The 109,839-nt window shown below is 67.6% G+C and carries 112 protein-coding genes, 2 tRNA genes and 2 pseudogenes; 48 read left to right on the top strand and 68 right to left on the bottom strand.

The window, feature by feature from the left end:
- Positions 1–132: 132 nt before the first annotated feature.
- Positions 133–1,200 (bottom strand): triacylglycerol lipase, encoded by a 1,068-nt coding sequence (locus D105_RS0104445; protein WP_018877621.1) that lies wholly within the window; start codon positions 1,198–1,200, stop codon positions 133–135.
- Positions 1,201–1,312: 112 nt separating this feature from the next.
- On the opposite strand from D105_RS0104445, the gene D105_RS0104440 reads away from it, so the two are divergent.
- Positions 1,313–2,008, top strand: coding sequence for a DUF4197 domain-containing protein (locus D105_RS0104440; protein WP_018866081.1), 696 nt, complete (start codon positions 1,313–1,315; stop codon positions 2,006–2,008).
- On the opposite strand, the gene D105_RS0104435 is transcribed toward D105_RS0104440, so the two are convergent.
- The 4 genes from D105_RS0104435 to D105_RS0104420 all read right to left on the bottom strand — a co-directional run bounded on the left by D105_RS0104435 (position 2,002) and on the right by D105_RS0104420 (position 6,896).
- A complete protein-coding gene (locus tag D105_RS0104435) occupies positions 2,002–3,231 on the bottom strand; it encodes a bifunctional diguanylate cyclase/phosphodiesterase (RefSeq protein ID WP_018877620.1) in 1,230 nt (409 codons plus the stop codon). The genes D105_RS0104440 and D105_RS0104435 overlap by 7 nt on opposite strands.
- Positions 3,232–3,633: 402 nt before the next feature.
- Positions 3,634–4,581, bottom strand: a complete 948-nt coding sequence (locus D105_RS0104430; protein ID WP_018877619.1) for a hypothetical protein — start codon at positions 4,579–4,581, stop codon at positions 3,634–3,636.
- Between the two features lie 19 nt (positions 4,582–4,600).
- Positions 4,601–5,743 (bottom strand): hypothetical protein, encoded by a 1,143-nt coding sequence (locus D105_RS0104425; RefSeq protein ID WP_018866084.1) that lies wholly within the window; start codon positions 5,741–5,743, stop codon positions 4,601–4,603.
- A gap of 148 nt (positions 5,744–5,891) precedes the next feature.
- Positions 5,892–6,896, bottom strand: coding sequence for a TIGR00341 family protein (locus D105_RS0104420; RefSeq protein ID WP_018877618.1), 1,005 nt, complete (start codon positions 6,894–6,896; stop codon positions 5,892–5,894).
- Positions 6,897–7,039: 143 nt separating this feature from the next.
- Here D105_RS0104420 and D105_RS0104415 point away from each other — a divergent pair, with 143 nt between their 5' ends.
- Positions 7,040–8,302 (top strand): HD-GYP domain-containing protein, encoded by a 1,263-nt coding sequence (locus D105_RS0104415; RefSeq protein ID WP_018876348.1) that lies wholly within the window; start codon positions 7,040–7,042, stop codon positions 8,300–8,302.
- Positions 8,303–8,336: 34 nt separating this feature from the next.
- Here the strand turns inward: D105_RS0104415 and D105_RS0104410 are convergent, their stop codons facing one another.
- The gene (locus D105_RS0104410) at positions 8,337–9,641 is read right to left on the bottom strand and encodes a PAS domain S-box protein (protein WP_018877617.1); all 1,305 of its coding nucleotides are present in this window, start codon (positions 9,639–9,641) and stop codon (positions 8,337–8,339) included.
- Positions 9,642–9,740: 99 nt separating this feature from the next.
- On the opposite strand from D105_RS0104410, the gene D105_RS0104405 reads away from it, so the two are divergent.
- Positions 9,741–10,634, top strand: coding sequence for a hypothetical protein (locus tag D105_RS0104405; protein ID WP_038032722.1), 894 nt, complete (start codon positions 9,741–9,743; stop codon positions 10,632–10,634).
- Positions 10,635–10,773: 139 nt separating this feature from the next.
- On the opposite strand, the gene D105_RS0104400 is transcribed toward D105_RS0104405, so the two are convergent.
- The 7 genes and pseudogenes from D105_RS0104400 to D105_RS0104370 all read right to left on the bottom strand — a co-directional run bounded on the left by D105_RS0104400 (position 10,774) and on the right by D105_RS0104370 (position 18,077).
- Complete coding sequence (locus D105_RS0104400; protein ID WP_018877615.1) at positions 10,774–11,835, bottom strand: phosphotransferase; 1,062 nt, start codon at positions 11,833–11,835, stop codon at positions 10,774–10,776.
- Positions 11,832–12,146, bottom strand: a complete 315-nt coding sequence (locus D105_RS0104395) for an MliC family protein (protein WP_018866090.1) — start codon at positions 12,144–12,146, stop codon at positions 11,832–11,834. The genes D105_RS0104400 and D105_RS0104395 overlap by 4 nt, the downstream gene beginning before the upstream one ends.
- 94 nt (positions 12,147–12,240) lie before the next feature.
- A complete protein-coding gene (locus tag D105_RS0104390; protein ID WP_018877614.1) occupies positions 12,241–14,718 on the bottom strand; it encodes an EAL domain-containing protein in 2,478 nt (825 codons plus the stop codon).
- A gap of 161 nt (positions 14,719–14,879) precedes the next feature.
- Complete coding sequence (locus D105_RS0104385; RefSeq protein ID WP_018866092.1) at positions 14,880–15,263, bottom strand: hypothetical protein; 384 nt, start codon at positions 15,261–15,263, stop codon at positions 14,880–14,882.
- Between the two features lie 188 nt (positions 15,264–15,451).
- Positions 15,452–15,757, bottom strand: a pseudogene (locus D105_RS0104380) (diguanylate cyclase domain-containing protein); the annotation flags it as partial.
- 39 nt (positions 15,758–15,796) lie between these two features.
- Positions 15,797–16,513, bottom strand: coding sequence for a hypothetical protein (locus D105_RS0104375; protein WP_018877613.1), 717 nt, complete (start codon positions 16,511–16,513; stop codon positions 15,797–15,799).
- A gap of 7 nt (positions 16,514–16,520) precedes the next feature.
- Complete coding sequence (locus D105_RS0104370) at positions 16,521–18,077, bottom strand: EAL domain-containing protein (protein ID WP_026280405.1); 1,557 nt, start codon at positions 18,075–18,077, stop codon at positions 16,521–16,523.
- A gap of 134 nt (positions 18,078–18,211) precedes the next feature.
- Here D105_RS0104370 and D105_RS14095 point away from each other — a divergent pair, with 134 nt between their 5' ends.
- Positions 18,212–18,418 carry a hypothetical protein gene (locus tag D105_RS14095; protein WP_018866096.1) on the top strand — a complete coding sequence of 69 codons (207 nt, stop codon included), beginning with the start codon at positions 18,212–18,214 and terminating at the stop codon, positions 18,416–18,418.
- On the opposite strand, the gene D105_RS0104360 is transcribed toward D105_RS14095, so the two are convergent.
- Both D105_RS0104360 and D105_RS0104355 read right to left on the bottom strand, forming a co-directional pair.
- The gene (locus tag D105_RS0104360; RefSeq protein ID WP_018866097.1) at positions 18,415–19,371 is read right to left on the bottom strand and encodes a pentapeptide repeat-containing protein; all 957 of its coding nucleotides are present in this window, start codon (positions 19,369–19,371) and stop codon (positions 18,415–18,417) included. The genes D105_RS14095 and D105_RS0104360 overlap by 4 nt on opposite strands.
- Before the next feature lie 50 nt (positions 19,372–19,421).
- Positions 19,422–20,333 carry a patatin-like phospholipase family protein gene (locus tag D105_RS0104355; protein ID WP_018866098.1) on the bottom strand — a complete coding sequence of 304 codons (912 nt, stop codon included), beginning with the start codon at positions 20,331–20,333 and terminating at the stop codon, positions 19,422–19,424.
- 144 nt (positions 20,334–20,477) lie between these two features.
- On the opposite strand from D105_RS0104355, the gene D105_RS0104350 reads away from it, so the two are divergent.
- Entirely contained in the window at positions 20,478–21,035 is a 558-nt protein-coding gene (locus D105_RS0104350) for a hypothetical protein (RefSeq protein ID WP_018866099.1), read from the top strand.
- Between the two features lie 35 nt (positions 21,036–21,070).
- Positions 21,071–21,505 carry a thioredoxin TrxC gene (gene trxC / locus D105_RS0104345; RefSeq protein ID WP_026279188.1) on the top strand — a complete coding sequence of 145 codons (435 nt, stop codon included), beginning with the start codon at positions 21,071–21,073 and terminating at the stop codon, positions 21,503–21,505.
- Between the two features lie 38 nt (positions 21,506–21,543).
- Here trxC and D105_RS0104340 read toward each other — a convergent pair whose 3' ends face one another.
- Together D105_RS0104340 and D105_RS0104335 are read right to left on the bottom strand one after the other, a co-directional pair.
- Entirely contained in the window at positions 21,544–21,894 is a 351-nt protein-coding gene (locus tag D105_RS0104340; protein WP_018866101.1) for a hypothetical protein, read from the bottom strand.
- Positions 21,895–21,952: 58 nt separating this feature from the next.
- Positions 21,953–22,966: an MDR family oxidoreductase gene (locus D105_RS0104335; protein ID WP_018866102.1), complete on the bottom strand. Its 1,014-nt coding sequence runs from the start codon at positions 22,964–22,966 to the stop codon at positions 21,953–21,955.
- 170 nt (positions 22,967–23,136) lie between these two features.
- On the opposite strand from D105_RS0104335, the gene D105_RS0104330 reads away from it, so the two are divergent.
- Positions 23,137–24,573, top strand: a complete 1,437-nt coding sequence (locus D105_RS0104330) for a diguanylate cyclase (protein ID WP_018876357.1) — start codon at positions 23,137–23,139, stop codon at positions 24,571–24,573.
- An 18-nt stretch (positions 24,574–24,591) separates the two neighbouring features.
- Here the strand turns inward: D105_RS0104330 and D105_RS0104325 are convergent, their stop codons facing one another.
- The 3 genes from D105_RS0104325 to D105_RS0104315 form a co-directional block, all read right to left on the bottom strand.
- Positions 24,592–24,912, bottom strand: coding sequence for a hypothetical protein (locus tag D105_RS0104325; protein WP_018876358.1), 321 nt, complete (start codon positions 24,910–24,912; stop codon positions 24,592–24,594).
- A 117-nt stretch (positions 24,913–25,029) separates the two neighbouring features.
- Positions 25,030–25,773: a class I SAM-dependent methyltransferase gene (locus D105_RS0104320; RefSeq protein WP_018876359.1), complete on the bottom strand. Its 744-nt coding sequence runs from the start codon at positions 25,771–25,773 to the stop codon at positions 25,030–25,032.
- A 121-nt stretch (positions 25,774–25,894) separates the two neighbouring features.
- The gene (locus D105_RS0104315; protein ID WP_018877610.1) at positions 25,895–26,587 is read right to left on the bottom strand and encodes a VTT domain-containing protein; all 693 of its coding nucleotides are present in this window, start codon (positions 26,585–26,587) and stop codon (positions 25,895–25,897) included.
- Between the two features lie 134 nt (positions 26,588–26,721).
- Between D105_RS0104315 and D105_RS0104310 the strand changes: the two genes are divergently transcribed.
- Together D105_RS0104310 and D105_RS0104305 are read left to right on the top strand one after the other, a co-directional pair.
- On the top strand, positions 26,722–28,242 hold the full coding sequence (locus tag D105_RS0104310) for an AAA family ATPase (protein ID WP_018877609.1): 1,521 nt from the start codon (positions 26,722–26,724) through the stop codon (positions 28,240–28,242).
- 102 nt (positions 28,243–28,344) lie between these two features.
- Complete coding sequence (locus D105_RS0104305) at positions 28,345–28,806, top strand: RT0821/Lpp0805 family surface protein (protein ID WP_018866108.1); 462 nt, start codon at positions 28,345–28,347, stop codon at positions 28,804–28,806.
- Positions 28,807–29,166: 360 nt separating this feature from the next.
- Here the strand turns inward: D105_RS0104305 and D105_RS0104300 are convergent, their stop codons facing one another.
- Positions 29,167–30,528, bottom strand: coding sequence for a diguanylate cyclase (locus tag D105_RS0104300; protein ID WP_018877608.1), 1,362 nt, complete (start codon positions 30,526–30,528; stop codon positions 29,167–29,169).
- A 242-nt stretch (positions 30,529–30,770) separates the two neighbouring features.
- Here D105_RS0104300 and D105_RS0104295 point away from each other — a divergent pair, with 242 nt between their 5' ends.
- Complete coding sequence (locus D105_RS0104295; protein ID WP_018877607.1) at positions 30,771–31,259, top strand: PleD family two-component system response regulator; 489 nt, start codon at positions 30,771–30,773, stop codon at positions 31,257–31,259.
- Between the two features lie 18 nt (positions 31,260–31,277).
- On the opposite strand, the gene D105_RS0104290 is transcribed toward D105_RS0104295, so the two are convergent.
- The 4 genes from D105_RS0104290 to amrB all read right to left on the bottom strand — a co-directional run bounded on the left by D105_RS0104290 (position 31,278) and on the right by amrB (position 34,340).
- Positions 31,278–32,288: an adenosine deaminase gene (locus tag D105_RS0104290; RefSeq protein ID WP_018877606.1), complete on the bottom strand. Its 1,011-nt coding sequence runs from the start codon at positions 32,286–32,288 to the stop codon at positions 31,278–31,280.
- Positions 32,289–32,360: 72 nt separating this feature from the next.
- A complete protein-coding gene (locus D105_RS0104285; RefSeq protein WP_018866112.1) occupies positions 32,361–32,975 on the bottom strand; it encodes a rhomboid family intramembrane serine protease in 615 nt (204 codons plus the stop codon).
- Positions 32,965–33,543, bottom strand: coding sequence for an AmmeMemoRadiSam system protein A (gene amrA / locus D105_RS0104280; protein ID WP_018866113.1), 579 nt, complete (start codon positions 33,541–33,543; stop codon positions 32,965–32,967). Before amrA ends, D105_RS0104285 begins: the two co-directional genes overlap by 11 nt.
- The gene (gene amrB / locus D105_RS0104275; protein WP_018877605.1) at positions 33,540–34,340 is read right to left on the bottom strand and encodes an AmmeMemoRadiSam system protein B; all 801 of its coding nucleotides are present in this window, start codon (positions 34,338–34,340) and stop codon (positions 33,540–33,542) included. The genes amrA and amrB overlap by 4 nt, the downstream gene beginning before the upstream one ends.
- Before the next feature lie 85 nt (positions 34,341–34,425).
- Here amrB and amrS point away from each other — a divergent pair, with 85 nt between their 5' ends.
- The 5 genes from amrS to D105_RS0104250 all read left to right on the top strand — a co-directional run bounded on the left by amrS (position 34,426) and on the right by D105_RS0104250 (position 40,186).
- Positions 34,426–35,532 (top strand): AmmeMemoRadiSam system radical SAM enzyme, encoded by a 1,107-nt coding sequence (gene amrS, locus D105_RS0104270; protein ID WP_018876368.1) that lies wholly within the window; start codon positions 34,426–34,428, stop codon positions 35,530–35,532.
- A gap of 80 nt (positions 35,533–35,612) precedes the next feature.
- Positions 35,613–36,149, top strand: coding sequence for an Hsp20/alpha crystallin family protein (locus D105_RS0104265; RefSeq protein ID WP_026280301.1), 537 nt, complete (start codon positions 35,613–35,615; stop codon positions 36,147–36,149).
- Positions 36,150–36,209: 60 nt separating this feature from the next.
- Positions 36,210–37,241 (top strand): DUF2235 domain-containing protein, encoded by a 1,032-nt coding sequence (locus D105_RS0104260; protein ID WP_018877604.1) that lies wholly within the window; start codon positions 36,210–36,212, stop codon positions 37,239–37,241.
- Positions 37,242–37,322: 81 nt separating this feature from the next.
- Positions 37,323–37,703: a DUF2237 family protein gene (locus D105_RS0104255; RefSeq protein ID WP_018866118.1), complete on the top strand. Its 381-nt coding sequence runs from the start codon at positions 37,323–37,325 to the stop codon at positions 37,701–37,703.
- A 158-nt stretch (positions 37,704–37,861) separates the two neighbouring features.
- On the top strand, positions 37,862–40,186 hold the full coding sequence (locus tag D105_RS0104250) for an HDOD domain-containing protein (protein ID WP_018876371.1): 2,325 nt from the start codon (positions 37,862–37,864) through the stop codon (positions 40,184–40,186).
- Positions 40,187–40,207: 21 nt separating this feature from the next.
- Here the strand turns inward: D105_RS0104250 and D105_RS0104245 are convergent, their stop codons facing one another.
- Positions 40,208–42,346 (bottom strand): DUF1631 family protein, encoded by a 2,139-nt coding sequence (locus tag D105_RS0104245; RefSeq protein WP_018877603.1) that lies wholly within the window; start codon positions 42,344–42,346, stop codon positions 40,208–40,210.
- 202 nt (positions 42,347–42,548) lie between these two features.
- Here D105_RS0104245 and D105_RS0104240 point away from each other — a divergent pair, with 202 nt between their 5' ends.
- Positions 42,549–43,796 carry an HD-GYP domain-containing protein gene (locus D105_RS0104240; protein ID WP_051075157.1) on the top strand — a complete coding sequence of 416 codons (1,248 nt, stop codon included), beginning with the start codon at positions 42,549–42,551 and terminating at the stop codon, positions 43,794–43,796.
- 163 nt (positions 43,797–43,959) lie between these two features.
- Positions 43,960–45,216 carry a bifunctional diguanylate cyclase/phosphodiesterase gene (locus D105_RS0104235; RefSeq protein ID WP_018877601.1) on the top strand — a complete coding sequence of 419 codons (1,257 nt, stop codon included), beginning with the start codon at positions 43,960–43,962 and terminating at the stop codon, positions 45,214–45,216.
- Positions 45,217–45,242: 26 nt separating this feature from the next.
- Here the strand turns inward: D105_RS0104235 and D105_RS0104230 are convergent, their stop codons facing one another.
- From D105_RS0104230 to D105_RS0104220, 3 genes are all read right to left on the bottom strand, one after another.
- A complete protein-coding gene (locus tag D105_RS0104230; RefSeq protein WP_018877600.1) occupies positions 45,243–45,821 on the bottom strand; it encodes a CPBP family intramembrane glutamic endopeptidase in 579 nt (192 codons plus the stop codon).
- A 132-nt stretch (positions 45,822–45,953) separates the two neighbouring features.
- Positions 45,954–47,573: a BCCT family transporter gene (locus D105_RS0104225; protein ID WP_018877599.1), complete on the bottom strand. Its 1,620-nt coding sequence runs from the start codon at positions 47,571–47,573 to the stop codon at positions 45,954–45,956.
- A gap of 146 nt (positions 47,574–47,719) precedes the next feature.
- The gene (locus tag D105_RS0104220) at positions 47,720–48,655 is read right to left on the bottom strand and encodes a histone deacetylase family protein (protein ID WP_018877598.1); all 936 of its coding nucleotides are present in this window, start codon (positions 48,653–48,655) and stop codon (positions 47,720–47,722) included.
- A gap of 126 nt (positions 48,656–48,781) precedes the next feature.
- Here D105_RS0104220 and D105_RS0104215 point away from each other — a divergent pair, with 126 nt between their 5' ends.
- Positions 48,782–49,087 carry a hypothetical protein gene (locus D105_RS0104215; protein WP_018877597.1) on the top strand — a complete coding sequence of 102 codons (306 nt, stop codon included), beginning with the start codon at positions 48,782–48,784 and terminating at the stop codon, positions 49,085–49,087.
- Here D105_RS0104215 and D105_RS0104210 read toward each other — a convergent pair whose 3' ends face one another.
- The 7 genes from D105_RS0104210 to D105_RS0104175 all read right to left on the bottom strand — a co-directional run bounded on the left by D105_RS0104210 (position 49,088) and on the right by D105_RS0104175 (position 55,205).
- On the bottom strand, positions 49,088–49,354 hold the full coding sequence (locus D105_RS0104210; RefSeq protein WP_018877596.1) for a DksA/TraR family C4-type zinc finger protein: 267 nt from the start codon (positions 49,352–49,354) through the stop codon (positions 49,088–49,090).
- Between the two features lie 120 nt (positions 49,355–49,474).
- Positions 49,475–50,671 carry a tryptophan synthase subunit beta gene (gene trpB / locus D105_RS0104205; protein ID WP_018866128.1) on the bottom strand — a complete coding sequence of 399 codons (1,197 nt, stop codon included), beginning with the start codon at positions 50,669–50,671 and terminating at the stop codon, positions 49,475–49,477.
- Between the two features lie 319 nt (positions 50,672–50,990).
- Positions 50,991–51,608, bottom strand: a complete 618-nt coding sequence (locus D105_RS0104195) for a phosphoribosyltransferase (RefSeq protein ID WP_018877594.1) — start codon at positions 51,606–51,608, stop codon at positions 50,991–50,993.
- Positions 51,601–52,179: an isochorismatase family protein gene (locus D105_RS0104190; protein WP_018877593.1), complete on the bottom strand. Its 579-nt coding sequence runs from the start codon at positions 52,177–52,179 to the stop codon at positions 51,601–51,603. The genes D105_RS0104195 and D105_RS0104190 overlap by 8 nt, the downstream gene beginning before the upstream one ends.
- Positions 52,176–53,585: a nicotinate phosphoribosyltransferase gene (locus tag D105_RS0104185; RefSeq protein WP_018877592.1), complete on the bottom strand. Its 1,410-nt coding sequence runs from the start codon at positions 53,583–53,585 to the stop codon at positions 52,176–52,178. The genes D105_RS0104190 and D105_RS0104185 overlap by 4 nt, the downstream gene beginning before the upstream one ends.
- A complete protein-coding gene (locus tag D105_RS0104180; RefSeq protein ID WP_018877591.1) occupies positions 53,582–54,115 on the bottom strand; it encodes a macro domain-containing protein in 534 nt (177 codons plus the stop codon). The genes D105_RS0104185 and D105_RS0104180 overlap by 4 nt, the downstream gene beginning before the upstream one ends.
- An 85-nt stretch (positions 54,116–54,200) precedes the next feature.
- Positions 54,201–55,205 (bottom strand): LLM class flavin-dependent oxidoreductase, encoded by a 1,005-nt coding sequence (locus D105_RS0104175; protein WP_018877590.1) that lies wholly within the window; start codon positions 55,203–55,205, stop codon positions 54,201–54,203.
- Positions 55,206–55,298: 93 nt separating this feature from the next.
- Here D105_RS0104175 and D105_RS0104170 point away from each other — a divergent pair, with 93 nt between their 5' ends.
- Together D105_RS0104170 and D105_RS0104165 are read left to right on the top strand one after the other, a co-directional pair.
- On the top strand, positions 55,299–55,772 hold the full coding sequence (locus D105_RS0104170; RefSeq protein WP_018876381.1) for an aminoacyl-tRNA deacylase: 474 nt from the start codon (positions 55,299–55,301) through the stop codon (positions 55,770–55,772).
- A gap of 108 nt (positions 55,773–55,880) precedes the next feature.
- A complete protein-coding gene (locus D105_RS0104165; RefSeq protein WP_018866137.1) occupies positions 55,881–56,318 on the top strand; it encodes a nucleoside deaminase in 438 nt (145 codons plus the stop codon).
- A 26-nt stretch (positions 56,319–56,344) separates the two neighbouring features.
- Here D105_RS0104165 and D105_RS0104160 read toward each other — a convergent pair whose 3' ends face one another.
- The 6 genes from D105_RS0104160 to sohB form a co-directional block, all read right to left on the bottom strand.
- Positions 56,345–57,415: a succinylglutamate desuccinylase/aspartoacylase family protein gene (locus D105_RS0104160; RefSeq protein ID WP_018866138.1), complete on the bottom strand. Its 1,071-nt coding sequence runs from the start codon at positions 57,413–57,415 to the stop codon at positions 56,345–56,347.
- Positions 57,415–58,320, bottom strand: coding sequence for a 30S ribosomal protein S6--L-glutamate ligase (gene rimK / locus D105_RS0104155; RefSeq protein WP_018876384.1), 906 nt, complete (start codon positions 58,318–58,320; stop codon positions 57,415–57,417). Before rimK ends, D105_RS0104160 begins: the two co-directional genes overlap by 1 nt.
- Positions 58,317–58,820: an ATP-dependent zinc protease gene (locus D105_RS0104150; RefSeq protein ID WP_018877589.1), complete on the bottom strand. Its 504-nt coding sequence runs from the start codon at positions 58,818–58,820 to the stop codon at positions 58,317–58,319. Before D105_RS0104150 ends, rimK begins: the two co-directional genes overlap by 4 nt.
- A gap of 97 nt (positions 58,821–58,917) precedes the next feature.
- On the bottom strand, positions 58,918–59,382 hold the full coding sequence (locus D105_RS0104145) for a DUF302 domain-containing protein (RefSeq protein ID WP_018877588.1): 465 nt from the start codon (positions 59,380–59,382) through the stop codon (positions 58,918–58,920).
- A gap of 265 nt (positions 59,383–59,647) precedes the next feature.
- On the bottom strand, positions 59,648–60,151 hold the full coding sequence (locus D105_RS0104140; protein WP_018866142.1) for a DsrE family protein: 504 nt from the start codon (positions 60,149–60,151) through the stop codon (positions 59,648–59,650).
- A gap of 77 nt (positions 60,152–60,228) precedes the next feature.
- Complete coding sequence (gene sohB / locus D105_RS0104135) at positions 60,229–61,317, bottom strand: protease SohB (RefSeq protein WP_018877587.1); 1,089 nt, start codon at positions 61,315–61,317, stop codon at positions 60,229–60,231.
- A gap of 64 nt (positions 61,318–61,381) precedes the next feature.
- Here sohB and D105_RS0104130 point away from each other — a divergent pair, with 64 nt between their 5' ends.
- From D105_RS0104130 to D105_RS15240, 4 genes and pseudogenes are all read left to right on the top strand, one after another.
- Positions 61,382–61,771, top strand: a complete 390-nt coding sequence (locus D105_RS0104130; protein WP_018876388.1) for a hypothetical protein — start codon at positions 61,382–61,384, stop codon at positions 61,769–61,771.
- Positions 61,772–61,811: 40 nt separating this feature from the next.
- Complete coding sequence (locus D105_RS0104125; RefSeq protein WP_255349404.1) at positions 61,812–62,726, top strand: LysR family transcriptional regulator; 915 nt, start codon at positions 61,812–61,814, stop codon at positions 62,724–62,726.
- A gap of 102 nt (positions 62,727–62,828) precedes the next feature.
- Positions 62,829–64,613, top strand: coding sequence for an N-acetylglutaminylglutamine amidotransferase (locus D105_RS0104120; protein ID WP_018877585.1), 1,785 nt, complete (start codon positions 62,829–62,831; stop codon positions 64,611–64,613).
- Between the two features lie 7 nt (positions 64,614–64,620).
- Positions 64,621–65,049, top strand: a pseudogene (locus tag D105_RS15240) (DUF488 domain-containing protein).
- A gap of 39 nt (positions 65,050–65,088) precedes the next feature.
- Here the strand turns inward: D105_RS15240 and D105_RS0104105 are convergent.
- Positions 65,089–67,026, bottom strand: coding sequence for a methyl-accepting chemotaxis protein (locus D105_RS0104105; protein WP_018877584.1), 1,938 nt, complete (start codon positions 67,024–67,026; stop codon positions 65,089–65,091).
- Positions 67,027–67,465: 439 nt separating this feature from the next.
- Positions 67,466–68,002 carry a molybdenum cofactor biosynthesis protein B gene (moaB, locus tag D105_RS0104100; protein ID WP_018877583.1) on the bottom strand — a complete coding sequence of 179 codons (537 nt, stop codon included), beginning with the start codon at positions 68,000–68,002 and terminating at the stop codon, positions 67,466–67,468.
- 59 nt (positions 68,003–68,061) lie between these two features.
- Between moaB and rluB the strand changes: the two genes are divergently transcribed.
- The 4 genes from rluB (at position 68,062) to D105_RS0104080 (ending at position 71,231) form a co-directional block, all read left to right on the top strand.
- Positions 68,062–69,042 (top strand): 23S rRNA pseudouridine(2605) synthase RluB, encoded by a 981-nt coding sequence (rluB, locus tag D105_RS0104095; protein ID WP_018877582.1) that lies wholly within the window; start codon positions 68,062–68,064, stop codon positions 69,040–69,042.
- Between the two features lie 6 nt (positions 69,043–69,048).
- Positions 69,049–69,702 (top strand): endonuclease III domain-containing protein, encoded by a 654-nt coding sequence (locus D105_RS0104090; protein WP_018877581.1) that lies wholly within the window; start codon positions 69,049–69,051, stop codon positions 69,700–69,702.
- 80 nt (positions 69,703–69,782) lie between these two features.
- Entirely contained in the window at positions 69,783–69,998 is a 216-nt protein-coding gene (locus D105_RS0104085; protein WP_017941597.1) for a lipopolysaccharide assembly protein LapA domain-containing protein, read from the top strand.
- 72 nt (positions 69,999–70,070) lie between these two features.
- Positions 70,071–71,231, top strand: coding sequence for a nitrate/nitrite transporter (locus D105_RS0104080; protein WP_018877580.1), 1,161 nt, complete (start codon positions 70,071–70,073; stop codon positions 71,229–71,231).
- 33 nt (positions 71,232–71,264) lie between these two features.
- Here the strand turns inward: D105_RS0104080 and D105_RS0104075 are convergent, their stop codons facing one another.
- On the bottom strand, positions 71,265–71,963 hold the full coding sequence (locus D105_RS0104075) for a hemerythrin domain-containing protein (protein WP_018877579.1): 699 nt from the start codon (positions 71,961–71,963) through the stop codon (positions 71,265–71,267).
- Positions 71,956–72,498: a hemerythrin domain-containing protein gene (locus tag D105_RS0104070; RefSeq protein WP_018877578.1), complete on the bottom strand. Its 543-nt coding sequence runs from the start codon at positions 72,496–72,498 to the stop codon at positions 71,956–71,958. The genes D105_RS0104075 and D105_RS0104070 overlap by 8 nt, the downstream gene beginning before the upstream one ends.
- A 134-nt stretch (positions 72,499–72,632) precedes the next feature.
- Between D105_RS0104070 and D105_RS0104065 the strand changes: the two genes are divergently transcribed.
- From D105_RS0104065 to rnk, 5 genes are all read left to right on the top strand, one after another.
- Positions 72,633–73,031, top strand: a complete 399-nt coding sequence (locus D105_RS0104065; protein ID WP_038032718.1) for a hypothetical protein — start codon at positions 72,633–72,635, stop codon at positions 73,029–73,031.
- A gap of 2 nt (positions 73,032–73,033) precedes the next feature.
- Entirely contained in the window at positions 73,034–73,486 is a 453-nt protein-coding gene (locus D105_RS0104060) for a glycine cleavage system protein H (protein ID WP_018866157.1), read from the top strand.
- Positions 73,487–73,504: 18 nt separating this feature from the next.
- Complete coding sequence (locus tag D105_RS0104055) at positions 73,505–74,173, top strand: thioredoxin family protein (RefSeq protein ID WP_018876395.1); 669 nt, start codon at positions 73,505–73,507, stop codon at positions 74,171–74,173.
- A gap of 46 nt (positions 74,174–74,219) precedes the next feature.
- On the top strand, positions 74,220–74,567 hold the full coding sequence (locus D105_RS0104050) for a rhodanese-like domain-containing protein (RefSeq protein WP_018874975.1): 348 nt from the start codon (positions 74,220–74,222) through the stop codon (positions 74,565–74,567).
- Positions 74,568–74,731: 164 nt separating this feature from the next.
- Complete coding sequence (gene rnk / locus D105_RS0104045; protein ID WP_018866160.1) at positions 74,732–75,142, top strand: nucleoside diphosphate kinase regulator; 411 nt, start codon at positions 74,732–74,734, stop codon at positions 75,140–75,142.
- Between the two features lie 35 nt (positions 75,143–75,177).
- On the opposite strand, the gene D105_RS0104040 is transcribed toward rnk, so the two are convergent.
- From D105_RS0104040 to D105_RS0104025, 4 genes are all read right to left on the bottom strand, one after another.
- Complete coding sequence (locus D105_RS0104040; RefSeq protein WP_018877576.1) at positions 75,178–76,611, bottom strand: DNA polymerase Y family protein; 1,434 nt, start codon at positions 76,609–76,611, stop codon at positions 75,178–75,180.
- Between the two features lie 157 nt (positions 76,612–76,768).
- Positions 76,769–77,401 (bottom strand): translesion DNA synthesis-associated protein ImuA, encoded by a 633-nt coding sequence (imuA, locus tag D105_RS0104035; RefSeq protein ID WP_018877575.1) that lies wholly within the window; start codon positions 77,399–77,401, stop codon positions 76,769–76,771.
- A gap of 3 nt (positions 77,402–77,404) precedes the next feature.
- Positions 77,405–78,022: a transcriptional repressor LexA gene (lexA, locus tag D105_RS0104030; RefSeq protein WP_018877574.1), complete on the bottom strand. Its 618-nt coding sequence runs from the start codon at positions 78,020–78,022 to the stop codon at positions 77,405–77,407.
- Between the two features lie 359 nt (positions 78,023–78,381).
- Positions 78,382–78,873 (bottom strand): Lrp/AsnC family transcriptional regulator, encoded by a 492-nt coding sequence (locus D105_RS0104025; protein WP_018866164.1) that lies wholly within the window; start codon positions 78,871–78,873, stop codon positions 78,382–78,384.
- Between the two features lie 180 nt (positions 78,874–79,053).
- On the opposite strand from D105_RS0104025, the gene D105_RS0104020 reads away from it, so the two are divergent.
- Positions 79,054–80,739 (top strand): 2-isopropylmalate synthase, encoded by a 1,686-nt coding sequence (locus D105_RS0104020; RefSeq protein ID WP_019558541.1) that lies wholly within the window; start codon positions 79,054–79,056, stop codon positions 80,737–80,739.
- 247 nt (positions 80,740–80,986) lie between these two features.
- Here the strand turns inward: D105_RS0104020 and D105_RS0104015 are convergent, their stop codons facing one another.
- From D105_RS0104015 to D105_RS0104005, 3 genes are all read right to left on the bottom strand, one after another.
- A complete protein-coding gene (locus D105_RS0104015) occupies positions 80,987–81,427 on the bottom strand; it encodes a type II toxin-antitoxin system VapC family toxin (RefSeq protein WP_018866166.1) in 441 nt (146 codons plus the stop codon).
- On the bottom strand, positions 81,414–81,641 hold the full coding sequence (locus tag D105_RS0104010; RefSeq protein ID WP_017942101.1) for a type II toxin-antitoxin system Phd/YefM family antitoxin: 228 nt from the start codon (positions 81,639–81,641) through the stop codon (positions 81,414–81,416). The genes D105_RS0104015 and D105_RS0104010 overlap by 14 nt, the downstream gene beginning before the upstream one ends.
- Positions 81,642–81,732: 91 nt before the next feature.
- Positions 81,733–82,575, bottom strand: coding sequence for an ion transporter (locus D105_RS0104005; RefSeq protein ID WP_018877572.1), 843 nt, complete (start codon positions 82,573–82,575; stop codon positions 81,733–81,735).
- A 457-nt stretch (positions 82,576–83,032) separates the two neighbouring features.
- Between D105_RS0104005 and D105_RS0104000 the strand changes: the two genes are divergently transcribed.
- The gene (locus D105_RS0104000; RefSeq protein ID WP_018877571.1) at positions 83,033–83,617 is read left to right on the top strand and encodes a bifunctional 2-polyprenyl-6-hydroxyphenol methylase/3-demethylubiquinol 3-O-methyltransferase UbiG; all 585 of its coding nucleotides are present in this window, start codon (positions 83,033–83,035) and stop codon (positions 83,615–83,617) included.
- Positions 83,618–83,956: 339 nt separating this feature from the next.
- Here the strand turns inward: D105_RS0104000 and D105_RS0103995 are convergent, their stop codons facing one another.
- The 3 genes from D105_RS0103995 to D105_RS0103985 are packed head-to-tail and all read right to left on the bottom strand — an operon-like array spanning position 83,957 to position 87,833.
- Positions 83,957–84,559, bottom strand: coding sequence for a nucleoside triphosphate pyrophosphatase (locus tag D105_RS0103995; RefSeq protein ID WP_018877570.1), 603 nt, complete (start codon positions 84,557–84,559; stop codon positions 83,957–83,959).
- Positions 84,552–86,381: a sodium-extruding oxaloacetate decarboxylase subunit alpha gene (gene oadA / locus D105_RS0103990; protein WP_026280404.1), complete on the bottom strand. Its 1,830-nt coding sequence runs from the start codon at positions 86,379–86,381 to the stop codon at positions 84,552–84,554. Before oadA ends, D105_RS0103995 begins: the two co-directional genes overlap by 8 nt.
- Before the next feature lie 33 nt (positions 86,382–86,414).
- Positions 86,415–87,833, bottom strand: coding sequence for an acetyl-CoA carboxylase biotin carboxylase subunit (locus tag D105_RS0103985; RefSeq protein WP_018877568.1), 1,419 nt, complete (start codon positions 87,831–87,833; stop codon positions 86,415–86,417).
- Between the two features lie 154 nt (positions 87,834–87,987).
- On the opposite strand from D105_RS0103985, the gene D105_RS0103980 reads away from it, so the two are divergent.
- The 6 genes from D105_RS0103980 to D105_RS0103955 all read left to right on the top strand — a co-directional run bounded on the left by D105_RS0103980 (position 87,988) and on the right by D105_RS0103955 (position 92,105).
- On the top strand, positions 87,988–88,512 hold the full coding sequence (locus D105_RS0103980; protein WP_018877567.1) for a DUF177 domain-containing protein: 525 nt from the start codon (positions 87,988–87,990) through the stop codon (positions 88,510–88,512).
- Positions 88,513–88,621: 109 nt separating this feature from the next.
- Positions 88,622–88,819, top strand: coding sequence for a 50S ribosomal protein L32 (gene rpmF / locus D105_RS0103975; protein WP_017942094.1), 198 nt, complete (start codon positions 88,622–88,624; stop codon positions 88,817–88,819).
- A 99-nt stretch (positions 88,820–88,918) separates the two neighbouring features.
- Complete coding sequence (plsX, locus tag D105_RS0103970) at positions 88,919–89,947, top strand: phosphate acyltransferase PlsX (RefSeq protein WP_018876408.1); 1,029 nt, start codon at positions 88,919–88,921, stop codon at positions 89,945–89,947.
- Positions 89,944–90,906 carry a beta-ketoacyl-ACP synthase III gene (locus D105_RS0103965; RefSeq protein WP_018866174.1) on the top strand — a complete coding sequence of 321 codons (963 nt, stop codon included), beginning with the start codon at positions 89,944–89,946 and terminating at the stop codon, positions 90,904–90,906. The genes plsX and D105_RS0103965 overlap by 4 nt, the downstream gene beginning before the upstream one ends.
- Positions 90,907–90,997: 91 nt before the next feature.
- A complete protein-coding gene (locus D105_RS0103960) occupies positions 90,998–91,474 on the top strand; it encodes a CYTH domain-containing protein (protein ID WP_018866175.1) in 477 nt (158 codons plus the stop codon).
- A complete protein-coding gene (locus D105_RS0103955) occupies positions 91,464–92,105 on the top strand; it encodes a uracil-DNA glycosylase (protein WP_018876409.1) in 642 nt (213 codons plus the stop codon). Before D105_RS0103960 ends, D105_RS0103955 begins: the two co-directional genes overlap by 11 nt.
- 172 nt (positions 92,106–92,277) lie before the next feature.
- Here D105_RS0103955 and D105_RS0103950 read toward each other — a convergent pair whose 3' ends face one another.
- Positions 92,278–92,610: a type II toxin-antitoxin system PemK/MazF family toxin gene (locus D105_RS0103950; protein WP_018876410.1), complete on the bottom strand. Its 333-nt coding sequence runs from the start codon at positions 92,608–92,610 to the stop codon at positions 92,278–92,280.
- Positions 92,600–92,800 carry a DUF2281 domain-containing protein gene (locus D105_RS0103945; protein ID WP_018876411.1) on the bottom strand — a complete coding sequence of 67 codons (201 nt, stop codon included), beginning with the start codon at positions 92,798–92,800 and terminating at the stop codon, positions 92,600–92,602. The genes D105_RS0103950 and D105_RS0103945 overlap by 11 nt, the downstream gene beginning before the upstream one ends.
- Positions 92,801–92,934: 134 nt before the next feature.
- On the opposite strand from D105_RS0103945, the gene uvrC reads away from it, so the two are divergent.
- The 7 genes from uvrC to D105_RS0103910 all read left to right on the top strand — a co-directional run bounded on the left by uvrC (position 92,935) and on the right by D105_RS0103910 (position 101,292).
- The gene (uvrC, locus tag D105_RS0103940; RefSeq protein WP_018877566.1) at positions 92,935–94,761 is read left to right on the top strand and encodes an excinuclease ABC subunit UvrC; all 1,827 of its coding nucleotides are present in this window, start codon (positions 92,935–92,937) and stop codon (positions 94,759–94,761) included.
- A gap of 260 nt (positions 94,762–95,021) precedes the next feature.
- Positions 95,022–95,573 carry a CDP-diacylglycerol--glycerol-3-phosphate 3-phosphatidyltransferase gene (gene pgsA / locus D105_RS0103935; protein ID WP_018882611.1) on the top strand — a complete coding sequence of 184 codons (552 nt, stop codon included), beginning with the start codon at positions 95,022–95,024 and terminating at the stop codon, positions 95,571–95,573.
- Between the two features lie 141 nt (positions 95,574–95,714).
- Entirely contained in the window at positions 95,715–97,064 is a 1,350-nt protein-coding gene (locus D105_RS0103930; RefSeq protein ID WP_018877564.1) for a diguanylate cyclase domain-containing protein, read from the top strand.
- A 42-nt stretch (positions 97,065–97,106) separates the two neighbouring features.
- Positions 97,107–97,182, top strand: a tRNA-Gly gene (locus D105_RS0103925).
- Between the two features lie 91 nt (positions 97,183–97,273).
- Positions 97,274–97,347 (top strand) — tRNA-Cys (locus D105_RS0103920).
- Positions 97,348–97,507: 160 nt separating this feature from the next.
- On the top strand, positions 97,508–98,602 hold the full coding sequence (locus tag D105_RS0103915; protein ID WP_018877563.1) for a diguanylate cyclase: 1,095 nt from the start codon (positions 97,508–97,510) through the stop codon (positions 98,600–98,602).
- Between the two features lie 200 nt (positions 98,603–98,802).
- Positions 98,803–101,292 carry an EAL domain-containing protein gene (locus D105_RS0103910; protein WP_018877562.1) on the top strand — a complete coding sequence of 830 codons (2,490 nt, stop codon included), beginning with the start codon at positions 98,803–98,805 and terminating at the stop codon, positions 101,290–101,292.
- Between the two features lie 929 nt (positions 101,293–102,221).
- On the opposite strand, the gene D105_RS0103905 is transcribed toward D105_RS0103910, so the two are convergent.
- From D105_RS0103905 to D105_RS14090, 10 genes are all read right to left on the bottom strand, one after another.
- Entirely contained in the window at positions 102,222–102,644 is a 423-nt protein-coding gene (locus tag D105_RS0103905; RefSeq protein ID WP_018877561.1) for a type II toxin-antitoxin system VapC family toxin, read from the bottom strand.
- Positions 102,644–102,886: a type II toxin-antitoxin system Phd/YefM family antitoxin gene (locus tag D105_RS0103900; RefSeq protein ID WP_018877560.1), complete on the bottom strand. Its 243-nt coding sequence runs from the start codon at positions 102,884–102,886 to the stop codon at positions 102,644–102,646. Before D105_RS0103900 ends, D105_RS0103905 begins: the two co-directional genes overlap by 1 nt.
- A 216-nt stretch (positions 102,887–103,102) precedes the next feature.
- A complete protein-coding gene (locus tag D105_RS14495) occupies positions 103,103–103,408 on the bottom strand; it encodes a BrnA antitoxin family protein (protein WP_081619275.1) in 306 nt (101 codons plus the stop codon).
- Complete coding sequence (locus tag D105_RS0103895) at positions 103,383–103,661, bottom strand: BrnT family toxin (protein ID WP_018877559.1); 279 nt, start codon at positions 103,659–103,661, stop codon at positions 103,383–103,385. Before D105_RS0103895 ends, D105_RS14495 begins: the two co-directional genes overlap by 26 nt.
- Positions 103,662–104,256: 595 nt before the next feature.
- Positions 104,257–104,763 (bottom strand): pilin, encoded by a 507-nt coding sequence (locus D105_RS0103890; RefSeq protein WP_018877558.1) that lies wholly within the window; start codon positions 104,761–104,763, stop codon positions 104,257–104,259.
- Positions 104,764–105,146: 383 nt separating this feature from the next.
- Positions 105,147–105,569 carry a putative toxin-antitoxin system toxin component, PIN family gene (locus tag D105_RS0103885; protein ID WP_018877557.1) on the bottom strand — a complete coding sequence of 141 codons (423 nt, stop codon included), beginning with the start codon at positions 105,567–105,569 and terminating at the stop codon, positions 105,147–105,149.
- Positions 105,562–105,810, bottom strand: a complete 249-nt coding sequence (locus D105_RS0103880) for a type II toxin-antitoxin system Phd/YefM family antitoxin (RefSeq protein ID WP_017926719.1) — start codon at positions 105,808–105,810, stop codon at positions 105,562–105,564. Before D105_RS0103880 ends, D105_RS0103885 begins: the two co-directional genes overlap by 8 nt.
- Before the next feature lie 603 nt (positions 105,811–106,413).
- Entirely contained in the window at positions 106,414–107,772 is a 1,359-nt protein-coding gene (gene mgtE / locus D105_RS0103875) for a magnesium transporter (protein WP_018877556.1), read from the bottom strand.
- Between the two features lie 12 nt (positions 107,773–107,784).
- A complete protein-coding gene (gene mgtE, locus D105_RS0103870; RefSeq protein WP_018877555.1) occupies positions 107,785–109,143 on the bottom strand; it encodes a magnesium transporter in 1,359 nt (452 codons plus the stop codon).
- A gap of 412 nt (positions 109,144–109,555) precedes the next feature.
- A partial coding sequence (locus D105_RS14090) for a transposase (protein WP_038032715.1) occupies positions 109,556–109,839 on the bottom strand: 284 nt, incomplete at its 5' end.

The following is a 109,839-nucleotide window of genomic DNA, read 5'->3' as shown; positions in this document are numbered from 1 at the left end:
TGGCGGCGAGCGGGGCTTTTGGGGCGTACGTCGGTCGCGATGCTGGCACAGCCCCGGTTGGTTCCGTCGTTCCGTCGTTGCGCCAGGCATGCACGGGCCGGCCGGGACCGCTCGCGGTTGGCGTGGCTTCGGTCAGTCGTTGGCGGGGCGCGCGCGCCACTGGTCGAGGATGTCGAGGATCGGGTCGATGGCGGGGGGCTCGTCCGTCAGCGGGCCGGGGACCAGCAGCCCCCGGTGCGAGGCCTCAAGAACCAGGGGCTCCGGGTGTCCCTCCAGGCTCAGTGACTCCAGCGGTACGACGCCGTCGCCCAGTTCCTCGTCGGTCTGCTCCCACCATTCGCTGATGCGTCCGGCCACCGGCTCCAGGTCGATCTGCTCGTCCAGCGCGGCGAGGCTCTCGCGCATGGCGGGGGTGGGTTCGGGGAGCTTGCCACCGATGATGCGGACCGGGATCGCCTCGGGCCAGGGACGCGCATTCAGTTCGGCCAGGAAGGGGCTGTCGGGACGCAGGTCGATCTTGGCGGCGCCGGTGCCGTCGCGCAGTCCGGCGAACAGCGAGAAGCGCTGCTCCTGGAGGTCGGCCAGCCACTCGCGCACCTCCAGCCAGACCCGCAGCCGTGCCCATTCGGAGCCGTGGTTGGGGGTGGCGACGAGGATGACACCGGCCACTGGTCGCCCCCCGACCCGGGGCGGCTTGCCCTCGGGGTGCCGGTAGCGCGTCACGAAATCGCGGATCACCAGGCCCCCCATGCTGTGACCGATCAGGATCAGCGGGGCCTCGCCCTCGAGTTGCCCCCAGTGTTCCGCCAGGAGGTCCGTGCTGTGGTCGATGGCCTGGTCGTTGGGGTAGCGGAACTCCCAGCCTTTGAGGCCGGCTTCGTCCAGCGCCGGCGCGAGCGTATCCCAGATATCGCCAGGCTCGTCCAGCCCGTGCAGGAGCAGGACGTCCGGCGGGTGGTCCTCGGCGAAGCGCTCGGATCGGGGAATGAATCCGAGCAGCTCGTCGGGAAGCTCCATGGCCTCCGGAAACCACTCGCTCAGGCGGTCCTGCACCTCCACGCGCAGTTCGCGCTCCTGCTCGGGATTGTGTTCGGCCCAGCCGACCCAGATTGTCAGCGCGAGCAGGGGCAGGCCCACCAGGATCAGGAAGGCCGTGAGGCGCTGGCGGCGCCGGGACGAATCGGGACGGGGGGCGTTCATGTGTTCACCATCGGACAAGCGGGCCTGCGCGGCAAGGGGTGTCGCGGGGTATGGACCGGAGGGTTTTCCACCCTGTGTATCATGACGGGACACCCGTTATGGATCACCTGTTATGCGCCGCGCTTACCTGCTCCCCTGGCTCCTTCTGCCCTTCCTGCTGACGGCCTGCGCGGGACTGGACGTACGCGATTTCGGGCTGGACGGGGGCGGGGGTGATCGAGCCGAAGAGGCGATCCGCGAGGCCCTGCGCGTCGGGACCGAGCGCACGGTGGAGCGCACCGGCCGCGAGGACGGCTACTGGGGGAATGCGCTGATCCGCATCGGCTTGCCACAGGAGCTGGAGCAGGCCGGGGATGTGCTGCGCCGCGTCGGGTTCGCGCGCGAAGTGGAGGACCTGGAGCGGCGCATGAACCGGGCGGCGGAGTCCGCGGCACGGGAGGCGGTGCCGGTGTTTGTCGACGCCATCCGCGGGATGCGTCCCGAAGACGTTCAGGGCGTGCTGCGGGGTGCCGATGATGCCGCCACGCAGTACCTGCGCGGGGCGTCGGAGTCCACCCTGCGCGAGCGCTACATGCCCATTGTCCGGGAGCAGATGGAGCGGGCGGATGTGTATCGCGTGTACCAGCCGCTGCGGGATGCGGCGGGACGCATTCCCGGCCTGGAGGCGCTGGACGTGGATCTGGACCGCTACGTGACCGATCACGCCCTGGACGGGTTGTTCACCATCCTGGCCGATGAGGAGCGCCGTATCCGCGAGGACCCGGCGGCACGCACCACCCAGTTGCTGCGGGAGTACTTCGGTCAGTAGTGGACCGCGTGGAGCCCGCCGGTGCGAGGCGCGTCGGAGAGCAGCAAGGTCGGGATCTCTTTGGCCAGCAGCGGGCGGGCGAAGTAGTAGCCCTGCACGCAGTCGAATCGGAGTTGGCGGCCGATCTCCAGTTGCTCCCGGGTCTCCACCCCTTCGGCGATCGTGCGCAGACCCAGGGAGTCGGCCAGCAGGACGATGCCCCGCGACAGGTCCCGCGCGGAGGGATCCAGGCCCAGCCCGGAGATCAGGTGGCGGTCGATCTTCAGGATGTCGATGGGGAAGCGATTGAGGTAGGCGAGGGACGAATAGCCGGTTCCGAAGTCGTCGATGGCCAGCGGGACACCCAGCGACTTGAACTGGTGCAGGGTGTCGGTGGCATTGTCCATGGCCAGCACGGTTTCCGTCAGTTCGATGTGGAGCAGCTCCGGCGGGAGTTGATGCCGCTCTAGCGCGGCCGCGACGTGGGCCGCCATTTCGGGTCGCACGATGTCGTGTGCCGAGAGATTGATCGCGACGTACCAGGGTGGGTGGCCATGCTTGGTGGCCTGGGCCCTCCATTCAGCGGCCTGGCGGCAGCCCTCGTTCAGCACCCGGTCGCTGATGTCGTGGATCAGCGAGGAGTCCTCCGCTACATCCAGGAAGTCGGCCGGGGCGAGTTCGCCGCGAATGGGGTGCTGCCAGCGGATCAGTGCCTCGACCCCGACGTGGCGTTCCAGCTCCAGGGAGTAGATCGGCTGGTAGCGCAGGAAGAACTCGTTGTGCCGAAGCCCGCGCCGGATATCGAATTCCTGGCGCATCCGCCGCAGCTCCTCGGTAACCGGATGCAGCGCCGGGATGACCAGCCAGGCCATCAGTTGTCCGATGCCGATGAAGAAGCCGGTGCGCGTCAGCCAGCGCTCGGTCTCCTGGGCGGTGCCGGCCGCGACATCCACCGGCGTCAGGGGGCCGGCCAGCACGCCGGCGACCAGGGCCACGACCAGCGCGGTGCTGGCGCCGAAGCGCGCTGCGGCGAACAGGATGGGAACGTAATAGAAATGCGGGACGATACTGTCGGCCCCGCCCGCCGTGTAGACGATCAGCCAGGAAAGGATCAGCCCACCGAGGATCAGCGCACTCGCGGTGACAAACGACATGCCGACCCAGGCGCGCAGGGTCGTGCGGGCGAGGTGGTCGGAATACCGAAGGCCGCCGGCTGAGGGGGGAGCCGATTCGAACCTGGACATCGCGCACTTCCTTTGGCCGATCCCGGGCCGGTTGCTGCAGTGCGGGCCGCCTCATTGCGGGGCGCGGCTCTCGGCCGCGATCCGGAATGTACGAGATTGCGACCTATTTCCCGAGTGTAGTCCATGTGCGGGAAAACGCCGGCCGGGGTCCGCCATGGCCCGGGCCTGTTGCCGGCTGGGTCGCGCGGGGATCCGGGTGTCCGGTGCGGGTCGGCCTCATTGCGGGGCGCGGCTCTCGGCCGCGATCCGGAATGTACGAGATTGCGACCTATTTCCCGAGTGTAGTCCATGTGCGGGAAAACGCCGGCCGGGGTCCGCCATGGCCCGGGCCTGTTGCCGGCTGGGTCGCGCGGGGATCCGGGTGTCCGGTGCGGGTCGGGCGCCCGCACCGGATTTGACGGGCTAGTCGCAGGCGGTGGCGGCGGCCGGGAGGTTGCCGCGCACGCAGGTGCTGATCTCGGGCGGGTTCTCGTTGCTGCGCAGGCGGACGAAGCGGCCGTCGATCTCGCCCGCGGCGTTGGTCGGGTAATGGTCGCCCATGTGCATGCCGGCCCCGTGCAGGACCCAGTAGTTGAGCATGTGCGCCTCGCCGTGGGGCTGTTCCAGGTAGACCAGGGTGGCGCCGTGGGCCATCTCGGTCACGATCAGCCGCCGGATCCGCTCGCCGGCCTCGAATTCGACATAACCCAGCGCATGGCTGCTGACATGGCCGCCGCGCATACCCTGCATCTCGGGGGTGTGATTGGTCTGGATCACGCGGAAGCGCCCGTGGGGCTGGCCGTCCCGCATCTCGCCGTCGAAGCGCATGACCATCTTCATGCTGCTGTCCATGGCGGAGGCGGCGTACAGCCGCCGCGCCTCCTCGATGCTGGAGACGGCCGCCGGTTCCATGGCCTGGTGGTTCTGGTACCAGGTCATCCAGAAGCTGACGGGCCCGTTGTCGACCGCATCCGGGCAGGCGCCGTCGGCATGCAGTTCGAAGCGGTCGAAGCCCAGGTCCACCGAACCGCGTCCCTTGTTGGTGACCAGGGCGCGGGCAAAGATCACCTCGGCCGGCGTTTCGAGGTTGGCCATGGCGCGGTAGCGGTCGTCCCAGGCGCATTGCGTGGCGCCGCGTCCCGGCAGGGCCTGGCGGCTGATCTGCCGCGCCTCGCGCGAGCCGCGTTCGTTGCGATAGGTGTCCAGCAGCGCGCGGGTGCCGGGCTCCAGCAAGGCCGTGTCCACCGCCTGGATGTTGCGGTCGAACTGGCGGTCGGCGCCCGGGGTGGCGTGGGCGGCCGTGGCGGCCAGGCCGAGGGTCAGGGCGAGGCCCAGAGCAAGGAAACGGGTGGGTGTCGGGTGGGTGCGCATCAGTCGGTTCTCCGTGGGTTTACTGCCATTGCAGGTCCATGCGTTGCTGCATGCGGTGCCATTCGGCGGTGATGATGTCGCCCGCCACGCGATGGGCGGCGTCCATGCGCGGGCGCGCCTCGGGGTAGAGGAGCATCACGGCCTCGCTGGCGCGGGCGAAGTCGCGCCGGGTGCGGTAGTGCACCATGGTGTGCACCAGCAGGCTGTCGAGATCGTCGAAGGAGCGGTCGGCGGCCTCGCGGTAGCGCGCCATGCGCTCCGGGGTCAGTTCGAGCTGGCGGTGGGTCTGCGACAAGCCGTCGAACAGGGCGAAGAAGCCCATCCCCAGATCGGCCCCCTGGCGCAGGGCGTGATCGCCCAGCTGGCGCTGCAGGACCTCGCCGGCGCCGAAAAGGCCGGCATTGCCATCGCGCGCCAGCAGGCCAAAGAGGCTGCCGGTGGCACTGGCCGGGGCGCCACGGGGCCGGGAGAGTTCGCGGATCTCGCGGTCCAGGCGCTGATGCCCCGCGTCCAGCAGGAGTTCGAGCGCCGGGGCGGTGTCGTCACCCAGCGCACGCAGGACGTCCTGGCGCTGTCCGTGTGGCAGGCGCTCGAGATCCCGTAAGACCCCGGCGACATCCCGCGATCCGATCTGCAGGCGTTCGAGCTCGCCGCGCACGGCGGCTTCCGGGTCCTCCAGCACGCGCGCGAGCTGGCGCACCTGGTGCCCGGCATGCTCGCCGACCAGTCCGTGCCGGCCCAGCTCTCCGAGGATCGCGGTGACCTGTTCCAGTCCGCCGGCGGGGGTGCGGCCGGGCTCGGTGGCGGCGACCAGGGCGCTGCCGAAATCCATTGCGGGGACACCGGCGGTGCGGCTGGCATGATCGAGCAGGCCGCTCATGCGATGCGTCTGCTGCGCGCCATAGGCCATTGCGGCGGTCTGCAGCAGCCGCCCGGCGAGACCCGCGATGTCGCGGGAGGATTCGCCCACGGCCTCGTCGACCCAGCCGGCGAGATCCCCCTGCGCCGTATAGGGCGAGAGATAGGCCCCCCGATTGTCGGGCAGCGGCTCCGGGGCCACGGAGGCCACGGCGGGCAGGCAAAGCAGGCCCCCCAGTCCGAGCAGAGCGGGGCGAAGCCAGGGGCCGAGTCTGGCGATCAAGCCGGGCATGCGCAGGGGCATGGGGCGGGTTCCTCCCTGTCGGGTGGTCGCGGCCCATTCGGATCCATTCCGGTATGTTCGCCACCGATCCTGAAGGATCGCCACCCAGTCGTGAGATTAGGCGAAGCGGTGGACGGGGTCAAAGCCGCGCGTGGCGCCGGGGGCGAGACTACAGCGTGACGTCCGCCTCGAGGATCAGAAAGACCAGCAGGGCGAGGGTGATGGCCCATAGCAGGAGGTAGCCCGCCATGCTTTGCGCGGCGGCTGCCTGCTGCGCCTGGCCGCGCGGGCGTACGCCCTGGTAGAGGAAGACGAGCTTGGCCGAGAGGTTTACGCAGACTACGTTCACCGCGAGCAGCAGGGCCGCCATGTACGCGGCGGAGAATTCGCCGGAGCCGAGCATGATCCCGACGGTCGCGGCCGGCGGGAGCAGGGCCACGGCGACCATCACGCCGACCAGCACCGTGGGCAGGCCGGTGGTCAGCGACAACACGGCCGCGGCACCGGAGGCCAGGGCCAGCGCGACCGAATCCAGTCCGACCTCGGTGCGCATCTGCAGCTCGCGGGCACCCACATCCACCGACATGACCGTGGCGAGCAGCATCCCGATCAGGATGGCACCCCCCAGGCCCACCGCGTTCGTGCGCAGGGAGCGGCCGATCAACCGGGTGTCCGCCATGGAGGTGCCCAGCGCCAGCGCCAGGTTGGGCCCCAGCAGGGGCGCAATGACCATGGCGCCGATGACCACGGCCACGTTGTTCTCCAGCAGGCCGATCGCGGCCACGATGGTGGACAGCACGGTCAGCAGCAGGAACTGGCCGGTGAGATCCGCCCCGCCGGTGACGTTGGTGTAGAGCTCCTCGCGTGACACGGCGCGGGCCTTCTTGCCGGCCGCCTCCTTGTCGGCCTCTTTCGGCTCCTGAAAGGGGTCCGGCAGTACGGCCTCGACCGGCAGCACCAGGATACGCGCGGTCTCGGACGCGCCGAGTACACGGTAGAGGTCGTCCATCAGGCGTTGGCGGTACTCGGTGCTGACCAGCATGTGCACCGCCATGCGGTCGCGGTTCTCGTCCACGCCGTGCCACAGCACGTCGATCGCGAGCCCCTCGGCGATGCCCAGCACGGTGTCCAGGTGCCCGGCGGGTCCCACGACCTCGATGATCTTGCTGCTCATGAACGTCCTCCCCGTGGAATTCCGGGATGGTAGCAGGGCCTCCCGTTAGGTGCCGTTAGCCGCGATTTGTGGCCATCCCGTGGCCGCAGCATACTCCGCGGCCACGGGGCACCCCGCCCTTTCTTGACGATCCCGGGACCCGAATGCTGAAGAAGATCAAGGTGGAGCACGTCGTTTGCGGGATGTTCATCCGCGAGTTGTGCGGGTCGTGGATGGAGCATCCCTTCTGGCGTACGCGCTTCCTGCTGGATGACCCGAAGGATCTGGCGAGCCTGCGGGACAGCAGTATCCGCGAGGTGTGGATCGACACCTCCAGGGGGCGCGACACGGAGGCCGTGGAGGCCGTTGTGACGCCGGAGGAGCGCGACGCCGCGGTGCCGGCGCCGTTGCAGTTCATCCCGGATACGGGGCGCGACCGGGAGCCCGCCTCGACCCGGGAGGAGCTGGAGCGGGCGGCCACCATCTGCCGGAAGTCGCGCCAGGCCATGACGTCGATCTTCGGCGAGGCGCGGATGGGCCGCGCGGTGGATACCGAACTGGCGCGCAAGGTGGTCGAGGAGATCACCGATTCGGTCACCCGCAACTCCCGCGCGCTGGTCAGCCTGGCGCGATTGAAGAACGCGGACGACTACACCTACATGCACTCGGTGGCGGTTTGTGCATTGATGGTTGCGCTGGGGCGTGAACTGGGGCTGGAGGACGAGGCCCTGCTGGCGGCCGGCGAGGCGGGATTGATGCACGACATCGGCAAGGCCGCGATGCCGCTGGAGGTGCTGAACAAGCCGGGCAAGCTGACCGCGGAGGAGTTCGCCGTGATGAAACGCCATCCGGCGGAGGGGCACCGAATCCTGCAGGCGTCCGCGGACGCGCTTGATCCGGTGACCCTGGACGTCTGCCTGCATCACCACGAGAAGATGGACGGCTCGGGATATCCCGAGGGGCTGACCGGCGAGCAGATCACCCTGCACGCGAAGATGGGCGCGGTCTGCGATGTCTACGACGCGATCACCTCGAACCGGCCGTACAAGGCGGGCTGGGATCCGGGCGAATCCATTCGCAAGATGGCCGAGTGGGCGGACGGCCACTTCGATCCCCGGGTGTTCCAGGCCTTCGTGAAGAGCCTGGGGATCTACCCCGTGGGCTCGCTCGTACGCCTGGAATCCGGCCGCATCGGGGTGGTCGTCGACCAGTCGTCCGGCTCCCTGCTCAAGCCGGTCGTGAAGATCTTCTACTCCACCAGCTCGGGCTGCCGGATCCCCCCGAAGATCGTGGATCTGTCCGCGCCGCACCAGCAGGAGGCCATTGCTGCGCGCGAGGATCCGGCCGCATGGCCGTTCCCCGATCTCGATGAACTCTGGTCGGGCCTGCCACAGGAGCGGCAGACCCGCGACCGCCGCGAGGCGTAGCCAGGCGTAGACCGCTCGCGGACCCGTAAGACGGTTAGTGCCCGTCGCGGGGGATGGAGGCGACGGATTCGACCACGAGATTCGCGCCGTCGTGGATCTCGTCGACGATGCCCTGCACGGTCTGCACCTGGGCGTCGGCCTGTTCGGCGATCTCGCGCACGGTCTCGATGCGTTCACCGATCTCGCGGGTGCGTTCCAGGTTGCCGTTGATCACCTCGGCGATGCGGGTGGTGGCCTCACTGGTGTTGGCGGCGAGCTTGCGCACCTCCTGGGCGACCACGGCAAAGCCGCGCCCCTGTTCGCCGGCACGGGCGGCCTCGATGGCGGCGTTCAGCGACAGCATCCGGGTGGTTTCGGCCACCGTGCGGATGGTCTCGATGATGGATTCGATGTTGCGGGCCTCGGCGTTCAGGCGTTCCACGGCCTCCTGGGTGCCGCTGACCTCGCTGCGGATCTGCTCGGTATGGCGGGCGTTCTGTTGCAGCGAATCCGCGCCGCGGCGGGCATGTTCCGCGGTCTTCTGCGCCATCTCGTGGGCGACGGCCGTCGCTTCGCGGGTGCGTTCGGCGGTATGCACGCTGGCGGTGATGTCCGTGGCGAACTTGATCACCTTCTCGACCCGTCCGTGTTCATCAAGGATCGGGTTGTAGGTAGCCTCCAGCCACAGCCCCTCACCGGATGCCGTGAGCCGGCGGAACTTGCCGCTCATCAACTGCCCGTGCGCCAGGCGCTCCCAGAAGTCCGGATGATCGCGGTAGAAGGCTTCGTCACAGAACATGCGGTGGTGCTGGCCGCGGATCGCGTCGAGATCGTAGCCCACGGCCCTGAGGAAGTTGTCGTTCGCCTTGAGGATCACGCCGTCCGGGGTGAATTCGATGACGGCCATGGACCGGTCCAGCGCGGTAAACACCGCAGCCTGGTCGCGCAGTTGAGCCTGCCGCTCGGTCACGTCGTAGGCCAGTTTCGCCACCTTCTCCAGCCGCCCATGGGCGTCGCGCACGGGAAAGTAGGTGGCCTCGAGCCAGAGGGTTTCGCCCGAGCGTGTCACCCGGGGGAAGGTGCCGGCGCGCGATTCCCCGGCCGCCAGGCGGCGCCAGAAGTCGCGGTACTCCAGCGAACGGGCGTATTCCGGGCTGCAGAACATCCGGTGGTGCTGCCCGATCACGTCCTCGCGGTTGTGGCCCACGGCCTGGAGGAAACGCTCGTTGGCGTCGAGGATCTGGCCGCGCGGGGTGAATTCGATGTAGGCGACCGCCTCGCGAATCGCCTCGAGCACGGGGTTGGCGGGCGCGTCGGAAGCGGCTGCGGCGTCGGCTCGGGACGGGAAGATGGATGTCATGGTGGACTCCGGACAGTGAGGGAACGACCTGTGTCGTTGAAAACACTGTACAGGGAGTGTACAAGAAAAGTACAGATATTGATTGCAAGGAGCGATGGCATGGGGCACTCAGCACGTTCGGGAGGCTCGTGGGCGGTTCTGTGGCTTGGTCTGGCCGTGCTGCTGGCCGGCTGTGGCGGGACCTTTCCCCAGCCCGGTCCCGGCGCGACGTTCGAGGATGGACTGACGGCGGACGCCCTGTTCCAGCGCACGCTCGCGGCGCACGGTGGAGATCTGCGCGCGTTCGACGGCGACCTGAACCAGGCGACCGATGGCGAATGGGGGCGCATGATCCAGCGTATCCAGCCGCTGGTGGCGGACGCGGGCTACCGCGGGGTGGGGGAGGAGCGCTTCCGCCCCGCCGATGATCTGTACGCCCTCCACTACACCGGGCCGGAGGGCACCAAGAGCGTGTACCGCCATGGCGACGTGTTTCGGGTGTTCTACGACGGCGAACGCAGCACGGATCCCGAGCGGATACGTGCCAGCGCGATGACCACGGATGCCGGCGAGCTGTTTCATTACGGACCCAGCTTCGTGAAGCATCGGGCAACGGGTTTCGAGCGCCTGGAGGATCGGCGCGAGGGCGGGGTGCGTTATCGGCGCGTCCTGGCCACCCTCGAGCCGGGTTTTGGCAAGGCCGACCGGGACCAGGTGGTGATGTGGATCCATCCGGAGACGGATCTGATCTATCGCGTGCACATCACGCTGAACGGCTTTGGACCGACCCAGGGTGCCCACGTGGACACCACCTTCCTGGAGTATGCCGAGGTCGAGGGATTCACCTTGCCGACCCGCTTCGAGGAGCGGGTGCGGGGCCCGCTGCGTCTGTTCGTGCACGAGTGGTGGGTTACGGGACGTGACAGCAACCGCGGCTGGTCAACCGAGGATGTGCGCGGTCCCGGGTTTTCCGGCGCGGCGGGCGCGGCCGCGGCCGACTCTCCCGCTCCGTGATGGGCGCCCGGACATGCCATCATTCACCGATGACGACCGAAACGAGCCGGAACAACACCGAATCGGCGAGTGAAGCGCCCACCCCGGACGCGAAACCGGCAGGCACGACCGCGGCCTGGGGCAGCTGCTCGGCGGAGCCCTACTGGCTGGAAGTCGCGGAGGAGCTGGGGCTGGATCCCGAGATGGGCCCCGCGATGGACCCCGGGCCCGTGTCGGACCCGCCTTCTTCCTGAATGCGGTGGATCACCGCGAGGGCCGTGCGCCGGCTGTAGTCGTGGACCTTCCAGTGGTCCGGCATCCAGCCGACCAGGAAGCGGTAGAAGTCGGCCTGGGCCACCGGGAACAGTGCGCGCCACTCGCGCTCGACGGCCCCGGCCACGTCTCCCTTGCCCTGCGCGTACAGGGCCTCGCCCAGCGCGGCGAAATAGACCTCCAGCAGTTCGGCCTCCCAGGCCTCCTGTTCCCGTTCGTCCAGGCAGCTCCCGAGGAAATAGGCCACGTCGCGCATCCCGCAGCCACCGCCTGCGTACTGGAAATCGACGGCGGCGACGGCGTCGGCCCCGGGCGTGAAGCAGAAGTTCGCGACCTTGGCGTCGCCATGGACGAGCGTGCGGTGGCGGGCACTGGTCAGGGCGGCGTCCAGCATGGGCGCCGCGGCGCGAATCGCCGGGTCCTCGATGGCGGCCCATTCGTCCGGGCGGGTGGCCAGGTGCCAGTAACTGCCCTCGGGCCACAGCCCCTTCGGGGCGTGTCCCAGGAAGCGCGCATGGAAGCGGGCCAGCCAGTGCAGGCAGTGCTGCGCCTCGGCGCGGGTCAGGTGTTCCTTGCGCCGCGCAAAGCCGGCGGCGTCGAGGTCTTCCAGCAGGAGCAGGTGCTCGTCGCCGATGGTCCCGGTGGCCAGGCAGCGGGGCACACGACTAACGGGGTTGCAGAGGCCGGCCCAGTCACGATACCAGGCCATCTCCACCTGGTAGGAGCGAACCTTGCGCTGATGCGAGCGGTCGTTGCTCCAGCCCCGCGGATGGTCCATTGCGTCGGGGAAGACCACGTGCTTGAGGATGACCGTCGGCTGGTCGGCCCCTTGCAGCCGGTAGCGGACGATCTCCCCGTAACCGCTCCACAGGGTCTGGATCACCTGCTCGCGTTCCGCCTGGCGGGCGCCGGTGGCCTGCCGGACAAAGTCGGTGGTGCGGGCGCTCATCGGCGCGGGGGCAGGGCGCGGCAGCTCCAGAACACGCCGACCATCTCCAGCATCGCCGCGTCGTCCCGCGTCCAGAACACGATGTCGTCGGTGGGGTTGGCGTAGCGTCCGCCGTAGGCGGTCTCGGTGGCCTGCAGGCGGGCCCGGGCACCATTGAAGGCGAGCAGGGCCTGGTTGTCTTCGAAGGTGGCGGTGAACTCGGGCCCGTAGGCGCAGATGTAGGACACCTCGCGCGGCGCGTCGTCGCCGCGGGGCAGTGCGCTGCAGCCGGCGAGCAGGACGATTCCGGCGAGGACGAGGAGTGGGCGCACGCGGTGGCCTCCGGTGGATGGTGTGCCATCGTAGCCGCTGGGCGGACGCCCTTGCATGTCTCCCTGCGGTGCCGGGGTTGTTGGCACGCAGTGATCAGGCGCTGTGGCCCGACTGCGCGCCGGTTGCCGCGGGTCGCGCGAGCAGGCGTTCGCAGTCCGCCGCTGCCTGCGGGCGGGCAAACAGGAAGCCCTGCAGGGTCTGGCAGCCCTCCGCCTCCAGGAAGTCCTTCTGTGCCGCGGTCTCCACGCCCTCGGCGACGGATTCGAGACCGAGGTTGTCGGCCAGGCCCAGTATGGTGCGGACGATGGCGGCATCACTGGTCCCGGGCGCCAGATCCGCGATGAAGCAGCGGTCGATCTTCAGCACGTCCAGCGGGAAGCGGCGCAGGTAGGCCAGCGAGGAATACCCGGTACCGAAATCATCCAGGGCCACCCGCACGCCCCGCTCGCGGAACTGGCCCAGGGTACGGATTACCTGCTCGATGTCGGCCATCAGCATGCTTTCGGTGACCTCCAGTTCCAGGGCATTGGCGTCCAGCCCCGTCTCTTCCAGCACACGGTCGATGCAGTGGGCCATTTGCCGATCCCGGAACTGGGGGGCGGCCAGGTTCACGGACATCCGCACGGCGGGGAGTCCGGCCTGATGCCAGGCCCGGCACTGGCGGCAGGCCTCGGTCAGGATCCACTGGCCCAGCTCGACGATCAGCCCGGTCTCCTCGAGGATCGGGATGAAGCCGCCGGGCGAATGCACCGTACCGCCGGGGTCCATCCAGCGCAGCAGGGCCTCGACGCCGACGACGCGCCCGTCCTGCGCGGCCACCCGTGGCTGGTAATGCAGGAAGAACCCCTCGTGGTGGTCGACCGCGCGCCGCAGCTGACCCTCCAGCGAGACGCGCTTGCGCACGTCGCTGTTGAGGTCGCCGGAGCAGAATTCGATGGCATTGCCCTCGGTACGCTTGGCCTGATGCATCGCCGATTCGGCGCGCCGCATCAGGTCGGCGATGTCGCGGGTATCGTGCGGATACACGGCGACCCCGATCGAGCCCGGGACGTAGAGTTCGTGTTCCCCGGCCTTGATGACCCGGCGCAGGGGTTCCAGCAGGCGGGTGACCGATCCGGCGACCGCGCCGGGTGCTTCCACCGGCAGCAGGGCGCCGAACTCGTCCCCGCCCAGTCGGGCCAGGACGCCGCCCACGGGCAGGCGGTTCTCCAGCCGCCGCGCCACATGTTGCAGGACCTCGTCACCGGTGGCCTGGCCCATGCCTTCGTTGACGCTCTTGAAGCGGTCGAGCCCGATATGGGCGAGTACCAGCGGGCGTCCCAGGCGTTCGGCATCCACCACGGCCTGCTCGGCGCGCTCGGCAAACCGGGTCCGGTTGGGCAGGCCGGTGAGGGCGTCGTGATAGGTGATGAAATGCAGCCGCCGCTCCGCCTCGCGGCGCTCGGTAATGTCGTGCACCACACCGGCCATGCGCTGGGGCTGGCCTCGGGAGTCGAAGTCCACGCTACCGCGCTGGTGCACGATGCGGACGCTGCCATCGGGGCGGACGATCCGGTGTTCGATGTCGTAGTCCGGGCCCTCCGGGGTCAGGGCCGCGTCGACGGCATGCTGCACGCGCTCGCGATCGTCCGGATGCACGGCCCGCATGAAGGCCTCGTGGGTCGCGCCCCACTGGTCCGCTTCGAGGCCGAAGATCCGGAAGACTTCGCTGGACCAGCGGATCCTGCCGGCCTCGAAATCCGAGATCCAGTTGCCCAGATGAGCAATCTGCTGGGCCTCCTGGAGTTCCCATTCACGCTGCTCCAGGGCCTCGCGCGCGGCCTGGCGCTCGGTGATGTCCTGGAAGGAGACCACCGCGCCGGTGACCCGGTTGCGGGAATTGAACAGGGGGGCCACGTTGATCAGTACAGGAAACCCGTGCCCGGCGCGGCTCCAGAAGTATTCCTCGCAGGCCTGCAGCGGTTCCCCGGTACGCAGGACCCGGTACACGGGGCATTCCGTGGCCGGGAAGGGCTGGCCATCGGGGCGGCTGTGATGGGACAGCTCGTGCGAGTTGCGGCCCAGAGCTTCTTCCTCCGTCGCAAACCCCAGCAGTTCGCGGGCGGCGGGGTTGAGGAAGGTGTAGTGACCGTCGGCATCGATGCCGAACACGCCTTCGGCCAGGCTCCCCAGGAGGTTGTCGCGCAGGGACTCGGTCTGCCGGCGCTCGGTGACGTCGATGCCCAGGGTCTGGAAGTGGGTGATCCGGCTGGCCCCGTCGAAGAACGCGCGGCTGGTCCAGCGAACCCAGCGGTCCGCGCCATCGCCGCGCTGGACGGGGTTTTCGATGGTGCGCACCGGGGCATCGGGGGTGTAGCGCAGCAGGTCGGCCCGGTTTTCCGCCTGGCGCTCGTCGGGCAGGTCGTGGATCCAGCGGTGGCCCACCAGCCCGCCGGGCGGGGCCGCGAAGAATTCGTGGGCGGCCTGGTTGGCATAGAGGATGGTCGTGTCGGGGTGATAGCAGATGATGATGAAGGGGTGATGTTCCACCAGTTCCTGGTACTGGATCTCCACCCCGGACGAATCGCTCATGCACTTCCCCCTGTCGGTCGCGGTTTCGGTGGCCCCTTCCCACCGATCGCGTCTTCCGGAGTCTGGCAGGAGGTCCGCGACCGCGCAAACGGTACTTCAGAGGGAGATTTGGCTCGCGCTACGCGACCGCCTGTCGCCGGGTGCGGGAGCGCCCGTAGAGGTCAGTGCGGGTCCTCGCGGGACTCCAGCTGATCCAGCGGGTCGTGGTCATCCTCCTGTTGACGCACCCGTCGTGCGTGCAGGCCGGGATCGGCGAGCGAGGGGTCGGCCTGTACATTGCGTACCACCAGAAAGGTCCACACGGTGGCAAACCCCCACAGAAAGACCCCGATGGCCAGCGGGAAGGCGGCGTGCCCCGAAGCACCCCCGAGGCCGGTCCACAGGGCATAGGCAATGGAGACCAGGGCCGCGGCCCAGACGATGGCGATGGGGGCGGCGCAGCTGTGGGCGGCGGCACCGTAGCGGTAGGCCGCGATCGGGGGCAGGGTGACGCCGAGGGTTCGGTACAGCGCGGGTTCGCGCGCGGGGTCATGCAGGCTGGTCATGTCCGTTTCGCCCTCCCGAGTGCCGGATTCCCCGGAGTCTGGTCCGAAACCGGGGCGTTTTCCAGATGACGGCGCGTAGCGCCCGGCGGAATCGGGTATGGATCACGGATTCGGGCGTTAGCGGCCGATCGTGTCCCCGTCACGCACGCGTATCGGTTTTCCCTGAGATCGCTGGCGATGGCAATGGTTCAGCCGGCCCTCGGGGAGTCCGTGATCGCGACCCGGTTGCGGCCATTGCGCTTGGCCTGGTACAGCGCGCGGTCCGCGGCCTCGACCAGCCGCGCGGCGCCGCCCGTCGCGTCCGGGATGATGCTGCTCACCCCGGCGCTGGCGGTGAGCGTCGGGGTAATGCGCGAACTGGCGTGAGGGATCGCCTCGTCGCGTATGCGCTGGAGGCAGCGTTCGGCGAGGGTGTGAGCACTCTCCCGATCGGTGTCCGGCAGGATCAGCACGAATTTCGCCCCGTCCCCGTGTGCCACCGGGTGTTTCGGGCGGGTTCGCGCTCATGGCGAAAGGCGTCCTTGTGCCGTCTTTCAGCTTGTTGTGAGTGGCTGGATCAGCAGCTCGAGGCGCGGGGTCCGGACGGGGCTGCCCGGGTTCGTGTTCACTGTACCGGTACCCATACTGCGCAGTACCAGCCGCTCGGGTGCCACGCCGGCATCCTGCAGGCGCTTTCCCGCGTTCAGGGCATCGCCTGCGGCGGGGGTCTCCGCGCCGTCGTCGGAGTCGGGGTCCGGGCCGTCGCGATAGGCCACGAGGGTGATCAGGCTGGCGCGAAATTCGTGGAGCAGGTGACCAATGGTGTCCAGCGCACGGGCCTGGCCGTTGCCTTCGTTCAGGGTGACGTGGATGCCCGCGTCCCGGTGCTCGATGGTGGCGGGCTGCCCGGCCAGCTCCTGGCGCAGCCGGGCGCCGAGGACATCCACGTAGTAGCCCACGCGGGCCGGCTCCAGCGTCTCGTGGCCCTGCTCGCGCAGGGCCACGCGACGTTCGCTTTCCGCGTGCTCGGAGGTGGCCAGGCTCAGCGCCGCGGCCGAGGGTTCCTCGGGCGTGGCCTCGTCGGCCGCAGGGGTGTCCGCGGCCCCGTCCGGGTCGGTGGCCGGCTCGGCGGTCGTGGCGGGGCGGTCCTCGGTCGCGGCCGGGCGTTCCTGTTCTACCGGCAACAGGCCGCAGCCGGTGGCGGTTGCCGCCAGCAGCAGGGCCAGTGTCAGGGCGCGTCCCGGCAGGCGCGGGGTGGGGATATTGGGCATGCTCTCCTCAGTGGTTGCGGCACCAGTCCAGGAAGGCCTGAGCGGGCAGGGGGCGGCTGTACAGGTAGCCCTGTCCGCCGTCCACGCCCTGCTGGCGCAGCCATTCGGCCTGGTGGGGCGATTCGATGCCTTCGGCGACGATGTGCAGCTTCAGGGAACGGGCCATCTCGATGATGTGGCCGATCACGCTGCTGGTTACCGCCTCGTGGGCGATGGCATCGGCGAAGGTCTTGTCGATCTTCAGTGTATCCAGTTCGAAATGTTCCAGATAGGAAAGGCTTGAATATCCTGTGCCAAAGTCGTCGATGGCGATGCGGTGCCCGCGCCCGCGCAGTTCCCGCAGGCGGCCGCGCACGGCGTCTTCGTTCAGTAGCGAGCGTTCGGTCAGTTCCAGCTTGATCGAGGCGGGGGCAACGCCCGCCTCGCGCAGGGCCTTGCGCAGGGCGTCCCCGAAGCGATCGGAGGCCAGGTCGTGGCCGGTGATGTTGAGGTTGACGGTCTGCTCGGCATGCGCCCGCAGATGATCCCCCAGGTCGTGGAGGATGGCGCGCAGGATCGCGAGGGTCAGGTCGGTCGCCTGTCCGGTGTCCTCGGCCAGGGGCACGAACACATCCGGACGAATGGTCTCGTCGCCCTCGCGGTGCCAGCGTGCGAGGGCCTCCGCCCCCCGGCAGCGGCCATCGGCGAGGTCGACGATGGGCTGGTATTCCACGCTCAGGCGGTCGCGGGCGATGGCCTCGCGCAACTCGCTGGCGAGGCTCAGGCGCCGCCGCAGGTAGTGCACCACCAGGAGCAGCCACAATGCCACCAGCAGCAGCCCGAAGATCCCGGCCACGACAAGGGTTGGCAGGTAGCGCTCCCAGAAGGCCGCCAGTGGCTGCGCCGCGATGATGTCGATGGGAAAGATCGTATCCAGGGAGAAGTGGCTGACCAGGCGGCCCGCGGCATGGTCGACGCTGAGACCGGCGGGCGTGGCGTCGGGCGACGGCAGGTCCGCGTCGGCTGGATGGCGTGTCATGGGCAGGCCTTCGACCCACAGGCCAACCTGCTGGCTGTCCAGCAGGCCGGGGGGCATCAGCAGCCGCGGGTCGATGGCCACGTCGTGCTGTCCGAAGCGCATCAGGAACAGCTCGACACCGCCCACGGCGGTTGCCGTGCTCGGCCACCAGGCGATCACGCCACTGTCGTAGATGCGGCTGGCCCGGGGCGGGGTCAGGGCCTCGCCCTGGACGAATCCGGCCCCGCACTGGCGTTCCGCCGCGCGCCAGTAGCCGATGGCCCGTACATGCGGCCGGGCCATCGCCACATCCTGCAGGTGTTCCAGGTGTTCCGGCGAGCAGGGCTCCATCTCCAGCTGGTTCAGGGTGTCCAGCAGGTCGCGGGCATCGACCAGGGTCGCCTCGGTCCCTTCGCCCAGGCGCTGGGCGAGTTCGGCCAGGCGTTTTTCCTCCGCCACCACGGACTCCTGCCAGAGGAACCAGGCCAGGGCGGCGAGCGGCAGCAGGATGCCGAGCAGGGCCGCGGCCGAGACCGAGAGCAGGACCTTGTCGCGTCGTGTGATCATGGTGGCCGTGGAAGAGGCGGGACAGTTGAAGCTTAGCATGCGCCCGGACGAATTCCGGGGCGGGCGCGGCGCTTTGGCGCGGCATTCGGAGCCGTCTATGCTCGAAGGGATACCAGTCGGTTCGGGGGTGCCCGATGAACACGAAGACGGAACCCACCCAGCCCGGAACACGGGCCGAAGCCGCTGTTGCCGCGCCGCGCAGCCGCCTCAGCATGCACGAAGGCGTGACCGCGTCCTGTGACTGCTGTTCCTGCGAGGCGGAACCCTACTGGGCGGAAGTCGCCCGGGAACTGGGGATCGACCTGGAGTCCGAAGTGGGTGCGCAGGGAGATCGGGGCTAGTCGCAGGTCCCGACGGAGTCGCGGGCGCAGATGCGGCCATCGGTCCAGATGCTGCGCCCGAGCCGGGCCCCGTCCAGGCGTGCGCCCGCGAGGTCGGCCCCGGTCAGGTTGGCATGCGCGAGATTGGCGTCCTCGAGGTTGGCGTCGACCAGGTGCGCCCGGATCAGGTCGGCCCCGGTCAGGTTGGCGCCGGCGAGATCCGCACCCTCCAGGCTGGTCAGGGTGAGATCGGCGAAGCGCAGATCGGCGTCCGTGAGGCGGGCACCGTGCAAGCGCGCGCCGGCCAGGCGGGTGTTGTGCAGGGATGCGCCCGTCAGGTCGACGCCACGCAGGTCGGCGCCGGCCCGGTCACAGTAGTTCCAGTTGATGCCGGGCGCCGGTGCCGCTGCGCAGTCCGGTCCCGGGTCGCGTTCGAGCGTGATGCCGAAACCGATGAGCAGCGCGAGGGCCAGCGCAACCGCGGAGCCGCCCACGATCCAGGGGCGCGGCCCGCGGATCCAGCCGCTCCAGGGCGGTGGCGGTTGTTCCAGGATCTCGGCCCATTGCTGGCGGTGAGAGAGGGTCTCCGGTGATTCCGGGCAGCGGCGGTCGCCCTTGCGGCGGTCGCGGATCTCGGGCGGCGGGTCGTCGTGACGCCGCTCGCGGCGGCGTTCGTCTTCGCGCAGGCGCGCCTGCTCCAGGCGTTCGCGACCCTCCGGGGTGTGGGCGTTCTGCAGCTCTTCGGGGATCAGGTGCGGGCGCTGGTCGATCCGCCACCAGGTCTCGCCGTCGCGACTGACCTCGTCATCCGGGCACAGGCGGCCCAGGATCAGGAAGCGGCCGATGGAGCGCTGGGGGTAGGGGCCGCAGACCTGCCCGCCGCGCCGGGTGAACCACAGTTCATGGCGCCCGTCGCCGGGTTCCGGTAACGGGTCGTTGGGATCGGGCGAGGGATTGGGGGGGTCGTGGGCCACGCTGCTCCTGGATTCCCGCGGGGTCGCCTCCGTTGCGACCGATGCCGCGATTATAGGGCATGCCCCCGGGACTCGAGCTGCTCGCGCAGTTCGTCGGCGGCGGGCTGTGCCTTTTCGAGGATCTCGTCAATGCGGTTGAAGTGCAGCAGGCGGATGCCGCCGGTGTCCGGGACGAGGTAAAGATCGGGCGGATCCAGCCGGGTCATGTGGCGGATGATGGAACCCTGCATGATGCTGAAGCTCTTGAACAGCAGGTCCGTGATGCCGATGTCCTCGGTGTCGTTCTGCGCGCCGTTGCCGGAGACATCCACGGCGATGACATAGTCGTACTGGCCCTGGAGCAGGTCGTAGGGCAGCGGGTTGGAGGCGCCTCCGTCGATCAGGTAGCGGTCATCGCCATGTTGCACCGGTTCGAACAGTCCCGGAACGGCCATGCTCGCGCCGATGGCGGCGAAGAGGTCGCCCTCGTCGATCACCACGCTGTCCCCACTGCGGAAGTCGGTGGCCACCACGGAGAACGGGATGCGCAGGTCGTCGAAGTCACGGGCCTCGGTGTGATCGGCGAGAAAGCGCAGGAATTCGCTGGAGTCGAACAGGGCGTTGCGGCCCAGCCGCAGCGGGACCAGGTCCAGCAGCTTGATGTCGGAGCGGGCCAGCCCGGTGAGGGCGTCGAGTTCGGACCCGGCGAAGTCATCGAACAGGTCCAGGATCTCTTCAGCATCCAGCCCAGCGGCATACAGCCCGCCGATCACGGCCCCGATGCTGGTGCCGGTGATGCGGTCGGGGTGCATCTCGAGGTCGTCGAACACCTGGAGGATGGCGATATGCGCCAGGCCGCCGGCGCCGCCCGAGCCCAGCGCCAGCCCGATGGTTGGCGATGACGAATCGGCGCGCTCCGCCATCAGAGGCGCCGGCGCGGCGGACAGCAACAGGGCGAGGAGCAGGACCAGCAGCGGCTTCATGGGGTGGCGTACTTCCGAATCGTGAGGTGCATCCTGCTACCCTGAGCCGGAATGCATCCGGGGGCAAGCCTTTTGGAATCAGGGTATTCGAGTGCGCCGGCCGACAGGATTCCCCGCGGGTTCAAGTGGGCCTATCTCGCCTTTGTGCTGGTGCTGGTGCCGATCTACGCGGCCGTGCACGGGTGGTTCAATTTCCTGTGGTTTTCCAACGTCGCGCTGCTGGGCGGGCTGCTCGCGGCCTGGCTGGAGAGCCGTCGCCTGGCCAGCATGATGCTGGTGGCCGTGGTCCTGCTGGAGCTGGGCTGGGTGCTGGACTTCCTGCTCAGCATGCTGGTCTGGGGCTGGGCGCCGCTGGGCATCGTGCACTACATGTTCAACCCCGAGATTCCGTTGTTCGTGCGCCTGCTGTCGCTGTACCACCTGCCGCTGCCGTTCGTGCTGATCTGGCTGGTCTGGCGCCTGGGTTACGACCCGCGCGCCTGGCGCTACATGGCGGTTCTGGGCTGGGCCATCCTGCTGCTGACCTTTGCGCTGGCGGACCCCGAGAACAACGTGAACTGGGTCCTGGGGCCGGGCGGCCAGGTCCAGGAGTGGATGCATCCGGTCACGTGGCTGGGCGTGGTGATGGCTTTTTGTACCGGGGTCTGGTGGTTGACCCATCTTCTGTTCGGGTGGTTGCTGCCGCGGCGCGGAGTAGAATGAAGTGGTCCGTCGGGTGGTAATGGCGAGGTGCTGCTGTGAGTGAGTCCCTGCATGTGGTGTGTCCGCATTGCGATGCGGTCAATCGAATCCCCGCCGCGCGCCTTGGCGCCGGGGCGAAGTGTGGCCAGTGTCACCAGCCGTTGTTCGTCGGCGAACCGGCGGAACTGACGAGCACGAATTTCCGGCGGCACGTCGAGCGCAACGATATCCCGCTGCTGGTCGATTTCTGGGCGCCCTGGTGTGGTCCCTGCAAGATGATGGCGCCGCAGTTTCGGCAGGCGGCGGGGGAGCTGGAGCCCACCGTGCGGCTGGCCAAGGTGAACACCGAGGCAGCACCCGATCTGGGGCAGCAGTTCGGGATCCGCAGCATCCCGACGCTGGCGCTGTTCCGCGGCGGCCGCGAGCTGGCCCGCCAGGCGGGGGCCATGGGCGCGGCGGATATCGTGCGCTGGACGCGGGGGCAGGTGTAGACGTTGGTCCGGGCCCGGCGTCCAGCGGCCCGTGTTTGCTAGCCCAGTCGGCGCCAGGCCTCGTGGCCGCAGCTCATGCACTGGTACTGGGCCTCGAAGTGTCCCGGTTCGTCCGGGCGTTCGCGGATGGTGCCGTCCTGGAAGGTGAAACTGCGCAGGGTGCAGCGCGGGCATTTCTCGACCGGGTCGCGCGGCGGACGGGGTTCGCCGGATGTCGGCGCGGGCTCGCCGTCCGTGGAGCCGGAGGCCTCCTCCAGCGCCTGATTGAGTTCCCGCGTCAGTTCGGCGGTGAGGCGGTGGGCGGCCTCCGCTCGGTCCTCCCGGGCCATGGCTTCCAGTTCGGCGAGGCGGTCGCGGATGGACTTCAGGCGGGACGCGAGTACGGTCATGGGGATCTCCGGGGTGGTCTGTCCGCGAGCATAGCCGGTTCGAGGTGGCCCGGGGATATCAGGAGTCGCCAGCGACTTGCGGATCCAGGCGCACTACCGTGCGTCCCCGAATCTGTCCCGCGAGGATCTGCTCGCCGTAATGCGGCAGGTCGTCCAGCCCGATCTCGGTGGCCATCGCCTCCAGATCGTGGCCGGGGAGCAATGCGGCCAGGCGTTCCCAGGTCTCTCGCCGTCGTTCGGCGGGGCACAGCACCGAGTCGATCCCCAGCAGGTTGATGCCGCGCAACAGGAACGGCAGGACCGTGGTCTTGAGCTGTGGCCCCCCGGCCAGGCCGCAGGCCGCCACCGAGGTTCCATAGCCCATGCCGGCGAGTACATGGGCCAGCATGTCGCCCCCCACCGTGTCAACGCAGCCGGCCCAGCGTTCGCGCAGCAAGGGCTTGGTCGGGGCATCGGCCAGGTCGGCGCGGGGCAGGATCGTCGACGCACCCAGCTGTTGCAGGTAGTCGGCGTTCTCCGCGCCGCCGGTGACGGCGGTGACCGTGTAGCCCAGGCGGGCCAGCAGACGTACGGCGATACTGCCCACGCCGCCGGAGGCACCCGTGACCAGGACCTCGCCGGCGTCCGGCTGCAGGCCGTGGTCCTCCAGGGCCTGGATCGCCAGCATGGCGGTAAAGCCGGCGGTGCCCGCGGCCATGGCCTGGCGAGCGTTGTAGCCCGCAGGCAGCGGGACGAGCCAGTCCGCCTGCACGCGGGCTCGTTCGGCGTAGCCGCCCCAGTGGGTCTCGCCCACTCGGTAGCCGGTCAGCACAACGGGGTCGCCCGGGCGGTAGCGTGGGTCCGCGGACTCGAGGACCGTGCCGGCCAGGTCGATGCCCGGCACGTGCGGGTAGTCCCGGACCAGGTTCCCCTGGCCCTGCAGGATCATGCCGTCCTTGTAGTTCAGCCCGGAATAGTGCACCCGCAACAGGACCTCGCCGGCGGGCAGGTCATCGAGCTGGAGTGGGCGGATTGTCGCCCGCGGTCCATCGGGCGTGTGTTCGAGGATCAGGGCCTTGAAGGTATCGGTCATGCGGTCTGGCGTGGTGTACGGATGGGACGGAGAGCCTAACAAAGGTGCGAGCGCGGGACCCGCGCGGCGGGAATGTTGCTACCCTCCAGAGTATGGGCGAGCATCGTGGACGGGCTCCGTCGAACGATTGCGCGGTGCGTGCCGACAGGTATCCCTGTGCGAGGATGGCCATGGCGGACGATCTCCACACGCGTTTCCACACCCTGATCATCGAGCATGCCCCGGTGTGGGTGAACACCCTGGACACCGAGGGGCGGGTGACGCTCTGGAATCGCGCGGCGGAGCGGATCAGCGGCTATCGGCGCGAGGACGTCGTGGGGCATGCCGCGATCTGGGAATGGCTTTACCCCGACGCCGCTTATCGCGCGGCGATCCAGGAGGAGGTGGAGGCCATCATCCGCGACGGGCGCGAGATTGCGGGTCTGGAGACCACGATCCGGACGCGCAGCGGCGAGGCGCGCACGCTGTCGTGGGCGGCCCAGCGGTTTTTCGATGATGACGGCACGCTCATCGGGGCCAGTGCGATCGCCGAGGACATCACCCGCCGCAAGCACCTGGAGGCAAGGGCCCAGCGCCAGCAGCGGCTGCAGGCGCTGGTGTCCGCGATCTCCGCCCGGTTCGCCGACCTCGCGGCGGACGCAGTGGACGCGGCCGTAACGGAGGTACTTCGGGATCTCGGCGAGTTCTTCCAGACGGGCCGTGCCTATGTGATCCGGTTCCGTCCGGACGGGGCGACTATGGACCTGGTGCACGAGTGGTGTGCCCCCGGCGTCCAGCCGTTCCTCGACCAGATGCAGGGCATTCCCATGGAGTCCCATGGGTGGGTGACCGGTCACATCCGGCGCCGCGATACCGTGCACGTGCCCGATGTGGACGACCTCCCCCCGGAGGCCGCGGTGGAGCAGGCCGAGTTCCGCCGCCAGATGATCGAGTCCCTGTTGCTGATCCCGCTGATCAGTGATCAGAACGCCTTCGGCATGCTGGGTTTCGACTCGGTGAACCGGCGCTGCGAATGGAGCCCCGAAGAGATCGCCACCCTGCAGGTGGTGGCCGACATCATCGCCGGTACCTTCGCCCGCAAGCAGGCGGAGGCCGAACTGGCGCGCCAGGCGCGGGTGGATGGCCTGACCGGGCTGGCGAACCGACGCGAATTCGACGCCGTGCTGGAGCGCGAATGCCGCTCTCGCCGCGAGGTGAATCTGGCACTGCTGATGATCGATATCGACCACTTCAAGCCGTATAACGACCGCTTCGGGCATCAGCGCGGGGATGACTGTCTGCGCCAGGTGGCCCGGGTGCTGCGGGAGGCGGCACACCGGCCGACGGATCTGGTTGCGCGCTACGGGGGGGAGGAGTTTGCCTGCATCCTGCCGGACACCACGCTGGAGGGTGCCCGCGCGGTCGGCGAGCGGGTGCGCCGCGAGGTGGAGGCCCTGCAACTGGAACATCCGGATAACGTGACCGCTACGGTGACGGTCAGTCTCGGCGTCAGTACGGTGAGCGGGGCGCGTTCGACGACCCCGGAGGCTCTGCTGGGCGAGGCGGACCGGCTGCTCTACTGCGCCAAGCGCGAGGGGCGCAACCGGGTCTGCGCAGCGGGGCTGTAAGTGGCCGCGCCCGAGTCGCTATTCGCCGGTTGAGCGCGTCGGGCGCTCGCGCGGGTCGGGCGAGCGCGCGTCGGTGCGCTCTAGCAGGGGTACGACGGGCGTGGCCTCGCTGTCCTCGCTGACGAACTGGTCGCCTTCCATCCACGGCGGCGGCAATTGCGGCCGCATGTCCTGGACCTGGGCCAGATTCGGGAACTCGACCTTGGAGAACAGCTCGGCGGCGGATTCCTGTGCCTCGGGGTTCTGCACGGTCAGCACGAAGCCCGTGGCCAGCACCAGCAGGGACAGCTGGAAGCGCTGATCGCGGTAGGTGGAACGTGAACGCAGCAGATCGAGCATCGGATGGTCTCTCGGGAGTCTTGCTTCAGGAGACATTACGCCGGGGCGGGTGGTTCCTTCAAGCGGGCATGAGGAAAGGCCGGGTTTTTGGCTGGCCCGGGGCGCGGCCGGCGGATCTCAGGGTTCGCGGCGGCAGACCAGGAAGACCTCTTCCACTCCCGCGGTGGGCACCATGCCGGGGCTCAGTGCGAGCGGCTTCTGCAGGCGCAGGCCCAGCGGCATCAGGAAACGGTTGTAGACCTTCATGGCGACGGGCCGGTGTCGCTGCAGGAACCACATCCCGAGATCGGTGAGGCGCGAGGATTTCGGCTTCATCCCGAAGATCGCGCTTTGTTCGATCGTCAGCCCGTGGCATTCGAGTAGCTGGATCAGATGCGCCGGCTCGTAGCGCCGGTAGTGGCCGACGATGTCGTCGAACGGGGTCCAGTACTCCGGGTGCAGCGGGGTCGAAAGCAGCACCCGGGCCCCGGGCGCGGCCACCCGCGAGAGTTCGCCAAGGGCCGCCTCGTCGTCCTCCACGTGTTCGATGATGTCCAGAGCGCACACCAGGTCGAAGCGGTCGTCGGCATAGGGCAGGGCGGAGATCGGGGCGGTCTGGGTGACACCGCCCCGATGGTCCAGTGCGGCCAGGGCCGGCGGGCTGATGTCGACGAAGTGGGTGTCCGCGATGGGCAGTCGCGGGCGCATGCCGGGCCCCACTTCGAGGCGGCGCTCACGGGATGCCGCGAGACTGGAGACCAGGGTCCAGGTATTGAAGCGCTCGGGGGCTACCAGGCGGGTATCCGCCCACAGGCCATCATAGAAACGCTGATTGACGTCGCCGATGTCCGAACAGGGTTGTGGGGAGGGCTCTCGAGTCACGTAGAGGGCGTGCTGGAATGCGGGACGACAGTCTAACGAACCTGGAGGACGGTGACAGGTTTGCGGGCGTGTAGCGGGAAACCGTTCTCGGTTTGAGGGGGGCGACCGCATGGGTACGCCGTCATGGCCGGCCCGCCCGCCGGCGCGAGTGCTGGCGCTGAATCCAGTAGCGCAGCACCGAGCCGAGCAACAGGAAGATCGCCAGGACGACCAGCGGCAGGAGGGTCCGGGCCTGCAGGACCTCGCCGGTGGTGATGGCATCCGTGGCCTCGTGGATGGCGGTGGCGTAGACGCCCCACTTGACGGCCAGGCCGAGCACGGCCGCCAGCAGGAAGCCGCCCAGTGGCAGGCCGAGGGCCCCGCCGGCGTAGTTGATCATTGAATGCGGGAAACCGGGGAACACCCGCAGCGCCATCTGCATAGCGACGTGCCCGTGGCGCCGCAGGAAATCCGTCAGCCAGTTGTTCTCGTGGCCCTCGCGTTCGGTGCGCGCCAGGCGGGCGGCGACCCGGTAGGCCCCCCAGGCACCGCTCGTGCTGCCAATCAGCAACAGGCCGACGGCGACCAGCGGCGGGTGGAACGGGGCGATCAGCCATATGACCGGCGTGCCCGGCAGGGCGAAGACGAGCATCAGCGCCATCAGTAGCACCAGCCCGGCGGTGGCCCAGGGGCCGCCCGCGAAGGTCTCGCCCCAGGCCAGCAGGCGGGCCGGGTCCCCCATCCACAGTGCGCTGCCGATGCCCAGTGCGATCAGCAGGACCAGCACGCCACGCCCCAGGGTGGCGCGCGCGATCCGGCGGTGGGCTGGCGGCATGGGGTCTCCGTGGCTGCGGCGGGCCGATGGTTTCAGGGTAGACGATGCGCACGGGCGGCGTGGATGATCAGTGTTCTCCCGCAGTGCCGTGATGGATGGGTACACTCGACGGAGTACCTCGAAGGAGCGACGGATTGAGCAAGAAGCTGGAGAATCGGACGGCACACAAAATCCTGCGCGGGCTCAAGTCGCGTTATCCGGTGTTCTACCTGCTGGGTTGGGACGAGGATCGGATGGAGCGGCTGCTGCGCTCGGTCGCGCGCTCGTTCTACGGCGAGGACGGTCACCTGGAGGTCTGGTCGGCGAGCCACGGGTTCGGGGAACACGATGACCCGGACGCGCCGACCACCGACCCGGTCGCGGCGGTGGCGCGGGTGGCGGCAGGGGAGACGGAAGCGCCGCGTATGGTGCTGCTGAAAGACCTGCCGACCTGGTTCGACGACAACCCGGCACTGGTGCGCGGGGTGCGCGATCTCTACTACCAGCTGAAGAAGGGTCGCAACGTGGTGTTCCTCAGCTGTCCTCTGCTGAAGCTGCCGGAGATCCTGAAAAAGGAGATCTTCCTGGTCGAGGTGGACCTGCCCTCGGAGGCCGAGGTGCTGGAGCAGCTCGAGCACACCCATGGCGCCGAGGCGATCCCGCGCGAGCAGTTGTTCCGCCTCGCGGCGGGGATGCGCGGGTTGTCCCTGAACGAGGTCGGGCATCTGAGCGCGCGGCTGTTCCGCGGCCAGCCCCTGCCCGAGGCCGAGATGCTGGCCGAGATCCAGGAGGAGAAGGGCCAGATCCTGCGCAAGGAGAGCTGTCTCGAGTTCTATCCGCCACAGCGCTCGCTGGAGGACATCGGGGGCCTGGAGAATCTCAAGGAATGGGTGCGCACGCGCGCCGACCTGTTCACCGAGAAGGCCTGGAACGACAACGTTCCGCTGCCCGCCGGGGTGCTGTTCATGGGGGTCAGCGGCTGTGGCAAGAGCATGGCCGCCAAGGCCATCGCCACCGCCTGGGGGCTGCCGCTGGTGCGGCTGGACATGAGCCTGGTGCTGTCCGGCAGTTTCGGCACCCCGGAATACGCCTTTGCCCGGGCCACCCGTATCGCGGAGGAAATCGCGCCCATGGTGCTGTGGGTGGACGAGCTGGAGAATGCCTTTGGCTTCGACAGCCACGCCGCCGGCAGCGCCGGCAATGTGAATATCTTCTCGAGCTTCCTCACCTGGCTGCAGGAGAAGTCGCCACGCGTGTTCGTGGCGGCGACCGCGAACCGTATCCAGCAGCTCCCGGCCGAGCTGATGCGCAAGGGGCGCTTTGACCAGTTGTTCTTCCTCGACCTGCCGAACGTGGAGGAGCGCAAGGAGATCCTGCGCATCCATATCGAGCGCCATGGCGGCCACCTCGAGGACTTCAACCTGAACTACATGGCGGCCAGTACCGAGGACTGGAGCGGGGCCGAGATCGAGCAGGCGGTGAAATCGGCGCGCATCGACGCCTACCAGGAGGGCCGGGTATTCAACCAGCGCGACGTGATCCGTAACGTGATCAACACGGTACCGCTGTCGCGGACCATGGTGGAGCAGATCCGCGAGATCAAGAGCTGGGTATTCCAGCGCGCGATCAACGCCTCGAAGCCGGAGACGGCAGCCCCGCCGAAGCCGTCCGGCTGACCGCCCGGTTCGCCGGGCCGCCTATACTCGGAGCAGGGGGACGCCGAAGCCGGCGCCGGTCCCCCGCGGGTTCAGGGTCGGGTCGCCGGTGGAGGAATGCTCATGTGGCGCAATGTTTCTTTCGTGATCGTCCTGGCGGCGACCCTGGGGCTCGGCGGCTGTGCGACCTATCAGGGCTCGCAGGAGCAGGCCGGGATGGTGATCGGTGGCGTGCTGGGCGGCGTGCTCGGTTCGCAGGTCGGATCCGGACGTGGCCGCACGGCCGCCATCATCGCCGGGACCCTGGCCGGTGCGGCGATCGGTGGCTCGGTGGGCCAGTCCATGGACGAGGTGGACCGCCTGAAGACGGCCCAGACCCTGGAGAGCGTGCGCACGGGCGTGCCCTCGCGATGGGTCAATCCCGACAGTGGCAATCAGTACACCGTGGTGCCGACCCGAACCTACGAGACCACGGCCGGCCCGTGCCGCGAATACACCATTGACGCGGTGATTGGCGGCCAGACCGAGCAGGTGTACGGGACGGCCTGTCGGCAGGCGGATGGCAGCTGGCGCGTCCAGGGCTGAGACGCCGGTGTCTACCTAGGTAGACGCTGATTGAATCGCACGTCCGCGCTCGAGTCGCTTTTGCGTGCGAACAAGGCGCGGTGACTGCGGTGCAGTCATTCTGCACAAGGGAACCGCAACGCTGTGCGCGCGCCCGTTGTTGATCAACAACGGGCGGCCGAGCCCCTGCTTTCAATGGCTTGTGGGGTTGGTGCCCCCCGATTCTGAATGAATATGGCCCGATCCTGCGTTGCGCCCCGAATCCATCCAAAACGGGCGGGTAGAACCACTACCCGCTGCACGACGCGCCTTGTCTCGGAACGATTGTCTCGAACAACTGGGGGGGCACCAACGCGGACGTGCGATTCAGTCAGCGTCTCCCTAGCTGACGGGTTGCGGGCTGGCCTGTCCATCCCCCGGGGCAGAATCGGGTGGGGTGTCCGGCAGGTCGGTTTTGCCCGGGCCGTCCAGGGTGCGCGAGACCACGCGGTCGCGGCCTTCGCCCTTGGCCTGGTAGACGGCCTGGTCGGCGACCCGGAAGAGGTCATTCATGCTGACCTCGCGTCCGGCCGGGCGGCTGGTGACGCCGAAGCTTGCGGTAATGGTCAGCCCGGCGGGTTCGAGTTCGCGCAGCTGCTGGCGCAGCTCCTCCGCGCGGGTGTGGGCATCGAACAGATCGCATTCCGGGAGTACCAGGAGGAATTCCTCGCCCCCGAAACGCAGGGCCACGTCGCTCTCGCGTCCGGTGGTGCGCAGGAGTTCGCCGACGCCGACCAGGACCTCGTCCCCGATCAGGTGGCCATGGGTGTCGTTGATCTGCTTGAAGTGGTCGATGTCCAGCAGGATCAGGCTGAGCGGGATGTCGTTCTGGTTGGCTTCGGCGAAGAAACGCGCGGCGCACTCGGCCAGGACGTTGCGGTTACGCAGCCCGGTCAGCGGATCGATCATTGCCATGTCGTAGAGCTTCTGGCGCTGGTCCTGGACCTCCTCGAACAACCGCTTGTTGGCCAGCAGGTTCCCGATGCGGGCGCGGACCTCGTCCTCCAGCACGGGTTTCGTCACGAAGTCGTTGACGCCGAGGCGGAAGAGTTCGGCGCGCCGGTTCTGGTCGTCCAGCCCGGACATGGCCACGATCGGCAGGCTGGTCTTGTCGGGGAACTGCTGGCGCAGCCGACTGACGAGCCCCATCCCGCTGATCTCGCCCTCGACCAGGATGTCGGAGAGCACCAGGTCCCAGGTGCCCCGGTCAAAGGCCTGCAGGGCCTCGTCGGCGCTGCGGAAGTGCGCGACCTCCAGGCCCATGCCCTCGAGGATGCGGATCATCACGCGGGCGACGGTGGGACTGTCCTCCACGTACAGGACGTTCCCCTCGTGGGCGTGTTCCACCGGCCGCCCGTAGCGCGCGGCCTGATGGAACAGGTCACGGATGTTGGTCTTGTCGTGGAGGTCGGTGGCGCCGGCCTCGAATGCCTGACGGCGGATGTCGTGGTCGTGCTGGGTCGTGAGCAGGATCAGGGGCAGGTCATGGCCAGCGGCCCTGGCACGGGCCCGGCGGCAGAATTCCACGCCGGTCATGTCGGGCAGGGTGATCGAGGCGCAGACCAGTTCCAGGTCGTTTTCCTCGATGCGGGCAAGCCCTTCGGCCCCGCTGCTGGCCATGATCGGCTTGTGCCCGGCGGCCAGGACCATGCGGCTCCACAGCGCCCGGAAGACCCGCGAGCGGTCGACGACGAGGATCTTCATGCCGGGCTTCCCGCGGCCGGGCGCCGCAGGGGCGCGCGCGTGGGCTGTGGCCGGGCTGTATTGGTCTTCATGGCGGGTTCCGACTCCGTTCAGGCATCCGCACGAAAACCCGGATGATGCGCGCCTTTGCGCTGCTGTTCAAACCGAAGCAACGGGCGCGGTGGACAGGGCCCACGGGGGGAGGAACAATGCAGCCAGGCGGGCGAGCGCGCCAGGCCTATGGATCAGGAAGGGAGTCCGGCATGAGCTATCTGCAGCGAATGGGGAGTCTGCTGCGTTTTGGCAAGGCCGGCGAACGGCGCAGGAAGGCCCGCCGGGAGGCCGCGCGCGGGCTGCGTGTGCTGGTGGTGGATGATTCGCGCACCGTGGTCGCACTGCTCTCCAGCATGCTCCGGCAAAACGAGATGGAGCCGGTGGGGGCCGGCGATGCCGAGCAGGCCCTGGCGCTGGCCCGCGAGAACCCGCCGGACCTGATCTTTCTCGACATCATCCTGCCCGGGATGACCGGGTTTGCCATGCTGCGTCAGCTGCGCCGGGACCCGGTGACCGCGAAGGTGCCGGTGATCATGATCAGCGGCAACGAGGACGCGGTGGAGCAGTTCTTCCTCGATCGCATCGGCTCCGATGACTTCATGAAGAAACCCTTCGGTCGCGGCGAGGTCTTCTCGCGGATCGAGCGCCTGGTGGAGCAGGGTCGCCTGCCGGCGCGTCCGCTCCGGTTTTCCGGCTAGAGAAGTCGTCGAGCGCCGTCAGTCCGCGAGACGGGCGCGCCAGGCGTCGATCTCGCCGTGCAGACGCTGCTGTGCTTCGGGTTCCAGGAACGCGGCGTCGACGGCGTTGCGCGCGAGGCGTTCCAGGTCGTCGGGACCCAGTTGCAGGGCCTGGGCGGTCGCACGGAAGTTTTCCCCCACATAGCCGCCGAAATAGGCCGGGTCGTCCGAATTGATGGTGACGCACAGCCCGGCGTCCATCAGGCGTTTCAGGTTGTGGTCTTCCAGGCGGTCGAAGACGCACAGCTTGATGTTGGACAGCGGACAGACCGTGAGCGGGATCCGGTCGCGGGCCAGCCGCTCCATCAGCGCCGGGTCCTGTTCGGCCTGTACCCCGTGGTCGATGCGTGCGACCTGCAGCCCGTCCAGTGCCTGCCAGATGTATTCCGGCGGGCCTTCCTCCCCCGCATGGGCCACCGCGGAGAAGCCCTCGGCGCGGGCCCGGTCGAACACGGCCTGAAAGCGCTCGGGCGGGTTGCCCAGCTCGGCCGAATCGAGGCCGACCGCATGGATGTGTTCGCGCCACGGCAGGGCCGTCTCCAGGGTCTCCATGGCCGCGTCCGCACTCAGATGACGCAGGAAGCAGAGGATCAGCCGGCTGGTAATGCCGAGTTCGCGCTCGCCATCGGCGAGCGCCCGGCGGATGCCGTCGATGACGGTCGCGAATGCCACGCCGCGCTCGGTGTGCGTCTGCGGGTCGAAGAAGATCTCGGTGTGGCGGACGTGATCCGCCTGGCAGCGTTCGAGGTAGGCCCAGGTCAGGTCGTAGAAGTCCTGCTCGGTCAGCAGCACGCGGGCGCCGGCGTAGTAGATGTCCAGGAAGGACTGCAGGTCGTGGAACTGGTAGGCCGCGCGCACGTCCTCGACCGAGGCGTACGGCAGCTCGACCCCGTTGCGCTCGGCCAGGGCGAACATCAGCTCGGGCTCCAGTGTGCCTTCGATGTGCAGGTGCAGCTCGACCTTGGGCAGGGTGGCGATGGCGTCTTGCATGGCGGGATCTCGTAGCGGCCGAAAGAAGGCACGCAGGCTAGGCGGACGCGGCGCTCCGGACAAGTATTGGGGTCAGCCGAGGGGCGCGAGCAGCTCGTGGAAGAACCGGGCCAGCAGGCCGGGCTCCAGCCAGAGCATGAAGGCCACGCCCCAGGCGCCACCCCATAGATGGGCGCTGTGGTTGATGTTGTCGCGATTCTGTCGCTGGGCGTAGAGCGAGTAGCCGATATAGACCGCGGCGAACACGATGGCCGGGACCGGGATGAAGAACACGAACAGCAGGGACCACGGCTGCAGCAGGATGTAGGCGAACAGCACCGCGGACACCGCACCCGAGGCCCCCAGGGAGCGGTAGCCGGGATCGCGCAGATGGCGCAGGTGGCTGGGCAGGCTGGCGAGCACGATGGCGGCCAGATAGAACAGGACGAAGCCACCCATGCCGATCTCGGGCACCAGCACGCGCTCCATGGCCATGCCGAAGAAGAACAGCGTGATCATGTTGAACGCGAGATGGGTGCCGTCGGCATGGATGAAGCCGTGGGTCACCAGGCGCCAGTACTGGCCGCGTTGCACCGACGGTGGGTGATGGATCATCGCCTGCAGCCAGCGCGGGTTCTGCCATGCCAGCAGCGAGATCACGACCGTGGCAATGACGATGTAAAGGGTGATGCTGGGTTCAAAGTTCACCGGCAAACTCCTGCGAGCTGTAGCGCCAGGCCTGGAGCCCCATTGTCCAGCCGTCATGCCCCAGCCCGGCCTTCTGCAGCAAGGCATCGAGGAAGGTCTCGGGATCGGGTAGCTGCTCCCACACCGCGGGCAGGAAGGTCGCCCGCCGCGTCCCGGCCTGGATGACCAGGCCATCGCGCCCGGGCTGCAACTGCTGCAGCAGGGCCTCTCGATGCGGGGCATCCACGGGGTGCGCGGCGCTTAGCAGGGTCACCGAATACTCGAGCCCGACGAGTTCCTCCGGGCGCAGGCGGGGAAAGCGCGGATCATGGAGGGCGGCGGCCCGGGCGTTGTGCTGGACATCCGTGGCCAGGGGGCGATGGGCCTCCAGGCTGCCGATACAGCCGCGCAGGGCATCCCCCCGCTTTAGGGTCACGAAGCTGGCGCCCGGGTCGGCAAGCGGGGCGGGCTCCTCCGCGAGCGCGATACCGTCGGCGGCATGGTCGTGCGCGGCCCGGTGGATGGCGTCCGCTGCGAGTTCCAGCAGGCGCTCACGCGCCGGCGCGGACAGTTCGATGACGGGCGTCATTGCAGCATCCACGCGCCGTAGCCGACCACCTGGTCGCGCGGGCCGGCGGTGTCGCCGGAGTTGCGCTGGTCCAGAGTGGTAATGGCGAGACCCCGCTGCCGCGCCAGACGCAACAGGCCCGCCAGCGGGCGGCAGCCGCAGGCCTGTTCCGGGCCCAGCGCGTGTTCGTCCAGGCGTTCGATCGCCCGGGTGGTGGCGGCATCCAGGCGGCTCGCCGTGGCGTAGTCATGGAAATGGGAGAGATCCGAGCTGACCACGACGAGGGTCTCCGGGCCGCCCCACAGGCGTTCCAGTACGTTCGCAACCTGTTCCGCGGGGGCATCCCCGACCACCAGCGGTACCAGCTCGAAGGACCCCAGGGCCACCTGCAGGAACGGCAGGTGCGCCTCCAGGCTGTGTTCCGGGGCGTGGGCGACGTCGAGTGCCTGGACGCCGGGCAGCCCCGCGATGGTGTCCAGAGCCTTGTGATCCACGGGGACGTCGCCCAGGGGGCTGCGGTAGGCCGTGACCGTGGTGGTCGCGATCCCGTGGAAGGGCACGCGATGCGACGGGCCCAGCAGCACCACGCGCCGGATGCGGCCCGCCAGCGGGCGGATGCGGGCATAAGCCGAGGCCGCCACCGGGCCGGAGTAGGGGTAGCCGGCGTGCGGGGCGATCAGGGCCTTGGGCGGCGCCGCGTCGGGTGCCGGCCGGACGGCATCCAGCAGCCGGGTGACCGTGGCCCGCAGCTCGGCGGGGTCGGCCGGGTAGAACTGTCCCGCGATAGCGGGCTCGCGGACGCGGAGCGGGGCGCTCATTGGAGGTCTCCGTCGGACATTATGTCGTTGAATATCGGGGTTTCGGCCTCATATTCAAGGGCATGAACCACGAGCCGGACCGGATATGAACGACACCCCTGAACATGACGCCTTCACGGTGGCCACGCGCTACTGGCACAGCCTGGAGGATGGCCGCGTGCAATGCGACCTGTGCCCGCGCTACTGCAAGCTGAAGCCCGGGCAGCGCGGGGCCTGCTTTGTCCGCGCCAACCTCGACGATGCCGTGGTGCTGACCAGCTACGGGCGCTCCTCCGGCTACTGTGTCGACCCGATCGAGAAGAAGCCGCTGAACCACTTCCTGCCGGGCAGCCCGGTGCTCTCGTTCGGTACGGCGGGCTGCAACCTGGCCTGCAAGTTCTGCCAGAACTGGGATATCAGCAAGTCGCGCGAGATCGACACCCTGGCGGACCGTGCCGATCCCGAGACCATCGCCCGCGCGGCCGAGGCGCTGGGTTGCCGCGCGGTGGCCTTCACCTACAACGACCCGGTGATCTTCCATGAATACGCCATCGACGTCGCGGCTGCCTGCCGTGCGCGGGGCATCCGCTCGGTGGCGGTCACCGCCGGTTACATCACCGAACAGGCTCGCGGCGAGTTCTTTGCCGCCATGGACGCGGCGAACGTGGATCTGAAGGCGTTCACCGAGCGCTTCTACCACAAGCTGACCGGGGCGCATCTGCAGCCGGTGCTCGACACCCTGGAGTGGCTGGTACACGAGACCGATACCTGGGTCGAGATCACCACGTTGCTGATCCCCGGCGAGAACGACAGCGACGCGGAGATTACGTCGATGGCGCAATGGATCCTGGAACATCTGGGGCCGGATGTGCCGCTGCACTTCACGGCCTTCCATCCGGATTTCAAGATGACGGAACACCGGCGCACGCCGATCGAGACCCTGCAGCGGGCACGCCGGATCGCGCGTGAGCAGGGCCTGCATCACGTGTACACCGGCAATGTGCACGATGCGGACGGCCAGAGCACCTGGTGTGCGGGGTGCGGGCAACGCCTGATCGGGCGCGACTGGTATGAACTGTCGGACTGGAATCTGACCGCCGATAGCTGTTGCAACGCCTGCGGGGCATCGGTCCCGGGTGTCTTCGAGTCCCGCCCCGGCACCTGGGGTGCCCGGCGGCAGTCGGTGCGGCTGGCCGACTTTCGAAGGGCTTGATTCACCGGGCTTGAAAAGTCCCTTTGGGCGACCTAGTTAATTCGCTAGACAGGGTTGGATTTCTACCGGAGGTGATGATCATGGACCTGCAAAAGCTGAAGCCGTGGAACTGGTTCAAGCGCGAGGAGGCGGCGAACCCGGAGGTGGTTCCGGCGCGTGGCGAGATGTCGGAGGTGCACATGCGTGATCCGCTGATGCGCATGCACCGGGAGATGGACCGGATGTTCGAGGACTTCTTCGGTGCCGCTCTCGGCGGGCGCGGGCGTGATACGGCCTCGCTGCTGCTCAAGCCCAGTGTGGATATTGCCGAGAGTCGCAAAGCCTACCGGATCACCGTCGAGGTGCCGGGCATCGAGGAGGACGCGATCGACCTGACGGTGGACGGCGATGACCTGATCATCTCCGGCGAGAAGCGCCAGGAGACCAAAGAAGAAGACCAGGGCTATCATCGGGTCGAGCGGGCCTACGGGCAGTTCCGCCGGATCCTCAGCCTGCCGGGGGATGCGGATGTCGATGCGATCCAGGCGCGGTTCAAAAACGGCGTGCTGACGATCGACATCCCCCGCCGTGCGGAGGACGCGCGGCCGGGAGTGCGCCGGATCGACATTGGCTCCTGATCAGTCGCAGGCTCCACGGCGGCTGCGGTCGTCATTACGAACAGGATGGGAGGCGGGCGGATGACACGACGGATCGTGATTTGCGCGGACGGGACCTGGAATCGCCCCGAGGAGGACGTCGAGTCGGACGTGCCGACCAACGTGCTGCGTCTGGCGCGGGCCATCGCGCCCGCCGATGCCAGTGGTGACCCCCAGCAGGTCTTCTACGACTGGGGTGTCGGGGCGTACTACGCGAAGGTAACGGGCGGCGTGACCGGGCGGGGCATCCACAAGAACATCCAGGATGCCTATCGCTACATCGTCCAGAACTACGACCCCGGCAGCGAGATCTTTCTGTTCGGCTTCAGTCGCGGTGCCTACACCGTGCGCAGCCTGTGCGGGCTGATCAACAACTGCGGCATCCTGAGGCGCCCGGACGCGCGCCTGATCGAACAGGCCTTCCGTCACTACAAGAAGACCGCGGCCAGCCATGCGCCGGAGGGGGCGGCCTCGCGCGAGTTCCGGGCGGCGTATGCGCATCCCTCGCGGGAGATCCGCTTTGTCGGCGTCTGGGATACGGTGGGCGCCCTGGGCATCCCGTTCTCCCTGCTGGGGCTGTTCGACCGCACCGACGAATTCTACGACACCAAATTGGGTCCGAACGTGCGCATCGCGCGGCATGCGATGGCGATCGACGAGACCCGCGCCGACTTCGAGCCGACCCTGTGGGAGCCGCGCCCGGGGCTGGACCTCAAACAGGTCTGGTTCAGCGGGGTGCACGCCGATGTGGGGGGCGGCTATGCCCCGGATGCCGACGGGCGCCTGGCGTCCGAGGCGCCGCTCGCATGGATGATCGACCAGGCGCGGGCGGCCGGCCTGCGGGTGGAGCCGCACCTGGTCGATGCCCTGCGGCCCGATCCGCTGGCCCCGCTGCATCGTTCACGGCGGCACATCTATCGCCTGCGCCGCCGCCATCGGCGTCCATTGCACCAGCCGGGGTATCCGACGGAACTGCATCCCAGCGTCCTCGATCGGTACCAGCGGGATCCCGACTATCGGCCCGAGAATCTGCGGAACCACCTGGTGGAATGGGGCTGGCCCGATGCCGACTGAATTCCCGCGGGCCGAGTAGTCGCTCGCATGGGGCGGGGGGGTGTCCGTTATGCTGTAGGGACCATGAACGGGGAGTTTTCCATGCAGCCTTTTCCCTCCAAGAATGTGTTTGGCGGGGCGCTCGAGCCCTGCGGCCGGGACCCGGTGACCGGCTTTTATCGCGACGGCCGTTGCGCCACGGGCTATGACGACCAGGGCATGCACACCGTGTGTGCCGAGGTCACGCGCGAGTTCCTGGATTTTTCCCTGGCGCAGGGGAATGATCTGATGACACCGGTACCGGAGTTCGGCTTCCCCGGCCTGGAGGCAGGGGATCGCTGGTGCCTGTGTGCCGCGCGCTGGCTGGAGGCCTACCGGGCGGGGGCGGCGCCCGGGGTGTTTCTGCGCGCCACGCACGAGGAGACCCTGGCGGTGATCCCGCTGGATATCCTGAAGGAACATGCGCGCGACCCGGCCGATTGAGCGGGGCAACCCTCCGCGGAATATCGGCGCAGGGCCGGGATGGGGCCGGCCCGCTGTAAATTAGGGAGAGATACGGATGGATCCGAGCATGCCGGGCGCGAGCAGGCGCCCTGGACAGGGGTGGGGTGCGGTCGGGGTTCGGGCGGATGGCTGAGCACATGGCGGTTCCCGAGATTGAACGCTTCCGCATTCTGCGGACGCTGGGTGCCAGTACCCGCGACGGGCTCTACGTGGCGCACGATCCGGTACTGGATCGGCAGGTCGCGATTCGCACGCTGACCCAGGCGGGCGCCGACGACCTCACCCGTCAGGCCCTGCTCGCGGACGCGCGTCGCCTGAGCCGCTTCCGGCATCCGAATATTGCGCCGATCTTCGAGGCGGGGAGCTACCCCCAGGGCGTCTACCTGGTGTTCGAGTACGTCGAGGGCGAGACCCTGGACCGGATCCTGGCCGGGGGCGCGCTGCCGATTGATCGTGGCCTGGCCCTGATGCGCGAGCTGCTGGACGCCGCGGCGGCGGCCCATGAGCAGGGCATCCTGCACGGGACCCTGCAGCCGGCCAACGTGACCGTGAACCCCGAGGGGCATGCACGCATCACCGGGCTGGGCATGGCGCTGCCCGACGCCGCGGCCCGTGGCGAGAGCCACCTGCCGGACACCCCCTACTACCTGGCCCCGGAACAGCTGGCAGGCGAAGCGGCCAGCGAACGCTCTGACGTCTTCTCGCTGGGGGCCCTGTTCTTCGAGATGCTGACGGGTGAACGCGCCTTTGGAGGCGAGGATCCGGAGGCGATCCGGCAGTCGATGCTGGCGGCGGGGCTGGAGCCACCATCCGGTCGTACCGGTAATGGCGACGAGCGCTTCGATGCCCTGATCCTGCGGGCGACCCGCCCCGATCCGGCGGAACGCTTTGCCTCGGCCCGAGAGTTTCGCGAGGCACTGGTGGCGGCCCTGGAGGGGGAAGGCTCGCAGGACGCCGGGTCGCAGGATTTCATCCTGCGCAAGATCCGGCGCAAGCCGGATTTTCCCGGGATCTCCAGCCACATCCGCGAGATTACCCAGTGTTCCGATGACACCATGAAGCGTTCGGTGGCGGAGCTGTCGAACGCGGTGCTGAAGGATTACGCCACCACCCAGAAGCTGCTGCGACTGGCCAACTCGCCCTTTTACAGCAACTTCGGCGGCAATATCCGGACGGTGTCGCGCGCGATCGTGCTGCTTGGTTTCGAGCAGGTGCGCACGGCCGCGCTCGGGCTGGTGCTGTTCGAAAACCTCAAGGGCGGCCGGCATTCCGGTCGCCTGATGGAGGCCCTGGTCGGCACGCTGTTCAGCGCTATGCTGGCGCGCGATCTGGCGGAGCAGGTTGGCGGGGTGGAGAGCGAGCAGGCCTTCGTCTGCGCGCTGTTCCACGATATCGGGCGCATGCTGGTGCTGTACTACCTGCCCGAGGAAGCGGACGAGATCCGCATCCGTGTGGGTCAGGGCACGGGGGAGGACAGTGCCGCCCGCCAGGTGCTGGGGATCTCCTACGAGGCGCTGGCGCGCAGCGTACTGGAGGACTGGAATTTCCCGCGCGAGCTGGTGGCATCGGTAGAGCGCGCTCCGTCCGGCATCCTGCCGGCGGCCCGGGATGCCGATCAGCGCCTGCATCGCATCGTGACCCTGGCCTCCGAGATGGGCCAGTGCATCACCCGCGCCGAGCGCGACCAGCAGGGGGCTTTGCTGACCGATCTGCGCCGGCGCTATGAACATGCCCTGGGCGTGGATGCGCGCGGCATGCAGCGGGCGATCCGCTCGGGACGCGAGCATATGGATCACTTCCTGGCGGTGGTCAAGCTGCCGCCGGAAGGTCGGGAACCGCTGAACCGCCTGAAGGCGAACCTGGGGGTACGCATTGATGACGGCGAAGCGGAGGCGCTGGAACCCGAGCCGGGAGCCGGGGATGCGCTCCCGCGGGCCGGGCAGGAGCCCGCCGTTCAGGCCGCGGCGCTGATGGAGGCCCTGACCGACATGCTGGACAGCATGGTCGGCGAGTTCGACCTGAACGCGCTGGTCCAGACGACGCTCGAGACGCTGTATCAGGCGCTGGGCCTGCGCCGGGTCATGCTGATGCTGGCGGACCGCGAGCACCGGGTCCTGGTGGCCCATACCGCGTTTGGTCAGGACGCGGAGACCCTGTCCGGTCGCTTGCGCCTGAGCGTAGCGGGCAAGGGCGACATCCTGTCCCTCGCCCTGGAGCAGCAGAAGGATCTGGTCATCAGCGACAGCCACGAGGCATCGATCAGCCGCTATATCCCCGACGAGTTCCGGCAGGCCCTGGATGCGCGCAGCTTCCTGTTGCTGCCCCTGGCGGTGCGGGATCGGTGTGTGGGATTGCTCTACCTGGAATTGCCGGAAGGCGTTTCGCTGGACCCGAGCGTGTTGCGGGCGCTGAAGGCGGTGCGCAACCAGCTGGCCCTGGCGATCCGCCAGGCGCGCGACTGACCGATCCGGCTGCGCGGGGGCTCAGCCCCCCGGGGCCTCGATAATGGCGTCCAGCGGGTTGTCCTCCGGCAGCGCGCGCATGCGGCCCTGGCGCAGCTCCTGGGCCACGCCCTGCAGGCTGTGGCGGCGGGCGTGCACGCCGTCGAGGGACAGGAAGAAGAAGCGCCGCGTCGTGTCGCCGCGCCAGATCAGGGCCAGGCGCCGCGGGTTCTCGCCGGCGTCGTCGCAGAATTCGAACCAGTCTCCGATGTCGAGCCCGATCGCGGCGAAGACGTGGTCGTCGTCGCGGTCCTGGTCCAGTGTCGGGTCGTCGTCCTCGTAGCGCACGGATTCGCGTGTCTGCAGCCGTGCCCGCGGGTCGAAGCGCTCGGCGTCCTCCGGGGCCCGCAGGCGGTAGAGGTGGGCCTTGCCCAGGTGCTGCACCAGGTCGCGGATGCGGTCGTCCCCCAGGCCTGCGGCGCGGGCGTGTTCCTTCGCCTCGGCCACCAGCGGATTCACCTCGGCGGCGGTGGCCATGTTGCAGATGTGGCGCACGACCTGGCGCAGCACGCGATGCAGGGCCTCCCCGGCCTCGCCGGCGTCGTGCTCCACGGCCAGCACGGTCTCCCAGGACTGGAAGATCTCCTCGGCGGTGGTCTCCGGGAGATCGGCCCCGGTCTCCAGCGCGGCCAGCGCCAGATTGCGCCGGGCCTGCTCGGCCCATTCCTCGGCGTTGGGCAGGTCGATCTGGGTGATCTGGCGGGCATGCCAGAGGGCGTCCTCGTTCTCCACGCTCTCGAGGAACTGGTTCATCAGCACCTCGGCGCTGTCGCGGTCGAGGCGGTCGGCCCGGTTGCGCAAGTATTCGATGGAACGCCGGATGCAGCCCAGGTAGCGTTCCACATCCTCGCTGTCGGGTTCCGACTCCGGATTGATGCGTATGGCGACGTTGATCAGGCTCCCGATCCACAGGCGCAAGGGGTGCGAGCGGTCGCGGAAAAAGCCGAGATCCCGGATGACGGCGGTGGCCAGCGGGTACTGCATCTCGCCGATCTCGGCGCGCACGGCCGGGTTGAACCCCACCTCGCGGAAGATGTGGTCGAACAGCCCCTGCAGCAGGTCGTGGATGAACGGCATCAGCGAAGCGCGCGGGTCCGGCTGATCGGAGGGCATGACGAAGGCCGTCATCGGGGCCGCGTTGCCGGAGCCCGCGGAGCCCGCCGCTTGCCCGCCGCCATGACCTTCGACCGGGCGAAACACCGGGGACTGCACCATGTTCGAGGCCCAGGCGGCCCACTGTGCCGGGTCGGCCTCGGTGTCGGGCATGCGCGCGGGTTCGTCGGCCTCGGCCTTGCGCGTGGAGGGCCGCCACCCGGAGGTCGTCGTGGCGGGGTCGGCGTCCGGTTCCGCGGAGGCGTCGGTATCGCGTGCGCCGGCGAGGCGTTTCCACGAGGCGTTGCGGCGAAGGGTTTCGCTGGACTCGGGGGCGGCCGGTGTCTCGGTGATCAGCCCGCAGTGTTCGATCGCCTCGACCACGAAGGCCAGGGTGGGGGCCGCGGTCTTCTGCATGCAGTCCAGGTAGGAGCGCATCAGGTCCAGGGTCATCTCGGTCTTGCCGAAGTACAGTTCGCCAATCTCGATCAGGCGCTCGTACCAGTGCAGCGGTGACCAGGGGGCCCAGTTGGGATGCTCGAAGCGGTCCTTTTCGCGCGCGGCCTGGGTGAACACGTAGTGCGAGTAGCGGTTGTTCTCGCGCATCGAGCCTTCCAGCTTGTGCCGCAGCGACCGCCGCGTGGACTGGTAGTCGTCGAGGATGCTGAGACCGTCGTCCTGATCCGCGAACGCGACCCCCGAGAACTCGTACTGCGGGGGGTAGTCGTGGCTGCGGAAGTCCTCCATCAGGGCGTCCTGGAAGTCCCGGGTCACGCGCTTCTCGAACATGCGGAAGTCATTCGCCCACAACAGGGGATTGCCCGTCACATTGCCCCAGGTGCGTCCGGCTTCCCATTCGTCGCGGGCCGTCGCCAGGCAGCGCTCCAGGTGTTCGATCACCCGCGGCACGACCATCTCGGCGAGCTGCTCTCGCTGCACGATCGACAGCCCGGCCATCCCGGTCCATTTGCCGGAGGCCTTGAGCGGCTGGCGGGAGGAGCCAAGGAGGGTGTCCTGGTCGGCTGGCATGGGGCACTCCGGCGTGGGGTCGTCGTCGCTGCGGGTCCATCCTCCCGCAAAACCGTGACGCGTGCACGGGTTCGGGGCGCCGAGCGTTAGCGATTCACGGCCGGCGCACTAACGGGCTGGCTTAGGTGGGGGGGGTGGTCTAGAAACAATACATAGGAGGCGAGTCGCGAGATCGCCGGATGATGACCGGAGTATTCCTGGCATGTCCTGGGGATTGATACAACAGGAGATTTCCGTTGAGGAGATTCGGGTTGGCATGTACGTGAGCCAGCTCGACCGCCCGTGGCGGGATACGCCGTACTGGGTCGAGGGCATTCTGATCCGCTCGCAGGAGGACATCGACGAGCTGGCCCGCCATTGTCGCCACGTGTTCGTGGACCGGGAGAAGAGTGCCCCGGAGTCGCTGACCCGACTTGCGCCCGCCACCCGCGAAGCGGCGCTGACCGAAGCCGTTCCCGGTCGCGCCGAGGCCGCCCAGTTTCGGGGAATGACCGTCTACCGCGATCAGTGCAGCGTGGACGAGGAACTCCCGGCCGCAAGCGAGGCCTGGGCCACGGCCGGTACCATTCTCGATCGCATCCGGACCGAGATGGAGCGCAATCCCGGGGTGCGCGTCGCGGCGGCGCGGGAGGCCTCGGAGGCGCTGCGCGAGAGCGTGGAGCGCAATCCCGATGCTCTGTTGTTGCTGGCCCGACTGCGCGATTCCGGCGATGTCCTGTACGACCATTCCCTGCGGGTGTCCGTGCATCTGCTGGCACTGGGACGGCACCTGGGACTGGACCGTGGCGAGCTGTCGATCCTGGGGCTGGGCGGGCTGTTGATGGATGTGGGCAAGATGCAGTTGTCCCCGGCCTTGCTGGAGCGGGGAAAGCGGCTGTCCCCCGACGAGCGCCGCGAGATGCAGCGGCACGTGGAGTACGGCGAGCAGATCCTGCAGCGCTCCCACGGCATCCCCGATAAGGTCTGCGATATCGTCCTTCAGCATCACGAGCGCGAGGACGGTCGCGGCTATCCGCGGGGGCTGGTGGCCAACGAGATCAGCGCCTGCGCGCGGATGGCGGCGATCGTGGACTCCTACGAGGAACTGCTGGCGGATCGGCGCCTGGCGGGAACGCCCTTCGAGGCGCTCAAGGAACTGCGCGAGCATGGCCGCTGGGGATTGAACTCGGCGCTGGTCGACCAGTTCACGCACTGCGTGGGGCTGTTCCCGGTGGGCAGTCTTGTGGAGCTGGACAGCGGCGAGGTCGCCATCGTCCTGAGCCACCGGCGGACCCAGCGCTTCATGCCTCGGGTCATGCGCATCCTGGATCCGCAGCGTCAGCCTTACCCCGATCCGCTGGAACTCGACCTCGGGTCGACGGACCCGGAATCCGAGGGTGCGCAACGGCAGATCGTGCGCGATTTGCCGGCCGGGGCCTACGGAGTCGATCCTGCACGCTATTATCTCTAGAAAAGACTGAAAAAACGTCCGGTTTGGTTACAAGCGGCGGCCGGCGTCCCAGTGCCAGGTGAGTGGTTCCTGGTCCGCTACAGCGTTCGTGGCACACGGCCGGACCGAACGGATTCAGTCTTTTCCTGGAGGCGCCGCGCGGGCGCAATGCCGGAGCCCAGCGATGTTGTCGAATCTGTCGGACTATCCAGCCTTTCTCGAACGCCTGCAGGCGGGTTGCGGTGCGCGTTCTCCGGCCCTGGCCGTGGTCGATCTGGAGGGCCTGGGCGATATTGATGCCGCCCTGGGTTATGACGTGACGGACCGGTTGCTGCGCCAGGCCGGCGAGGCCCTGGCGACCGCCTTGCCGGGCGGGTTCGTCGGGATGATGGGACGCCACCAGCTCGCCTGCATGCTGCCCCATGTGGACGGCAGCGGATTTGCCGAGCTGGCGGGCCACAAGATGCTGCGGGTGCTGGGCGAGCCTTTTCCCTGCGGCGAGCGCGAGGTGCTCCTGTGGCCGCGGGTCGGACTGGCCCTGTCCCGGGGCGGGCGCGCCGTAGCCCCGCCGACCCTGCTGGCCCAGGCCTGTGCGGCGATGCGCAAGGCTCGGCGTGAACGGGTCCGCCTGCGCCTGCATGCCCCCGACGCAGCCGAGACGATGCTGGAGGGTGTCGACCTGTGGTCGCAGCTGGGCGATGCGATCGAGGAGGGAGCCCTGCACCTCGAGTATCAGCCGCAGATCGCCCTGGCTTCGGGGCGGGTGGAATCGGCCGAGGCCCTGCTGCGCTGGGATCACCCGGAATATGGCGCGATCCGGCCGGACACCATGGTGCGCGCGGCGGAGGGGACCGATCTGATGCCGCGCCTGACCCACTGGGTCTTCAACACCGCGTTGCGCCAGTGCGCCGAATACCGCCAGGCCGGGCTGGGCGTCGGGGTGTCGGTGAACTTTTCCGCGGATGATCTGCAGGAGCCGGAGGTGGTGGACCTGGTGGCCCAGTCGCTGGACCTCTGGGGCGTGCCACCCGAGCAGGTCACGATCGAACTGACCGAGACGGCGGTGATGGAGAGCCACGATGCCACCGCGCGCGACGCCCTGCACAGCATGAAGGGGCTCGGGCTGCGCCTCTCCATGGACGACTTCGGCATCGGCTATTCATCCATGGAGCGGCTGCTGCGCATGCCCCTGGACGAACTCAAGATCGACATGACCTTTGTCCACGAACTCAGCGCCAGTCCCCCGCATCAGCGCATCGTGGAGTCCATGGTCGGCCTTGGACACAAACTGGGCCTGACGGTCGTGGCCGAAGGGGTCGAGGACGAGGACACGCTGACCCGTCTGCGGGCCCTGGACTGTGATCTGGTGCAGGGGTTCTACCTCGGCCGGCCGGCCCGCCTGGGACACTTCATGGAGCAGATGTTGCGGACGCGCGATTGACAGCGCTGGCCTGATGCGTTCGCTACCTATCCTGTCGATCGTGAACGCAGGTACAGGTGGATCACGATCCAGTCGTACAGGGCGTGGGTGACGATGACCACCAGCAGGTTGCCGGTGAGGTGGTACAGGACCCCGAGGTACAGCCCGATGATCGTGGCGAACACGAAATACAGGCGGCTGATCGAATGGGCCAGTCCAAAGATCACCGCGGCGGCGACGATGGCCCACTCGGCGGACCAGCGTTCGGTCAGCCACCCCTGCAGCACACCCCGCACCAGCAGTTCCTCGCCCACGCCCGCGAGGATGGAGATCAGCAGCACGGCACCGGGCAGGGCGTGCCGAAAGAGCTGGTGCACAAAATCCCGCACCTGATCGGCCAGGGCACGATAGGGCTCCCAGCCACTGATGGCGAGCGCGCCTAGCAGGATCAGCATGGGCAGTACGGCGAGGGCGCCCAGGGCGGCGGCGTCCAGGCTCCACTCGATCCGCTCGGCCAGCGGGATCCCGGCAACGCGGGCCAGGATCAGGGCGAGCGGGATCAGCGCGGCCTGAAAGACCAGGCCGGCCAGCAATGGGTGCCGCGCGATGGCCTTACGCAGGCTCATGGCAGGGTGGACGGATTCATTCGCGAGAGGATGCCCGATCCCGGGGGCGGTTGTCCCGCACGAAAAAACCCCGCGCCGCCGGACGGGCGGGCGCGGGGTGGAGTGAAGGCCCTGGATGGCCCGTGGCGGTCGTCAGGTCCTGGCTTCCTCGATGCGGATCAGGGCCAGTTCGTGGAACAGCCCCTTCATCAGGCTGATGCACATCAGCAGCAGCACGATGACGAACGGCAGGCCGGTACTGACCGCCCCGGCCTGTAGGGCGTTGAGGGCCGCGGCCCCGCCAACCGCCAGCAGGACACCGGCGACCACGCCCTCGGTGGTGGCCCAGAACAGGCGCTGGGACTGCGGGGCATCGGTCTTGCCGCCCGAGGTGATGGAATCGATCACCAGCGAACCGGAATCCGACGAGGTGATGAAGAACACCAGCACCAGGGCGATGGCCAGGAACGAGGTGATCGCCGTGAACGGCAGGTGTTCCAGCATCTGGAACAGCGCCAGTGACGAGTCGGAGATGCCGTCGGCCAGGGCGCCGATCCCCTCGCGTGCCTGGTCCACACCGGAGCCGCCGAAGGCGCTCATCCAGATCACTGTGACCAGGGTCGGCACTAGCAAGACGGCGGTGACGAACTGGCGCACGGTGCGCCCGCGGGAGACGCGCGCGATGAACATGCCGACGAACGGCGACCAGGAGATCCACCAGGCCCAGAAGAAGATCGTCCAGGCGTGGTAGAAGGTCTCGTCCTCGCGCCCGACCGGGTTGCTGAGCGGCAGGATGTACTGCACGTAGCCGCCGACCGTAGTGCCGACGCTGGACAGGAACGCCAGGATGCCTCCAGCCACCATCACGAACAGCAGCAGCAGCGCGGCGAACAGCAGGTTGATGTTGCTCAGGACCTTCACGCCGCCATGGATGCCGCGCATGATCGACAGCAGGGCGATGATGGTCACGCCGATGATGATGGCGACCTGGGTATTCAGGCCGGAGTCGATGCCGAACAGGAATTCCATTCCCGAGGCGGCCTGCTGTGCCCCCAGGCCCAGCGAGGTGGCCAGGCCGAACATGGTGGCCAGTACGGCCAGGGTATCGATCACGTGGCCGATCGGCCCCCAGACGCGCTCGCCGAGGAGGGGATAGAAGGCCGAACGGATGGTCAGCGGAAGGCCCTTGTTGTAGGCGAAGAACGCGAGCGCCAGGCCGACCACCGCGTAGATCGCCCAGGGATGCAGGCCCCAGTGATACATGGTTGCGCCCAGCGCCGCCTGGCGGGATTCCTCGGTCCCGCCTTCGATGCCCAGGGGTGTGCCGAACCATTCGGTGAAGTAGCCGACGGGCTCGGCCACGCTCCAGAACATCAGGCCGATACCCATGCCGGCGGCAAACAGCATGGAGAACCAGGAGATCACGGAGAACTCCGGCTTGGCGTCCTGACCGCCAATGCGGATGCGCCCGATCGGCAGCAGGATCAGGGCCAGACAGAACAGAACGAAGATGTTGCCGGCCGACAGGAACAGCCAGTCGAAGGTACGGCCGATCCACTGGCGCGTGGCGTCGAGGTGTTCATTGGCCTGTTCCGGAAAGATCAGGGACAGGATGACGAATACGACGATCAGGAATGCGCTGACCACGAAGACCGGGTTGTGCAGGTCCAGCCCCAGCGGGTTGATATTCTGCTCGCCAATCTCGTGTTCGGTGTCGTATTCGGCTTCCAGTGCCTCTTTCTGCTTTTCGAGGTCCTGCGGATTCTCGCTCACGGTCTCCTCCTTGGCTCTTCTCCTGGCGCATGGATCGGCCGAATGTCGGCCCGTCGCAACCCTGTCGAGTAAAGACACTGCACCACAAAAATGCAAAGGGCCGGTCCAGAATGCGTTTTACCGGCGTGAGGGAGGGGCCCGGCGCCTCAGCGGCGCGACACCTCGCAGAGGGCTCGAACATGGGCCGCCGCGCTGCGCCCGAGCGACGGGAAGTCGTATCCACCCTCCAGCATGGAGACCAGGCGCCCGCCAGCGTGGCGCGCGGCGACATCGACCAGGGCGCGCGAAACCCAGGCGAAGTCGTCTTCCGCCAGGTGCAGGCTGGCCAGGTGATCGTCCCGGTGGCCGTCGAACCCGGCCGAGACCAGCACCAGCTCCGGCTGAAAGCGATCCAGGGCGGGCAGCCAGTCGCGTTCGATCGCGGCGCGAAAGGTTGCGCCGTCGGTGCCGGCGGCCAGGGGCGTGTGGATCAGGTGATCGCGTTCGGCCAGCGGCGTGCCCGGGTAGAACGGGTGCTGGAAGGAAGAGCAGTAGAGCACCCGGGGTTCCTCCCGGAAGATGTCTTCGGTCCCGTTACCGTGGTGGACGTCGAAGTCCGCGATCGCCACGCGCGCGAGGCCGTAGTGCGCCAGCGCGTGGGCGGCCGCCACCGCGATGTTGTTGAACAGACAAAAGCCCATGGCCCGCTCGCGTTCGGCGTGATGGCCGGGCGGGCGGACGGCGCAGAAGACATGGTCGGCTTCCCCTTCCATGACGGCCCGCACGCCCGCCACCCCGGCTCCGGCCGCGTGCAGCGCGGCCGTCAGCGAGCCTTTGCTCATGACGGTGTCCGCGTCCAGCATCGTCTGCTGCCCGGGAGCCGGGGCGCTGGCCCGTATCCGGGCGACATGCGCCGGGCTGTGGACCCGCCCGAGTTGCGCGTCGGTGGCCGGGGGCGCGTCCAGCAGGATCAGGCCTTCCAGCAGGCCCTCGTCGAGCAGGGCATGGCGGATGGCGTGCAGCCGGCCGGGGCGTTCCGGGTGGGTCGGACCCGGATCGTGCAGCAGGCAGTCGGGGTGCGAGATATAGGCCGTATGGGTCATGGTCAGCCTCCGTCGGGGCACCTCCTGCGAGTATAGGGGGCAGACGGCGGCCGATGCGGTGGCCCCGTGCGGCCCCAGCCGGTACGGTAGAACGCGGGATCAATCCATGGTGCAGAGGAGATGTGCATGAAGGCCTTGCTGATCGACCCGGAGAAGCAGACGATCGAGGCGGTGGAGGTGGAAGGGCGCGCGGATATCGCGCGGCTGATCGGTTTCGATACGCTCGAGTCCGACGAGATCGGTCCCGATGGTGACCGCCTGTTCTTCGACGAGGAGTGCTTCCTGCGGGGGACGACCGGGCGCTTTCAGATCGACAGCGTGATCCCGGTTTCGGGCAAGGGCCTGGTGGTGGGGAGCCTCGACGACGGCGCCAGCCTGCAGGACGTGGTGTCCGACCCGGATGCCCTGCGGGCGCGGATGAAGTACCTGTAGTTAGCGCAGCTGGCTGTCCTTGGAGGCGCGGCGGTTGTAGGGGCTGGTCGCGTGGTGCTCGGCGTCCTGCGCCTCCTGGCAGGCAATGCACAGGCGCACGCCCGGCAGGGCCTGGCGCCGTCCCTCGGGAATCCGCGCGCCGCATTCCTCGCATTCGCGCAGGCTTTCGCCGGCCGGGAGTTCGCTGCGCACGCGCTGCAGGGCATCCTCCACGGTGTGGTCGATCTGCTCCTGCTCCGCTCCGTCCTTTGCCCATCCGCCCGCCATCGCGTGCCCTCCCTTATGCGCATGCCTGCAAGGTTGAGACCGCCCGGACCGGGTGTGAAGTTCCGGCGGGCCGGGGCGGGGCGTGCCCGCCCGGGTATTTTGTTCCCCGCGTGGCAGGGGCTATCCGTGGCCGAATTCGCGGGCGACGTAGTCGATGTCCTTGTCGCCGCGTCCGGAGAGGTTGGCCAGGATGGTCGTGCCCGGGTTCTCGCGTCCGTGTTTCATGGCCCAGGCGACGGCATGCGCGCTTTCCAGCGCCGGGATGATCCCTTCGGTCCGCGATAGCTGGTAGAAGGCGTCCAGGGTCTCGTCGTCGTTGATTGCGTGGTAGGCGACGCGTTCGGTGGTCTTCAGGTAGGAGTGTTCCGGGCCGACGCCGGGATAGTCCAGCCCGGAGGCGATCGAGTGCACCGGCGCCGGGTTGCCTTCCTCGTCGGCCAGCAGCATGCACTTGAAGCCGTGGATCATGCCCGGCTTGCCATAGGTCATGGTGGCGGAGTGCTCGCCGAGCTTGGTGCCGCGCCCCAGCGGTTCCACGCCGTTCAGCTGCACCTGTTCGTCCTCGATGAAGCCGGCGAACATGCCCATGGCGTTGGAACCGCCGCCGACGCAGGCGACCACGTGGTCCGGAAGCTCGCCACCGCTCATCTCCAGGTACTGTTCGCGCGCCTCGATGCCCACCACCGACTGGAAATTGCGCACCATCAGCGGGAACGGGTGCGGCCCGACCACGGAACCGATCGCGAACAGGGCCTCGTCCGCCTGCGACAGGTAGGACTGGAAGGCCGAATCCACGGCCTCCTTCAGCGAGCGGCCGCCGAAGGAGACGGGCACCACCTGGGCCCCCATCAGCTTCATGCGGGTGACGTTGGGGGCCTCCTTGGCGATGTCGATCTCGCCCATGTGAATCTCGCACTCCATGCCGAAGTAGGCCGCCGCGGTGGCCAGGGCCACGCCGTGCTGTCCGGCGCCGGTCTCGGCGATCAGCTTCTTCTTGCCCATGTGCTTGGCGAGCAGCGCCTCGCCCATGCAGTGGTTCAGCTTGTGCGCGCCGGAGTGATTCAGATCCTCACGCTTGAGGTAGATATGCGCACCTACCGAGCGGCTCAGGTTGTGGGCGTAGTACACCGGCGTCGGGCGACCCTGATAGTGCTTGCGGATGTAGCGCAGCTCGTTCAGGAAGTCGCCCGAGCGCGCCAGGGTGCGGTAGGCGTGATTGATCTCGGCGAAATGCGGTTCCAGTTCCGGTGGCAGGAACGCGCCGCCGAATTCGCCGAAGTAGCCTTCCGGGCTGGGGAAATCCTTGAGATACGACATGGGCGGTCTCGATGCTGGATGGGTTGCGATCAGGGGGTCCGTCCGCGCGGACGCCAGGGCGTATGATCCTTCGCGCGGCGTGGGATGCCAAGCCCGAGGTGCTGAAAGGGCACTCGGTGGCGGCGGCTTGTGCTGCGGGGCGCGCCACGGCGCAGGAACCCCACTGTCATCGCGAGGCGCGCGGCGCCGTGGCGATCTCCGTGCTGGCCCCGGTGGCCGGGTGGATCCGGGGGCCTCTCCAAACGATTGCCGTGGCCCCTGCGGGGGCCTCGCAATGACGAGGGGATGGGCGGAGCTGCGGCCCCGTTCGCGCGCGCACTCAGTAGTCGAGCCGGTTGTAGCGGATCACGCGATCCAGCTCGGCGGTGCTCAGCGCGAGGCCGTAGTCCTGCTGCAGGCGGGCGTGCAGGTCGGCGGGGCTGTTCGGGGCCGGGTCCATCTCGCGGGCAAACTGGCCGACATCCTCGATGACCGCCCAGGGATAGAGGATCCAGCGCCACTCCTGTACCGCCTGGCTGTGGAAATCGGCGCGACAGGACGTTCCGGCCTTTTCGTGCAGCACCGCGGTACGTACCGCGGCGGGCTGGAAGCCCTCCAGGTGCGGGCGGGCGGTCGCCAGGGTGTCCCCGGAGTCGTTGACGTCGTCCACCAGCAGGACCCGTTCGCCGCGCACGTCGCCGGCGAGCGGGATGGTGACCGCTGCCTGCTGTTTCTCGCGGGCCCCCGAGGTGTAGTGTTCCACCTTCAGGCTCAGCAGCTTGTGCACGCGGAGGAAGTCGCAGAGAAAACGCGCCGGCATGAAGCCGCCGCGGGCAATCGCCACGATGCAGTCCGGCTGGAAGCCGCTGTCCAGGACCTGGTGTGCCAGGTCGTCGGCCGCCCGGACCACCTCGTCCACGGTGATCAGCTGGACCGGCATCTTGTTCGGTTCAGGCATACGCCGCGATCTCCACGCCGGCGGCTTTCATCTTTTTTCGGGCCTCCGCGCCGCCCTCCGGCGTAACGGGCAGCGCGGCATGCGGGATCAGGTGGACGTCAAAGCCGTTGTTGCGCGCGTCCACGGCTGTTGCCGCCACGCAGACGTCGAGGGCCAGCCCGCCCAGCCAGATCCGCGTCACGCCCCGTTTCCGCAGTTCTTCGGCCAGGCCGGTCTGGTCGAACGCGGAGTACTGGTCATGGTCGAAGCGCGTTCCCTTCGTGACCTTGATAACGCCGGCAGGCAGCGCGAGGTCCGCATGGAACCGGGCCCCGGGCGAGTCCTGCAGACAGTGTGGAGGCCAGGGGCCGCCCTGTTCCCGGAAGCTCGGGTGTCCGGCCGGGTGCCAGTCGCGGGAGGCATAGACCGGCAGTCCCAGCGCGTCCGCGGCCTCAAGCCAGCGGTTGAGCACCGGGATGACGGTGTCGCCGTGATCAATGGCCAGGGCCCCGCCGGGGCAGAAGTCGTTCTGTACGTCGACGACCAGCAGTGCGTCCCCCGTCTGAAGCTGGTGGCGTGGATCGTCCGTCATGAGACTCCCCCTTGGTGTTGCCGCTGGCCGGATGTGGCGTGCCGGGCGCGTATGGCGCGGGTGACCGCATCCTGGTGTGCCTGTAGCGCCGGGCTGACGGACACGGGGTAGGGTGTCTCCGCGGGCTCGATGGCGCGGATCGCGGGGGGCAGTTGCGCCCGCTGTTCCCGCGCGTGGTCACGCAGCGTGTCCAGGTCGCGAGGATGCGCGGGCAGGCGCTGGCCCTCGTGCATCACCGGCCGCAGTAACGGTTCCCCGGGGTGGTTTTCCGCCTGACGGGCAATGATGTCGCCCGCGAACCGGCCGCCTTCCTGGCGTCGGAAGATCTGCTTGGCGCCCGGCAGGATGGGTTTGCCGCTGGAGAGCTTGAGGCGGCCTTCTCCGGCGTACTCGGCCAGCTTGTAGGCGATATCCAGGTCCGGCACGTCGGTGGAGATACCCATGCTGGTGCCGACGCCGAAGGCGTCGATGGGTGTGTCCCGTGCCAGCAAGTCGGTGATCGCGTGTTCGTCGAGCCCGCCGCTGGCGAAGATCCCGACCTGCTGCAGTCCGGCGTCGTCCAGCATCGCCCGGGTCTGCCGGGCCAGTGTTTCGAGATCACCGGAGTCCAGGCGGATGGCGCGAACGCGGAAGGCCTCGCCCCGTTCATGGCCGAGCTGGATGACACGGCGCACGCCTTCGAGGGTGTCGTAGGTGTCCACCAGCAGCACCGTGTCCGGATAGAGGCGGGCAAAGGCGGCGAAGGCCTCGGCTTCGTCCTCGTGCGCCTGGATGTAGCTGTGGGCCATGGTGCCGCTCACCGGCACACCGTAGCGCTTGCCCGCCAGGACATTGGAGGTGCTGGCGACGCCGGCGATATGGAAGGCGCGCGCGCCCTTCAGGGCGGCGTCCAGCCCGTGCATGCGGCGGGCGCCGAAGTCGACGACCTGCCGCCCTCCGGCCGCGGTCACCAGGCGCGCGGCCTTGCTCGCCTGTACCGTCTGCAGGTGGATCTGGTTCATCACCAGGGTCTCGATCAGCTGGGCCTCGGGGAGCGGCGCGGTGACCTCCAGGATCGGTTCGTTGGCGAACACCGGGGTGCCCTCGGGCACGGCGCGGACCGTCCCGGTGAAGCGGAAGGTCTCGAGCCAGCGCAGGAAGCGTTCGGAGAAGCGGTCGAGGCCGGCCAGATAGTCGAGATCCGACAATTCGAAGCGCAGGTCTTCGAGCTGTTGCAGGACGGTGTCCAGCCCGCAGGCCAGCAGATAGTTGCGGCGCTGCGGCAGGCGGCGCACGAACAGGCTGAAGACTGCGGGTTCGTGCAGGTCCTCCTCGTAGTAGGCCTGAAGCATGGTGAGTTCGTAGAGGTCCGTGAACAGCGCCAGGCCAGGGGTGTACGGGGCGGTTGCGTGCCCGGCGCCGGTCATGCCGACAGCTCTTCCAGGATCTGCGCGTGGATCTCGAGATCGGCCTCGGTGTGCAGCACGAAGCGGATGTGGCCGACGGCGTCCAGACGCGGGGTGGCGCCAATGACCGTCTGCAGAGCGATCCGGGCGGCCTCCTCGACGGGATAGCCGAACGCCCCGGTGGACAAGGCCGGAAAGGCGATGCCGTAGACCCCGGCCTCTTCCGCCCGGAGCAGGGCATTGCGGTAGCAGTCGGCCAGCAGTCGGCTGGCCGGCTCGTCATGCCCGTAGACCGGCCCGAGGCAGTGGATCACGAAGCGGTTGGGCAGGTTGTGGCCGTCGGTCAGAACGGCCTGACCCGGTTCGATCGGCGCCAGCGGCTGGCATTCACGCTCCAGCCCCGGGCCCGCGGCACGGTGGATGGCGCCGGCCACACCACCGCCCGGTCGCAGCCAGGCATTGGCGGCATTGACGATCGCATCCATGTCGCGCTGCGCGGCGATATCGCCGGTGGTGCATTCGATGGTGACGCCGTGAACCTTGACCCGCATGTGTTCCCCTTGTCCGGAATGCCCGTGGCCTGGCCGGCCCCTGTTCCAAGCATAGGGCACTCGTCCCAATCGGGTGAACCGCGTCTTAGCGAGCGTCCCCGGCGAGCCGGTCGCGTACCGCCGCGGTCAGTTCCAGCGCGCGCCGTCGCGCCGCGTGATCGAAGGTGGAGGTGGTGACGATCAGTTCGTCAGCGCCGGTCTGCTCGAGAAACCGGCGGATCTCGGTCTCCACCGTGTCCGGTGCGCCGATCGCGGAGCAGGCCATGGTCTGCTCGACGATCGCGCGTTCGGCGCGGTCGAGCCGCTCGCGGTAGCCCTCGACGGGGGGCTGGATCGGTTCCGGGCGCCCGCGACGCAGGCTGATGAACGCCTGTTCCATGGAGCTGGCCAGGGTGCGGGCCGCGTCGTCGGTGTCGGCGGCGTACACGTTGTAGCCGAGCATCGCGTAGGGGCGGTCCAGCCATGCGGACGGTCGGAACTGATTCCGGTACAGCGCCAGTGCGTCCATCAGTTGCCCGGGAGCGAAGTGCGAGGCGAATGCGTAGGGCAGTCCCATGCGGGCCGCCAGCTGGGCGCCGAACAGGCTGGAACCCAGGATCCAGACGGGCACCTGCTGGCCGGCGCCGGGGATGGCGCGGATCACCTGGTCCGGCTGCGGATCGTCCAGGTAGCCGAGCACCTCGGCGACGTCCCGGGGGAATTCCTCGGGGTCGATGTCCGGGGCACGGCGCAGGGCGCGGGCCGTGGTCGGATCGGTCCCGGGTGCCCGGCCCAGTCCCAGGTCGATGCGGCCGGGGTACAGGGCGTTCAGGGTCCCGAACTGTTCGGCGACCACCAGGGGTGCATGGTTCGGCAGCATGATGCCGCCGGCACCCACCCGGATCTGTTCGGTGGCGGCCGCGACCTGGCCGATCACGACGGCGGTGGCGGCGCTCGCGATGCCGGGCATGTTGTGGTGCTCTGCCAGCCAGTAGCGCCGGAAGCCCAGCATCTCGGCGTGGCGCGCCAGATCCAGGGTGTTGTGCAGCGCCCGGCCGGTGTCGCCATTGGCGGTGATCGGGGCCAGGTCGAGGACGGAGAACGCGGTCATGGGTGCGATTGTACCGGCGCGGGTGTCGGGCGCAGCCGCCGGCGTTGCCGGTGGGGTCTATAGTCGGGTTAAGGCCTTGCCGGAGGGCGCGCCATGAGTATTTCCAGGACCCTGAACAACTTTCTCGACGAGCATGCGGTGACCTACCAGGTCGTGCACCATCCGCATTCCGACTCGGCCAGCCGCACGGCCGAAGCGGCCCATGTGCCGGGTGACGCCGTGGCCAAGGCGGTGCTGCTGGTCGAGGAGGACGGGCAGTACCGCCTGGCCATCGTGCCGGCCACGCGCCGCGTGAAACTGGGACGCCTGCACCGGCTGCTGGGCGAGCATGTGGGCCTGGCCACCGAGGACGAGGTGGCCCGCGTGTTTGCCGACTGCGAACGCGGCGCCATCCCCGCCCTGGGGCCGGCCTTCGGGCTGGAGACCCTGGTGGACGAAAGCCTGCTGGAGCAGCGCGACGTGTATCTCGAGGCCGGCGACCACGAATCCCTCGTGCACCTGCGCGAGGCGGATTTCCTCTACCTCCTCGGCCAGCCCCGCCGCGGCGACTTCAGCGCCCACGTCTGAGTTTCCAGCCCTGACGACACTCCGTCCCCCGAGCGAATTCGGTGTCGCGCGGCCACTTCGTCTATCGTCGGTGGCTGTCCTGCAGGAGGAGGTGGCTGGATGACGACGATGGATCCGTTTCTGGAGATGGCGCTGGACGAGGCGCGCGAGGGGCTGGGCGAGGCCGGAATCCCCATCGGGTCGGTGCTGGTGCACCGGGGCGAGGTGATCGGGCGCGGACACAACCGGCGCGTGCAGCAGGGCAGTGCCATCCTGCATGCCGAGATGGATGCGCTGGAGAACGCCGGGCGACAGCCCGCGCAGGTATACCGCGAGTGCACGCTCTACACGACGCTGTCGCCCTGCGCGATGTGCAGCGGGGCCATCGTTCTCTACGGTATTCCGCACGTGATCATTGGCGAGAATGAGTCCTTTCTCGGTGAGGAGGACTGGCTGCGCGGGCACGGCATTCAGGTGGATGTGGTGCAGGACCCGGGCTGCCGCGAACTGATGCGGTCGTTTATCGAGAACCACCCCGAACTGTGGCACGAGGATATCGGCCACTGACGCCACCTTCCGGCGACTGCGCGGGCTCAGGGGCCTTCGCGCGGGGGCGGATCGGCGTAGGGATAGTCGCTCGCCTCCAGGTTTTCCTGGAAGCTCTCGAGGCGTTCCACGGCCAGGTCGGTGCGGTTGAACTGGGCGATGTGGAACAGGGCGTCGCCCTCGTTGATCAGCGGCAGGTTGAGTTCGCCGATGATGATGCCGGAGGCGGGGGCGAGGATCTCGGTCTCGGTCTCGCCGAAGGGGTCGGAGACGATGGCCAGCCGGGTCTGGTCGCGGACGACGCGATCGCCCTGGCGCACGAAGGTCCGCAGGATGCCGCTTTGCGGCGCCCGGACCCAGCCGCTGGTGCGGGCCATGATGGGCTCCTTGCGCGGGCGCCGGCGCACGGCCGGGAGCATCTCCAGGTGGCGCATGACCTCGATGATGCCGTGTACCCCGCCGCGGATGGAGAGCTCGTCGAAGCGCAAGGCCTCGCCGGCCTCGTAGAGCAGGATCGGGATCTGGCGTTCCGCGGCCGCCTCGCGCAGGGAGCCGTCGCGCAGCGCGGAGTTGAGGATTACCGGTGCGCCGAAGGCGCGGGCGAGCTCGCGGGTTTCCGTATGGTCCAGGTTGGCGCGGATCTGTGGCAGGTTGGACCGGTGGATGGCGCCGGTATGGAGGTCGATTCCGTGCGTGCAGCGCTGGACGATCTCGCGCATGAACAGCCGCGCGACCCGGGCGCCCAGCGAGCCCTTCTGTGATCCCGGAAAACAGCGATTCAGGTCGCGCCGGTCGGGCAGGTAGCGGCTCTGGTTGATGAAGCCGTGCATGTTCACCACGGGCACGGCGATCAGGGTGCCCTTCATGCGCCGCAGGGCGGGCACCTTGAGCAGGCGGCGGATGATCTCGACGCCGTTGATCTCGTCGCCGTGGATGGCGGCACTGACGAACAGCACCGGCCCCTTGCGCCGGCCGCACAGGACCTGAACCGGCATGTTGGTGGGTGTGTGGGTGTACAGCGCCCCCAGTTCCAGCTCCACCGTGCGGCGTTCGCCCGGGCGGACGGTGATGCCGCCGATCGTGATCGGGTCGTTGCGAACGGCCCGCGGAGTCGCCATTAGCCGCGGCCCTTGGTCTTGGTCCGGTTGGGCTTGGCGTTCTTCTCGATGAAGTCGATGATCATGCCCGCCACGTCCTTGCCGGAGGCGTTCTCGATGCCTTCCAGGCCGGGCGACGAGTTGACCTCCATGACCACTGCGCCGTGGTTGGAGCGCAGCAGGTCCACACCGCAGACGTTCAGCCCCATCACCTTGGCCGCGCGCACGGCGGTGGCGCGTTCTTCCGGGGTAATGCGGCACAGCGTGGCGCTGCCGCCACGGTGCAGGTTGGAGCGGAACTCGCCTTCCTTCGCCTGGCGCTTCATGGCGGCGACGACCTTGTCGCCGATCACGAAGCAGCGGATGTCCGAGCCCTTGGCCTCCTTGATGTATTCCTGCACCAGGATGTGCTGCTTCAGGCCCATGAAGGCCTGGATGACACTCTCGGCCGCCTGCTTGGTCTCGGCCAGTACCACCCCAAGGCCCTGGGTGCCTTCCAGCAGCTTGATCACGCAGGGCGCGCCGCCCACGGTGGCCAGCAGGTCGTCGATGTCGTCCGGCGAGTGTGCAAACCCGGTGACCGGCAGGCCGATACCGCGGCGCGACAGGAGCTGCAGGCTGCGCAGCTTGTCGCGCGAGCGCGAGATGCCGACGGACTCGTTCAGCGGATAGACGTTCATCATCTCGAACTGGCGCAGCACGGCGGTGCCGTAGAACGTGATGGACGCCCCGATGCGCGGGATGACCGCGTTGAACTGGTCGAGGATGTCACCCTTGTAGTGGATCTGCGGGTTGTGCGCGGTGATGTTCATGTAGCAGCGCAGCGGGTCCACCACACGGACCTCGTGGCCCCGCTGGTCGGCGGCCTCGACCAGGCGTCGGGTGGAGTAGAGCTTGCTGTTACGCGAGAGGATGCCGAGTTTCATTCAGGCGCCTGCTGGGCTGTCGGGGTGGACGGACGATGGCTGGCAATGAACGAGGCCTGGGGATCGACCAGGAAGCGACCCCGCATGGCCTCGCGGCCAAGCAACATGCGAAAGAGCATGGTATCGCGGCTGGTCAGGGAAAGCTCAACGGGCAACAGCAGCGGGCCCAGTTGCACGCGGGTGGCGATGAAATAGCGATCGCCGCTGTGTCCGCCGGAGTCGGTGACGCGGCGGATGTCCAGTACCGGGGCCTCGCACCAGACCTCGGTTGTGGCGTCGTGCTGGTGAGGGTGAATGCCGAAGCGTACCCATTCGTGACTGTCCCGGGTGAACGGCTCGATGTGGAAGGTGTGGAGCGCAGAGCTGCGCGCGCCGGTATCGACCTTGCACTTGATGTCGGGGATCCCGAGATCGGGGAGCCCGACCCATTCGCGCCAGCCGAGGATGGGCGCCTCGCGGGTTTGCGGTGTAGTTTGGCTGGAAGGGGACGGGTGATCCACGTCGGCTCCCGGTGCGGGTGGAAGCCTCACTATAGCGAATCACCCGCCCGCTGCGAGCGGCCGGGGACACTTGGTTGCATGTGACCCCGAGGAGGGCTCAGTCCTCCGCGATGGCCGCGTTGGTCAGGTTGTCCAGCGCATTGCTCATGGTGTCCAGGATGTCGTCCCGGTCGTCGATTCCGTGGCGTTCGGCCATCCATTCCGGGTCGTTGTAGGCCAGCCAGGTCTGGCCGTCGTCATCGGTCCAGGCCAGCGCCTTCATCGGCAGGTCGATGCCCGCGGTCTGCTGGCTGGTGAACATGTGGCTGCCCAGTGCCGGGTTGCCGAACAGCAGGAGTTCGGTAGGACCGAGGTCGATGTCCACACCGTCGGCCTTTGCCGCATGGTCCCAGCGCAGGGCGACGCCGACGTCGTTGGCTGCGAGCGCGTTCTCCAGCCGATCCAGGGTCTCGGAGGCCGAATGCGGGCTGGCCTTGGCGATCATGCCGGGGACGTCGACGGCCAGCGCCGGTGTCGCGGTCAGGGCCAGGGGCAGCAGGGCAGTGAGCAGAGTCTTTTTCATGACGAGGTCCTTGTCTCGGGGAGAATCGAACAGGTCGGGCCGGAGAGCGGTGGGGCGTTGCCCCGGGTTGCACCTGCGTGGAAAACCCAAGGCGGGGAAGGTAGACGATCGATACAGATTTTGCAGGGCCCCTCGCGACGATGGTCGGTTCGGGGCCTGAATTCGGGGGGGCAGTCTGCCGGGGCGGGCGGACGCCGGCCATGTTCGAGCGGCCGGAAAAAAGGCTCCGGCGTCCGCCAGAGGGCGGCAGGTGCCGAGGCCTGCGTCACTGCATCAGCAGGTAGCCTTCATGCTGCAGTTCGATGATCTCGGCGTCGGCCATCGGCACGACGTTCACGAAGCCGTGGATGTCCTCGAGCTCGATCCCGCGCAGGCGGGCGGAGGCTTCGCACATGCGGAACTCGATATTGCCGGCCTGTGTCAGCGACCGGGCGCGGCGCATCAGTTCTTCGTGCTCGTCGAATTCGTCGCGGGTGAAGTAAGGCACTTCCTGCCCGTGCAGCACCATCACGATGTGCGATTCGAACGGGTCGGCCTCGTAGACATTGTTCAGCATGCTCACCCGATCCAGCACCATTTCCAGCTCGCGCGGGCTGCTGGTGTAGACGTCATAGACCACCTTGCGGGGCTCGTAGGGGCGATCCATCTTCTCGGCGGAACCCCACGGCAGGTTGTCATCCGCGCCGGCGACGAGGGGGAGGGCCAGCAGGCTGACGGCGGCCAGCAGGATCAGCAGCAGTCGGGTTACGGGACGGTTTTTCCGGTTCATGAGTGGCTCCTTGGTTGCTTTGCCTCGTGGAGGGTGGACGCTTTGCCGTAGCGAAACGTTCCTTGCGACGCGGGACGCTACATGCGGGTCTCGGGCCCCTGATTCCGCAGTACGCGCTCGAGGACCGATTCCATCGCGAAGGTGATGCGCCGGCCCAGCGTCTGGGGACGGTGATAGGTCAGTTCGAATACGTCCGCCTCGCGGGTCAGTTCCAGCAGCAGGTCATCGCTGGTGCGCAGTTCGTCGGCCAGCCCCATCTCGCGGGCCTGTTCGCCGTACCAGTGTTCCCCGGTGGCGACCTGGTCCAGGTCCAGTTGCGGGCGGTAGCGGGCCAGGAAGGTCTTGAACAGCTCATGCGCCTCTTCCAGTTGCTCGCGGAACTTCTTGCGGCCCTCGTCGGTGTTCTCGCCCAGCATGGTCAGGGTGCGCTTGTACTCGCCGGCGGTCAGCAGCTCGATGTCGATGTCGTTGCGTGACAGCCAGCGGTGAAAATTGGGAATCTGCGCGACCACGCCGATCGAGCCCAGCACCGCGAAGGGGGCGGCCACGATGCGGTGGCCGACCGCCGCCATCATGTAGCCGCCGCTGGCGGCCACGCGGTCCACGGCCACGGTCAGGTCCAGACCCCCTTCGCGCAGGCGGGCCAGCTGGGCGGCGGCCAGCCCGTAGGAGGGGACCAGGCCCCCTGGACTTTCCAGGCAGACAATCGCCCGGTCCTGGTCCGGCCGCGCCATCGTGAGGATTGCGGTGACTTCCTCGCGCAGGCTTTCGACACTGGAGGCGCGGATGTCGCCGTCGAAACGCAGCACGTACACGCGGGGGCGTTCGGTCGTCGAACCGTCGTCCGGAGGCGCATCGCCGGATTGCGTCATGTCCGCGCTCCCCGATCCTTCCGCCTGCGACGGGGCATCGTGGGCTCGCCCCAGCTTGCGACGGCTCCAGGCGCGCAGGCGCTCGAGCCGACCACGGCGGCGTTCAACGGCTCGGCGCACGGTTTTCTCCATGCGCTCGAAGCGGTCGTTCAGGCGCTTGACCTGCAGGCGGTCCGGCCGTCGCTCGCGCGAGCGGGCGAGCAGGCCGGCGAACGCACTCAGCACGATGAGCGCGGCGATTACGGCCGTGGCGGCCTTGGCGAGGAAGAGTCCGTATTCCTGCAGAAATTCCATTTCGTGTCCCGGTTGAATGGGGTTGCGTGGTGAGCCGCGAAGGCGGTGTGTGCATAATGCCAGCATGGATACCGATACAGTTGAAGACCCCCGGAGCGCGGGACGGTTTCACGGCCAGGAAGGTTCCGCGGCCGGTCCGGTTCCCGAGCCGATCATTCACGCCGGGTATGCCACGCTGAGCCTGCGCCAGATCGACGACTGGAACGGGGTGCCCAAGGGCACGGCCTTTCGCCTGTTCAAGGCACGCAAGGACCAGCTGCGCGAGGGCGTGGATTTCTTCTACATCCCCGAAGGCAGCCACCCCGAACTGACCGAGACCCTGCGCCTGGATGGCCGAATCTATCCCTCCACCGTACACCTGGTACTGCTGACCGGCGCCGCCTATGCCCGCCTGCGCGAGGAGTGGCATGCGCGCACTCACAAGCCGGGTTGCGGATGCCCCGACGAACACTGACAGGGCGCGGCCCCATGGGCCTGTCCGAGCGGGCCGATTGATGCGTGTCACCCTTGAACAGTGGCGGATGCTGCAGGCGGTGGTGGAGGCCGGCGGCTTTGCGCGTGCCGCCGAACGGGTGCACAAGAGTCCGTCGAGCATCAACCATGCGGTGCAGAAGCTGGAAGAGCAGCTGGGGGTGGATGTCTTCGAGGTGCAGGGCCGCAAGGCCGTACTCACCCCGGCGGGCGAGGCGCTTTTGCGCCGGGCCGGGCATCTGCTCGAAGAGGCGGCGGAGATCGAGAACCTGGCCGGCGCGCTGGCGGCAGGGGTGGAATCCGAGATCCGGCTGGCAGTGGATCAGCTGCTGCCGCGCGAGCCGGTGATCCGGGCGCTGGAGACCTTCTCGAAGGCCTACCCGGCCACCCGGATCCAGCTGCACGAGGTGGTGCTGAGCGGGGGGCCGGACATGCTCCGGGAAGCGGCCGTGGACATTCTGCTGGGGCCGGAACTGCCTTCCGGTTATCTCGGGAGCTGTCTGGGCGAGTTGTCGATGGTCTGCGTCGCGCATCCCTCGCATCCCCTCGCCCAGGCGGAAGCGGCCCTGACCCGGCGCGATCTGCAGGCACACCGCCAGGTGGTGGTGCGCGATTCCGGCGACCAGGGAGGTGGCCAGGGCGGCTGGGTCGAGGCGGACCAGCGCTGGACGGTCTCGCACATGGGCACGGCCTGCGAGATCCTGCGTTCGGGCATCGGGTTCGCCTGGGTGCCGGAGGATCGCATCGCGGGGGATCTTGCCGACGGCCGCCTGGTCGAATTGGATCTGGAGGCCGGGGCGCGCCACCGGGTGCCGTTCTACATCGTGCACGCGGACCGGGATCGCGCCGGTGTGGCCAGCCAGGCCCTGATGGCGGCCTTGGAGGCCGCCTTCGGCGCAGCCTCGACAGAGGCCTCCACCCCGACAGACCCTTTCTAGGCCTGCCACGGGTAAACATACAAGCCTGCTTGCAGGCGAAGCCCGGTCCGTGTCGGGCAGGGTGGCAATCCGACCCCAATCCAACCAGCAAGGAAAGAATCGATGTGCGGGATCGCAGGAGAATTCGTCTGGGGCGAGCGGCGTGCGAGCGGCGAGGCGGTCGCACGCATGCTGCCCTGCCTGGAACGGCGCGGCCCGGATGCCGACGGGCTGTGGGCCTCCGGGCGGGTCGCGTTGGGGCACCGGCGCCTTTCGATCCTGGATCTGTCGCAGCGCGCGCACCAGCCGATGTTCGACCCGGAGACCGGGCTCGCGCTGGTGTTCAACGGCGCGATCTACAACTTCCGCGCCCTGCGCAGCGAGCTGGAGGGCCGCGGCCATCGTTTCTTCTCCACCGGCGATACCGAGGTCATCCTGCGCGGCTATGCCGAGTGGGGCGAGGGCATCGTTGCGCGTCTGCACGGGATGTTCGCGTTCGCCCTGTATGACGGTAATGCCCAGCGTCTGCTGCTGGCGCGTGACCGTATGGGCATCAAGCCGCTGTACCTGGCGCGTACGGGGGATGGTATCCGCTTCGCCTCCAACACCCAGGCGCTACTGGCGGCCGGCGACGTGGATGCCGAGCTGGATGCCGAGGCGCTGCACATGCTGTTCTCGCTGCACGCCGTGGTCCCGGCGCCGCGCACCGTGCTGCGCGGCATCCGCAAGCTGGAGCCAGGGCATTACCTGAGCATCGACGCACGCGGCCAGGAGCGGCTGCAACGCTACTGGGCCCTGCATGCGAACCGCCCGGACGAGCCCGTCTCCGACGCCGAATGGCAGGAGCGCATCGAACACGCCCTGCGCGCTGCGGTGCGCAAGCGCCTGGAGGTGGCCGACGTGCCGGTGGGCGTGCTGCTCTCCGGCGGACTGGACTCGTCGCTGCTGGTGGCGCTGGCGATGGAGGAGGGCGCCCAGGACCTGCGTACCTTCACCGTCGGTTTCGAGGACCAGCCGGAGGAGAAGGGCTCCGAGTTCGAATACTCCGATCCGGTCGCCGAGCGCTACGCCACCGACCATCAGGCCACGCTGATCCCCAACGACCAGGTGCTGGCCCGATTGCCGGAGGCGGTCGGGGCGATGGCCGAGCCGATGTTCGGCCAGGACGCGGTGGCCTTCTACCTGCTGTCCGAGCAGGTCTCGCAGCATGTGAAGGTGGTGCAGTCCGGCCAGGGCGCGGACGAGGTCTTCGGCGGCTACTTCTGGTACCCGCAGATGGCCGAGGACCGTCACGGCGACTGGGTGGAACGTTTCCGCCGCCACTACTTCGACCGCGACCACCCCGAGATGGCCGAGATGCTGCGCCACCCGCCGGCGAACGACGTGACCGGCGACTGGCTGCGCGAGCAGTTTGCCGAACTCGAGACCGACCGCGCGGATTCCTTCATCGACGCGGTGCTGGCGCTGGATGTGACCACGCTGATCGTGGACGATCCGGTCAAGCGCGTGGACAACATGACGATGGCCTTCGGCCTGGAGGCGCGGGTCCCGTTCCTGGATCACGAACTGGTGGAGACGGCCGCCGCGATGCCGCCGCACCTGAAGCTGGGCGACGGCGGCAAGGACGTGCTGCGCCGCATCGCCCGCGGGCGCCTGCCGGACGCGGTGCTGGACCGGCCCAAGGGCTACTTCCCGGTGCCGGCACTCAAATACGTGCGCGGGGACTTCCTCGAGTTCATGCGCGACATCCTGACCTCGCGCGCCTCGCGCGAGCGCGGCCTCTATCAGCCGGCCTACATCGACAGGCTGCTGGATGCCCCGGACCAGTACTTCACCCGCATCCAGGGCTCCAAGCTCTGGCACGCAGCCCTGCTCGAATACTGGCTGCAGACCCACGTGGACCGGTAATCGCGGCATGGAGCGGGTGCGGATCCGGCGCGTCTACGATCCGGTCGATCCCGAGGGTGGGGCCCGTGTGCTGGTCGACCGCCTCTGGCCCCGCGGGGTGAAGAAATCGGCGCTCGCGCTGGATGCCTGGGAAAAGTCGCTCGCCCCGTCCGCGGATCTGCGCCGCTGGTTTGGCCACAACGTGGCGTGCTGGCCCGAATTCTGTCGCCGGTATCGGGCGGAACTGGCGGCCGCTCCCGACGATGCATGGGCCTGATTGCTGGGGTATGCCCGGCGTAGCCGCCTGACCCCGCTGACGGCCACCCGAAACGAGGAGCACAGCGATGCGGCGGTCCTGCGGGAACTCCTCGACGCCGAACTCGCCGAGGAGGCGACGAACGACGAGCGGGCCTCGCCGGTGTGTTTCGGACCCGAAAGCGGGGGGCGCGCGGGGTAGACCGTCTGGCCCCATGTCCCCCACGCGTCCTGATCGGCGTCAGACCTTGAAGCGGTTGACGATCTCGCGCAGTTGCTCGGACAACCCGGCCAGGGTCTCGCTAGCCTGACCCATTTGTACGACATTGGTGGCGTTGTGCTCCGAGACTTCGCTGACCGAGTGGATATTGCGGTTGATCTCGTTGGAGGTAGCCGACTGCTCTTCGGCTGCGCTCGCGATTTGCCGCGTCATGTCCTCGATCTTTTCGACCGCGGCGACAATCTGTTCGAGCGACGTGCCCGCCTGGTTGACCTGATCCACGCCATCCTGGGCCTGGGTCTGGCTGGCGGCCATCGCCGTTACGGCCTGATCCGCACGCTTCTGCACCGCCTCGATCATCTGCTGAATCTCGGTGATTGACTCCTGCGTGCGGACGGCGAGGTTGCGAACCTCCTCGGCGACCACCGCGAACCCACGACCGTCTTCCCCTGCGCGCGCTGCCTCGATTGCGGCGTTCAGAGCCAGCAGGTTGGTCTGGTCGGCGACGTTGTTGATGACCTGCAGGATGTCGCCGATATTGTCGCTGTCACCCTTGAGCGCCGTGATGACCTCGGCGGTGCTCTGGATCTCGTTCGAGAGCTTGTTGATCGAGGTGACCGATGCGCTGACCACGTTGCGGCCACTCTGGGCCTGTTCCGTGGTTTCTCGCACGACATCTGCCGTGCTCTGGCTGTTGCGGGCGACCTCCTCGACGGTCGCGGTCATCTCGTTGATCGCTGCGGCCGCGTCACTGAGCTGGGCGTTCTGGCGATTTACACCCTTGTCGGTCTCTTCGTTGATGTGTGAAAGCTCGGTAGCGGCCGAGGCGACTTCCTCGGCATGGCCGCGAACGCTGCCGATCAGTTCGCGCAGGCGGGACTGCATGGTGGCGATGGCCGCGAGCAACGACGAGTCATCGCCCTTGCGCAGCTGGATCGGGACGGTCATGTCGCCCTCCGACACCTGGCGGACGACGTCCGAGGCGTAGGCGGGATCGCCCCCCAGCGTGCGCAGGACATTGCGGATCACCCCGAGGCTGATCAGCGAGGCCGCGATCAGGATGGCGATGGTGAGGCCGACGACCCACCAAAGCGCGCGTTGCAGCTCGGCCAGTGCGACCCCTTCGTCGAGCTCCATCAGCAGGCCCCAGCCAAGCAGGGGGATGTCGGTAAAGCTACCGATCACCGCAGTCCCGATTGCGTTTTGGTAGCGTCCGACCCCACTGTCACCCGCGGCGATCGCCTGTGCAGCCCGGGTGTCGATTGGCTGGTCCGTATCGGGGGCCGATTCAACCGGTGTCACGGGATGCCGGTCGCGGTCTACGAGGTAGATCTCGGATCCTTCGCCGAGATCGATCGCGTTGACCCGATCAAAGATCGTGTCGAGTTGCACCGCCCCGCGCATCACGGCGATTGGTTCGCCATCCGGTCCTTCGATCGGAATTGCGACGGTGCTGACCCGATTGCCCGTCGCGCGGGAAACCACCGGCCGCGAGAAGGTGTCCTCCCCACTGATCGCGCTCTGGAACCATGCCCGGTCGGGCACATTGAAATCGTTCGCCTCCTCGCGGCTGAGGACGCGCGCCTGTCCGTCGAAGGCCACTCCGACCTCGCCCATGCCGTCGGCATTCACGACAAAGATCGTGTCGTATTCACCGCGCAGCGACGCGATCTGCTCGATCAGGTGCTCGAGTTCATCGAGGTCCATGCCGCGAGCTGCATCGAGGCCTGCGAGGTAGCGCATTTCATCCTGCCGCCCCAGGAGCCATTCGTTGAAGGACTGGGCGTTGGATTCGCCCATTGCGTGAAGCCGGTCGATGGTCGCGTCGGTGTAGGAGGCGCGGTACTGCAAGAAGATGAGGGTGGCAACGATGAGGATCGCGCCCACGATGAGAGACAGGATCATCAGCGTCAGGCGGGTACCGAAGCCGACACTGGAGAGGGGGTTCAGGGATGTCATCGCGTTGTCCTTCCATTTCGTTGTTCTAGTCGGAGGGCGACAAGCAGATCCGTGTGAGCGCCGCACCCGATACAGGGGGTAGCGGCACGCCCAAAGGCTTTTTTAGAGCATTTTGGGCATTTTTCTTGTGGGAACGGTGTATCGCGTTTCGGTACGGACGGATTTCCCGGTAATCGTTATCCGGGATCCTGGCGGCAGGGGTTGCCCCGACGGGGGAGATCCCGGCTTTTCGCTACGCTCCGGCCGGGATGACGATGCAGGGGTAAAGGGCGGCGCTGGTGATATTCCAGGAAAGGCGCGGATTACAGCGACCTGCGGCTGGCTATGCCGCCTCCGGAGGATCTCCGTGACTGGCCGACTCTCGTTGCTAATCAGGTCCGCTTTCGAGCTTGGCCTTGTTCGTGCCTTCGTGCTCTTCGTGGTGAAATCCGTATTTCCCTCAGGACTCCGTCAGGCGCGGCATCAGCATGGTGAGGTTGCAGGGCATGGTGCGGTCGTCGAGCTGGGCCTGGATGATGCGGTCCCAGGCGGTGCGGCAGGCGCCGGTGGAGCCGGGCAGTACGAAGAGGTAGGTGCCGTTCGCGACCCCTGAAAGGGCGCGCGACTGCAGGCTGGAGGTGCCGATCTCTTCATAGGAGAGCATGCGGAACAGCTCGCCGAAGCCCTCGATGGTCTTGTCCAGCAGCACCGAGGCGGCCTCGGGGGTGCCGTCACGGCCGGTGATGCCGGTGCCGCCGGTGGTCAACACGGCGTCGATTTCGGGATCGGAGATCCAGCGCGAGAGTTCGGCGCGGATGGCGTAGACGTCGTCCTTCACGATCCGCCGATCGGCGGTGCGGTGGCCGGCGCTTTCGAGGCGTTCCACCAAGGCGTCGCCGGAGCGATCCTCGGCGAGGTCGCGACTGTCGGAGATGGTGAGCACGGCGATGTTGAGCGGCGTCTTCACGGGGCTGGTTTCCGGCGTGGAATCGGTCATGGCAACGTCCTGTTGGTGTATCGTGGCGCCCATCTTAATGAGTTGCTGGAGTTCCGGGAATGTCGGAGCGGGTACAGAAGGTCCTGGCGGCGCGGGGGCTGGGTTCGCGGCGCGAGATCGAGGGCTGGATCGAGCGCGGCGAGGTGCAGGTGAACAACCGTACCGCGCGGCTGGGCGATCAGGTCGACGAGCACGACGTGATTCGTGTGCGCGGGCGCATCGTGCGGCGCCCGGAGCATCCGCACCGCTGGATCGTGTATCACAAGCCGGTCGGCGAGATCTGCAGCCGCTCCGATCCGGAGGGGCGGCGGCCGGTGTTTGCCAGCCTGCCGCGCCTGAAGGGGCAGCGCTGGGTGGCGGTCGGGCGGCTGGACCTGAACACCTCCGGCCTGCTGCTGTTCACCACGGACGGCGAGCTGGCCAATCGCCTGATGCACCCGAGCATGGCGCTGGAGCGCGAGTATGCCGTGCGCGTGCTGGGCGAGGTGCCGCCGGCCACGCTGGACATGCTGCGCGAGGGCGTGGAGCTGGAGGACGGCCCGGCGCGTTTCGACAGCCTGGAGGAGCAGGGCGGGGACGGCGCCAATCACTGGTATCACGTGATCGTCAGCGAGGGCCGCAACCGCCTGGTGCGCCGGTTGTGGGATGCCGTCGGCGTCACGGTCAGCCGCCTGATCCGGGTGCGCTACGGGCCGGTCGTCCTGGGGCGGGGTCTGAAGACCGGCGCGGTGCGCGACCTGGAGAGCCGCGAGGTGGCCGGGCTGTACGCGGCGGTGGACCTGCCGATGCCGGAGTCGGTGCGCGCGCGCGGGCGCGGCGGGCCGCGCCGCGATCCCCACAGCAAGCGCCCCGGCAAGCCGGTGGCGGCGGGCAAGTCGCGCAACAGCCGCGCGTCCCGCGAGGACGGCTGGAGTTCCTCGCCGCCGAAGAAGTCGGGCAAGCCGGCAGCCCCCGGCGGCCGCGGTGGTGGCCGGGGTGCGAAGCCCTCGGGCGGGCGCCCGGGGGGCGGTGGCAAGCCGGGCGGGCGTCGCCAGCGGTAGAGCGGCATGCAGATTCCCCGACTCCTTGAGGCCCTGCGCGCGGAGTACGGCGACCTGCAATGGTGGCCGGCGGATACCGCCTTCGAGGTGATGGTCGGTGCCGTACTGACCCAGAACACCAGCTGGACCAACGTCGAGAAGGCCCTGGACAACCTGCGCGCCATCGATGCCTTGTCGCCCGCGGGGCTGATGGCGCTGGGTCAGGAAGAACTGGCCGAGCGGATCCGTCCCAGCGGCTATTTCAACGTGAAGGCCGACCGGCTGCGGCATCTGCTGCGCTTCCTGGAGGTGTCCGGCGGTGTCGAGGGACTGGCCGCGCTGGAAACGGCCGAGTTGCGCTCGGCGTTGCTGGGGGTCAAGGGCGTGGGCCCGGAGACAGCCGATGATATCGCGCTGTATGCCTTCGACCGCCCGGTCTTCGTGGTGGATGCCTATACCCGGCGTCTGTTCGAGCGCCTGGAGGTCCCGCAGGCGCAGGCGCCCTACGATCAGCTTCGCGGGCACGTCGAGGCGGAGCTGGGGCCGGATGTGGCCGCCCTGAACGACCTGCATGCGCTGATCGTGGAACACGGCAAGGAGCGCTGTCGCCCGCGGCCGCGGTGCGAAGGCTGCCCGCTGCGTGGGCACTGCAGCCATCCCGACACTCGGGGAAACCCTTGAGGTCGCCGCCTCGTGCCGGTTGACGCTGACCCCGGGGCGCCCGAACCTGAGCGTTTGGCCCGACTGACCCGGGAGGTCGCATGCGGTACGTCTACTCCCTGCTGATCATCGTGTTCGTCGCGGTGGTCGCGATCTTTGCAATCCAGAACCTGCGACTGGTGACCCTGAATTTCCTGACCCTGCATGTGACGCTGCCACTGGCGTTGCTGATCGTCGGGATCTACCTGCTGGGGCTCGTCTCCGGGGGCGCGCTGGTGGCCCTGCTCAAGCGCTGGATCCGTGGCGCGAGTCGCTGATCGGGGCGGTTCGATGCCTATGACCGGTCGCGTACGGTGACGGCGCACTGGATTCGTCGTCACCCCCTGCTGGTGATCGTGGCGGCACAGCTGTTCGGCACGTCGCTGTGGTTTTCGGTCAACGGGGTCGGGCTGTCGCTGCAGCAGGCGCTTGGCTGGTCGCCGTCCGAGATTGGCTGGCTGACCATGGCGACCCAGACGGGCTTCATCACCGGAACGCTGGCGGTGGCCGCGACCGGCCTGGCGGACCGTTTTCGTGCCAGCCGGCTGTTCGCGATCTCTGCCGTGGCCGGGGCCGGACTGAACGCCATGTTTATCCTGCTGGCCGGTGTCTGGGAGATGGCCCTGCTCACGCGGTTCCTGGTCGGACTGGCGCTGGCCGGGGTTTACCCCCTGGGCATGAAGCTGGTGATTGCCTGGACGCCCGAGTACAAGGGCTGGGCGCTGTCCTGGCTGCTGGGCATGCTGACGCTGGGCACCGCGCTGCCGCATCTGCTGCGCGGCGCCACGCTCGATTTCCCCTGGGCGATCCCGGTGCTGCTGGCTTCTTTCCTGGCGGTGCTGGCGGCATTCCTGATCCTGCGCCTGGGGGAGGGCCCCCACCTGCCACCCGCGGGCCGCACACCGGGTCTGGGCAAGGGTTTTCGTGCGCTGGGGCGGCGCGACTTCCGGGCCGTGGCCGGAGGCTACTTCGGGCACTGCTGGGAACTGTACGCCTTCTGGACGCTGGTCCCGCTCCTGGTGGCGCGCGAGCTGTCACGTCTGGAGGCCGATGCCGCGCTGATCCCGTGGCTTGCCTTCGGCGTGATCGCGCTGGGGCTGGCCGGCTGTGTCTGGGGCGGGCGTCTGAGCCGGGATCTGGGGAGTCTGCGCGTGGCGCGGGTGGCCCTGGCTACGTCGGGCCTGGCCTGTCTGCTGTATCCGCTGCTGGCCGGGCACTCGTCCTGGCTGCTGTTCGGCCTGCTGGCGTTGTGGGGCCTGACGGTGATCGCGGACTCGCCGCAGTTCTCGGCGCTGGCCGCGGACAGTGCGCCGGCGGACGCGGTGGGGTCCGCGCTGAGCGTCATGAATGCGATTGGCTTTGCCCTGACCCTGCCGGCGATCTGGCTGACGAGCTGGCTGTGGGCGGATGGCGGGTTGTGGGTCCTGTGGTTGTTGCTGCCCGGCCCGTTGCTGGGTCTCTGGGCGCTGGCCCGCCTGTCGCCGCCGCTTCGCCCCGTTACGGCTCGCTGAAGCGGTCGCGTCGCGCCGCCCGCGACGCAGCGATCAGGAGGCTGCGAGTCGGGCCTGCGCACGCTCCAGGAGTTCGGCGGCGGCGTCCGATTGTTCGCGCAGGGCGCGGCTCCAGTGCGGGAACAGGTTCTGCTCCTCGCGGCCCTCGTGCTTGGCCAGCGCGCCGGAGATCAGGGCGAAGAACGGGGCCACGGCCCAGGCCTCGTCGACCCCTTCGCTGAATTCATGCTCGAGCATCGCGGTCTGTTCCAGGATCTCGTCGTGCTCGCGCAGCATGATCGAGGTCGGGTCCTGGCCGTTCGGGCTGCGCGGCAGGTCCAGCAGCGGCACGATCAGTTCGTTTTCCACCTCCACGTGGCGGCGCAGGCCGTCGACGTAGGCGTGGAAATCCGGTGCGGCCCCCTCGACATCACCCGCGTTCACCTTGTGCAGGGCGCTGGCGAACAGTCGGTCGATGCGCAGGTGGTCGCGCTCCAGCAGGTCGACCAGGTCCACCGGGGCGACATCCTCGCGGCGCTGCACCGCGAGCTTCCACAGCGGTGGCCCGTTTTCGAGACCCTGCCAGTGGATGGCATGCCGCAGCTGCAGGCTGACGGCGTCCATCAGGAGCTTCGGTTCCTGGTCCAGCCAGACCTCGAAGACCTGGCCCGGCCGCAGTTCGCGAAGGGTGTAATAGGCCCGCGTATGGGCATGGTCGCCCAGGCCGCGCAGATCGAGCCTGAAGTCAGCCATCGTCATTCCCGATCCCGCGCCGTGCGGCCATGCGGGCACCGATGGTGTGGCGCTCTTCCGGGCTCAGCAGGTGTTCGGCGAACGGCAGCACGGCCCGCTCTTCCAGGTCGAGATGCACGCGGTATTGCCGGATCCAGGCCTCCGCGCCGGTCAGTTCCGCGGTCGAGCCGTCGGCAATTCGCTGCAGGGCCGGTTCCAGCCGGTCCCAGCCGGCCTCGATCTCGGCATGTTCCGCGCTCAGGCGCTCCAGCCATTCGCACAGTTGGGGGTGGCTGTCGGGGTGGTCGCAGTGCCGCTGGAGGAGGGGGAACAGATCCTCGTCCTCGTCCGCGTGGTGATTGGGGGCAGCCTCGTGAAAGTATTTCAGGACCCGCTCCGCCGCGGTGCGCGCCTCCTCGTCAGCGCCCTTCGCGGCGAGGTGCGCGGGCAGACGCTCGAGGATGTCCAGGGAGTTGAGGATGCGCCGGTGACAGGCGCGCAGCAGTTCGACAGGCTGCTGGAATCCGGGGACGGTTTCGTGGAGTTGTAGATGCATGGCGGTTGCGGCCTTGGCGGGTGTTCCTGAAGGATGGACTGTTACCGAATGGGCGGCAGCAGGTGTTGATCTCGATCAATGCATATGGAATATAGCTTAAAGTATGCTGAGTCAAACCTGACAAGGAGCATCGCATGCACCCTCGAAACCGGATGTTCATCCTCGCGGCCCTGGTCTATGCCCTGCTGGGCGGGCTGCTCGGCATCCTCTGGCTGGTGCATCCCGGCCTGATCCCCGGCAACGTGCCGCGCATCCACGGCCACCTGATGCTGCTGGGTTTCGTGACCATGATGATCTATGGCGTGGGGCTGCATGTGCTGCCGCGGTTTTCCGGGCGCTCACTGTTCTCCGAACGCCTGGGGCATGCGCAGTTCCTGCTGGCCAACATCGGGCTGTGGGTGATGGTCGCCGGCTGGCTGGTCTTCCATCACGCGACGGTCGCGGTGGGTGGATCGATGGCCTGGGGGGCGATGATCCTGTTCGCCGTGAACATCGCGCTGACCGTGCGCCACTATGGACCGAAGGGGGCATAACCATGGCGCGCGAGGAATACAACGGCTGCGAGCTGCCGGACGACCTGTTCTACGACCTGGACTACGTCTGGGTGCGGCCGGAGGACGACGGCACCTTCACCCTCGGGATCACCGATCCGGCGCAGACCATGGCGGGCCGTGTGCAGTACTTCCGTTTTCGCAAGCCGGGTTCGCACCGTGCCGCGGGCAAGCCGGTGGCGCGGCTGGAGTCGGGCAAGTGGGCGGGCGGCATTCCGACCCCGTTCGACGGCACCATCGAGCGTATCAATCCGGCGGTGGAGGCCGATCCGGGTCTGGTGAACGTCGCGCCCTACACCGATGCCTGGGTGGTGGTGATGCGCCCGGACGACCCGCAAAAGGCGCTGGAGCGGCTGCACACCGGCCCCGAGGCGATCACCGGTCTGAAGCAATGGATCGATCGTTACGACATCCACTGCATGCGCTGCGCGGACTGAGCCGGGGGAGACGGATTCATGAAGGTGGAACTGCTGGTATCCGAATGGTGTGCCTCCTGTCACGATGCCGAGCGCATCTGGCGTCAGGTGGCCGAGGACAAACAGATCGACTTCGCGGTGGTGGACATGGGCCAGCCGGAAGGCCGCGAGCTGGCCACCCGGCTGCGTATCCGCTCCATCCCGGCGGTGGTGGTGGATGGCGAGCTCAAGCACATCGGTCTGCTGGATCGCACGGCCGCCACCGAACTGGTAGGCGCCGCCCCGGAGCGTACGCAGAAGGCGGCCCGGCATGTGGGGCTGGGCCTGTCGCCCTCCAGCCGGGCCTCGGTGCTGGGGGCAATGGTCTGGCTGCTGATCGCGGGGGCGGCGCTGCCGCTGGGGGGCTTTTTCCTGGAGGGCGCGGCCCGGCCGGCGGCGCTGCACGGCTTTACCCTGGGCTTTCTGCTGCTGCTGATCATGGGGCTGGGCGAGCACATGCTGCCGCGCTTTACCGGGCACCCGATCGCGGGCGGCTGGCTGTGGGCCTGGGCACCACAGATCCTGGTGCATCTGGCCGTGGTGGGGATGGGCCTGGGCTGGATCCTGGGGGTTGCGATGCTGACGGCGGTGGGTGCGCTGGCGGCGCTGATCGGCCTGGCGCTGTTTACGGTTCGGGTGGTGCCGCTGCTGGTGCGTCCGTCCCTTTGAGCTCGCGCGATAGGATGGTGGCCTACCCACGATTCGGAGTGTGGCCGTGAGTCTTTTCGAGAAACGTATTGGTGATCTGGAACAGAGTTTGCCGCATCTGGAACCGGCCGAGGTGGCCCGCTGGCGCCAGGACGGGAAGCCGTTTCTGCTGGTGGACGTGCGCCAGCCGGAGGAGGCGGCCGAGGGTACGATCGAGGGCGCGGTGAATATCCCCCGGCCCAAGCTGGAGGCCACCATCGAATCTCACATGCAGGACCCCCAGCAGCCCGTCGTGGTGTTCTGTGGGGGGCGTGGCCGGTCCCAGCTGGTGGCCGACAGCCTGCGGGCGATGGGGATCGATGCGCATGTGCTGCGCGGCGGCTATGCGGCCTGGCGGGACGGCGAGGGCCGGTAGTGAGTGTGCGGGCGGATCGATATTCCAGTGCCGTGACTGGCTGGATCGCTTTTTCGTCGAGACTTGGCTAATCTCGAAGTTCGTTTCCCGGTTTCCGGAAAATCCCTGAATTTTCTTCTCTGGCGCGTCTCTCCGGGGGCGCGTCGTGTATTTGGAGTGTGAACGTGAACAAGCCGAAGATCATCGTCTCCACCACGGACATGGAGCGTCTGGACAAGCTGCTGGAATCGCTGCCGGAGGATGCCTTTCCGGGCAAGGCCGATCTGGAGGCCGAGCTGGACCGCGCGGATGTGGTGGATTCGCACGAGATCCCGGGTGCGGTGGTGACGATGAACTCGAAGGTCCGGTTCCGGGTGACCGAGTCCGGCGAGGAATTCTCGATGACGCTGGTATACCCGCGGGACGTGGATGAAAGCGGCGGCACGCTGTCGATCCTGGCGCCGGTGGGCAGCGCCCTGCTGGGGCTTTCCGAGGGGGACGAGATCGAGTGGCCGCGCCCGGGTGGCGGGCAGATGCATGTGCGCATCGTGGAGGTCGAGTACCAGCCGGAGCGGGCGGGCGAATACCACCGCTGACGGGCGGGGGCGGTGGGCGTGTATCCGGCGCGGATTCAGCCCCAGTAACCCTGGCGATACCACTGGCCACTGCGCAGGCAGCGATACAGCCAGAGCCGGCGGCCCTGGCGATCGAGTGCCCGGGCGTAGTCGCGCCGTGCATCCTGGCCATGGTCCCACCAGCCGTCTTCCAGCCGCCCCAGCCATTGCGGCTGGTCGGGCGGGGTGGCGGGGTCGGGGCCCTGCAGCCACAGGGCCGCCCCGACGGTGCGCTGGCCCGGTGTCGGGGCGACCGGGGCCGGAGTAACGGCGAGATCGTGGCGTGATCCCTGGGCCTCCTCCGGCCTTGGGGTGCGGCGGTTGACCAGGCGGGTGACCGCTGGCTCGCCCAGACGGGCGCGCAGTCGGGCCAGCACTGCGGGCAGCTGATCCGCCGGTGGCGTGCTGGCCGGGTCCCCGGCCAGCAGGCTGTCGCCCCGGTCCGGGGGATCCAGCAGGCGGGATGCCCGCAGGCGCAGGCCGATGACGGCCTCCGGCAGGGTTTCGCGCTCCAGACGGGTCTGCCACAGGGGCAGCCACTCGTCGGCGCGGATGCCCGGCTGCCCGCGTTCCAGCGTCAGCCGGGTGCGCGCCTCGCGGTGTGTCAGTTCCAGCGCCATCCCCTGCAGGCTGCGGTTCAGGCCGCGCAACTGGGCCTCGGCCTGGCGCAGCAGCCGCTTGAGCGGGAAGGCCAGGGCCGTGGTGGCGTGGATCTCGTGCTCCAGGCGCAGGGGCAAATCCAGCACCGGAGGTGGCGCAAAGCGGGGCAGGGTCTCCGCGCGTCGGGCCAGCAGGTGATCCAGCAGGTCCAGCAGTTCCGGTCCGTGGCGCCGGGCCAGCTCGGCGCGTGACAGGCGCAGCAGGTCGCCCAGCTGGCGCAGGCCCAAGGCGCGCAGGCCTTCGCGGGTGGCGTCGGCCAGCGGCAGGGCCTCCAGCGGCACGGGTGTCAGCAGTCGGCGCAGGCTCTCGGGGTCCTCCGCGATCGCGGGGTTGCGCAGGTGCGCCAGCAGGCGCGCGGCGGCGGGGCTGCGCCCCAGCCCGATGCGGGGATGGAAACCCAGGCCGGCCAGGGTGTCCTGCGCCTGCTGGCGCAACGCCTCCAGGCCGCCGAACAGGCGGCGGCTGCGTCCGACCTCCATCAGGATACGGTGGGCCTCCGGTTCCGGGTGCACATGGTCGGAGAACCGCAGCAGTACGCCGGCCAGCATCTCCAGCTGGGTCCGCAGGGCGTCCGGGTCATGTTCGACCAGTTCCGGGGTATCCAGCACGGCCAGCGCATCCCCCAGCGCCATGCCGGGTCGCGCACCGGCGCGCCGCGCCGCGCGGTTGGCGGTGTGCACCCGGGGTGCCGCGCCGGACGTCACCACCAGCAGGGGGCGCTGCAATCGCTCCGGCTCCGGTCCCGCCCGGGCCAGGGACTCCAGCGCGAGGTGCGGCAGCTCGATGGCCATCCAGTGTTCCCGCCGCGCCCGGGTGGCACTGGCGGGGCGTGCCTCCGGTGGCCGGGGAGTGGGCGCGGGGGCGGGCGCCGCCGGCAGCAGGCTCAGTTGCTGCCGGGCAGGTTCGGGGGGTGTGGCTGCGCGCGCGGGGCGGGCGGGCTGGCCCATTTCAGGCCCCCGGTGCTTCGGGAATCCACAGAGGCTGGCCGGAGCGGGCCCAGTGGCCGGCCCCCTTCAGGCAGTGCAGTTCCAGGCCGGTGGCCGCGGCCTGCCAGCGCAGGCGCTGATGGGCCGGCGAGGGCTGGGCCGCGGCGTCCGGCGGCCGGTACAGGACGGCGCAGGCCCGGCTCTCGCTGGCGGCCAGGCGTAGCCGGCGCAGCAGGGCTGTCTCCACGGGACGGCGCAGCCAGGCGAGCAGCACGCCGAAGGCCGGGTCGCGCAGACACTGCTCGCCGGCCCAAAGGGTGTCGCGATCGTGCTCGGTGTGGATCAGCAGTACCCGCTCCGGCGGGATGCCCAGGGTCTGCCAGCCCGGCAGCCAGGGGGTAGCCGGTGGCGCGATCACCGCGATCCAGTAGTCGTCCTGGCCGCAGGCGGTCAGCATGGGGACCAGCAGCCGGGTCTCGCCGCAGCCGAACGGGGCGCCCAGCAGTTCGACCAGCTGGCCGCGTGGCCAGCCCCCGCCCAGGGCCCGGTCGAGTTCCGCGTGGCCGCTGGGCCAGACCGGGGCATCCGGGGCCGGGGTGGCGCTGCGTCCGCGCCAGAGGGCCGGATGGTCGAGCAGGGTATCCAGCGCGCCCATAACTCAGGCCTGGGGGTCGAGATCGCGCAGAACGCCCACGCCGACCCCCTCGATGGCCAGTTCCTGGCGCTCCAGGTCGATCTCGATGGGGGCGAAGTCGGGGTTCTCCGGGAGCAGGCGCACCCGCGGGCCGTCCTGCGCGAAGCGCTTTACGGTGACCTCGTCCTCGATGCGGGCAACCACGATCTGACCGGGCCGGGCCTCCGGGGTCTGGCGCACGGCCAGCAGGTCGCCGTCGAGGATGCCGGCGTCGCGCATGCTCTCGCCATGCACGCGCAGGAGGTAGTCGGGGTGGGCACGGAACAGGGCGTCGTCGACCCGGTAGTGGCGCTCGATGTGTTCGGTGGCAAGGATGGGCAGTCCGGCGGCGACGCGCCCGACCAGGGGCAGCTCGCGCGGTGTGCTGCGCACCGCGCCCGGCAGGCGGATGCCGCGGGAGGTGCCGCCCAGCAGTTCGATGGCGCCCTTTTTTGCCAGCGCCTTCAGGTGGCACTCGGCCGCGTAGGGTGAGCGAAAGCCGAAGGCCCGGGCGATCTCGCTGCGGGTCGGTGCCGTGCCCTGGTTGGCGACGGTCTCGGTGATGTAGTCGAGGATGGCCTGCTGGCGTTCAGTAAGCGACACAAGGCGCCCTCCGGTATCTGTCTATATATACAGTATCCGGAGGGCTCGCCGCAGGGCAAGGGCGGATTCACCACGAAGCCCACGAAGGCACGAAGAAGGTCAAGATCCAGGTCAAAAACGGTCTACAGGAAGAAGAGAAGGCTGGAAGATAGAGGGGCCATGACGGGCGCTACCAGGGCAATGCTGGGAAGCGGCCACTTTAGGGGCGTACGATTCAGTCAGCGCTCCCCATATGTCTGCTTGCCATCACGCTTCACCATCAAAGCCTTCTAACCTTCCAGCCTTCCTGTGAATCGCCCTTGAACTTCTTCGTGCCTTCGTGCGCTTCGTGGTGAATTTGCCCTGGGTTTTAAGACGTTTCAGGTGGGGGTGTAGTCGAGTGGCAGGGCGGTGCGGTCGACGACGCGGCGCAGGACGAAGCTGGAGTGCACGCTGTCCACGCCCTCGAGGCGGGTGATGCGCCGCAGCAGGAAGTCCTGGTAGGCGTCCATGTCGGGGACCACGACCTGCAGCATGTAGTCGGCGGACTGGCCGGTGATCAGGTAGCAGTGCTGGACCTCGGGGTAGCCGGCCACGGTCTCCTCGAAATGCGCGAAGCGTTCCGGGGTGTGGCGGTCCATGCCGATGTGGATCAGGGCGGTCAGTTCCAGGCCCAGGCGGCGCCGGTCCAGCAGCGCCACGCGGCGCAGCAGGATACCGGCCTGTTCGAGCGCGCGGACGCGGCGCAGGCACGGGGAGGGGCTGAGTCCGACGCGTTCGGCCAGCGCCTGGTTCGACAGGCTCGCGTCCTCCTGCAGGATCTCGAGGATGCGGCGGTCATAGCGGTCCAGTGAGTGCGGTTGCGGTTTCATAGGTGGATTATTGCGCATATTGAGCATTAATGCGCAATGATAGATCCCTCCTAAGGCCTTGATAGGGAAAAACGCAAGGTTATGCCCGGATGAATGCGTTAGGATAATGCACAGACAGAAATCCTCAGCGCGGCGGCCGATTGTACGGCCCGGGCCGCGCCCTTACAGGAGATGCGCACCATGGCCTTCGATCACACCAAATATGCCCCGTTCCCGCCGATCGACAAGGCGGATCGCCGCTGGCCGGCGAAGCGCACCACGGTTGCGCCGCGTTTCTGCGCGGTGGACCTGCGCGACGGCAACCAGGCGCTGGTGCACCCGATGAGCGTCGAGCAGAAGATGCGCTTCTTCGAGGTGCTGGTGGATATCGGCCTGACGGAGATCGAGATCGGGTTCCCCTCTGCCTCGCAGATCGACTACGACTTCACCCGCCGCCTGATCGACGAAGACCGCATCCCCGAGGGCGTGTATATCCAGGTGCTGACGCAGGCGCGCGAGGATCTGATCCAGAAGACCTTCGCGGCGCTGGAGGGCGCACCGCGCGCGGTGGTGCACGTGTACAACTCCACCAACCCGGCGCAGCGCGAGCAGGTCTTCCGCATGGACCGCGACGGTATCCGCGGCATCGCCGAGAACGGCGCGCGCTGGGTGCGCGACTATGCGGCGAAGTACCCGCAGACGGACTGGATCTTCCAGTACTCGCCGGAGAGCTTCTCCACCACCGAGCTGGACTACGCGGTCGAGGTCGTGGATGCGGTGAACGCGATCTGGCGCCCGGACCAGGGCCAGAAGGTCGTGATCAACCTGCCGGCCACGGTCGAGTCGGCCACGCCGAACGTGTTCGCCGACCAGGTCGAGTGGTTCTGCGATCATGTGCAGTACCGCGAGCACTTCTGCGTGTCGCTGCATACGCACAACGACCGCGGCACCGGCGTGGCCGCGGCCGAGCTGGGCCTGCTGGCCGGGGCCGATCGCCTGGAAGGCACGCTGTTCGGCAACGGCGAGCGCACCGGCAACATGGACCTGGTCACCGTCGGCATGAACCTGTACTCGCAGGGGATCGACCCGACCATCGACCTGTCCGATATGGAACGGCTGATGGAGGTGTACAAGGAGTGCACCGACATGCCCATCCACCCGCGCCATCCGTGGGCGGGCGAGCTGGTCTACACCGCCTTCTCCGGCAGCCACCAGGATGCGATCCGCAAGGGCCTGGCGCACTACAAGGAGCAGGGCGGCCACTGGAACGTGCCCTACCTGCCGATCGACCCGGGCGATCTGGGCCGGCGCTACGAGGAGGTCGTGCGCATCAACAGCCAGTCCGGCAAGGGCGGCGTGGCGCATGTGCTGGAACGCGATTACGGTATCGAGGTGCCGCGCTGGCTGGCGATCGAGTTTGCCCGCATCGTGCAAAAGGATGCCGAGACCTCGCAGATCGAGGTCTCCTCGAAGCGTATCCACGAGCTGTTCGAGCAGCATTACCTGACGCCGGTCGCCGGCTGGGATCTGGTGCGCTACGAGATCGAGAAGGAAGGTCCGGTGGTGCGGCTGGACGCGACCATGGGCCCGCCCGGTCGCGAGTCGCGCCTGCAGGGCGAGGGCCACGGCGCGGTCGAGGCCCTGACCGCCGCGATGCAGGCCGAGCGCGGAGTGGAGGTGAAGGTCAGCCACTTCGATGAGCACGCGATGGAGTCCGGCACCGAGGCGCGGGCCATGGCCGCGGTGGACGTGCAGGTGGACGGCGAACGCTCGGTCGGCGTCGCTCTGGGCGAGGACACGACCGCTGCCACGCTGCAGGCCGTGCTGAACGCCACCGGCCGCCGCCTGGGCGAACGCGCCACCGAACCGGCCGCCGTCAACGCCTGATCCCGCGCCCCCCAGTGCGCCCGAGGGCGCGCAGGGGGGCGTTGAGGGCCACGCAAGCACGGTCGTTGAGGTGGGGCTGGCTTTGGCAGGGGCTTCGCCTGCAAGCAGGCTCCTACCGGGGTGGGATGTGGTCTTGTAGGAGCCGCCTTGGCGGCGAAGCCCCTGCCCGCGCCGGAGCGCCGCAGCCGGGTTCCTTCCCGGGCTCTTTGCTTTACCCGCTTCTCCCGCGCGTCGGGTGCCGGAGGCGTCAGAATCGACGAACGGTCAGGCCCATCGATGAAGCCGCGTCCGCCAGCACGTTGTCTGCGGTGGCGATGACTGGAACCTCGTGATGCCGCGCGGTTGCGATGTGCAGTGCGTCCAGTGTCCGCAGTGGGTGTTCGGGGTAGCGGGTGATCAGGTTGGTCGCTTCCTCGAAGAGTGAATCATCGAAGGGATAGAGCTGTAACGAGGCACTGGAGATGTCGTCCTGGAAGGTGGCGAAGATGATCGTTTCCAGCTCCTGCGGCAGTTCGCCCATACGCCGGCGCCGTGCGAGCAGGGACCGCAGTTCCGTGGCCACCAGCCGACTGATGATGGCGACGTCGACTTTTTGCAGGTAGTCGACAAAGGCCTCGGAGCCCGGTTCGTTCAGGTACCACTTGGCCAGGGCACTGGTGTCGAGGTAGCACCGTTCATCCGCGCTCATCGCGCTCTTCCCTGAGGAGGGTCTCCGAGGGAATCAGTTGCGCGGTGCGTTGGCGAAGCTCGTGGTGGTCCGGACGCTGACGCCCGCGACGCACGGGGAGGACGCGTGCAATGGGTTTTCCGTGACGGGTGATGGTAATTTCGCCGGACGCCTGTACGATTTCGTCCAGGTGCCCAATGGAGGCCCGCATCTCGCGGACGTTGAGCTCTTTCATGGCGCCCCTCAGGTGTGCTTCATTTTCTGATATTGAAGCACGAGGCTGTACGTCCGGCAATGACGGGGCCCATTGGGGCACGCAAAGGCGCTTACTTCACCCGCTTCTCCAGCATGTTCTGCATGCGGATCAGGCGTTCCTGCAGCTTGACGGTTTCCTGCTGGATCTCGTGGATCTCCGCGTGCAGGGCCTGGTTCTCCTCGTGCACGCTGTCGTGGATCATCTGCTGTTCGATCTCCATGGCGCGATCATGCATGCGCTGCATGGCGTCCACGATGATCGCGATGAACAGGTTCAGCACGGTGAACGTTGCGATCAGGATGAACGGCACGAAGAATATCCAGGCCCAGGGGTAGACCTCCATCACCGGGCGGGCGATATCCTCGGACCAGCCCTCCAGCGTCATCACCTGGAACAGGCTGTACATGGTGGCGCCGAGGGTGCCGAACTTCTGCGGAAAGGATTCGCTGAACAGGCCGGTGGCGATGATCGCGAACACGTAGAAGATCAGTAGCAGCAGCCCGATGATGGAGACGATGCCGGGGATGGCCCGCAGCAGCGCCTCCACGATGAAGCGCAGCTTGGGCACCATGGACACCAGGCGCAGCAGACGCAGCACGCGCAGCACCGAGAACGGTCCGGAGGCGGGGATCAGCGCGATCCCCACCACGAAGAAGTCGAACACGTTCCACGGGTTGCGCCAGAAAGCCAGGCGGTAGACGAACAGCTTGGCCAGCACCTCGGCGGTGAAGAGCGACAGGATGATCGCGTCCGCCGCCAGAATGACCGGCCCCATCCAGCCCATCACGGTATCCGAGGTCTCGAGCCCCAGGGTCAGGGCGTTCAGCAGGATCAGGCCGATGATGAAGCGCTGGGTCAGCCGGGCCTCGATGAAGCCTTCCAGGCGCGTGCGCAGCGTGGGGGTCTCGCTCATGGTGTCGGGAGTCGTCGCAGTGCTCGGGGAGGCGCAAGAGTAGGGTAAAGGCCGCATTCCGGCAATCGCGCCCGCTAGGGAAACACTGATTAATGCACCCGCTCGCGTTGGCACCCCAGGTTTTCCGAGACAAGGCGCGTGGCGCAGCGGGTAGCGGTTCTACCGCGCAAGCGGCGCAACGCAGGATCGGGGAACCTGGGGTGCCAACCCCCACAAGCTAGTGAAAGTCGGGGCTCGGCCGCCCGTTGTTGATCAAAAACGGGCGCGCGCACGGCGTTTCGGTTCCCTTGTGCAGAATGACTGCACGGCAGTCACCGCGCCTTGTTCGCACGCAAAAGCGACTCGAGCGCGAGCGCGTGCATTAATCAGTGTTTCCCCAGGAGCCTGTGTCTCTGCCCCGCGCGTGGTAAAACGCGTGGACCGATGAACCCTGGCTGCAACCGTGAGGAGACGATGAATGTGGGACGAGCGCTACGCGGCGGATGAGTACGTCTACGGCACCGAGCCGAATGATTTCCTGCGTACCGCGGTGGCCAACGTGCCACCTGGGAAGGCCCTGTGCCTGGGCGAGGGAGAAGGCCGCAACGCCGTCTTCCTGGCGCAGCAGGGCTTCGAGGTGCTGGCGGTGGACAGCTCCGCCGTTGGCCTGCAGAAGGCCCAGCGCCTGGCAGAGGACCGCGGCGTACAGATTGACACCCTGGTGGCGGATCTCGCGGATTACGCGATCGAGCCGGATTCCTGGGATCTGATTACCTCCATCTTCTGCCATGTGCCGCCGCCGATCCGGCATCGTCTGCATGCCGGGGTGGTTGCCGGGCTGCGACCCGGCGGGGTGTTCATCCTCGAGGCCTACACCCCGGCGCAGCTGGAATGGGGGACGGGCGGGCCGCCTACGGCCGAACTGATGATGACGCGGGACGCGCTGGTCGAGGAGCTGGACGGGCTCGAATTCGAGGAAGCCGTGGAGCGCGAACGCGACGTGCTCGAGGGGCAGTTCCACACTGGGCGCGGTGCCGTCGTGCAGATTCTAGGGAGACGCTGATTGAATCGCGCGTGCGCGTTGGTACCCCAGATTTTCCGAGACAAGGCTCGGTGTGCAGCGGGTAGTGGTTCTACCCGCAAGTGGCTCAACGCAGGATCGGGGAACCTGGGGTGCCAACCCCCATAAGCTATTGAAAGACGGGGCTCGGCCGCCCGTTGTTGATCAAAAACGGGCGCGCGCACGGCGTTGCGGTTCCCTTGTGCAGAATGACTGCACGGCAGTCACCGCGCCTTGTTCGCACGCAAAAGCGACTCGAGCGCGAACGCGCGATTCAATCAGCGTCTCCCTAGCCATAAGCCAAGGCAGGACTGGGGATAGGCCCCGGGGCGCGCGGCCGGTTCAGGCGGGCCGGGGCGGAACAGCGATGCCCGCCTCGCGCAGCCACCTGCCCAGGGTGATCAGCGGCAGGCCGACCAGCGCGGTCGGGTCGTCGCCTTGCATGCGCGCGAACAGACTGATGCCCAGCCCTTCCGACTTGAAGCTGCCGGCGCAGTCCAGCGGCTGCTCCAGTGCCACGTAGTGGTGGATCTCCTCCGGGGTCAGTTCGCGGAAGGTCACGGTAAAAGGGACCTCGCCGGTCCGCGCCTGGCCGGTGGCGGTGTCCAGCAGGCAAAGGCCCGTGTGGAAGGTCACCGTTTTGCCCGACAGGGCCGCGAGCTGAGCCTCCGCGCGGCCCGTGTCGCCCGGCTTGCCGAGGATGCTGTCGGCGTGGCTGGCGTTCTGGTCGGAGCCGATCACCAGGTGGTCGGGATAGGCATCGGCCACGGCGCGGGCCTTGGCCTCGGCGAGGCGGGTCACCATGGCGTCGGGGCGCTCGTGAGGCCGGGGGGTCTCGTCCACCTCCGGGCGGGCGGTCTCGAACGGCAGGCGCAGGCGCCCGAGCAGTTCGGCGCGGTAGGGCGAGGTGGAGGCGAGGACCAGTTTGCGCGCGGTCTCAGTCATCGGCGTGGTCGATCTCGATCAGCGCATCGTCGGGATTGGCGGCCGCCCCCTTGGCGACGTTCACCGCAGTGACGGTGCCGGACACGGGGGCGGCGATCTCGGATTCCATCTTCATGGCCTCCAGCACCAGCACCGGCTGCCCGGCCTCCACGTGGTCGCCCTCGGCCACCAGGACGTCGATGATGGTACCGGGCATCGACGTGGTGACGTCGCCGGGGCGGGTCGCGCGCCGCGACTTCTTGCGGCTCCCACCCCCGCTCGGCGCGGCATGGCCACTGGCGGTCTCGATGGTGTCCAGGGTCTCGATCTGGACCTCTTCCGGCATGCCGTCGACCGTCACGTACATCGGACGAGTGTCCTCCCGGTGATGGCCGGAGCCGGTTACCTGGATGTGGTAGGTCTCGCCGTGGAAGGTCACGTTGAACTCCACCGGGGCCGGGCAGCCCGCCTGGGTGTTCTCCGGGAGGTTCAGCGGTTCCGGCTCGAGCGTGCCGTCGTGGCGCTGTTGCAGGAACTGGCGCCCCACCTCGGGGAACAGGGCGAAGGTCAGCACGTCCTCCGGCCCGCGGGCCAGTTCGCCGATCTCGGCGGCCAGCGAGTCCATCTCCGGGGGCAGGAGGTCGGCCGGGCGGCTGTCGATGACCTCGGCATTGCCGATGGCCTGTTGCCGCACCACGGCGTTGATGGGGCCCGGTGCACGGCCGTAGTGCCCGGTCAGGTACTGCTTCACCTCGTTGGTGATGGTCTTGTAGCGCTCGCCGGCCAGTACGTTCATCACCGCCTGCGTGCCGACGATCTGCGAGGTGGGCGTCACCAGGGGCGGATAGCCGAGGTCCTCGCGCACCCGGGGGATCTCTTCCAGTACCGCGTCGAAGCGATCCAGTGCGTTCTGGTCGCGCAACTGGTTGGCCAGGTTGGAGATCATCCCGCCGGGCACCTGGTTGACCTGGACGCGGGTGTCGATGCCGGTGTATTCGCTCTCGAAGCGCTGGTATTTCTTGCGCACCTCGTGGAAGTACATCCCGATCCGCTGCAGCGCGACGAGGTCCAGCCCGGTGTCGTGCCCGGTGCCGGCCAGCGCGGCGACCATGCTCTCGGTCGGCGGGTGGCTGGTACCGCCGGCGAAGGCGGAGATCGCGGTCTCGATATGCCGGCAACCGGCCTCGATGGCCTGCCAGTGGCACAGCTCGGACAGACCGGAGGTGGCGTGGGCATGCAGGTGGACCGGCACGTCCAGGGCCTCCACCAGCTCGGTGACCAGCTCACGGGTGGCGGTTGGCGTGAGCAGCCCGGCCATGTCCTTGATCGCGATGCTCTGCGCGCCCATGGCGACCAGCTCGCGTCCCAGGGCGACGAATTGTGTGGCCGAATGTACCGGGCCAGTGGTGTAGCAAAGTGTGCCCTGGGCATGGCCTCCGGCCTCGCGGGTGGCCTCGATCGCGGTGCGCAGGTTCCGGGCGTCGTTCATCGCGTCGAAGATGCGGATGATGTCGATGCCGCCGGCGACCGAGCGCTCGACGAAGGCGCGGACCACGTCGTCGGCGTAATGGCGGTAGCCCAGCAGGTTCTGGCCGCGCAGCAGCATCTGTAGCGGGGTGTTCGGCAGCGCGGCCTTCAGCTGATGCAGGCGCTCCCAGGGGTCTTCCTTCAAGAAGCGCACGCAGGCATCGAAGGTCGCGCCGCCCCAGACCTCCAGCGAGTGGAAGCCAATGGCGTCCATCTGCTCGCAGATCGGCAGCATGTCCTCGGTGCGCATGCGCGTGGCGATCAGGCTCTGGTGGCCATCGCGCAGGGTGACATCGGTGATGTGAACTCGATCCATGGTCATTCCGGTGTCCGTGCGGCGGGCTGGGGTCTACAACCCGTGGTGAGCGGCGAGGGCGGCCGCGACGGCCACCGCGAGCTGGCGATCCGAGCGCTTGCCGGGGAAGTGCGTGAGCTCGGGGTGCGCCGCGACAAATCCGGTGTCGAAGTGGCCGCTGCGGAACACCGGGTGGTCGACGATCGCCAGGTGGAAGGGGATGGTCGTCTTGACGCCGAATACGCCCATATCGCGTAGCGCACGGTTGGCGCGCGCCAGCAGGTCATCCCACTCCAGGGCCCAGCAGATCAGCTTGGCGCACATCGAGTCGTAATGCGGCGGGATGGTGTAGCCGGTGTAGATCGCCCCGTCGGTGCGCACGCCGGGTCCCCCCGGGGCGAAGTAGCGGGTGATGCGGCCGAAGCTCGGCAGGAAGTCGTTCTTCGGATCCTCCGCGTTGATGCGGAACTCCATCGCGTAGCCGCGCCGGGTGATGTCGGACTGGGCATAGCGCAGGGGTTCGCCGGCGGCGATGCGCAGCTGCTCCTGCACGATGTCCACCCCGGTGATCATCTCGGTTACCGGATGTTCTACCTGAAGACGGGTGTTCATCTCCATGAAATAAAAGGAATCGTCCGAGTCCATCAGGAACTCGACGGTCCCCGCGTTCTGATAGCCGACGGCCTTCGCGGCTCGCACGGCGAGCTCGCCCAGATGGTCGCGCTGGGCGTCGGTCAACTGCGGCGAGGGCGCGATCTCCACCAGCTTCTGGTGGCGCCGCTGGACCGAGCAGTCGCGTTCAAACAGGTGGATCGCCTGGCCGTGGGTATCGCCCAGGATCTGCACCTCGATATGCCGCGGATTGACCACGGCCTTCTCCAGGAAGATCTCGGTGCTGCCAAAGGCGCGGGTGGCCTCCGAGCGCACGCGTTCGAAGTTGTGCTCCAGGGCGCGCGCATCCTCGCACAGGCGGATCCCGCGTCCGCCGCCGCCGGAGGTGGCCTTCAGCATGACCGGGTAGCCGATGCGCTCGGCGACCTCGAGCGCGGCCGCGACGTCCTCCAGGTTGCCCTCGGAGCCGGGCGTGACCGGCACACCGGCCTCGATCATCGCCCGGCGTGCGGCGACCTTGTCGCCCATGCGGCGGATGACCGTGGCGTCCGGGCCGACCCAGATCAGGTTACGCGCGGCGCAGGCGGCGGCGAAGTCGGGGTTCTCCGAGAGGAAGCCATAGCCCGGGTGGATGGCGTCGCAGCTGGCGGCGCGCGCGACGCTGATCAGCCGGTGAATACTGAGATACCCGCCCATGGAGTCGGGGCCGATGGCGTAGGCCTCGTCCGCCTTCTTTACATGGAGGGCGTGGCGGTCGGCGTCCGTGTACACGGCGACCGAGATGATGCCCAGTTCGCTGCAGGCCCGGATCAGGCGCACGGCGATCTCGCCCCGGTTGGCAATGAGCAGCTTGCGAATCAAACGGAAGGCCCCGGACAGGTCGATGACTTCTCGAGTATCGACGTCGTTCGGGGTGGCTGCAAGTTTCTGTTTCGCTTTGACAGATCGCCCGCGCGCGCGTATATTCCGCGCCCTCGTTCCGGGGAGGCCCGAACGGTTTTCCCAAGAGTTTGTTATGAGTCGTATCCCCGTCTCTCTGGACCCGTGGCAACCGCGTGCCCGGCACCTCGAATTCGAGGGCGACCTGCGTCCCGAAGACCTGCCGCGACTGCGCGCCGACGCGTTGCCGGGACACCCGCTGCGGGTGCACGCGAAGTTCCTGCTGGAACGCGGGACACTGGACGAGATGCGTTTGAGCGGGGTGATCAGCGGCGAGCTGTGGCAGACCTGCCAGCGCTGCCTGCAGCCGCTGGCGTGGGACTTCCGTCTGGAGGCGGATGCGGTGCTGCTGCCGCCGGAGGGCACGCCGGCCGGCATGAGCGAGGACGACGATTTTGTCGAACTCGAGGCCGACGGCCTGCTGCGCCCCGCGGCATGGATCGAGGAAGAGATCCTGCTGGCGTGGCCGCTGGTGCCGCGCCACGCGGATTGCGAGCCGGCGGCGGCGCCCGAGTTCACCGAAGGCGAACGCGGCGAGAACCCGTTTGCCGTGCTGGAACAACTGAAAAAGGGGGGCGGCCCGGACCGGGACGACCCGTGAAGCGAACGCGGTCGGGGCATTGCCCCCGCCGAACCGTTATACTTGCGCCCGTTTTGATACCGGGCTCACTCCCGTCGCCACGGGAATCTGATCAATCTGGAGATGCATCATGGCTGTTCAGCAACGCCGCAAGACCCGTTCCAAGCGTGACATGCGCCGCTCCCATGACGGGCTGACGGGCGCCACCCTGTCCACCGATCCGACGACCGGCGAGATCCACCGCCGTCACCACGTGACCCCCGATGGCTTCTATCGCGGTCGCCAGGTGATCCAGCAGGACGTCGAAGTCGACGAAGACGAAGATTAAGGTCCGGGTAATGACCGTCCCGGGGCCACGGCTGCGCTTGCACCGTGGCCTTTCCGCGTTTGAATCCGGCTCTGTCCCGGCCGGTCGTCGGACTCGAGCATGACTGCCAGCTTCACCATCGCACTGGACGTGATGGGCGGTGACCACGGCGCCCCCGTCGTACTGCCAGCGGCGCGTCGCGCACTCAAGGTGGCGGATGACTTCCGCCTGCTGCTGGTGGGCGACCAGGACACCATCGAATCGGGCCTCTCAGGCTGGTCGGCCAGTGAACGCGAGCGCGTCGACATCGTGCACGCCAGTCAGGTCGTGGGCATGGAGGAACTGCCGGCCGTGGCGTTGCGCACCAAGCGCGACTCCTCCATGCGCGTGGCCATCGACCAGGTCAAGAACGGCGCGGCCCAGGCCTGTGTCTCCGCCGGCAACACCGGTGGGCTGATGGCCACTGCCCGCTATGTGCTGAAGACCCTTCCCGGTATCGACCGCCCGGCCATTGCCACGGCATTGCCGTCGATGGAAGGGCACACCCACATGCTCGATCTGGGCGCGAATGTGGATGTCGAGGCCGCGCATCTGTACCAGTTCGCGGTGATGGGCTCGGTGCTGGCGAACGCCGTGGATGGCCTGGAGGCCCCGCGCGTGGGCCTGCTCAACATCGGCTCCGAGGCGATCAAGGGCAACGACCGGGTGCGCGAGGCCGGGCGTATGCTGGAAGAATCCAGCCTGAACTACATTGGCTTTGTCGAGGGCAACGATGTCTACTGCGGCGATGTGGACGTGGTCGTCTGCGACGGGTTCGTGGGCAATGTCGCGCTGAAAACCAGCGAGGGCGTGGCCCGGATGATCTCCTCGAACATGAAGGCGGAATTCCGCGCCTCGCTGTATTCGCGCCTGGCCGGACTGTTCGCCCTGCCGGTACTGCGGCGGCTGCGTCATCGCTTCGACCACCGCCGCTACAACGGGGCCTCGCTGCTGGGCCTGCAGGGCGTGGTCATCAAGAGTCACGGAAGTGCCGACGAACTCGCCTTCGAGCATGCGATCCGCATTGCTCGCATCGAGGCGGAGGCGAACATCTCGCGGCGGATCGACAAGCAGCTGGGCCAGCTCCTTGGGCAGGAGAACAGCGAGTGAAGCATGCACGTATCAGCGGCACCGGCAGCTACCTGCCCGAGCGCATCCTGACCAATGCCGAACTGGAGGCGATGGTCGACACCTCGGATGCCTGGATCCGCGAACGCACCGGCATCCGCGAGCGCCACATCGTGGCGGAGAACGAGGTCACCTCGGACCTGGCGCTGAAGGCCGCGGAAAGGGCGCTGGATGCCGCCGGCATTCGGGCCGCCGATCTCGACCTGATCCTGGTGGCGACCACGACCCCGGACCAGATTTTCCCCAGCACGGCGTGCATCCTGCAGGCCAAGCTGGGCGTGGGCGGCTGTCCGGCGTTCGACATCCAGGCGGTGTGCAGCGGTTTTGTGTACGCGCTGGCGACCGCCGACCGCTTCATGCAGAGCGACGAGATCCGCCATGTGCTGGTGGTCGGGGCCGAGACGCTTTCGCGCATCACCGACTACACCGACCGCGGCAACTGCATCCTGTGGGGCGATGGCGCGGGGGCTGTGGTGCTGTCGCGCTCCCCCGACCCGGGAATTATCTCCACCCACCTGCATGCCGACGGCCATCACAAGGGCCTGCTGGAGGTCCCGGGTGGCGTCTCCCAGCCGAATGACAATCCCGATCTGGAATTCATCCGCATGGAGGGCCGCGCGGTCTTCCGGGTCGCGGTGAACACACTGGACCAGATCGTTGACGAGACTCTGGAATACAACGGCATCGACAAGTCCGAACTGGACTGGCTGGTGCCGCATCAGGCGAATATCCGCATCATCCAGGCGACCGCGAAGAAGCTGAACATGTCCATGGACAACGTGGTGGTCACGGTGGACCGCCACGGCAATACCTCGGCCGCCTCGATCCCGCTGGCGCTGGACACCGCCGTGCGCGATGGCCGCATCAAGCGGGGCGACCTGATCCTGACCGAGGCCTTCGGCGGCGGCTTCACCTGGGGTTCCGCGCTGATCCGGATGTAGCGCACGCATCAGACTTGGGCGGGGGCTTCGCCTGCAGGCAGGCTCCCACAGGATTCACCCGGCGGTTCGCCGCAAGACGGGAGTCGACGACATGGGGCGCGAGATCGAACGCAAGTTCCTGCTGGCCAGTGATGCCTGGCGCGAAGGCGTGGTGCGCTCGCAGTACATGCGCCAGGGCTACCTGTGTGGCAACGATCGCGCCTCCATCCGCGTGCGGGTGGACGAGGAGGGCGCCAACCTCAACATCAAGAGCGCGACCCTCGGCGTGGAGCGCGACGAATACCAGTACGACATCCCGGTGGACGAGGCGCATCGCCTGCTGGATACCCTTGCCGGACCCCAGGTGGAAAAGACCCGGTACTGGGTGGACGTCCAGGGCTGGGAGTACGAGATCGACGTGTTCGAAGGCGCCAACGCCGGGCTGATCGTCGCGGAACTGGAGCTCCCGAGCAGCGATGCCGAGTTCCCGCGTCCCGAGTGGCTGGGCGACGAGGTCTCGCACGACCCGCGCTACTACAACACCGAGCTGGCGCGGAACCCCTACCGCGAGTGGCCGGATGCCTCCTGAACCGGGCGCGATCTTTCGCGCGGACTGCCGCGCCTGTCCGCGCCTGGCGGCCTTCCTCGAGGAGGTTCGCGACAAGCACGCCGACTACCATGCCGCCCCGGTGCCCTCGTTCGGGCCGCTGGATGCGCGGCTGCTGATTGTCGGCCTGGCGCCCGGGATGCATGGCGCCAATGCCACCGGGCGCCCGTTCACCGGCGACTATGCCGGCGTCCTGCTGTACGAGACGCTACACGAGCACGGCTTCGCCAGTGCGCCGGAGAGTACCAGGGCGGACGATGGCCTGGAGCTGATCGACTGCCGCATCACCAACGCGGTCAAATGCCTGCCGCCGCAGAACAAGCCCACCACGGAGGAGATCCGTACCTGCAACGGCTTCCTCGCGGCCGAGATGACGGCCGTGCGGCCGCGGGTGATCCTGGCGCTGGGCAAGATCGCCCACGACGCCATCCTCCGGGCCAAGGGTCTGCCGCTGTCCAGCCTGCGCTTCGCCCACGGTGCCGAGCACGAACTGGACGCGAACACCCGCCTGATCGACTCCTACCACTGCTCGCGCTACAACACGCAGACCCGCCGCCTGACCCCGGCGATGTTCCACGAGCTGTTTGCCCGGGTCCGCAGCCACCTCGGTTAGCCTTCCGGCCCGGAAGGTCTGCCCGGCGCCCCCAGGGCCGGCGTCCGGGCTGGCCGCCCGGATCGCCACGCGCCTGCGGCGCTCGCGATGACGCTGTCCTTTCCCTGTCATTGCGAGGCCCCGCAGGGGCCGTGGCAATCGGTCAGTTTACGGGCAGGGCCGAGCTCCCCGCCTACGGGCAATGGAAATGGCGGCAGAAATGCGCCCGGATCCCATCAATGGTTTGTGCGTCGAGCTTCGCGTATTGATGAGTGATCAGACGGCTACTGAGCGTGAAGATCTTGTCGTAGCGAACCCAGCTGGTCTTGGGAAGTGAACCCTCCAGCAACATGTTCGGGTTCACTTCTATTGCATGAGTCTGGTTTGGCGACGAAGTGACGGCGAGCGCAGCGAAATCGCCGAATCGATCGATCTCGGAGAGGACGAGAACAGGCCGGCGTTTTCGAGTGGTCAGGTCCGAAAAGGGAAAGGGGATGGCAACGATAGCTCCCGGCTCAGCGGTCATCCCAGACCTCGTCCTCGGGGTTTTCCCAGATCGATCCGAGAGCAGTTTCCTGGGCCTTCTTGATGTCTTCGCCAGGCGTGTCACTCAGACCGTGTTTGGATTCCAGATAACCAATGAAGTCCAGAACTTCGCGCGAAAGGGGCTCGGGCAGGCGTTTGACCTCTTCATAGATCTGTTCGGCGATATCCATGGCTCGGTCCTCCCGGTACGTCGCCTCGAGTGGCGAAGACTTATAAGTAATGGCATCAAGGATATCCCGAATGGTATCGGCTGCGCACGGGGCTATGCCGGAGGGCGGGGGAGTTCCGGTATCCTGATGCGATCATGAGTACCCCCGAGACCGGATTCGATCACAAGGCCTTTCTGCAGTCGCTGACGCAGTCCCCCGGCGTGTACCAGATGCTGGATGCGTCGGGGGCGGTGCTGTATGTCGGCAAGGCGCGCAACCTGAAGAGTCGGGTGGCGAGCTATTTCCGTGGCAGCGATGACCGCGGCCCGCGCATCCGCTCGATGGTGCGGCAGATCGCGGATATCCGTGTGGCGGTGACGCACACCGAGGCCGAGGCCCTGCTGCTGGAGGCCAACCTGATCAAGCGCCACCGGCCGCGCTATAACGTGCTGCTGCGGGACGACAAGAGCTACCCCTACATCTACGTGTCCAACCAGGAGTATCCCCGGCTCGGGTTCCACCGCGGTGCGCGCAAGAAGGGCGTGCGTTACTTCGGGCCGTACCCCTCGGCCGGGGCGGTGCGCGAGAGCCTGGCGCTGCTGCAGAAGCTGTTCCAGGTGCGCCAGTGCGAGGACAGTGTGTTCGCGCATCGTTCCCGCCCCTGCCTGCAATACCAGATCGGGCGCTGCACCGCCCCCTGTGTCGGCTACATCGAGCCGGAGGACTACGCCCGCGACGTGGAGGCTTCGGTCAAGTTCCTCGAGGGCAAGAGCGAGGCGGTGGTCGCGGAATTGATGGAGCGCATGGAGGCGGCCTCCGCGCGCCTGGATTTCGAGCACGCGGCGCGCCTGCGCGACCAGATCGCGCGGTTGCGCCAGATCTCCGAGCAGCAGTTCGTCTCGGGCGGCGAGGGCGATGCCGACGTATTCGCGCTGGCGCAGGAGGCGGGGGCCTGCGCGGTGGAGATCTTCTTCGTGCGCAATGGCCAGAATCTCGGCAACAGCGAGCTGTTCCCCAACGTGCCCGAGGCCACGGATACGGACGAGATCATGGCCGCGGTGCTGGCGCAGTACTACGCGGAACGCGAGCCTCCGGCGCGCATCCTGCTTTCGCACGAGCCGCAGGGTGCGGAGGCACTGGAGGCCTTTCTGGCGGAACGTCGTGGCGGGAAGGTCGCGCTGGCGTGGTCGCTGCGCGGCGAGCGGGCCCGCTGGCTGGACATGGCGCGGCGCAACGCCGAGCTGGCGCTGAAGACCCGCATCGCCAGCCAGGCCGGGCAGACCGCGCGGCTGGATGCCCTGACCGCCGAGCTGGGGCTGGAGGAGGCACCCCGGCGCATGGAGTGCTTCGATATCTCGCACACCGGGGGCGAGGGCACCGTGGCCTCCTGCGTGGTGTTCGGGCCGGAGGGGCCGATCAAGTCGGACTACCGCCGCTTCAATATCGAGGGGATCGAGCCGGGGGATGACTATGCGGCCATGCACCAGGCGCTCAGCCGGCGGTTCGCACGGCTGAAGAAGGGCGAGGGCCAGGAACCGGATATCCTGTTCATCGATGGCGGCAAGGGCCAGGTGACGCAGGCGCTGAATGTGCTGGCGGATCTCGGGCTGGACCACATCAAGGTGGTGGGCGTGGCCAAGGGCGAGGAGCGCAAGCCGGGGATGGAAACGCTGATATTGAGCGGGGTAGAGGCGCCCTCTATACTCCCCGCGCATTCCGGCGCGCTGCATCTGATCCAGCAGATCCGCGACGAGGCCCATCGGTTCGCGATCACCGGGCACCGCGCCCGCCGCGCGAAGGCGCGCAAGGAATCGACCCTGGAGGCCATTCCGGGGCTGGGGCCGAAGCGGCGCAGCGTGCTGCTGAAGCACTTCGGCGGCCTGCGGGGCGTCAGCCGGGCCGGGGTCGAGGAGCTGACCAAGGTGCCGGGGATCCATCGGCGCCTCGCGCAGTCGATCTACGACCAGTTTCACGAGAGTTAAGGAAACACTGATTAATGTGCACGCTCGCGTTGGCATCTCAGGTTTTCCGAGACAAGGCGCGGTGCGCAGCGGGTAGTGGTTCTACCCGCAAGTGGCGCAACGCAGGATCGGGGAACCTGGGGTGCCAACCCCGAAGGGGCTCCGGCGTTGCGGTTCGCTTGTGCGGAATGACTGCACGGCGGTCACTGCGCATTAAACGCACGCAATAGCGACTCGAGCGCGAGCGTGCACATTAATCAGTGTTTCCTTAAGCTACTGCCATGTTTCCCCAACTGCCCACCTGGCTGACCTGGTCGCGGATCGTAATGATCCCTTTGCTGGTGGCCGCGTTCTACGGCCTGGCGATGCCGCTGGGCGGCGTCCTGGCCGCCATCATCTTCGCCCTGGCGGGCCTGACCGACTGGCTGGATGGCTATCTGGCCCGGCGCTGGAAGGTGACCAGCCGGTTCGGCGCCTTCCTGGACCCGGTCGCGGACAAGCTGATCGTGGCCGCGGCGCTGGTGCTGGTGGTCGATCACAACCCGGGGCTGGGCCTGGCACTGGCCGCGATCGTGATCATCGGGCGCGAGATCGCGATCTCCGCGCTGCGCGAGTGGATGGCGGAGATCGGCGGCAGCGCCAAGGTGGCGGTGTCCTGGGTGGGCAAGGTGAAGACCACGGCCCAGATGGTCGCGATCTTCCTGCTGCTGTGGGCGGAGCCGATCGCCGGGCTCCCCACCTTCGTGATCGGCGAGTGGTTGCTGTATCTGGCCGCGGCGCTCACGCTGGTCTCGATGATCCAGTACATGCTGGCTGCCGCGCGAAGCAACTGACACGCGGCGCAATCCCTTCTAGTCGGCGTCCCTGACGCCACGCGACAAGCGGCGCCCACCGGGCGACCCGGTGCGTTCCGCCGCGCCGGGGTTTGGCGATACACTGCGATGATCGACCACGTGTCGCCCGCGGGAGCGCCTATGCCCGGCCCCCAGCTAGACCTCGACAACATCCAGACGCTGGAGGCGCTTCAGGGGCTGCTTCCCGGTTTCGTCTACCAGTTGCGCCGGGGGCCGGACGGGCATTTCGCTTACCCCTACGTGGGGGAGGTGGTAGAGCGCTGGTTCGGCGTGAACCGGGAGGCGCTGAAGTCCGACGGGGGGCCGCTGCTCGACTGCATCCATCCGGATGATCGCGAGTGGGTCATGCGGTCGACCATGGAGTCCGCGGAGCACGCGGAGCCCTGGAGCATGGAATTTCGCATGCGGTGTCACGGGGGCGGGGAGATGTGGCTGTCCGCCTACGATACCGTCCGCCGCTTGCATGACGGGACGATCGTCTGGACCGGCTTCGCCACCGATATCACGGAGCGCAAGGAACTGGAGGCCTCGCTGCGCCAGAGCGAGGCCAAGTTCCGCGCCTTCGTGGAGACGGCCAGCGACGTGATCTATTCGCTGCGTCCGGACGGGGTACTGACCTACGTCTCGCCCAACTGGACCGAGAACCTTGGGTACCCGGTGAGCGCCGCGATCGAGCACTCCATCGACGAATACGTAGCGCCGGAGGACCTGCCGGCCTGCTACGCCTTCCTCGACCACATCGCGCGCACCGGCCAGAAGGCCGGTGGCATCGAGTATCGAATCCGCCACCAGGACGGGCATTATCGCTGGCATACCAGCAACCTCTCGCCGGTACTGGACGCCGAGGGTCGGGTTACCGAGTTTCTCGGCATTGCGCGGGATATCACCGAGCGCAAGGCGACCGAGGAGCAGATGCAGCGCCTCGCCCATTACGATCCGCTCACGGAGCTCCCCAACCGGACCCTGTTCTACCAGATCCTCGACCACGAACTCACCGGGGCCCGGCGTGAGGGCCAGCAGGTCGCACTGATGTTCGTGGACCTTGATGAGTTCAAGCCGATCAACGACCGTCATGGCCACGCGGTAGGCGATCTGCTCCTGCGACAGGTGGCGCAGCGACTTGCAGGCGCCATTCGTGAAAGCGACGTGGCGGCGCGGATTGCGGGTGACGAGTTCGTGGTGATGTTGCCGCGCTTCCACTCGGTGGAGGAAAGCCGGGCGCATGCCGCCGCGATCGGCGAGAAGATTCGGGCGGCCCTGGCCCAACCGTTCGACTGCGACGGCGTCGAGGTGCGGATCTCCTGTAGCATCGGGATTGCGCTGTTTCCGCTGGATGCGGCCGACGGACCGGGCTTGTCGCGGGCAGCGGATGCCGCGATGTATGTCGCGAAGAATGCCGGACGCAACCAGGTGGTGGTGTTTGACCGCGCGGTGCATGGCGCCGGGGCGATCGGCTACCGCGGGTATTGACCTGCAGGGAATCTGCGGTAGAATACGCGCCGATAACGAAGAGCGGGAATAGCTCAGCTGGTAGAGCACAACCTTGCCAAGGTTGGGGTCGCGAGTTCGAATCTCGTTTCCCGCTCCAACAGATTCCTGAAACCCCGGTTCCGCCGGGGTTTTCTGTTTCGGCCCGCGCAGATGCCCGTGCGTTCGCGGACCGGAACCCACCCGATACAGGCTGGGTGGCAGAGTGGTTATGCAGCGGACTGCAAATCCGTGTACGCCGGTTCGATTCCGACCCCAGCCTCCAATTGCAGTACCTGTGACAGGCCGCCCCCGGGCGGCCTTTTGCGTGGCCGGGATTGTCCCGCGCGAAGGGACCCGGCATTCTCCGGGCACGCCGGGTCGTACGCCATCGTCGGCCCGGTTGCCATTTATCGGTGGCGGTGCGTCCGGTCGGGGATGAGTTGATGGAGGACCCAATCAGCGGCGGTGCTCGTGCCGAAGCGGCACAACTGCAGGCCCGCAAGCGCCTCGTATACCTGGTGGCGCTGGCGGGCGGGGTGGCGATCTTCCTGCTGAGCTGGTCGATCCGCGGTCCCGGTGATCCGTTCCTGGCGTACCTCTATCCGCTCTTTGCCGCACTGCTGGCGGGCCTGTGGTTGACCCTTTGGCGCCGGCCCGACTGGCTCGCGCGGCTGGAGCCCTGGATGCTGGCTCTTGTTGCCGCGATCGTCCTCTCGCGGCTGGCCTGGCATTTTCATGCGGGGGGTTCCCTGGACGACCGTCTTCTGGTCCTGGCCGGCGGGCATTACTGGGCGGTGGGTATCGTGATCCTCGCGGCGTTCGTGATGCTGGATCACCGCGCGGGTCTGCGCGCTGGGTTGGCCATCCTGATCGTTGCGTCGCTCATCGCGCTCGCCGGGGTAATCGGGGAGGCCCTGGACGGTACGCTTGCCACCGAGACGGCGGTCTATCTGTTGCGGGTGCACCTGTTCCTCGGTGTGCTGCTGGTGCTGGCCAGTATTGCCACCTCGATGCGTGACACGGTGAAGGATGCCCTGGTCCGGTCCGAGGCCATGGCGCGGGCCGCGCGCACCGACCCCCTGACCGGACTTGCGAATCGCCGGGCCGCGGAGGCCTTTCTGGACCGCCAGGCCGCGGCCGTGGCGCGTTACGGGCATCCCGTCGCGGTGATCGGCATGGATATCGACCACTTCAAGGCCGTGAACGACGCGCATGGTCACGCCTGTGGCGATGCCGTGATCGAGGGTGTGGCGCGTCGACTGGAGGCCAACCTGCGCGAGCCGGACTTCGTCGCCCGCTGGGGCGGGGAGGAGTTCCTGATCGTGGCGCCGGAGACCTCAGCACACGAGGCGCAGCAGCTGGCCGAGCGCTGCCGGGCGGCCCTGGCTTCCGAGCCGATTGCGGGAGTACCGGTCACCGGTTCGTTCGGGATCACGGTATTCCGCGCGGGGGATACGCTGGACGATGTGCTGGGGCGCGCGGACAACCTGATGTACGCGGCCAAGGCAGCCGGCCGGGATCGCGTGCTGGTGGAATAGGCGCGACTCCGGTGCCGGCGCGCAGCAGGATCAAAGCCGTGGCACTATGCTGGAGGCTATACCGCCCAGGGAGTTCGATTAACGTGTCGGACGAGTATGCAATGCCTCCGGGCGCCGGTCTGACTCGATCCCGTAAACCGGCGCAATGTCGTAGGCCATGGACGGCCCTCGTGGGGGCGGCGGCCGCGTGCTTGCTCGCAATGCTGCCGGCCGGGCAGGCGTTCGCCGAGGCGGAACTGCGGGTAGGCGTGTACGACAACGCGCCCAAGGTCAGCGTGGACGCGCAGGGCGAGGCCGGTGGTCTGTTCGTGCACCTGCTGGACTCCATTGCCCGACGCGAACACTGGCAGATCGAGTATATCCCCTGCGAGTGGGCTCAGTGCCTGCTGGATCTGCGCCAGGGCCGGCTGGACCTGATGCCGGACGTGGCCCTGACCGAGATGCGCGACGAGTTTCTCGACTTTCACCAGATCCCGGTCGTGCAGGGCTGGAGCCAGGTGTACGCCTTCCCGCAATCCGGCTTCAGCAGCCTGGAAGCGCTTGGCTCGCGGCGGCTCGCCGTACTGGAAGGCTCCGTGCAGGAAAGCCATCTGCGACAGGAGCAGATGCGCGATCCGGACCTCGAGTACGAACTGGTCACCTTCACCAGCCTGCCGGCGGTCCTCGCGGCGGTTGGGGAAGGCGAGGCTGTCGCGGCGGTCAGCAACAACTTCTACGGTCGCCAGCATGCCAGGGCCTTCGGCCTGGTGGAGACCCCCATCACCTTCGGCCAGGTGGGCCTTTATTACGCGGCCACGCCGGAGCGGCATGGCGAGTACCTGGCCGTGATCGACGCCTATCTGGATCAATGGAAGCCCCTGGCGGATTCGCCCTATCAGCGGGCCCTTGCCGAGACCCTGCTGGCGGATGATTCGCCCGGGTTGCCGGGCTGGGTCCGCTGGGCGTTGTTTTCCGCGCTGGGCCTGGTGCTGCTCCTGGCGGTCGCGGGACTGCTGTTGCGCTGGCAGGTGCGTCTACGTACCCGGGAGCTGGCGGCCGCCAACCAGCGGCTGGAGCATGTGATCGACAGCGGCCCGACGGTGATCTATCAGCTCGCCTCCTCGGATCTCACGCCACAGTGGGTGAGTCCCAACATTCAGCGTCTGTTCGGGGTTGATCCGGCTGCCGCGCTGCGCCCCGGCTGGTGGGAACAGCAACTGCACCCCGAGGATCGGGTCGGTGCCCTGCAGGAGAATCAGCGGCTGCTGACCGACGGCGAGGTGGTGCGCGAATTCCGGCTGTTTGATGGCTGGGGCAAGCTGCGCCACGTGCGCGACGAGATGCGGCTGGTCCCCGGCGCGAGCGGTCGGGGCGAGCAGGAAATCGTCGGCGCCTGGACCGATCTGACCGACAGCATCGAGCAGAAGGAGCAGCTGCGCCAGATCTCGCACTTCGATACCCGTACCGGGCTGCCGAACCGAACGCTGCTGCAGGATCGCCTCGGGCACACGGTGGAGCGCGCGATGGCCGATGGCGAGGCGCGCTGGGTGGTGCTGCTGGACCTCGACCGCTTCCGCAACGTCAACGAGACCCTGGGGACCTCGGCGGGCGATACCGTCTTGCAGGGGATCGCGCAACGCCTGGGCCAGACGCTGACACCCCAGGACACCATCGCGCGCGTCGGCGCGGACGAATTCTGCCTGATTGCGGAGACCCCGGAACACGACGGTCTGGAATCCTTCATGCAGACCCTGCTGGATACCCTGCGCGCCCCCTTCGAGACCTCGGGGCGCAGCCTGGTACTCACCGTGAGCGCCGGTGTGGCCCGCTTCCCGGACGACGGCCAGACCCGGGAGGAGCTGCTGACCGCGGCCGAACTGGCCATGCAGGCGGCGCGGGCCCGTGGCGGTGACGGCTGGTGCGCTTACACCCCGGAGATGGGCGCCCTGACGGAGCACCGACTGTTTCTGGAAAACGACCTGCGCCAGGCCATCGCCAACGAGGAATTCGTGCTCCACTTCCAGCCCCAGTTCGACCTCGCCAGTGGCGAGTGTGTGGGGGTGGAGAGCCTGGTCCGCTGGAACCATCCGCGCCGCGGCATGGTATCCCCCGCGGAGTTCATCCCGCTGGCGGAGGAGACGGGGCTGATCGTATCGATCGACCGCTGGGTGCTGGAAGCGGCCTGTCGCCAGCTCGCCATCTGGGACACGGCGGGCCGACACATCCCCATGATGGCCGTGAACCTCTCGGCCCGCGAGCTCCATGACGAGGCGCTGGTTGCGACCGTGCGCGAGACCCTCGAGCGCCACGGCATCGCCCCGGAGCGTCTCGAGGTTGAACTGACCGAGACCATGATCATGGAGGACCCGGAACGGGCCCTGGCGATCCTGCGCCGCCTGGACAGCCTGGGGGTCCGACTGGCCATGGACGACTTCGGCTCCGGCTACTCCAACCTGGCGCACCTGCGCCGCCTGCCGCTGCATCGCCTGAAGGTCGACCAGTCCCTGGTGCGCGACATAGGCCACTCCCGCCACAACGAATCCATCATCCGCGCCATCATCGCACTGGCCGCCGCCCTGGAACTGGACCTGATCGCCGAAGGCGTGGAGGAAGAACCCCAGCGCAGCTTCCTGCTACGCGAAGGCTGCGCCACCGGCCAGGGCTACCTCCTCGGCCGACCCGCCCCCGCCGACCAATTGTTCCAGACCTGACGCGCGGACTGCGCATCGAGCCACAGGCTTCACCTGGCCCGCCCGACCGAAGCGGCAACGCCACGCCATGTAGGAGCGGCCTCGGCCGCGAAGCCCCTGCCCGGGTGAGCATCACCCCGACCCTCTGGAGCGACCCACGGCCCACGATCGAGAGTAGCTGGACCCTCGTGGGTGGTTGCCGCGATTTCGGCGAAATAGAAAAATATTCCATCAAAGACTACCGTTCAGAGATCGAAATCGACCGCTCATGGAAATGTTCGCCACGCGGCTGGCAATCCACATCGGTTCTGTTAGCTTGTGCCTCGGGGAAAGGAAGCCCCAAAAGGGTCGTCCAGGAAGGGAATCCGGGGCGGCCCTTTCTCGTTCTACGCCCCGGTAACTCTTGATCCCAATCCTGACATCTCCGTAGTGCTGCAGAACAGGTGAGGTGTCCGCGAGGTTCTTCCGGGTCCAGTGGACGTCCCGGTAATCCTAGCGCTTGTCCCGTACGGTCGCGTTCGAGTCCTGCGTTCGCGAGCGATGGGCGGTCGGAGCCTGCTTGCAGGCGAAGCCCCCGCCCTCGCCGGACCTGCCCAAACTGCCGGGTGCATCAGCGAATCCAGCCTCTGGCAATAAGATGCCCGACCGCGCGCCGGTGCTTGGGGAACCAAAAGTAAACTTCCGCCCAGTGTCCTGCGGTCGAATTGGGCCCAGCAACAAAGGACGCAGCGTCAAAGTGCGTGTCCTGAGAGAGCGCACCCACCCACCGGTCATCCCGCAAACCGCGAAGCGGTTATCCGGGATCTCGATGATTGGGGCTGCCTCTACGCGGGAGATCCCGGCGCCTGGCTTCGCTCCGGCCGGGATGACATCGCGCAAAAGTGGATGTGCCACCGCGCCAACGAATGGTCGCCAAAGTGGATGTCCCGCAGAACTGAATTCTCGGCAAACTACAGCAGCGTCGCATTAACGCCCATGGGTTCTGCAGCGGCCACGAGCGTCTTGTCGAGGGAGCAAAGTTCCACGCCGTGGTTGTACGCAATGGCCAGGTGAAGTGCGTCGCCCGCGCGCAACCCGGAGGCATGATCGTCGGCGAAGAGGGCAGCGGTGTGGTAATCGATAGACGAGATCGGCAGGGTCGAGAGTGACGATTCCCGCAACGCCGCAAATGCGCCAAGCACGGTCGCCCGTTCCCGGGGTGTCAGGATCTCCATTCGAACCTTCATGGACAAGGCCGCGGAGAACTCCATAAGCGCCCAGTCACTGATGCACAGCGAACCGGCGCCCTGTGCCGCCAGCCAATTCTGCATATCCTCGGTTCGGGGCTCGCGAGTGAGGGCCGCCACCAGGACGCTGGTATCCAGATAGCGCATCAGCAGCGAGCATCATCACGCATACGCCGGATGAAGGTCTCATCGATACTGTTGTGCTGGGTATCCGTGACTGCACGGAGCACATTCGCATCGATCGGCTTCCTGGGTGCGGTGGCGCTGGAAAGGCGTACGACGGCCTTGCCTCGCTTGGTGATGAGAATGGATTCACCTGCAGCAGCACGTTCCGCCAGCTCACTCAGGTGGGCTTTGGCATTCGCCAGGCTAACCGTTGGCTCGGACATCCCGCACTCTCCTGACCATGTAGATGGTCATATCATACCTTCCCGGGAAGCGTAGCGGTAATGGGCGGAGACGAAGTCCGTGTCCCGAAGCAAGGCTACGATCTCCATTCGGGCCGAATTGAGCCAACAATGTGGGTGTCCCGGCGGATGTTGCCAGAAGGCCCGTTCCAGAAGGCCCGGCTCCAGAAGGCCCGGCCCCTGCCGCAGAGCCGAGCACTAACGATTATTAGAAGTCGGGCTATGGTCCTTGAGCCAGTCTTTCAAAGCCGAGTCCATTCGCGTCTGCCAACCCTTTCCGGTGGCGCGGAATGCTTCCACGACGTCTGGCGACAGACGGATCGTGATGCGCTCTTTAGTCACAGGCAGAGGTGGGCGACCGACGCGTCGCAGGGCTTTCGTCTCGTCTTCGGAAGGCTCCCGGGTCTCTGAATCGGCATCGATTCCGGCCTGAATGGACGATTCCTCGTCGGAGTCGTTCAAGACGACCCGACGACCGCTACGTAGCGTTAGTGATTTCGACATAACGCGCAATCTCCCGGTTGTTGGCTTTGCGCAGGCTGATGATTCTCCGCACGGACGATCGACCGGTGAATACGACGCAATACAAGCGGTTGCCCATCAATGCATATCCGAGCATTCGGCACTCGCCGTAGCTCCTCCGACGGTCTTCCATGGCCAGGAGCGTATCCCATTCGAGGCTCAGGGCATCGCCAAGTGAGACCCTGTGTTTCGCGAGGTTCGCAGCGTCCTTGTCTGCGTCAAACTCGATCTCCATTAATTTATTGTATGCACAAGAATCGGTGCGCGCAATCGGGAGAGCCGGATCCACTCGGAAGGGAACGGAATTCGTGTCTCCTGGCGGTCGGTCCTGGACACGCCACGGCGGCGACCCAGGTGGATCCTGGTCGATTTTGGGGGGGGTGAGGGAGTGCGGGATGTAGCAGCGGAGTCCGAGCCAGGCGGCTTCGGCGAATCGGGCTTATGACAAAGTGGGTGTCCCAGCGAAAAAAAGTGGGTGTCCCAGAGGATGTTTTCCTGGAGGGCCGCAAACGGGCTTATGACAACTGGGAAGAAAATGGGTGTCCCACAGATGTTCTTTTTGTAGAAATGAGACCAGCACAACGAAAAAGCCCCGGCACGATGGCCGGGGCTCTGGTACTGCGTGGGTGTCCTTACCCTCGGGGTTTGGAGAGGGGAAAATAAATCTGTCCCCTTTTAGTCCCCTTTTAACTTAAATCTGTCCCCTTTTAACTTGGTAATGCGCGATGAACCACAAAAAAGCCCCGGCACTAGGCCGGGGCTCCGAGAGGGGAAAATAAATCTTTCCCCTTTTTCCACATGGGCATCAAAACCCGTTTTTAGTAATAGGATTAGTTGCGGCAGGAGGCCGGCAGATACTTCTCTTCAAGGTTTCCACCGTCGGCTGGGCCGCAGACCCAAGCCCGCACGGGAGCAAGGTTCTCGCCTCGGACATAGTTTGCGGCGGTCATCGCTTGCGTTGCGTCGGAGTCTTGGTATGGAACCATCTGGATGCTTTCGCCATCGACTGCACCAGCAATGTTCTGAATGAGGACCGAGATTACGCCATCTTCGTCAGTAGTGACGGAGGCGACGAACTGCGAAACGTCCTCGTCCTCCGCGACACCCTGTTCGCATCCGAAGCCGTTCGCCTCGGGTGCCTCCCGCAGGCCGGTCTGTGAAACCTCGGTGATGGAAGTTCGGCATGTGCTCGCAGCCATAATCGCTTCGGACATCTGGGCGCGGATCGTATAATCCTGATAAGCCGGCAGCGCAATAGCCGCCAGAATCCCGATAATCGCCACAACGATCATCAGCTCGATAAGCGTAAAGCCCTTTTGGGCGGTCTTCTTCTGCATGTTCGTACTCCCTTGATGTGATGAAAGCTGGGCCGGAGGCCCGGCCACCCCGTGGGCAGCTGTCTGAGTAAAAGCAATGGGTGTGCCAGGAACATCAGAACCCGGATAAACAGCGCTGTGTGGCCATTCGGTTTGGGGTTTGGGTCACGACATACGGCGGTTCAGATGTGTCACGTGACAAAAATGGTCACCCGGAGTGACGCTGGTGGTCAGTTGGGTTGGTCGTTTTGTCACCGGCTGCGATGCCGACTGGTCGCAGCGGGGTGTTCGGCATGCTGGGTGTGACGGAGTGGATTACGCGCTGGCAGGGGCTTCGCCGCCAAGGCGGCTCCTACAGGGTGGACAAGGCTCTGCGCGACAAGTGGATTTGGTGCGGGTGCAGTTCAGCGCTGGGTGAGGAGATCGGCGGGGCGGAGGATGCGGATGCCGTGGAACGGATCGAGGTCGAGCAGGTCGCCGTCTCCGGTAACGATGGCATGGGCCTCGCCGTGGACGGCGACTTCGAGGAACTTGTCGTCTTTCGGATCGCGACAGGCCGTGATCGGGGTGGTGATCGTAACGAACCGTGCAATGCCACCCAGCAAGCGGATGAACTGCTGGCGCTCCGCTTGACTGATGTAGGGATCGAATTTGCGGCGCGAGAGAACCTGGACGAGCTCGTCGAGGGTGGCCTCCGAGACCAGGAGGATGCCCCGGTCGAGAGCGTGGTCAACGGCCCGCGCCGCGGGGCCGGATGGAACCAGGAGGCGACTGACGAGCAGGTTCGTGTCCAGTACCCACCGACGCTGCCGGTTGGACTCAGTCATCCGCGAGCAGTTGGTCGAGCTTTTCCTGGGTCAGGCCGGCCGCTTCGGCCTTGCCGCCGATCTGGTCGCAGAACCGGCGGAACTCATTCACGTTCAGGTGGACCAGGCGCTCGTATTCTTCGGGCGAAAGGACCACGGCCACATCGCGTTTCTGGCGCTGGATGATGACGGGTTCCTTGCGGGCGGATTCGATGACGGCGGCCAGGCCCTGCTTGGCTTCGCTTGCACTGACGGTACGCATGCCGGTCTCCTTATGTCTATTAGGCACAGATTGTACAAAATAGTTAGGGGTAGCGCTATCGCCGGCGGTATCGGGTTCAGACGATCGGCTCGTGGATTGGAACGCTGATATGTGTCTCGGGGGCTGTTGCCGATTCGGTCGTTGTTCCGGGTGGTCCTCGGTGGTCGTCCGGGATGTGGTGGGTTTCGCTCATCGGTGGAGATCCCGGCTCTTCGCTTCGCTGCGGCCGGGATGACGTGGGCTGCCGGTATGAGGGGGGGCAGGCTCGAGCTCGTCGCGGGCCTGGTGGGGTGGTGCTCGAGAGCGGTAACGAGGGGGTGGCGCGGTGCGGGTGTCATACTTTGGCGAGGGCTTCGCGGGCAGGCCTGCTCCCACGAAGGGCGCTCGCCCAGGGCTCTGCCTCCCCAGAGGTCGTTTGCACAGGGGCTTTTTCTACGGTGGTGCGGTGCTGGCATCGCACTCTGGCAGGGGCTTCGCGGGCAAGCCCGCTCCCACGAAGGGCGCTGCCAGAAGGGGGGCGCCCGCGGGGAGGGTGGTGTTTTGGTGCCGGCCAGGCGTTGGCAGGGGCTTCGCCTGCAAGCAGGCTCCTACGGAGAATGCGAATCAGAGGCCGAGGATGGCGACGGCGGTGGCGAAGTAGATGGTGATGCCGACGACGTCGACGACGGAGGTGATCAGGGGGGCGCTGGCGACGGCCGGGTCGACCCCGAAGCGGGTGAGGGTGAAGGGGAGCAGCAGGCCGAACATGGAGCCGAACAGGACGACGAGGAACATGCCCAGCGCGATGGCATTGGCGACCTCGAGGCTGCCCAGCCAGTTGCCGGAGAGCCAGATGGCGCCGGCGAGGGTGGCACCCAGGGCGGAGGAGACGAGGATTTCCTTGCCGCCCAGGCGCCACCAGTCCTGGAGTTTGATGTCGTTGGTGGCCAGTGAGCGCACCACGAGCGTGGAGGCCTGGGCGCCGGCGTTGCCCCCGGTGGCGATGACCATGGGCAGGAAGAAGATCAGCGCGACGACGGTCTCGATGGCGGCCTCGAAGTGGGCGATGGCCATGCCGGAGAGGATGTTCACGGCAACGAGGATCACCAGCCAGCCGATGCGCTTGCGGTAGAGGAGCTGCATGCTGGCGTCGCGCAGGGAGAGCACGACGTCGCCGACCGCGGCCATGCGGTGGAAGTCCTCGGTGGTTTCCGCGCGCAGCACGTCCATTACGTCGTCGACGGTGATGATGCCGAGCAGGTGGCCGTCGTCGTCCACGACCGGGAGCACGTCCAGGTCGTAGTGCGAGATGCGGTGGGCGGCCTCTTCGCGGTCTTCCTCGGCCGCGATGCTGACGACGTCCGTGTGCATGCGTTCGCGCACGCTGGTGGAGGGACGCGACAGCAGCAGTTCTTTCAGGCGCACCCAGCCGAGCAGTTCGCCGTTGGGTGTGATCACGAAGATGGTGTTGACGGTCTCGGCCAGATCGCTGTGTTCCCGCAGGTGATCCATGGCCTCGGCCACGGACCAGTCCGGCTGGACGGTGGCGAATTCGGGCGTCATCAGACGCCCGGCGCTCTCCTCCGGGTAGCCGAGCAGGGTCTCCAGGGCCTCCTGGTCGTCGTCTGGCAGGGTCTCCAGGAGGGATTCGGCCTGGTCGTCCTCCAGGCCGTCGATGACGGAGACCGCGTCGTCGTAGGACAGCGCGGCGACCAGGCGGCTGGCGTGCTCGTCGTCCAGTGCCTGGAACACCCGGGACTGGTGGTCCGGTTCCAGGTGGGCGTAGATATCCGCCGTGCACTCGATGTCGAGGCGCTGGAAGAAGGTCTCCATCTGCTCGGCCGGCAGGGCCTCCAGCGCGTCGGAGAGGTCCGGCGCGGCGTAGGAGCCGCAGATCGCCTGCAGGACGTCCGCCTCCGGTTCGTCCAGGGCGTCGGCGATCACCTGCGGCAGGGTCTCGAGATCGGGTTCGGTGGCGCTCATGCGCGAGGTCTCTTACGGAGTCGCCAGGCCGAGCAGGGCTACGGCCAGCGAGAAGTAGATCAGGATACCGCCGATGTCGGCGAGCGAGGTGACCAGCGGGACGCTGGCCGTGGCCGGATCGAGGCGGAGCTTGTTCAGGACCACCGGCAGGAGCATGCCGAGGATGCTGGCCACGGTGACGATGACGGTCATGGCCAGGGCGACCAACAAGGCGATCTCCGGGCCGCCGCGCCACAGGCCGACCAGCGAGACCGCCACGCCCATGCTGACGCCCAGGGTCACGGAGACGCCCATCTCCTTGGCCCACAGCTTGAGCCAGTCGCGGGCGGTGACCTCGCCGGTGGCCATGGCACGCACCATCAGCGTGGAGCTTTGCGCGCCGGCGTTACCACCGGAGGCGATCAGCAGCGGGAGGAAGAACACCAGCACCACCACCGCTTCGATGATCTCTTCGTACTGCGAGATCATCATGGCGCCGATGGTATTGAAGGCCACCAGGCCCAGCAGCCAGCCGATGCGCTTGCGATAGAGCAGGAACGGGCTCGCCTCCTGCGGCGACAGGGGCAGGGTGCCCACCGAGCCCAGCTTGTGGAAGTCCTCGGTGGATTCGGCCTCGATCAGGTCCATTACGTCGTCCACCGTGACCACGCCCAGCAGCTCGCCGGTCTCGCCGACGACGGGAAGGGTCTCCAGGTCGTAGTGCTGGATGCGGCGGGCGGCCTCCACCGCGTCCTCGGACACGGCGATGGTGATCGGCTCGCCCTCGCCCAGCAGGTCGCGCACCGGGCTGTCGGCACTGGCACGGAGGAAGTGGCGGATGGGCACGGCGGCCAGGAGGACGCGGTCCTGGTCGACCACGAAGATCACGTTGTTGGAGTGCTCGTCGGCGTTGCGGCGGATGAAGGCCAGGGCGCGCTTGAGGGTCCAGTCGGGGTCCACCGCGACCACGTCCGGCGACATCACGCGGCCGACCGAGTCTTCCGGGTAGTTGAGCTGCTTGAGCGCCCGGCGGATCGCCCGGAACGGCAGCAGGCGCAGGTAGCCGCGCAGGGTGTCCGGGTCCAGGGTCTGGAGCAGGGCGGTGAGGTCGTCTGCCTCCATCTCGGAGAGGATGAAGCGGGCATCCTCGCGCGGGGAGGCCTCCAGCAGGCGGATCTGATGTGCCGTGTCGAGGTAGGCGAACACGTCCGCCTTGCGCCCGGGCGGCAGCAGGTTGAACACGGCGCAGAGGTCATCGTCGCCCAGCTCCATCAGCGCGTGGGCGATATCCTGCACGCGCATGTAGTCGAGCAACTCGTGGAGCCCGTCGCGGTCGTCCAGACGCAACAACTCCTTCAGCTCGATGATGGACTGTTCGAGGTGAAGCTCCATGCCCTTCTCCCGGCGGCATCGGGGCGCTCGGAGTGGACTGTGCTCGGGCACAGACCGGCGAGGCGCCGCACGGATGCGGTGGATGGTCCAGGTTCGGGTCGGGCTGGGCCCGGCCGCTCCCGGCTCTTTGATCAAAGAGGCCTGACGGAAGCGACCGGTCGGGGAACGGGCGCTTGCCGCTAGGCGCGGATAGATCGACTTCGTGATCGACGTTTCAAGGCGTGTTCCCGCGTGTGAAGATGCTGCTTATTCTAACGGATGACGGGCCTCAATCAACCGCTTGTGCGGGGTTTTGAAACATTCATCTACTCTTCATGGTCTGCAGGGGGGCAGAGGGTGTGGGGTGTTCAATGAGGATTGTTCGCCTGCGAGCAGGCTCCTACGGGGGGCTTCCCCTGCCGGGTAGGAGATTCTATGTCTCTCCACAAGGGGTCTTAGGTTGGTAATCGGTCTGATTGTTCATCAGGGCGAAGGCGACGCGGGCCAGCTTGCGAGCCAAGGCATTCAGCGCCTGGGTCGTCGCCAGGCCACGGTCCAGGCAGCGCTGGTAGTAGTCGCTCCAGGCGGGTGTGGACTTGGCCTGCATCGCGGCCAGGTAGAGCAGCCGTCGCAACTCTGGATCGCCCTGTTTGGTGAGTTTGCGCTGCCCCCGTTTTGTGCCGGAGTCGCGGATGCGGACATCCAGCCCCAGGAAGG

It is taken from the genome of Thioalkalivibrio sp. ALE28 (assembly GCF_000377425.1).
Lineage (GTDB): Bacteria > Pseudomonadota > Gammaproteobacteria > Ectothiorhodospirales > Ectothiorhodospiraceae > Thioalkalivibrio.
The sequence above is the reverse complement of the archived record's forward strand: the minus strand, read 5'-3'. Positions and strand labels throughout refer to the sequence as shown.

What these genes read in the sequence shown, in the direction of transcription:
- D105_RS0104445 (WP_018877621.1), bottom strand. Translation starts at nt 1,200, where the DNA reads ATGAACGCCCCCCGTCCCGATTCGTCCCGGCGCCGCCAGCGCCTCACG.
- D105_RS0104440 (WP_018866081.1), top strand. Translation starts at nt 1,313, where the DNA reads ATGCGCCGCGCTTACCTGCTCCCCTGGCTCCTTCTGCCCTTCCTGCTG.
- D105_RS0104435 (WP_018877620.1), bottom strand. Translation starts at nt 3,231, where the DNA reads ATGTCCAGGTTCGAATCGGCTCCCCCCTCAGCCGGCGGCCTTCGGTAT.
- D105_RS0104430 (WP_018877619.1), bottom strand. Translation starts at nt 4,581, where the DNA reads ATGCGCACCCACCCGACACCCACCCGTTTCCTTGCTCTGGGCCTCGCC.
- D105_RS0104425 (WP_018866084.1), bottom strand. Translation starts at nt 5,743, where the DNA reads ATGCCCCTGCGCATGCCCGGCTTGATCGCCAGACTCGGCCCCTGGCTT.
- D105_RS0104420 (WP_018877618.1), bottom strand. Translation starts at nt 6,896, where the DNA reads ATGAGCAGCAAGATCATCGAGGTCGTGGGACCCGCCGGGCACCTGGAC.
- D105_RS0104415 (WP_018876348.1), top strand. Translation starts at nt 7,040, where the DNA reads ATGCTGAAGAAGATCAAGGTGGAGCACGTCGTTTGCGGGATGTTCATC.
- D105_RS0104410 (WP_018877617.1), bottom strand. Translation starts at nt 9,641, where the DNA reads ATGACATCCATCTTCCCGTCCCGAGCCGACGCCGCAGCCGCTTCCGAC.
- D105_RS0104405 (WP_038032722.1), top strand. Translation starts at nt 9,741, where the DNA reads ATGGGGCACTCAGCACGTTCGGGAGGCTCGTGGGCGGTTCTGTGGCTT.
- D105_RS0104400 (WP_018877615.1), bottom strand. Translation starts at nt 11,835, where the DNA reads ATGAGCGCCCGCACCACCGACTTTGTCCGGCAGGCCACCGGCGCCCGC.
- D105_RS0104390 (WP_018877614.1), bottom strand. Translation starts at nt 14,718, where the DNA reads ATGAGCGATTCGTCCGGGGTGGAGATCCAGTACCAGGAACTGGTGGAA.
- D105_RS0104385 (WP_018866092.1), bottom strand. Translation starts at nt 15,263, where the DNA reads ATGACCAGCCTGCATGACCCCGCGCGCGAACCCGCGCTGTACCGAACC.
- D105_RS0104375 (WP_018877613.1), bottom strand. Translation starts at nt 16,513, where the DNA reads ATGCCCAATATCCCCACCCCGCGCCTGCCGGGACGCGCCCTGACACTG.
- D105_RS0104370 (WP_026280405.1), bottom strand. Translation starts at nt 18,077, where the DNA reads ATGATCACACGACGCGACAAGGTCCTGCTCTCGGTCTCGGCCGCGGCC.
- D105_RS14095 (WP_018866096.1), top strand. Translation starts at nt 18,212, where the DNA reads ATGAACACGAAGACGGAACCCACCCAGCCCGGAACACGGGCCGAAGCC.
- D105_RS0104355 (WP_018866098.1), bottom strand. Translation starts at nt 20,333, where the DNA reads ATGAAGCCGCTGCTGGTCCTGCTCCTCGCCCTGTTGCTGTCCGCCGCG.
- D105_RS0104340 (WP_018866101.1), bottom strand. Translation starts at nt 21,894, where the DNA reads ATGACCGTACTCGCGTCCCGCCTGAAGTCCATCCGCGACCGCCTCGCC.
- D105_RS0104335 (WP_018866102.1), bottom strand. Translation starts at nt 22,966, where the DNA reads ATGACCGATACCTTCAAGGCCCTGATCCTCGAACACACGCCCGATGGA.
- D105_RS0104330 (WP_018876357.1), top strand. Translation starts at nt 23,137, where the DNA reads ATGGCGGACGATCTCCACACGCGTTTCCACACCCTGATCATCGAGCAT.
- D105_RS0104325 (WP_018876358.1), bottom strand. Translation starts at nt 24,912, where the DNA reads ATGCTCGATCTGCTGCGTTCACGTTCCACCTACCGCGATCAGCGCTTC.
- D105_RS0104315 (WP_018877610.1), bottom strand. Translation starts at nt 26,587, where the DNA reads ATGCCGCCAGCCCACCGCCGGATCGCGCGCGCCACCCTGGGGCGTGGC.
- D105_RS0104305 (WP_018866108.1), top strand. Translation starts at nt 28,345, where the DNA reads ATGTGGCGCAATGTTTCTTTCGTGATCGTCCTGGCGGCGACCCTGGGG.
- D105_RS0104300 (WP_018877608.1), bottom strand. Translation starts at nt 30,528, where the DNA reads ATGAAGATCCTCGTCGTCGACCGCTCGCGGGTCTTCCGGGCGCTGTGG.
- D105_RS0104295 (WP_018877607.1), top strand. Translation starts at nt 30,771, where the DNA reads ATGAGCTATCTGCAGCGAATGGGGAGTCTGCTGCGTTTTGGCAAGGCC.
- D105_RS0104290 (WP_018877606.1), bottom strand. Translation starts at nt 32,288, where the DNA reads ATGCAAGACGCCATCGCCACCCTGCCCAAGGTCGAGCTGCACCTGCAC.
- amrA (WP_018866113.1), bottom strand. Translation starts at nt 33,543, where the DNA reads ATGACGCCCGTCATCGAACTGTCCGCGCCGGCGCGTGAGCGCCTGCTG.
- amrB (WP_018877605.1), bottom strand. Translation starts at nt 34,340, where the DNA reads ATGAGCGCCCCGCTCCGCGTCCGCGAGCCCGCTATCGCGGGACAGTTC.
- amrS (WP_018876368.1), top strand. Translation starts at nt 34,426, where the DNA reads ATGAACGACACCCCTGAACATGACGCCTTCACGGTGGCCACGCGCTAC.
- D105_RS0104265 (WP_026280301.1), top strand. Translation starts at nt 35,613, where the DNA reads ATGGACCTGCAAAAGCTGAAGCCGTGGAACTGGTTCAAGCGCGAGGAG.
- D105_RS0104260 (WP_018877604.1), top strand. Translation starts at nt 36,210, where the DNA reads ATGACACGACGGATCGTGATTTGCGCGGACGGGACCTGGAATCGCCCC.
- D105_RS0104255 (WP_018866118.1), top strand. Translation starts at nt 37,323, where the DNA reads ATGCAGCCTTTTCCCTCCAAGAATGTGTTTGGCGGGGCGCTCGAGCCC.
- D105_RS0104250 (WP_018876371.1), top strand. Translation starts at nt 37,862, where the DNA reads ATGGCGGTTCCCGAGATTGAACGCTTCCGCATTCTGCGGACGCTGGGT.
- D105_RS0104245 (WP_018877603.1), bottom strand. Translation starts at nt 42,346, where the DNA reads ATGCCAGCCGACCAGGACACCCTCCTTGGCTCCTCCCGCCAGCCGCTC.
- D105_RS0104240 (WP_051075157.1), top strand. Translation starts at nt 42,549, where the DNA reads ATGTCCTGGGGATTGATACAACAGGAGATTTCCGTTGAGGAGATTCGG.
- D105_RS0104235 (WP_018877601.1), top strand. Translation starts at nt 43,960, where the DNA reads ATGTTGTCGAATCTGTCGGACTATCCAGCCTTTCTCGAACGCCTGCAG.
- D105_RS0104230 (WP_018877600.1), bottom strand. Translation starts at nt 45,821, where the DNA reads ATGAGCCTGCGTAAGGCCATCGCGCGGCACCCATTGCTGGCCGGCCTG.
- D105_RS0104220 (WP_018877598.1), bottom strand. Translation starts at nt 48,655, where the DNA reads ATGACCCATACGGCCTATATCTCGCACCCCGACTGCCTGCTGCACGAT.
- D105_RS0104215 (WP_018877597.1), top strand. Translation starts at nt 48,782, where the DNA reads ATGAAGGCCTTGCTGATCGACCCGGAGAAGCAGACGATCGAGGCGGTG.
- D105_RS0104210 (WP_018877596.1), bottom strand. Translation starts at nt 49,354, where the DNA reads ATGGCGGGCGGATGGGCAAAGGACGGAGCGGAGCAGGAGCAGATCGAC.
- trpB (WP_018866128.1), bottom strand. Translation starts at nt 50,671, where the DNA reads ATGTCGTATCTCAAGGATTTCCCCAGCCCGGAAGGCTACTTCGGCGAA.
- D105_RS0104195 (WP_018877594.1), bottom strand. Translation starts at nt 51,608, where the DNA reads ATGCCTGAACCGAACAAGATGCCGGTCCAGCTGATCACCGTGGACGAG.
- D105_RS0104190 (WP_018877593.1), bottom strand. Translation starts at nt 52,179, where the DNA reads ATGACGGACGATCCACGCCACCAGCTTCAGACGGGGGACGCACTGCTG.
- D105_RS0104185 (WP_018877592.1), bottom strand. Translation starts at nt 53,585, where the DNA reads ATGACCGGCGCCGGGCACGCAACCGCCCCGTACACCCCTGGCCTGGCG.
- D105_RS0104180 (WP_018877591.1), bottom strand. Translation starts at nt 54,115, where the DNA reads ATGCGGGTCAAGGTTCACGGCGTCACCATCGAATGCACCACCGGCGAT.
- D105_RS0104175 (WP_018877590.1), bottom strand. Translation starts at nt 55,205, where the DNA reads ATGACCGCGTTCTCCGTCCTCGACCTGGCCCCGATCACCGCCAATGGC.
- D105_RS0104170 (WP_018876381.1), top strand. Translation starts at nt 55,299, where the DNA reads ATGAGTATTTCCAGGACCCTGAACAACTTTCTCGACGAGCATGCGGTG.
- D105_RS0104165 (WP_018866137.1), top strand. Translation starts at nt 55,881, where the DNA reads ATGGATCCGTTTCTGGAGATGGCGCTGGACGAGGCGCGCGAGGGGCTG.
- D105_RS0104160 (WP_018866138.1), bottom strand. Translation starts at nt 57,415, where the DNA reads ATGGCGACTCCGCGGGCCGTTCGCAACGACCCGATCACGATCGGCGGC.
- rimK (WP_018876384.1), bottom strand. Translation starts at nt 58,320, where the DNA reads ATGAAACTCGGCATCCTCTCGCGTAACAGCAAGCTCTACTCCACCCGA.
- D105_RS0104145 (WP_018877588.1), bottom strand. Translation starts at nt 59,382, where the DNA reads ATGAAAAAGACTCTGCTCACTGCCCTGCTGCCCCTGGCCCTGACCGCG.
- D105_RS0104140 (WP_018866142.1), bottom strand. Translation starts at nt 60,151, where the DNA reads ATGAACCGGAAAAACCGTCCCGTAACCCGACTGCTGCTGATCCTGCTG.
- sohB (WP_018877587.1), bottom strand. Translation starts at nt 61,317, where the DNA reads ATGGAATTTCTGCAGGAATACGGACTCTTCCTCGCCAAGGCCGCCACG.
- D105_RS0104130 (WP_018876388.1), top strand. Translation starts at nt 61,382, where the DNA reads ATGGATACCGATACAGTTGAAGACCCCCGGAGCGCGGGACGGTTTCAC.
- D105_RS0104125 (WP_255349404.1), top strand. Translation starts at nt 61,812, where the DNA reads ATGCGTGTCACCCTTGAACAGTGGCGGATGCTGCAGGCGGTGGTGGAG.
- D105_RS0104120 (WP_018877585.1), top strand. Translation starts at nt 62,829, where the DNA reads ATGTGCGGGATCGCAGGAGAATTCGTCTGGGGCGAGCGGCGTGCGAGC.
- D105_RS0104105 (WP_018877584.1), bottom strand. Translation starts at nt 67,026, where the DNA reads ATGACATCCCTGAACCCCCTCTCCAGTGTCGGCTTCGGTACCCGCCTG.
- moaB (WP_018877583.1), bottom strand. Translation starts at nt 68,002, where the DNA reads ATGACCGATTCCACGCCGGAAACCAGCCCCGTGAAGACGCCGCTCAAC.
- rluB (WP_018877582.1), top strand. Translation starts at nt 68,062, where the DNA reads ATGTCGGAGCGGGTACAGAAGGTCCTGGCGGCGCGGGGGCTGGGTTCG.
- D105_RS0104090 (WP_018877581.1), top strand. Translation starts at nt 69,049, where the DNA reads ATGCAGATTCCCCGACTCCTTGAGGCCCTGCGCGCGGAGTACGGCGAC.
- D105_RS0104085 (WP_017941597.1), top strand. Translation starts at nt 69,783, where the DNA reads ATGCGGTACGTCTACTCCCTGCTGATCATCGTGTTCGTCGCGGTGGTC.
- D105_RS0104075 (WP_018877579.1), bottom strand. Translation starts at nt 71,963, where the DNA reads ATGGCTGACTTCAGGCTCGATCTGCGCGGCCTGGGCGACCATGCCCAT.
- D105_RS0104070 (WP_018877578.1), bottom strand. Translation starts at nt 72,498, where the DNA reads ATGCATCTACAACTCCACGAAACCGTCCCCGGATTCCAGCAGCCTGTC.
- D105_RS0104065 (WP_038032718.1), top strand. Translation starts at nt 72,633, where the DNA reads ATGCACCCTCGAAACCGGATGTTCATCCTCGCGGCCCTGGTCTATGCC.
- D105_RS0104060 (WP_018866157.1), top strand. Translation starts at nt 73,034, where the DNA reads ATGGCGCGCGAGGAATACAACGGCTGCGAGCTGCCGGACGACCTGTTC.
- D105_RS0104055 (WP_018876395.1), top strand. Translation starts at nt 73,505, where the DNA reads ATGAAGGTGGAACTGCTGGTATCCGAATGGTGTGCCTCCTGTCACGAT.
- D105_RS0104040 (WP_018877576.1), bottom strand. Translation starts at nt 76,611, where the DNA reads ATGGCCATCGAGCTGCCGCACCTCGCGCTGGAGTCCCTGGCCCGGGCG.
- imuA (WP_018877575.1), bottom strand. Translation starts at nt 77,401, where the DNA reads ATGGGCGCGCTGGATACCCTGCTCGACCATCCGGCCCTCTGGCGCGGA.
- D105_RS0104025 (WP_018866164.1), bottom strand. Translation starts at nt 78,873, where the DNA reads ATGAAACCGCAACCGCACTCACTGGACCGCTATGACCGCCGCATCCTC.
- D105_RS0104020 (WP_019558541.1), top strand. Translation starts at nt 79,054, where the DNA reads ATGGCCTTCGATCACACCAAATATGCCCCGTTCCCGCCGATCGACAAG.
- D105_RS0104015 (WP_018866166.1), bottom strand. Translation starts at nt 81,427, where the DNA reads ATGAGCGCGGATGAACGGTGCTACCTCGACACCAGTGCCCTGGCCAAG.
- D105_RS0104010 (WP_017942101.1), bottom strand. Translation starts at nt 81,641, where the DNA reads ATGAAAGAGCTCAACGTCCGCGAGATGCGGGCCTCCATTGGGCACCTG.
- D105_RS0104005 (WP_018877572.1), bottom strand. Translation starts at nt 82,575, where the DNA reads ATGAGCGAGACCCCCACGCTGCGCACGCGCCTGGAAGGCTTCATCGAG.
- D105_RS0104000 (WP_018877571.1), top strand. Translation starts at nt 83,033, where the DNA reads ATGTGGGACGAGCGCTACGCGGCGGATGAGTACGTCTACGGCACCGAG.
- D105_RS0103995 (WP_018877570.1), bottom strand. Translation starts at nt 84,559, where the DNA reads ATGACTGAGACCGCGCGCAAACTGGTCCTCGCCTCCACCTCGCCCTAC.
- oadA (WP_026280404.1), bottom strand. Translation starts at nt 86,381, where the DNA reads ATGGATCGAGTTCACATCACCGATGTCACCCTGCGCGATGGCCACCAG.
- D105_RS0103980 (WP_018877567.1), top strand. Translation starts at nt 87,988, where the DNA reads ATGAGTCGTATCCCCGTCTCTCTGGACCCGTGGCAACCGCGTGCCCGG.
- rpmF (WP_017942094.1), top strand. Translation starts at nt 88,622, where the DNA reads ATGGCTGTTCAGCAACGCCGCAAGACCCGTTCCAAGCGTGACATGCGC.
- plsX (WP_018876408.1), top strand. Translation starts at nt 88,919, where the DNA reads ATGACTGCCAGCTTCACCATCGCACTGGACGTGATGGGCGGTGACCAC.
- D105_RS0103960 (WP_018866175.1), top strand. Translation starts at nt 90,998, where the DNA reads ATGGGGCGCGAGATCGAACGCAAGTTCCTGCTGGCCAGTGATGCCTGG.
- D105_RS0103955 (WP_018876409.1), top strand. Translation starts at nt 91,464, where the DNA reads ATGCCTCCTGAACCGGGCGCGATCTTTCGCGCGGACTGCCGCGCCTGT.
- D105_RS0103950 (WP_018876410.1), bottom strand. Translation starts at nt 92,610, where the DNA reads ATGACCGCTGAGCCGGGAGCTATCGTTGCCATCCCCTTTCCCTTTTCG.
- D105_RS0103945 (WP_018876411.1), bottom strand. Translation starts at nt 92,800, where the DNA reads ATGGATATCGCCGAACAGATCTATGAAGAGGTCAAACGCCTGCCCGAG.
- uvrC (WP_018877566.1), top strand. Translation starts at nt 92,935, where the DNA reads ATGAGTACCCCCGAGACCGGATTCGATCACAAGGCCTTTCTGCAGTCG.
- pgsA (WP_018882611.1), top strand. Translation starts at nt 95,022, where the DNA reads ATGTTTCCCCAACTGCCCACCTGGCTGACCTGGTCGCGGATCGTAATG.
- D105_RS0103930 (WP_018877564.1), top strand. Translation starts at nt 95,715, where the DNA reads ATGCCCGGCCCCCAGCTAGACCTCGACAACATCCAGACGCTGGAGGCG.
- D105_RS0103915 (WP_018877563.1), top strand. Translation starts at nt 97,508, where the DNA reads ATGGAGGACCCAATCAGCGGCGGTGCTCGTGCCGAAGCGGCACAACTG.
- D105_RS0103910 (WP_018877562.1), top strand. Translation starts at nt 98,803, where the DNA reads ATGCTGCCGGCCGGGCAGGCGTTCGCCGAGGCGGAACTGCGGGTAGGC.
- D105_RS0103905 (WP_018877561.1), bottom strand. Translation starts at nt 102,644, where the DNA reads ATGCGCTATCTGGATACCAGCGTCCTGGTGGCGGCCCTCACTCGCGAG.
- D105_RS0103900 (WP_018877560.1), bottom strand. Translation starts at nt 102,886, where the DNA reads ATGTCCGAGCCAACGGTTAGCCTGGCGAATGCCAAAGCCCACCTGAGT.
- D105_RS14495 (WP_081619275.1), bottom strand. Translation starts at nt 103,408, where the DNA reads ATGTCGAAATCACTAACGCTACGTAGCGGTCGTCGGGTCGTCTTGAAC.
- D105_RS0103895 (WP_018877559.1), bottom strand. Translation starts at nt 103,661, where the DNA reads ATGGAGATCGAGTTTGACGCAGACAAGGACGCTGCGAACCTCGCGAAA.
- D105_RS0103890 (WP_018877558.1), bottom strand. Translation starts at nt 104,763, where the DNA reads ATGCAGAAGAAGACCGCCCAAAAGGGCTTTACGCTTATCGAGCTGATG.
- D105_RS0103885 (WP_018877557.1), bottom strand. Translation starts at nt 105,569, where the DNA reads ATGACTGAGTCCAACCGGCAGCGTCGGTGGGTACTGGACACGAACCTG.
- D105_RS0103880 (WP_017926719.1), bottom strand. Translation starts at nt 105,810, where the DNA reads ATGCGTACCGTCAGTGCAAGCGAAGCCAAGCAGGGCCTGGCCGCCGTC.
- mgtE (WP_018877556.1), bottom strand. Translation starts at nt 107,772, where the DNA reads ATGAGCGCCACCGAACCCGATCTCGAGACCCTGCCGCAGGTGATCGCC.
- mgtE (WP_018877555.1), bottom strand. Translation starts at nt 109,143, where the DNA reads ATGGAGCTTCACCTCGAACAGTCCATCATCGAGCTGAAGGAGTTGTTG.